Origin of the sequence: Streptomyces sp. NPDC088706, assembly GCF_044752765.1 — a bacterium.
GTDB lineage: Bacteria > Actinomycetota > Actinomycetes > Streptomycetales > Streptomycetaceae > Streptomyces.
This window is the reverse complement of sequence record NZ_JBIVLW010000023.1, coordinates 1-84,366: the sequence shown is the minus strand read 5'-3', so window position 1 is coordinate 84,366 and position 84,366 is coordinate 1. Positions and strand designations below refer to the sequence as shown.

Below are 84,366 nucleotides of genomic sequence, written 5' to 3'. Positions count from 1 at the left end.
CGATCGTGCTGGTGGAGGCGGCGGCGGCCGACACGGTGGCCGAGGCCGTCACCAAGGCGTTCGCCGGGGCGGGACACGCGGCACCGGGGATCTTCACCGCCGTCCCCTCGGCGGGAGCGCGCCGCCTGCACTGAAACCGCGGAGCGTGGCGGGGCGCCCTATGGCGACCATGGCGGCGTCGTCGTTCAGATGTCCGTCGACATGGTGCAGAAGGTCGCGCCGGAAGCGGCGGAGGAAGGCGTCGGGGTCGCTCTCGCGCCAGCCGGTGATGCGCTCGGCGAGCGGGTAGAAGGCACCGCTGGAGTCGCGGGCCTCGGTGACGCCGTCGGTGTACAGCAGCAGAAGGTCTCCCGGCTCGAACGGGAAGCTGTCGGCGGAGTGATCCGGAGGTGCGAGTTCGCCCAGGCCCAGCGGAGGCGCGGGATGGAGAGCGTCCATCGTCGTCGGTCGGCCCTGGCGCAGGACGACCGGCGGCGGATGCCCGCAGGAGACCATCTGGACCCGGCCGTGGTGATCGGGGATGTCCAGGATGGTGGCGGTGATGAACGTTTCTCCGACGTGGTCCGTCTCGCCCGGTTCCGTCAGGTCCCAGCACACGCTGCGTTCGAGGTAGGTCACCAGTTCGCTCAGGCTCGCCTGGCGATGGGCCGCGGTGCGGAACGCTCCGAGCAGCAGGGCCGCGTCATTGACCGCGGTCATTCCCTTGCCTCGCACGTCTCCGACGATCAGCCGGGTGCCGGACGTGGTGCGTGCCGCCGCGTAGAGATCACCGCCGATCTGCGCCTCGGCCTCGGCGGCGATGTAGAGAGAGGCGACATGCAGCGGTCCGAGCCGCCTGGGCAGCGGTGGCAGGACGACCCGCTGGGCGGCCTCGGACACGTACCGTACTTGCGTCAGCTCCTTCGCGCGCCGCTCCCGCAGCACACAGAAGATCACCAGGCTCGTTCCGACCAGTACCAGGGCGATGATCTGTGCCTCGTGATTGGCCGAGAGCAGGTCGGCAGGATCGCGCAGCACGCCGATGGTCGTCTGGGCGATCACAGCCAGTGCGGCGACCAGACCCACTGTCCGGGGCCCGCCGAACGACGGCGTGAGCGCCGGAGCCGCGACGAGCAGCGGACCCAGGTGGATGTCGGGCGGCGCGAGTACGTCGATCACGGTCACCGCGACCATCCACCCGATCGGGATGGCTGCCAACGCCCATCCCGCTCGCATCGGCCGACGAAGTCCTTCGAGACGCTGGACCATGATTCCTCTCTACACCGCCCTCGCCCGGCCCGCACCGGCTGGGACGGCCGCCGGGCGGTACGCCCACGGCTCCTCCTGGCACCCGCGTGACCAGGAACTCCTTGCCACGCGAACGTCGACGGTACGAACCAACTGTCCCGCCCGGTGTCCGGTGAGGAAGGCCTGTGCGAAGACCACGGAGAGGGGGAACTCGTCGAGCCGCACCGGCCGATGACCGCGCTGCTCCGCACGAGATCCGCCGGCGGCACTTCGCGATCTCCGGCCCACCGGCCCGTCAGTCCCGTACCGCCGGACGCCCTCGGGGGAGCAGGAACCAGGCGCAGACCAGCCCCGCGGCGAAGACGCCGGCCGCCACGGCGAATCCGAAGACCATGGCCCGCGCGGTGTCCTGGGCCCTCAGCTCCGGGCCCACCGCGTGCTCGTGGGCCAGAATGACCGCCCCGACCACCGCGAGTCCCAGCGTGCCGCCGAGTTGGCGGACGCTCTGCACGATGCCCGACGCCTGCGTGCGGTCAGCGGCCGGGACGCGGTTGAGCGCGTCCGTGTTGACCGGGGAGAAGATCAGGCCCAGGCCGAGCCCCACCAGCGCCATGCCCGGGACCTTGGAGAGGTAGGCGATGTCCGGCAGCCGGGCCGCCCAGATGATCGTGCCGAGGGTCGCGAGGGCGAGTCCGGTGAGCAGGGGCGGCCGCGAACCCGAGCGGTCGTACCAGCGGCCGGCGATCTGTGCCCCCGCCATCAGCGGCAGGATGAGCGCCAGGGACGCCAGTCCCGCGTGGACAGGGTTGTAGCGCAGGAGGTTCTGGGCGTAGAGCGAGGTGAACAGCACGATCGGCAGGAGTCCGAACTGGGTCGCCAGCAGCACCACGATGTTCCCGAGGAAGGCCCGGTGCCGCAGCAGCCTCACCTGCACCAGCGGGTCCCGCGCGCGGAGCTGACCGATGACGAAGACCGCGGTCAGCAGCAGACCCGCGGACAGGGGCAACAGCGTGTACGGGGAGGTCCACGTCCGCGCGGCGGACTGCTGGAGCGCGTAGACGGTCGTGGCGATTGAGCCGACGAGCAGCACCACGTGCCAGGGCCCTACGGTCAGGGAGGGCTGGGCCGGGTCGGCCGGGCGGGCGCGGCGCACCAGGTACAGCGCCACCACGCCCACGGGAACGTTGATCCAGAAGATCGCACGCCAGGTGACCCACTCCGTCAGCGTGCCGCCGAGCAGTGGCCCGAGGGCCAGGGACACCTGGCTGATGCCCACGTACGCACCCATGGCCCGGCCCCGTACGGCAGGGGGGAACGCGGCCATCACGATGGCGGCACCCACCGGCATCATCAGCGCGGCACCGGCCCCCTGGAGCGCCCGGGCCGCGATGAGCCAGCTCTCTCCGGGAGTCCCGGGGGGTGTGAAACCGCACAGGGCGGAGGCCGTGAGGAAGCTCAGTACGCCGATACGGAAGGTGGTGACCGGTCCGAACTTGGCGCCGAGCCGGCCGCCGAGCGCGACGGCGGCGGCCATCGCCAGGACGTAGGCGTTGACGACCCACTGCTGGCCACCGGACGAGAGCGGGAGATCCCGGGCCATGGTGGGCAGCGCCACCGTGACGATCGTCTGGTCGAGCATGATCATCGACAGTCCGGCGGTCATCGCGATCAGCGTCGTCCGACCGGCACGTGAGGAGCGCGCCGCAGAGGGCGCCGCCGCGGCGAGGATGTTCAAGACGCGGTCCCGATGTGCCGGGAACCGCCGGTGACGCGGTCGGTGTACTTGAGGCCGCAGACGACGAGCAGGACGGGGACGGCCCAGTTGAGGAGGATGTTGCCCCAGAACCCACTGCCCGACGCCTGTAGCGCACCCGCGATCAGGTGGCAGAGGGCCATCACGGAGATGATTCCGGCCCACAGCAGCGAGAGCCGTCGGTTCACACCGCGGAAGACGGGGCTTTCCCAGTACCCGCGGTCGATTCCGGCACGGGCGTACTGCTCGGTGAACGGCACGGTGAACGCGGAGACCAGCATGACCGCGGCGAGGACGAGCGCCGCGCCGCCCCGCGCGTAGTCGACCAGCAGCTCGCGCACGGGGAGGCTCGCGGCGAAACCGGTCACTGCCAGAACGCCGAACGTCATGACCCCCGCGGCGTCGATGACCTTCAACCCGTCCGCCAGAAGACCGCGCACGGCGAGGAGCAGTGAACCGGCGCAGGCGGCCAGCGCCGCGTACCCCACGGCATTCGGCCCCAGATGCTCGGCGATCGCCGAGAACAGAACCCACGGCACCAGGCCGAGCAGCAGATGGGTGGCTTTCATCGAGGTCTCCGGCGTTGTCGTCCTGAGGAACACCATCAGCATGCGAATCCCCGTGCGCGCACACATCCGTCGCATGACGGAGGGTTTCGTGACAGTGCTCCCGCCGGGCACCGCCGGCCCGGACGCGGACCCGCTCCTTCGCGGCCGTGCCGCGCCAGGAAGGTGGAGCGGCGCTGTCAGCCCGTCCTCAGGAACCGCCGGAATCCTGGGCCCGGCGGGCGGTGACGACCGCGGCGAGCTCGATGCGACTGCTCAGCGCGAGCTTCGCCAGCGTGTGGGAGACGTGGGTCTGCACCGTGCGGGGAGAGACATGAAGCGCGCGAGCGATACCGGGCCCGGAGAGGCCGGAAGCGATCAGTTCGGCGATCCGCGCCTCCGTAGGCGTCAGGGCGGCCCAGCCGCCGGCCGGCCGGCGTCGCGCGGAAGCTCCGCCCAGCCGTACGCCCACCGCGCGCAGCCTCCCCTTCACGCGGCCGGCCACACCCGAGGCACCGGTCTCCTCCGCACGCTGGAGCGCCTGCCGCCCGCAGCGCCGCGCACGGTCCTTGTCGCCGAGGGTCGCGGCGGCCACCGCGGCCTCCTCCCACGCCGCCATCTCCGTCAGGGTCTCGCCTGCCCGGTGAGCCGCCTCGGCGGCTTCCAGGGCCCGTTCCACGATCTGATCGTCCGTGCCGGTGAGGGCCTCGGCCAGCCGCACCGCCGGGGCGAGCGCCGGACTGAGCGGGCGCGGCAGCCGTACGAGGTCCCGGGCGATCACGGCCCGCAGCTCGTCGTCGGCGGCGCGTATCGCCACTCTGCTCCACTCCGGCGCCACGGTGGCCAGCCACAGGAAGCAGTGCCGCTCGGCCGCGTCCGCCCACAAGCGGCGGGCCAGCCGCGCCGCTTGTGCGTACTTCCGGCGTGCCTCCAGCAGCGCTACCCACGCACGGGCCGGCTGCGGGATGCCGAACTGCAGCGGGGCGGACCCGGATTCCCAGGCGCTGAGCCGTACGTCGGCGGCGTCCAGGTCGCCCCGCAGGACGTCGATCAGTGCGCGCGCGCCCACGGACAACGACGTCCAGGCGAGCTCTCCGGTCTCCGCCAGTTCGAGGCCGGTGTCGAAGGAGAGGGCCGCGTCGTCCAACCGTCCCGCGCTCATGTCGATGGACGCGCTCAGGAGCTGGTGGGGCGCGGCCTGCCAGTGGGCCGCCCGGTTCTCGCGCAGCCGCCGGACATCGAGCAGCGCTTCCCGCGCCGCCCGGGGACCGCCGAGGAAAAGCTCGACGAAAGGCGGCCAGATGTCGCTCGACACCCCTTCGTACGGGTCCACGCCGGTCGACATGTGGCGGCGCGAGGCCTCCCATGCGAGTTCGGCGCTCTCGTGCGGTGAGCCGGTGAGGCACAGCCGGACCGCCTCGGTGACCAGCCCCGTCAGCGTCAGCTCCAGCGGATCGGGAACGGGCGGTCGCAGGGTCAGGGGTTCCAGACCGCCGAGCTGGACGAGCTGCCGACGGTGCTCGACGAGGATGTCCCGTACACGCGGCGGCAGGAGTCCGCGCAGTGCCTCGTCCACCAGGGCCAGTGCCGCTGCGACCTCGCCCCGGACAGTGAGTGCGAAGATCAGCACGCGGCGCAGTTCGACGGTCCGCGCCGGGTCGGCGGTCATGTCCAGGGCGGTTCGCGCCGCAGCTTCGGCCCGGCGCATCTGCCCGGACCGGGCGAGGGCCCGCGATCTCCTGATCGCCAGCTCGAGGGCGGCCGCCGAGGCCCCGGACTCCACGGCAGACCCGGCAAGGAGGTCCGCTTCGACGGCGGGCGCGTGGGCCAGGTCGTCAGCGGCGTCCTGGACGGCGCTCAGGACCGCCTCCGGCGGCGCGCCCGAGGCGATCACGTGGTGGACGCGCTCCGCCGAGGGCCTCCCGCGGCGAGCGGCCGCGGCGTGCAGGACACGGCGCAGCGGCTCGGGCATGGCGCGGTCGACGGCGTCGCGGTAGCTGTCATGCGTGAAGGCGATCCGTCCGAAGGCGTCGAAGGCGACGACAGCGCGGTCGATGAGCCCCTGGACCGGTTCGACGACCGCGACGGCATCCCACCCCACGACCGCCGCGAGGTCCTCCGGTTCGACGGGCCGCCCGATGACCGCCAGCGCGCGGGCCACCTCACGGACGGGGCCCTCCCAGGTGCCGGGCGCGATCCCCACCGCGTGGTCCGGGCCGAGGAGTCCGGCCGGCCCGGCTTCACACCCGGGGAGCAGTTCGACCCGCTCGCCGCCGTCGAACGCCCCGAGGCGCGTCAGATCGTCGATCAAGGTGGTGACGTGCAGCGCGTTGTCCCGGTGCGTGAGCAGTGCCGAACGAAGGCGCGGGCCGGGCCGGCGGCCGGTGCGCTCGCGCACCAAGGCGTCGAGGTCGATCTCGTCCAACGGCGGCAGCACGAACTCGGCCACATCGGGACCGCGCAACAGGCGGGTCAGGTATTCGCGCTCAGGAGCCGGGCGTCGGGCGATCAGCAGGGCGAGCGGCAGGTCCCGGGCGGCCGACGCCATCATGTGCAGCACGGAGAGGGACGCCGCGTCGGCCTCATGGGCGTCGTCGACCGTGAGCAGGGTCGGCGACAGCGCGCACAACTCGTCGAGACGGGCCAGCAACCGGTCGTCCGCGTCGGCGGGGACCGGACGCCCGAGGTCGATGCCGAGCACCCGGCTCACCACGGAGTAAGGGCCACGATCGACGAGTTCACCGACGGCCGCGCGCCGGGTCACGACCCCGGGCCCCGCCGGAACATCGTGCAGGGTGCGGCTCTTCCCGGTGCCGACGCCGCCGGTCACGACCAGCACCGACGGTCCTGCGGTCCCGGCCGTGGCCAGGGCGCGGGCGGTGGCCTCGGTGAGGGCCGCGTCCAGCTCACGGCGGTTGCGCGGGGGTGAACCGTTCACCTGGACCACCCTAGGCGGTGCCCTGGGATCGATCGGGCAGGGTGGACCGTGGTCGGGCGACGCACCGCTGTGCGCTGTCGGACTCCGAGCGGGAGTCCGCCCGGTGCCGGTGGCCCGGGCCGGCGTGTTCGAGCGGATGCCCCGGGCCGCCCGGGCGGCGGCGGACGCCGCCGGGGGCACCGCCGGTCGGCGTCGTCACCGTCGCCGGGGATGAAAGGAGACGGCCCGCGGACGCCTACGGAGCACAGGCCCGACCGTCGACACGGACGTCGGACAGCCAGGAGCCGTGGCCGGGATCGCCTCGCAGGACGAGGCCGATCGTGAGGGGCACACCCGCGGCGGACGTGCGGTTGTAGTCCGCCGGGGTCACCGTGACCCGGTTTCCCTCCCTCGTGTGAACGCCGTTCCATGTGTAGATCGTTGCTTCGTCCGGCACACGGAACGTCACCGTCCAGTTCTGGAGGGCCCACCGAGGCGAGAGGGTCAGATTCGCCTCCACTCCCCCGTCCCAGGAGTTCGTCACGTCGAATGCCGCGGTGCAGACTCGCGGTGACGGCGGCGGTTCGTTCCGCACCTGGGAGTGGTCGGCCGCCGCGCCCGGTGTCCCGGAGCTCTCGGCGGCCGGCGACGCGGGCTGCGATGCCTTTCTTCCAGGCCTGACGTCGCCGGGGCCCTTGGAGCTGTCGGCTTCGGGCCGGCTCCGGTCGGAGGCCTGGGGGGATGGGCCGGTGTCGGACCCCGGCTTGTCCAGCAGGCGCGGCAGCGGTACGTATCGCGGGAAGGCGTTGTCCTTGACCAGGTCGAGCGAGCCCGCGACCAGCAGCATGCCGGCCACGGCACCCGCCGCCCACAGCAACGGAAGTCCCCGGTCGAAGAACGCTCCTGGCCGGTGCCGGAGCGACAGACGCGGCTCGCGCGGCTGCTTCGCGGAGTCGGCGGTGGTGTCCGCCAGTTCCCTGCGCCTCTCCGCCACGTAGGCGGGACCGTCCCAGTGGAGCACTGCCTGGGCGACCACTGTCGGCAGCAGGGTGCTGTCCGCACTCAGAAACTCGAAGTCCTCTGTGCAGTCAGGACACTGGTTCACATGTCTCTGGAGGTCCGCCGGCATGCCGGCCGGACGCTGCCGCACGGCCGCATCCAGAAGCCCGGCGTAGGAACGGCACGTGGAGTTCCGTGCCTGGTAGGAGTGTGCCAGCGAACCACGTTCACGGAACTCCGCTGTCACCCGGAGAACGTCCTGGGCGACCTGGGCACGGGAGCGTTCCAGTCGTCGAGCGACAACCGCGTCCGGCAGCCCCTCCACGCAACTCCACCAGAACAGTTCGCTGTCCGAGGCCGCGAGACCGCGCAGGCCGCTGACCGCCAGGGCTTCTTCGGTGGTCTGCCGGGCGGCGTGCTCGCGCCCGTCCTGCTCCAGCCACTCCAGCAGTCGACCGGACAGCCACGCGCGGTTCGCGGGCACGGCTGCCCATGCGACAGCCGTGTCGAGGACCGCGTTCAGTGCGACGGCGACCGTGGGAAGGCCGTCCGTCTCACATACGCCCTGCTGCGCGGTGACCCGGGAACGTTCTTCTGCCTGCCGCACAAGTCGCTCGGCCGCAGCACCGTCACGCGTGCACAACCGCGCATAGGTGAGCATGGGTCCGAACTCGCCGTCCCACAGGCCGCGGCCGATCTCCGGCAAGGGTGTCCCGCCGCCGGCGGCCCTCCGGTGGGTCTGTCGGCGCTGGGTAGCCAATTGCGACAAGATTCCTTCCCTGTGGGTCCGAGGGCACGGTGACCGCGTACCGCTCGGATGAGTGTCCGTCGAGCCAGAAACAGGTTCGCGCGCGTGTGGTGGGTGATTTCGAGCGTGGCACGCCACCACCACCTGTACAAGATCTGCTTCAAGGGCCGGTTTCCCGGCCGGGGACCGGTATGCGTCGTCCGCACGTTCCCGGCCCGTCCTCCACCGCGGGGCACCCGGGCCGGCGTCGGCGGAGTCGTTCAGGCGTAGCTGTCCACGGCTCGCCGGCGAAGCGCGGTCACCACCGGTATCGGGGCCGGCTCCCGCGGCGGCTGCGAGCCGCCGACGGCTTCCGGTGGCAGCCATCCCGCCTGGTGGGAGCAGTGGTCTGGGGCGACGGTCCCGTTCCCTCGGCGCGGCCGCCACGTACGGGACACCCTGAGCCGCTGGTCACGGCCGCTCCCTCCAGGTCCGTCCCGACGCGGACGAGGAGCGCCTGCGCCGCCGGGTCCGCGCACCCGCCGCTGTCCCGGTGGTGCGGAGGGAAGGCCGGCCGCCGCGGCCAAGTGCTCATCCGGGATGGGCGTTTGCCGCGGTTGCGGGCAGGCGTCGACCCGGGCTTCCCCATGGGGCGGCGGAAAGGGCGCGCCGGAACGGCGTTTCCGTCACACGTTCGGGCCGACCGGCGCCGATCGCTTCTGTTGGATGAGCGGTTGCGTACGAATCGCGTCTTCGCCGCCTGGCCCAGTTGTTCACTGCGTCGGGTAGACGCCGCGTTTGCCGATGACGAGGAGCAATCGCCATGAGCACGGACGACACGACCGCGTTCCTCCCGTGGATCCAGGGACCGTGGTGTGAGAGCCGGACCCGTGGATCTCTGCGCCTGGTCCCCTTCCCGCCCCGTCGGCGCGTCGTGCAGTGCCTCGCCGTGCTCGGCAGGGACGTTCCGCTGCAACGGCTCTGGTCGCTCGTCGAGCAGGACGAGGACCTGCTCGGCATCGTGGAGGCTTCCGTGGAGGCCGGATGGGTCACCTGGAGTCCCGGTGAGGGCCGGGTCGGGGTGGTCCGAGCCGTACGGGCCGACGTCATTGCGGCGATGACACCTTCCGAGGCGGAGATCGCCTACCGGTGGGCCGCCCGGTGGTCGCAGGGAGCCACCTCCTTGCTGCACCGGGCGGCGGCTGTCCGTGGAGCCGACGAGTACCTCGCCCGGCGGCTGGAGGCGGCGGCACACCGGTCGGGTGCCCAAGGACAGGTCGGAAAGGCGGCTGAACTGCTGAGCCGTGCGGCAGACATATCCGCCGACACCGCTCTGGCCGCCGGCCGTGAGACGGCGTCGACCGTGTTCGCCTTGCGAGCCCATGATCTGGCCCGGGTCCGCAGGTCGCTGTCGGTGATGCGGCAGGACGAGTACTCGACGTTTCGTCACGCGCTGGCGGGGCGCCTCGCCGTCCTGGAGAACAGGATCGAGGAGGGCGCGTCCCTGCTGGGAGAGGCATGCCGGGAACTGCGGCATGCCGGGGGGGCCGGCAGCCAGGATCTTCAGGCCGCCGTCGTGCAGTGGGCTGCCCATGCCCGGTGGCTGGCCGGCGACCCCGTGGAGAGGATCGGGCAGCAACTGAAGGAGCTGGATGCCCCTGCCCTCCGTGATCCCTACTGGGTGGGCGAACGGCAGCGGCTGGAAGCAGTCCTGACCTCGTCCGCCGAGGGACCCGCCAAGGGGCTGCGGGCGCTCGCCGCAGGCTCCGCGGTCGCGCTTTCCGCCTCGGCGGAGGTGCGCGGACGATCGGCTGTCACCGAGGCGTGGCTGCACCTGGAGACCGGTGATCTGGACCGGTGCGAGGCCGCGGCGTCCGGTGCGCTCATCGCGGTCTCCCTCGATGAGACCAGTCACGTCGCCGAGGCGGTCGCGACGATCCGCGGCCATGCACTCTGGCTGCGCGGGGCGTGGAAGCAGGCGGAGGTGTGCGGGCGCTCCGCCGCGCGTTCGTCGTCACCTCTCTGGCGGTCGCGAGGCCGGGCGCTGCTGGCACTGGTGGCGGCTTCCCGAGGAGTGGTGCAGCGGAACGCCGCCATCGGCGGGCAGGAGCCGGAGACCTCCGTCCTGGGCGCCGCGGCCCAGCTGTTCACGGCACTCGTGGCCGCCGAGGCGACCGAGGGCACCGATGGAGTCGGCCTCCTGGCCGCGGCGGAGTACCGGCTCGGCAGGGAGGTGCTGTCCGGTCCGCTGCTGCCGTGGCGGAAGGTGGAACTCGTCCGCGCGGCTACGACATCGGGGTACACCCGTCTCGCCGCCACCCTCATCACCTCGATGCGGGCCGATGCCCATGGCGCTCCGCCCTGGGTCCAGGGATGCCTGTCGTGGATGGAGGCGCTGTCCGCGGCACGCACCGGGTCCCGTGACTCGGCCGCCCGGCTCTATGCCCGAGTCGATGAGGTGGCTGCCGCGTTCGAGGCGACCGCCCCGTGGTACTACGCCCGGTACCAGGCGGATTACGCCGAGTTCCTCGCAGCCGTCGGCGACCGCCGCGCGGCGGTCGACAGGTTGCGGGCGGCACGGGCCGTCGCTGATCGGATCGGTGCGAAGACCCTGGTGAACCGGTGCGCGACAAGGCTGAGGACGCTCAGGGTGCCGATGAACGCCGACGTGTTCGGCCTGACGGCACGGGAGACCGAGGTGGCCGAGCTCGTCAGCACCGGTCTGACGAACGGGGAGGTCGCGGGGCGCCTGTTCGTCACGCCGGCAGCGGTCGCGTTCCATCTGGGCAACGTCTATCGCAAGCTGGGCGTCCGCTCGCGCTACGAGCTGCGCCGGTGGTGGAACGAACGGCACGCCGGTTGACGGCTCCGGCCCCGTGACGACGGTTGTCCGGTGCTCGGTGGCGGCGGGCGGTGGCTTGCCCTTCCGCCAGGACGCACGGTGGCCTCGGCCCTCATGGTGAGGACCGGGACCACCCCACGCGTTCGACTGTCTATTCGGTGGTGTAGGTGACGGGTGTGTAGAGGGCGGAGCAGGCCGAAGTGGTACAGCCTGGCGCCCGGAACGAGTACGCACGGCCCTGGTTGACCAGCTTGCCGTGCGCGTCGGTGATGCGCAGGCGGAAGTGGGTGCGTTCGGCGGACGTGGGCTGGATCTCGTAGCGCTGGCCGTTGTCGCCGGTCATCTTCGCCTTCTTCCAGGTTCCGTTCTCCTGGAACTCCACTCCCCTTATGCCGTCGGGCAAGTTCGTGATGATCACTGGGGTGTACCACTGGGAGGCGTTCTTCGCCAGGCCGATCTTGACGTCGCCCTGGTATCCGGGCGCTGGTATGAACCGCCAATTGATCTTCCGGTTGTTCCAGGCACCCTGAATTTCGAGGTCGCCCGTCGGCCGTCCGTCACGGGTGAAACGGGTGAGGCCGCCACGGGCGATGTCCAGGTGGTTACGGTCCGAGCGGCACCACTCGTTGGGATCACCGCAGCTGTCGGTCACCACGGCCTTCAACGTAGCGCCGTTGAACCGGTCCTGCTTCCACTGGCCGCCGCGGCAGATGCCTTGGCCCGCCGCACCGCCGTTGGCGACGGTGCAGAAGTCGCCGAGCGTGATCTCGACCCAGCGACCGCAGTTGAGACCGTTGTTCCAGACGCCGTTGATGCTGTCGGGGACGGGCACCCGCGGCAGGCTGGGGGCGAAGGCACCCGGGGTGTCGAACACGTTGAGGGCGACGAAGTTCTCGCTTTCGATCTGAGCCGGCGGCACACCGCAGCCGCCACCGTCGTCGCCGGTCTTGTCGAAGTGGGTGCCGACCCCCTGGAAGGCGTCATCCGTCGTTCCGGAGAGCGGCCGGCGGGTCTGCGGTGACGGGCTCGGCGTCGGACCGGAGGCGGGGGGTTTCCGGTGCTGCCGCGTCCTGCGCTTCCCGGGCTGCTCACCGGCGGCGGGGGTGGCGCCCGAGAGGGACGGTGTGCTGTCCGTGACGGCGCGCACGGCGGAGGAGGCGCCGGCTCTGCCCGCGTTCGCGTTGCCCGGCATCATGATGCCGGCGGCGACCGCCCCGGCGAGGACAACCACGGCGGCCGCTGTGAACGTGCGTCTGGGCAGTCTGTGGCGGCGGTTCGGCTGGTGCATGGTGATCGACCTCGATCGCTGAAGTACTTCGGGTGGCTCGTCGGTCGCGGAGGGAGAAGCGCCTTGAGGAGAGATGCCGTCCGCTACCGCAGCGTGTGTGCGCGGCTACTTCGACGAGGCGCAGGTCGCCCCGTTCAGAGTGAACTTCGGGACGGCGGCGTGCTCACCTTCGGCGACGAATCCCAGCGACAGCGTGCCACCGGGCTTCACTTCGCCGTTGTAGGGCGCGTTCGTTCCCCTGACGATGGCACCGTCCTGTTCGGTCACGACGTTCCAGGCGTTGACGAGCCGCTGACCGGGCGGCAGGGTCCATTCGACCTTCCACGAGTCCAGCGCCTTCGAGCCGTTCTTCAGCGTCACGTCCGCGCGGTAGCCGTGGTTCCAGGAGTTCGTCACCGAGAAGTCCGCGGTGCACGAGGCGGGCAGGCCTGTTCCGGGCTTCGGCGTAGGGCCGGGATCGGGCCGGTCCGGCTGCGGGGACGGGTCCTGCGAGGCCGGGGGAGAGGGCTTCTCGCTCGGAGGCACGCTCTCGACGGCTCCGTCGTCGGGGACGCTTCCCGTCCCGGCGGCCGTCGCCAGGTCGAAGGCCCGTTCGGGGACGAACTGTCCGGCGCCCGAGATGCAGCCGTCGGCCTCGCCGGGGAGCTTGACCCACAGGAAGGCATCGACGGCGGGGTCGCCGGTGGCCGTGGTGGGTGTGGCGCCGAGGGCACGCCCGGCGGGGTCGCACCATTGGGCGTCGGGTGCGGGACCGTTGCCGTTGCGGCTGGTGTCGACGACGAGGCCGAGGTGGGCCGGGCTGCCCAGGTCCCGGAGCAGACCCTTGCCGTACGTCACTTCTTCCTGGGTGCTGCGATAGTTCGAGACGTTGCTGACGAGGCCGTCCCCGTGGGTGAGGATTCCCGCGCCCTTGAGGTCGGCGGCCTTCACCGGCCAGCCGCTGTGGCCGGCGTCGTAGTAGACACGGGCCCGGGGGTTGGCCTCCTTGACCTTCGCTCCGGCGTCGGCCAGGGCCGCGAGGCGCTTGTCCTTGTCGGTGGAGTTGCAGCTGGCGGCCTGTGCGAGTGAGTCGGGCTCCATGAGCACGTAGACCTCGCGCTCCCCGAGACCGGCGGCGAAGGCGTCCATCCACGTGGCGTAGGCGGCGAAGTCCGGTGCGCCGCCGGCCGAGTGCGAACCGCAGTCGCGGTTGGGGATCATGTAGGGCACGAGCACCGCGGTCCGGTTCTTCTGGGCGGCACTGCTGGTGACCTTCTTGACGGCAGCGGTCACCGCGCTCGGATCGGCGTCGTAGACGGCGAACCAGACCGCTGCGGGTGTGTCGGCGATTTTCGCCTTGATGGTCGCGGCCTTCGGGTCGCCCGCGTTCCCCGCCACCCAGCGGGCGGCCTGGCTGTCGGGGGCGACGTAGAAGGCGGTGGCCGCCGTTGCCCGTTCTTCGGCGGCACCGGCGAACATCGTTGTGTGCACGATGAGTCCCAGTCCCCCCAACAGACCGGCCGCGCCCAATCCGACAACAGCCCGCTTCTTCATTCGACGATGGTGGGCACCCATGCCGTACTTCCTTCCTGGCTCCCGCCCTTGTCCCCACAGCCGGCGGCCCGTCGTGGTGTACGCGCGGGAACTTCCTCGGGTCAGGAGGGGCAAGGCGGACTGACGTGTGGTGGCGAATCGAAACGATAGTTCGAACGCGCCGGCCGGTCCCTGGAAGAAACAACTAGTTACCAGGCCTCGTGGCCGCGGGTGGTTCCGTGGCCGGGGCGCCTGCGGGCGCCCGCAGGAGCCGCCAACGGCTCTCCTGGCCGGCAGCGCCGGGCGCGGCGGCCACCGGCCGACGCGGCCCCCGAACATCCCGCACAGCGCCGCCTGGGTCGGCCGACGGTATTCCCTGCCGACCCATCGGAATGCCGATGCCGGGCATCGGCTTCTTCATTGGTAACCGTCCTGGGGCAGGTCTACGTTCGAGGACATCGCCGCACCGGCGATCCGCGTCTGAAGCGACAGCGTCGCAGGACGCCGGAGCGTGCGATTCCCGTCCCTGGGCCCGTGTGGGCCCACACCCTCGGAGTGACATAGCATGTCCGAGATTCTTTTTGTGATGTCCGGCGTCGACTTCTGGACGCTCGCCGACGGCACCAAGCACCCGACCGGCTTCTGGGCCGAGGAGACCGTCGCGCCGTACGAGGCGTTCAAGGCCGCCGGTCACGAGATCGTTGTCGCCGCCCCGGGTGGCGTCGTCCCCACGGTCGACAAGGCCAGCCTCGCCCCCGAGGCCAACGGCGGACAGGAGGGGGCGGACAGGATCGCCACCACCCTTGATTCCATCACCGAGCTCAAGAACCCCATCCGGCTCGAGGACGTCGACCTCGACGATTACGCGGCGGTCTTCTACCCTGGCGGACACGGCCCCATGGAGGACCGCGCCGTCGACGCCACCTCCGGCAAGCTGCTGATCGGCGCCCTCGACTCCGGCAAGCCCCTCGCGGTGATCTGCCACGCCTCGGCCGCGCTTCTCGCCGCCACGTACGCCGACGGCACCAACGCCTTCGCCGGCTACGAGGTGGCCGCTTTCACCAACGCCGAGGAGGCCCAGGCCGGCTTCGCCGACAAGGCGAAGTGGCACCTGGAGACCCGGCTGGTCGAGGCCGGCGTCGACGTCCGGGTCGGCGAGCCGTGGGCCGCGAACGTGGTCGTCGACCGCAACCTGGTCACCGGCCAGAACCCGTCCTCCTCCGCCCCGCTCGCGGTCGAGGTCCTCAAGAAGCTGGCCTGACCATGGGTACCGACCGGCTCGCACCGGCGGTACACCAGTTACGTCCGCGACGAGGACGCCCCCGTACGCCGAGCGGACGGGGGCGTCCTCGCCGCCGAGCTCGGCCTCCTCTCCCCGCATACACCCTCGTGCCGAACGGCCGGCCCACCGCGATCCGGTCCGGCCTCCTGGTGCCTCTGCGGGGCACTGCCTTCGAGCGGGGAAGCTCCACCGGGGTGGGACGGCGCCGCCGAGTCCTCGCGGCACGCGCTGCCTCCGCCACGACCTGATGACGGGACGTCCGGGCCGTGGAAGGGAAGTACGGTTTCTCGGTGATACCCAGAAATTCGGCGGCTGGGTTGCCGTCAGGTGCGACGCCGGTGACGGATCTGAATTTGCTGCGCACCTTCCTGGCGGTCTACCGTTCCGGCTCGTTCACCGCCGCCGCCGGGCTCCTGGGCCTCTCGCAGCCCACGGTGACCACCCAGATCCGTGCTCTGGAACGGCAGATGGGCCGCGAACTCTTCGAGCGTCTCCCGCGCGGAGCCGCCCCGACCGCCGGGGCCCACGACCTCGCCGCCCGTGTCGCCGTACCCCTCGACGTACTCACCGCCGCGACCAGGTCCGAGAACCGATCCGACCGCCAGGCCGCACCCGTCCATCTGGCCGGCCCGGCCGAACTTCTCTGCACCCGTGTCCTGCCGGCCCTCGCCCGGCTCGTCGTGGAAGGCCTGCAGCTGCGAGTCACCCCGGGCCTGACCGAACCGCTCCTCGACGAGCTGCGCGCCGGCCGCCACGACTTCGTCATCGCCACCTACCGGCCGCGCGGGCGTGCCCTGACTTCCGTACCCCTCCTCGACGAGGAGTCGTCCTGGTCGCCGCCCCCGCCTGGGCCGACCGCGTCACCGACCGGCTGGCCGTGGAGGGACCGGCGGCACTGCACGCCGTTCCCCTCGTCACCTACGCGGAGGACCTGCCCATCGTCCGCCGCTACTGGCGCCACGTTTTCGGCACCCGGCTCTCCCGCCCCGCCGCCGTCACCGTCCCCGACCTCCGCGGAGTCCTCGCCGCCGTCACCGCCGGAGCCGGCTTCACCGTCCTGCCGCGGTACCTCTGCCACGACGAGCTCGCCGACGGCACCCTCGTCCCCCTGCACGAGCCCGACGACCCACCCATCAACACCGGCTATCTCGTCCAACGTCCCGGTTGGCCGGGCAACCCCGACGTCGCCCGGGTCCGCGACCTGCTGATCGACACGGGACGGACCTGGTAACCCGGCGAGCACCTCTGCGCCGAGGCCGTCGACCGCTTGTCGCCGGCTCCGCCGTCGACGAGAGACCCCACCGCCGGACGATGTCACCGCGGCCGCGTCACCTTCTGGGCCGCTGCGAGTTCTTCGCGCGCCTGGTCGAGCCCGGGTGACGACTCGGCCGTGGCGCGGACGGGCGGACCGGCGGGTGGGGACAATTCCTTCACGACATGCAGACCGCGGCCATCGCCTGTCTGGGCGCGGCCTGCAGCGTTGCGTTCGTGACGAGAGGTTCCTGTCGCCACCAGGTCCGGGCGCTCGCGGCCCAGGCCCTGGGCGCCCACCAGGCACGTTCCGAACTCATGGCTCAAGCCCGGCAGAATCCACGCAGCATGGCGTGAGGAGGATGAGCCATCCGCAAAGGTGCTCGACGACGCCTGAATCCGGGTCAGGCGCTGCTCCGGTTCAGCCGCGCAGCCGCCCCGGCGTCGTGTCGAGTCGCCGGCGCAGGAGCGTGCTGAGCGTGGAGGGGTTCTCGTATCCGACGCGGCGGGCGATGGTTTCGGTGCTCAGGTCGGTGGTGCGCAGGAGGTGGCAGGCCTGTTCCAGTCGGAGGTTCTGAGCGAATCGCAGAGGCGATATGCCGAGCGCCGTGTGTATGGCTCGCTGGAGGGAACGTTCGCTCGTGCCGACCGCGCGAGCGGCGTCGGCGATGCTCAGCGGTCGGCTCATGTTCCGGCGCACCCAGCGTTCGAAGGCGCTGACGGTCGGATCGGTACGGGCCAGGTGGCTGGGGATGACGTAGCCGGCCTGGCTGGGCCGGTCGTCGACCACCATGTAGCGGGCTGTGAGATCGGCGAGAGCGGGGCTGGTCCGCCGGACCAGGTCGAGAGCGAGGTCGAGGTGGGCCATGGCCGCGCCGGCGGTTGTCACCCCGTCGGCATGGGCGAGCATATGGCTCTCCTCCAGCACCACACGGGGGTAGGCCTGACGGAACGCGGACGCCAGCCACCAACTGGTGGTGGCGGTGAGGTCGTCCAGGACCCCGGCTTCGGCCAGGAGGAACGTGCTGGTGCAGGCGGCGGCCAGCGGAATGGCCTCGGCCCGGGTGCGCCGCAGCGTCTCGCGCTCGGGCCGGAGGTCGGCGGAGGCGACCCACCGGAGCAGGGGTGCGGGCTTCTTGGGTCCCGCTCCGGGCATCACCAGCAGATCAGGGCGCGGGGCGTCGCCGGGCGGAACGGCATCGATGACGTGGCCGTTGGCACTGCCCACGGCACCCCGTGGGCTGACCAGTGTCATGTCCCAGCTCGGTGGGGGGTGTTGCAGTTCCCCTCGCAGTTCGTTGGCCATGTGCAGCACGTCCATGACGGCCGCCAGCCCGGAGTCGAATACCTGGTCGGTGACAAGGAGCGAGACCTTCATGTCGGGAACGGTAAAGCATCCGGCGGATCCGCCACTGCCGCGCGGTGCGCGTACGTCCGTACGGTCATCACATCGCACCAGCGACACCCCAGCACCATGACAGGAGCAACCACGGTGACCACCGCATCCGCATCCACTCCCGACAGCACGCGCGTCGGCCTGCTCGCCCGTATCGAAGCCCTTCCCCAGCACGTCGGCGACGTGGAGGAACTGCTCACCGGCGCTCTTCGGCTGGCTGTGGAGGAGACGGGCACCTCTGTCTGGTTCGCGCTGCGTCTGAGCCCCACCACCTTCGGGATCTTCGACGCGTTCGCCGACGACGAGGCCCGAACCGCTCACCTCCAGGGCAAGATCGCGGCAGCACTCATGGGGAAGGCTCCCGAGTGGCTGGCCGAGGCGCCGGAGATCCTGCCCGTCGACATCCTGGCCGCGAAACTCGCCTGAGGGTCCCTCCCCGGTGTCCACGGCACGGCGTGTCCCGGAATGCCGCCGACGAGGTGGGAGACGGGCCCCGTACCACGGCACCGGAACGCGAGAGCCCCCTTCCGGTGCCGTAGTACGGCACCGGAAGGGGGCACGCCGGGAATCAGCGGATCAGCGGGCGTCGATCAGGCTGTACGTCCGCCCGTCGGACAGACCGGTGACCTTGACGCTCGTGGCCGCGAGCGGTCGGTTCCACGGCCCGCGGACCGCACCGAACCCGGTCCACTGGCCGTTGGCCGCACGAAGCGTGTGCCAGGTGTTGCCGTCCAGGCCGACGGCGACGAGCTGGGCGGAGCCGTCGGGCAGAGCGGTCATCGAGAGCGCTGTGGCCTGCATCGCCTCACCCGGCTTCCACTCCGGCGTGTTCCAGCGGGAGTTGACGGCCTGCCTGTTCTGGGTCATGTGCCAGACTTTGCGGTCCTGGCCGATGGCAGCGATCTGGAGGGTGTAGTCCGGCGTCGCGGTGATGGAGAGGTCGCTTCCGGCGAAGGTCTGGGCGCCGCCGACTCCGGGAATGACCTGCCACCCACTCTGGTCCCAGATGCCGTTCATGTACCGCTCGGTCAGGCGCATGGCGCCGTCCCTGCCGTACACGAGCACCTTGACCGAGTTGTTCGCCAGCCCGGTGACGGCCACGTCCTTGGCCTTCATGACGGCCTTGCCGCCGTCCCAGACACCTGACCAGCCGGTCTCCTGCCAGGAGCCGTCCGGCCGGCGCAGGTTGTGCAGCAGGTTGCCGTCCCTGTCGACGGAGAACGCCTGGAGGGTGCCGTTGGGCGTGCTGGTCAGCGCGAGCGGACCGCCGTTGAGCTTGTCGTCCACCGCGTCGGTGTTGACCCGCCTCCAGCCCTGCCAGGAGCCGTTGGTGAAGCGGATGTTGTGGTAGAGGCGCTTGTCGTTGCCGTACGCCATGAACTGGAGGTCGCCGTTGGGCATGGCGGCCACCGCCCGCTCACCGCCCGCGAACTCCAGCGAGCCGTAGGCGCCGGGCAGGGCCTGGGCTCCGCTCCAGCTCCCGTCGGCCAGGCGCTCGGTGCCCACCAGCGTGCCGGGCGCCGTGGTCGGGGTGTTGTTGGCGATGATCGCCGCGCTCATGTCGCCCGAGCCGATGAGCGTGCCGTTGGCCCGGTATCCGCCCATGTTGATGAAGTCGAGCTGCACGATGTTCGTGTTGTGCGCGACGTCGGAATGGCGCCAGGGGCCTTCCAGCTTCTCGAGGAGCTTGATGTTGTGCTCGCGGGCCAGGTAGAGCATGTAGGCCAGGCCGCCGGGCTTGTAGTTCATGCCGTTGGTGACGACGTCGGCCGCCGCGTCGGGGATGGCGAGGGTGGAGTCGACGTTCCCCGAGAGCGTGAAGAACTTGCCCGGGTCGCCCGCGTTGGTGCGAAGGACGTCATCGTTCTTCTTGATCGCCGTGCGACTGATCAGGTCGATCGCGGGGTTCGAGGCGGAAGGGTTCTTGAGCGCCTCCTTCATGAGGCCGCCCCAGTCCTTGTTCTCGACGTAGCTGTCACGGCTGTCCGCCAGGCTGCCCGGCCAGGCCCACACGTTGTCCGTGATGTTTCTGCTGTCGAGCAGGACGACGTTGGCCCCGGCCGCCATGAACTGGTTGTACGTGGATGTCGGCGACAGCTCGTTCCTGTTCGCCATACGCGAGGTGCCGATGTTCGCGCCCAGCAGTTCCACGGCCTGGCGGTAGTCCTCGACAGCGGTGTCCCGGCCGTCGGAGGGATCCTGGTCCGCCGGGACCGAGGTGCGCAGGTCGATCGTGACGACCTCTTCCGGGTGGTCCCGGAGCCATTGGGCGATCTCGTTGATCTCGCCCTTACGGCCGGTGGCGGGATCGTCGAAGAACAGGCCACCCAGCGGACCGCCGTGGTAGGTGTACCACTTGCCGTTCTGCTTGCACAGGCGCAGATCGAGATAGCGCGAACCGACGTCGAGCTGCTGCTTGATGGAACCGAGCTGCGTGATCGAGATCGCGGCGGCGATCTGCGGGTGCTCCCTCGCCAGCTTGGCCTCGCTGGCGGTGTCGCAGACACCCGACTGGTCGGTGATGCTCCAGGAGCCCGCGTCGTGGCTGCCCGGCATCACGATCTTGTTGAGCGGCCGGTCACCGATGACGTCGCTGACCTGGCTCATCCAGCGGGGCAGAACAAGACTGTCCGGATTGATCGCGTCCGCGGAGGCGCCCGGTGCGGCAGCTGCCGGCGAGCCGGAGAGGCCGGTGACGGCCAGCCCGACGGTGAGCGTCGTCAGTGCCAGAGCCGCTGATGCCATGCGGCGGGATAAAACTTGACGGGTCATGTGTCTGCGCCGTTCTTTCTCAGGTCGAGTGATCTGGAGGGGGCACCAGGCCGCTGGTGATCGCGGCGGTACAGCCCCCGTCCGCGTTCCGGGCCAGGGGAAGGTGGCTCCCGGCTTCGAGAATGTACTCATCGGTAGGCCTCGATGACAGTCGTGACCGTTTCCGTTCGTTCCCGTGAAGGCGGTGTGCCGATCGGTGATTCCGAACGGCGACAGGGGGTTGAAAATCTTTTTCGCAGCTCAGCGGCATGGACACCCGGTCGGCGGCCCCGTCCTCGCCCGTCCACGTGAGCGTCTCCAAATGCGCGTCATACGTGAGCATTTGAGACGGCCGGGCTCCGCCTCCGCCACGACGCTGTCCGCTGCCCGGCCGCCCTGGCCCGTAGGCCGCGACGGACAGGGCGGGATTCCTGGCGCCGGGCCGCTCGGCCGGTGGACAGCGGGAACCCGGTTGATCCGGTGGCAAGCGGCGCACGAGGACCTGCGCCGGGTGGAGGGCGGCACCGGCCACCACCCGTGCCGCGGACGCCGGGTGGCAGGTCAGCAGCCTTGGCCGGCCGTCGGACCGACCTTGTTTCGGTCACGCGGTCGTGGCAGTGTCGGCTCTGAATACGACACGCCCAGTGCTCTGGCGAACCTCGGCGTGCAGTGACTTCCTCTGCCACCGCGTAGGTGGTCATTGCGCTCTCCCCACGGCCATGGAAGAGGACTCTTGTCGCAGTCGCTCGCTCCCGGTTCAGCGGCCCGCCGCTCCGTCATCGTCGCCTCACGTCCCATTCCGGACATCGGCCGCCGTCTGTGGGACGACGAACCCAGCCCCGTCGACACCTACGCGGGCCTGTGCACGTGCACACCCGATGCCGCGCGGGAACTCGCCTCGCAGGCGCAGGAGAGGCCGCCGGCCGCGCCGTGGGGAGAATCCTCCTGTGCTGATGAACTCCCCACGGTCCCCGCGGCGCTCAACGCGGTCCTGGGCACGGCCATGGAGCTGGCCTCCTTCCCCGACGGCGTCTCGCTGCTCTCCCCGGAGCTGCTGAACTGGGTGGAGGAGAGCGGTGGGCAACCCCTCCCGTGGCAGTCGCCCACGGAGTCCCTCGCTCTGCGCAGCCTGCGTGCGATGGACCCGCTCGACAGCGAACTGCTGTGGTGGAGCTGTGTCGAGGGGCTGTCGGACGCGGTCATCGCCGGGCGCCTGGGTGTGGCCCCGGCCGATGTGTCGAGCGACGTCGTGCGCGTGAGGGCCGACTTCCGGGAGCAGGGCTGGCTGCTGCACCACCTGCAGCTGGAGAGTCCCGTCTGCCTGTCGTACGCGGGCCTGCTGGATGCCACCGCGAGGCAGAGCGCCCAGGCCACTCCGTCGGACCTGCTGGATCACCTGGGAAGGTGTTCCGTCTGTGCCGGGGCCTTCGAATGCCTGAGCGTGGCCAACGCCCTCCTGCCCGACGTCATCGCCGATGCGGCTCTTCGGTGGAGCGGCTCCGCCTACGTGGCCCGCAGGCGGGGGCAGTTGTCGCGGCGTTCCGCGAGTGCGGCGCAGCGGCCCCCGGGCTCCCGCAGGCGCCCGACGCGGGGCTGCGGCATCCGGACCGGCAGGCACCCGGCGCTGAAGGCGGCCGCGGCCGGTGTCGGCATCGTACTGCTGGGAGGTGCGCTGAGCCTGCTGGGGAGTGGTACGGCACCGGAGGACGAGCGGCGTGACACTTCCACCGCTCAGCCCGAGAGCTGGGCCGGCATCACCAGCGGCGAGAGCGTGCCTGGTGGGCGGAGAGTGGTGGCCCAGCAGCCGGTGGAACCCGAGCGGTCCGCGCCCGCGTCGGCGGAGAAGGACTCGCCGCCCCCGTCCCCCGGCGGAGACCGCGAACCCTCCGGCCGGTCCGGTGCCGAACCGTCCGGCGATGCCTCGGCCGGCCCGTCTCCCGATGAGGAGAGCAGGAAGCAGGAGCCACCTCCGCCGCCCGCCTGCTCGGCCGCACTCGACGTGCGGAACCGATGGAACGAGGGCATCGAAGCGGACCTGGGCATCGTGCCGCGGACCTCCCTGGGCGCGGGCTGGAAGGTGACCTTCCGGGTGCCGGCCGGAGCGAGGATCGAGGTCTGGAACGGGGCCGTGACGAAGGAGGGCGGTCTCGTCACGGTGACCGCGGCGACCTACAACACCACCGTGCCGGAGAACGGCACTCTCACCATCGGGATGGTGGTGGCTTTCGACCACGACGACGCCTACATCCCCGACGCCTGGGTCTCCGATGTCAAGGTCAACGGCGGCTCCTGCTCGCTCTGAGCGCCTGGGGGGGGACCCCTACGGGTTCGGTCGGGCTGATCGGGCGGGTTGGGGCCCGGTCGCGTTTCGCGTTCTGCTGCGCCGCGATGCCCGTACGAGCCGGCGAACTCCGTCTTCTGCCGGGAGATGGTGGTCCGCTTCCGGCAGCGGGGGCGGCCCTGTGTGCCCATGAACACGTGCGCCACCTCCCGAGCGGAACAGGCGGGGCACGCGGTCACGTCACGGACGCGGTGGAAGACCTTGGCCCGGAACTCGTCGGCGCATACGACGCGGGCGCCACCGGCGCCCGCGGGCCCGCTGGTTACAGGCTCTCCTCAAGCAAGGCCGTGCTCATGGGCAAACACCACGATCTGCACTCGGTCGCGCAAGCCGAGTTTACGCAGGATGGATCCGACGTGAGTCTTGACCGTCGACTCTCCGGCGAAGACACTGCGCGCGATCTCAGCGTTGCTCAAGCCTTGGGCGACAGCGACGAAAACCTCCTTCTCCTTGTCCGTCAAGGTGGCGAAGGCGGTTGGCACCGGGGTCGTCGCGCGGACCTGGTGTTCCATGAGGGCGATGAGGTCGGCCGGGGCGAGAACCGCGTGCCCCGCGTGCACAGTTCGAATGGCATTGCACAACTGCAGCGGAGTGGCTTCCTTCAGGAGGAATCCGCTGGAGCCATGGCGGATGGCGGTCGCGGCCTGATCGTCGAGATTGAACGTGGTGAGCATGACGACTCTGACGGGGTGAGCGCGACTGATCATGCGGGAGGGTAGGAAGATCTGTCGTGTGGCTTCGACGCCGTCCATGCCCGGCATGCGAATGTCCATGAGGACCACGTCGGGTTGGTGCTCGTCGACCAGGCGGACCGCTTCGTGTCCGTCGGCGGCGGTGCCGACGACGCTCATGTCCGGCTGGGCCTGCACCATCACCTGCACTCCCTCGCGGAAGAGCCGCTGATCGTCGACGAGTAGGACCTCGATGTCGCGGGCCGGGCCGTCGAGCCGCCTCATCAAGGAGCCTTCCGTAGCGGAATCCACGCCATGAGTTGGAACTCCTCGCCCTCGCTGCCCGCTGCCCGCTGAATGTCCAGCCTTCCACCCACCGAACCGAGGCGTTGCCGCATGCCGAGCAGCCCCAGCCCCAGCCCGGGCCCCGGTCCGGAGGATGCGACGGACATCGGCTCGGTGGCGATCACGTTGCGTACCTGGACGCGCAATTCATGCTCCCCGAGTCTTTGCGGCCAGTGCTGGTCCAGACGGATCGGGGCGCTTCTGCGGCCATGTTTGACAGCGTTGGTCAACGATTCCTGCAGTACGCGCAACACCACGTTCCGCGTACCGGTTCCCATGGGACACTCTGTGCCGTGCTCGGTATGGATGACTTCCTGGCCTGCCGCGCGCACTGCGGTCAGAATGCCGTCCAGACGTTCCATCTGTCCGACGTCCGACGGGACACCGGTCAGCACGCGGCGCACATCCTGCAGCGATTGTCGGGCCGATGCCGCGATGTTTTCCATGATCCTGTTCATGTTCGCACGCGCGTTCCCGTCGTCGGGAAGGTACTGAGCCGACTCAGCCTGCGCAAGGATGACCGCCAGTGAATGACCGACCACGTCATGCACATCCCTGGCCAGACGCGCCTGCTCCTCCTGGAGTGCTGCGATCTCCAAGGCCTGGGTGCGCTCGACGTGCGCTCGTTCCGTGTCCGCCTCGGCGGATTCCTGCGAGCGCCGCGCGATGCGGGCTCGCTCCCCGAAGCGGACCGTGAGCCCGGCGAGCCAGGGCAGTCCCAGGAGCATCAAGGCGGTGACCACCAGGACGTACGCCCAGTTCTCCCCGGACGGGTTGAGCCAGGCGCTGAGCCCGTCGAGGGAGCCGACGAGCGGCAACGGGATACCAGCGGCAGTGTGCTGCAGAACCAGACCGGCGGCAAAGGGTACAGACAGGCCGCTCAGCCACACCGTCGCCCGTCCTCCCCACCGGGCACAGCTGAAGAGGACACTCACCTCAATGACTTGGATGAGCAGGAACGGGGCGGTAGCCAGAACCTGAGCCATGATCATCAGTACCGCCAGCGCGAGCGCCGCTCCGGGGGCACGTCGACCCCCGCCGACCACCGCCGCCGTCCCCACGACCAGCAGAAGCTGTCGGCTGTCGGCCGGGAACGGAGCCGACCAGGTCACCTCCAGCAGCCCCAGAAGAAGCACGCCCAGACCGAAGGCCACGTCCGGGGCACAGGTCCGCCGGAGCCAGGGGACACTCAAGCCAATTCTCCCTTCGTACCGGGGCTTTGAGGCGCCGGATCGGGTTCGGACAACTCAGAAAACGATCATCTCCATACCCTGAAAGACAACTGCGTAGGCGCACAACGCCAGTAGCACGGCTACCGAGAGCATCAACGCCCGCTCGCGATTGTCCCGCGTCATTCCCAGAGGCAGCCCCATCATGAGTACCGCACACACCCAGGCCTGCGGCATATATTGCAGCACGAAGGCGTAGTGGACGGCTTCCGCGCCGAATACACCAGCCAATGCGGCGCACCCCACGACACGGCGCTTGAGACTGCCGCGTCGCCACCATGACCCGGCGGCACCGAACAGCGGCCCGGCCACGAGCGCCATGGACAACCACAACAGGACGACTGGCAGATGGCCCATGCCACCACGACCGAATTCAGCGAACCCGTAGTAGCCGGCGACCAGCCCCACTTCCGAGGCCAGCCCTCCGGCCATCGCCACCCGCACGCGCCGGTCCGCCAGTACCACACCCGCAACGAAGGCGACCGCCGACCAGACTGCCCCCGAGTTGACGATATTGTTCCAAGCCCCTGGCAGCCAACCCTGTGCCAGGTTCGTCATAACACCCAACACGAGTCCGGCACCAAGACACCCGGCGATCCTTCGAAGCGTCAAACGGTCCAACGGCACGGGTACAAGTACGCGCCTCTCCATCGTGATCATGCAAGACTCATCTTTCTCCAGCGACCGGCAATGACGTCCCGGCACACATCGGATTTCCGTGCAATCGGGCATGCACTCACGGTCCCGATTCGTGGACTGCTCTGCCTCCACCTCAAGGACAGAGGATCGGCACCTGCGGTGGAGGGGACGGCAGATGATGGATCTTGCCGTTGTCCCGGATCCGGCCGGAGGACGCAACGGCGTCCGTGGAATGACGTGCGCCCAGGCCGGCAGCCGGCCCCGCAACAGCACCGTCGTCACACCCCAGCTCGGTGCCGGCTGCCCCGGGACGCATGAGAACTGGACATGACTGCTCACCGTGGCCGTTCATATCCACGCGATCACATCGCTCCCCACAGCGTGGAGCGGCGCTATGGGCTGGGGTCGGGCGCGCGACCCGACGGACCGTGCCCCACCCGGCTGTCCTTCGACGAGGACCCCGGTCACTCCTCGTCGACCATGCGGACGCCGTTCGCGGCGGGCAGGTGGGTGAACTCGCTGTCCCAGCGTTCCCCTATCTCCCGGAGCTGTTCCGGGCTCGGGGAGCCGCCGGTGGCAGCGTTCAGGTCGGCCATTTCCGCGAAGAAGCCGTCCATGGCCGGGGAGGCGATGAAGAAGAAGGTCACCGGCATGTCGCCGGTGTTGTACGGACGGTGAACCGCGCCGCGCGGCACCAGGGCGTAGTCTCCCGGGCCCAGGGACAGGGTGCTCCCATCGACATCGAGGGTGAGTTCACCGGCCGTGACATGGAATGCCTCTTCGTGCTCGTGGTGCACATGGGGCGGCGGACCGGGAGCGTGCGGGGCATGCGTGTACTCGATCAAGGAGTATGCGCCCTGGGTGTCGTCCGCTCCGAGCTTGACGGTCATCGGTCTGCCGGTAGGGCCGGGGAAAGCCCTGCCGGCGTCGGCCGGGACGACGACAGGATCGCCCACGGTGCGGTCGGCGAAGCCTGGGGGGAGGTCGGCGGGGGCGGCGGAGATGACGTCCTCGTCGTTCTCACCGACGCGCTCGATCAGGGTGATCCTCGCGAAGTACGGGAGGACCTCGATCGGATAGGTGGGGCCGTCGTCGCGCAGGGCGCGCATCTCCTCCAGGTGCTCGTTCTGGAAGACGGCGGTCCGGCCGGCGTCCAGCTGGATCCAGCGGGGGAAGAAGATGGTGCCGTGCACGACACGCCTGGCCGGCAGGAGGTTGACGACCACACAGGTGCCCGTCGGTTCGTTCCACGAGACCTTGTAGACGTCGTCGGCGAGGCGCACCAGGTCGACCGCCTGGTCCTTGACCCAGCGGCCGCCGACCATGCCGCTGTGGACGCGGTAGTCGATGGTGCGGGCGTTCTTGACGTACATCTCGTACCGCCACCCGCTGGTGTAGGTGTAGATCAGCCGGTGCCCCACGATGCCGGACAGATCCTGCGTCGGAAGGGGGTCTTCAGGGGTGTCCATGGAAGGCTCCTCGGTGCTGACGACGGGCATCGGCCCGGTCCCCCGACACTCTTATGGTGTGGTGGGGCCGCCCTGCACGCACGGCGGGGCCCTCCCCCGGCCCGCTACCCGGTGATCGGCGAACGCCCCTCGGCGTGTGTCCGTGCCGCCCGGCCCGGCGCGGCGGGGCGGCAGAAGCGGTGGTGGGCGAGAAGTACGGCGGCGGCGCAGGGTGCGGCGGCGCTCACGACCACCGGGTAGCCCGGGCCGGGCTGCGATTCCGACACCCACCACAGGGCGACGGCGGCCGCCGCGAGAACGCAGAGGGACATCATGGGCGGGTTCCATCGCACCGCGGCGATGTCCTTCTCGGCGGGTACGAGCAGCGCCGCGAGGAAGACCCAGAGAAGGGACAGGGTCGCGCCCATCAGGATGTCGGACGGGCGGTGCCAGCCCGCGGCCTGCACGGAGTACGCCGTCACGGCCGCCACCGCGACTCCTGCCGCAGCCGCGATGTACCGCAAGGCCGCCGGGCAGACGACCAGGGCGACGAGCGCCACGGAGGTGGCCATGGTGGCGTGTCCGCTGGGGGCGCTGTTCTCGGCCGACAGACCGACTCCGTACGAGTTGTCGAGGAGCGGGCGGGGCAGCAGCTCCTTCAGAACAAACGCCGTCGCGGCGGACCCGGTCAGTGTCACCAGGCCCCACAGGGCCAGACGCGGCTTCCTGCCCACCAGCGGGATCAGCAGCAGGACGCCTCCCCAGACCGCTGCTTGGCCGACCGGGAGAATCGCGGGGGCCGGGGAGACCGGGAGCACAGGAGCGGTGGGAACAGGCTCCACGCCGGCGGTGGCGGCGGGTACCCGGTCCCGCTGGAACAGCTCGTTCTCCATCTCCTGTCCGAACTGGGTCCAGATGGCGAGAGAGTAGACGACGGCGAGGAACAGGGCCGCGAGAGCCGCCGCGACGAGCTCTCTCCTGCTCTTCGCCCTGGCTGAACGGATACCGGTGAGCATCTGGTCCTTCCTTTCCGGGAGACGGGTTCGGTGCGCGGCTGCCGTTTCGGGAAGGTTCACGGGACCCGGGGGCCGTCGATGAACGTGCCCGCTTTGTCGTGGACCCACGGGTTGGCCACGCATCCCTTGAGGCCCTTGATCTGCTGCATCATCGCGGGCGCGGGTTTTCCGGGCCCAGGGCAGCCGCGGTGTCCGTAGCCCAGTACGTGGCCGGCCTCGTGGTTGATGATCAGCGCCCGGTAGTCGTGCGGGCGGCCTTTGTACTGGTCGCTGAGTTCGACCCAGCGGCGGACGTTGACGATGAGGTCCGGGGCGTTGGCGCAGTTGAGTTCGCCGCCGGTGTCCAGGCCCCAGGCGCCGCACAACGCATCGGCCGTCTTCGGGGAGGCGATCTGGACCACCATGTCGTAGGGGGGTTCGGCGACGTGCTGGAAGGATGCGACTGCCCGGCGGGTCCAGCCCCGGTCGTCGCGCAGGACCCGGTCGATCTCAGCGGCCACGGCCGCGGAGTCCAGGCCGGTGCCGTCCTCCAGTTTCACGCCGTAGCGGATGAGCTTTCCGCCCTGCCCGGCGCGACCGCTCGCCGGTGTGGCCCAGGTGAAGGTGCCCGGCCCCTTCTCCAGGTACGGGGTGCGGCCGGAGCCGCGGGCGGGGTTGTGGGACCTCGCGTCACCGTCACCCGCCTTGGGGCGGGGGCCGGGGCGGGGCGGGGCCGAGGCGACGGGCGAGGCCGTCGCCGGTTTCTTGGCCCGGGGGCCCGCGGTGTCGGCGGCCGGCGGGTCAGGCGTACGCAGGACGCCGGAGCCGTACACCGCGACCAGGCCGATGCCCAGGGTCACCGCGAGGTACAGAGCCGCGATCACGCGTCGGCGGCGGGGCCGGGCGTTCTCACGGTGCCGAGGGGCTCTGCGCGCCCGGTGCCCGTTCCGGGTTCGCCGTGCGTGGCGGGTCCTCCCCCGGGAGGGGGCCTGATGAGCGGACATACGTGGTCCTGACTGGTGCGGGGCTGCGAGAAACACGGTCAGTACACGCGGAAGGGTGTGAAGCCCCGGTGAGCCCGGGGACTCACGTTGCCTTAACACCCCCTCCGAATACTGGGGAGACCACAGCGGAAGGCGGAGTCATGAGAGTGCTGGTGGTGGAGGACGAGGAGATGCTCGCGGGGGCGATCGCCGAAGGGCTGCGCGACCAGGGCATGGCGGTCGACGTGGTCCACGACGGCGAGGCCGCGATGGACAGGCTCGGCGTCCACACCTACGACGTCGTCGTCCTCGACCGTGATCTACCCAGGCTCCACGGTGACGAGGTGTGCCGGCGCACGGCCGGCGCGGGCGGGGAGACGAGGATTTTGATGCTGACCGTCTCCACCACGGTCACCGAGCGGGTCGAGGGCCTGGGGCTCGGCGCCGACGACTACCTCGCCAAACCCTTCGCCTTCGCCGAGCTGGTCGCGCGGATCCACGCCCTCGGCCGCCGCTCGCGGCCGGCCGCGCCCCCGGTCCTGGAGCGGTCCGGCATCCGGCTCGATCCGCACCTGCGCCAGACCTTCCGCGACGACAAGTACATCCCACTCTCCCGTAAGGAGTTCGCCGTGCTGCAGGAGCTGCTGCGGGCCGAGGGCGCTCCCGTGTCCGCGGAGGACCTGCTGGAGCGTGCGTGGGACGAGCACGTCAACCCCTTCACCACGGTCGTCCGGGTCACCATGCGCTCCCTGCGCCTCAAGCTGGGCGCCCCGGTCATCGAGACCGTCACGGGCGTCGGGTACCGCATCCCGTGAACCGGACCGTGACCCGGGGCAGCCTCCGCTTCCGCCTCACGGCGGTGTTCGGCCTCATGTTCTTCCTCGCGGGCGCCGCGATCTTCACAGGGGCGCTCATCCTCGTGGGCAACAGCATGGAGTACACGCTGAGGCTGCCCTTTCCCGGCGTCCTCCAGCTCGATCCGGGTGCTGCGAGCCCCCGGGCACCGAAGGCGACCGGTGGACCCGCCCTACCGTCGGCCCTCCCGAGGATCGTCATCGACGCGGCGTCGCGGGAGACCGTCCTGGCTTCCATGCAGGCGAACCTGATGGTCAAGGGCGGGCTGACCGTGCTCGCCGTCGGCGTCGCGGCCACCACCATGGGCTGGCTGGCCACCGGCCGGCTGCTGCGTCCCCTGAACCGGATCACGTCGACCGCGGAACGCGTCGCCGGCCGTACGCTCCAGCAGCGCATCGACCTCGACGCGCCACCGGGCGAGGTGAAGCGGCTCGCCGACTCCTTCGACAGCATGCTGGACCGGCTGGACCAGGCGTTCGCGGGCCAGGACCGGTTCATCGCCAACGCCGCGCACGAGCTGAAGACACCGCTGGCGGTGGGGCGCACGCTGGTGGAGGTCGCCGTCGCCCGCCCCACGGCCTCCGCGGACGTCAAGCGGCTCGGCGAGAACCTGCTCGCCGTGAACGAACGCCACGAGCGGCTCATCGACGCGCTCCTCACCCTCGCCCGGGCGGAGAACGCCGCGACGGACCGTCTGCCCGTCGATCTGACGGAGGTGGCCGGCGCCGTGGTGCAGCACATGGACCAGGAGATCCGGCGCAAGAGCCTGCGCATCCGGCTGACACTGGAGTCGGCTCCGGTCACCGGCGATCCCCTGCTGCTGGAGCAGCTGATCCGCAACCTCCTCGACAACGCCGTCAAGTACAACCTCACCGGCGGAGAGCTCGACGTCCGCACCGGTACGACGGCGGCGGGCGCGTATCTGAGCGTCGGCAACGACGGCGTTCCCATCGCCGCGCACGAGATTCCCGTCCTGTTCGAACCGTTCCGGCGGCTGACCGACCGGGTCGGGTCCACCCGCGGCAGCGGCCTGGGCCTGTCGATCGTCCGGGCCGTCGCACACACCCACCAGGGGGACGCCGTGGCCATGCCGCGTGCGGACGGGGGACTGACCGTGACGGTGACCCTGCCCACCGCGCCCTAGGCAGCGTCCGGCGGATCATGTGACCTTCTGACCGGTCGCTCGTTGGTTCGGGCATGGGGCGGGGGGATCTGACAAACCGCGAGTGGTCGTTACTGGAGCCGCATCTGCCACCTCTGGGTGGCCGGGGCGGGCGGTGGAACGACCACCGCATCGTGGTCAACGGGATCCTGTTCCGGGTCCGGACCGGTGTCCCGTGGCGTGACCTGCCGGAACGTTACGGCTCGTGGAAGACCGTCTACGAACGGCATCGCCGCTGGTCGGCGGACGGCACCTGGGACCGGATCCGGCAAGCGGTCCAGGCCGACGCCGCCCTGGCAGGGAGGATCGACTGGTCGATGGTCGGTGTCGACTCGGCATCCTGCCGGGCCCATCAGCACGCGGCCGGCGCCCGCAAAGCCCGTCCGCGGATCCCGAAAAAGGGACGACGCCCCGGCACCACCGCCCCGACGAGGGACTCGGACGGTCCCGGGGCGGCCTGACCTGCAAGATCCACCTCGCCGGCGAAGGCGGCTGCCGCCCCATGGCCCTCCTGCTCACGCCGGGTCAGTGGGGCGACGCCCCGCAGATGGTCGACGTCCTGGACCGGATACGGGTTCCCCGGCCGTTGGGCGGACGGCCCCGCACCCGGCCGGACCACGTCAGCGGCGACAAGGCTTACAGCTCCCGCCGAAATCGCCGCTACCCGCGAAGCCGCCACATCCGGCACACGATCCCGGAACCGAAGGACCAGCGGGCCGACCGCCGCCGCAAAGGCAGAGAAGGCGGAAGACCAACCGGCTTCGAACACGACCACTACCGGCGCCGCAACGAGGCCGAGCGGACCATCAACCGGCTCAAGAACTCCCGCGCGGTCGCGACCCGTTACGACAAGCGGGCCTACGTCTTCCACGGCACCGTCACCGCCGCAGCGATCCGACTCCGGCTCCGCCAGTGATCCGCCGGACAGGACCTAGCGCGGGGCGGACGGTGAGCGCTCGCCGGACTGCGTACTCCTCCCGCGCGCGCCGCCGCGGAGCAGGCGCGCGCACAGGCGAATGTCCGTACGGGTCCGGTCATGGCAAGCACCGTAATGCTCAGGACCGGCGCGGCACCGCTGAGCGGAGAATTTCGTTCTGGAGCATGAACATCGGAGCCGTCGTCCATGGTCCTTCGCGGCGTGCGAAAGCGCCTGCCCGTTCTACTGCGGGACGCCGACGTAGCGGTATCCGTCGGTGCCGTTGGCGGCGAGTTCCCGCCAGACACCGTAGCCGTACAGCGCGGCTTCGAGTGCCTTGCCCGAGTCGTGCACCAGGATGCGATGGAATCCCTCTCCGTCCGGCTCCATCAGGAAGTGCCTGAGAGTGAAGCGGGAATCCGGCGGCATGGTGATCAGCGCATCTCCCTCGCCCTTGCCCCGGTCCAGCGGTGGCGCGCTGTCGGGGTCGGCCGGCCGGTGGCCGAGCGCGGCGATGGGGCCCTCCACGTCGGCCAGGGACCGCTCGGGGTCGAGGGACCGCACGATGCCCTCGGTCAGCGGCCTGAGGGCCAGGATCCTGCGGACCGCGTCAGCGGTGGCGAACGACGAACGCTCCACCCCCGAGCCGTCGTCGAACATGACCGTCGCCGGCGACGGCGCGATCAGGTCGGCCAGTACCGAGTCGGCGCAGTCGCCGCCCCACGGCCCGGCCGGGGAGGCCTGCCTCAGGGCTTCGGCCGTCCGCCACGCCGGGTCACCGGGAAGCCGCCACATCACCGCGGAGACGTACGGCAGGTCGTCGTCGTCCATCTCCGCCTTCCCGTTCCAGAGGCAGGAGCGCAAGGTGTCGGGGACCTCCGCGAGGACCGCCTTCCACAACGTGTTCGTCCTCTCCGCCCCCTCGTACGGCGGGAAGCCCGCGTCCGTGTCCCACAGGAAGATCACGGCACCGTCGTCCTCGTGGAGATGCACCTGCAACCAGCGCTCGGCCGTGTCGCTCGTGAGCATCGCGCCCTTCTTACCGGCACAGTCCGACGGCGCGAAACCCGGATCGATCCCGTTCTCGTCCATGGCCACCGTGGAACACCCCGACATTCGGCACCCGGCCCCGCCCGGCCGTCCTCGACGGTGACAGCGCGCAGTCCCGGCTATTGATGGGAGGTGTCGCCCCCCTTGAGGCGACACCGTGGCAGCAGATCACCGAGATAGTCCGAAATTATGAGCAATTCGTCGGACACCATGGACACGAGCCCAGCGATGCCGTTTACATACATCCCATCTCTGGACGAGGGATACACCCGCGTAACGGCTGCGAGATCTTCGCTCGTCCCCACCTGTCAGTGCGAGGTAACCCATGAGGCTCAGAACTGTCCTGTCAGCCGTCTCCGCTCTCTCCGCCATGGCGCTGCTCGGCGCCTGCGGCGGAGGTTCATCGGGCTCCTCGGCGGGCGGCGCCGCGCTGGTCGGTGTCGACTACCCCCGTTCCGACACCGATTTCTGGAACTCGTACATCAAGTACACGCCCGAGTACGCCAAGGAGCTCGGGCTGTCGCTCAAGACCACGAACTCGCAGAACGAGGTCGCCAAGCTCACCGCCAACGCGCAGACCTTCATCAGCCAGGGCGTCAAGGGGCTCGCGATGGCCCCCCAGGACACGGCCGCCATCGCGCCGACCCTGGCGCAGCTGGAGGCGAAGAAGATTCCGGTGGTCACGGTGGACACCCGCCCCGACAACGGCAAGGTCGCGATGGTGGTCCGCGCCGACAACCGCGCGTACGGCGAGAAGTCGTGCCAGTTCCTCGGCACCAAGCTCAAGGGCAAGGGCAAGGTGGTCATGCTGCAGGGCGGCCTCGACTCCATCAACGGCCGTGACCGCACCGAGGCGTTCAACGCCTGCATGAAGAAGAACTACCCCGGCATCACGGTGTTCGGCGAGGCGACCAACTGGGACGGCGCCGTCGCGGCGCAGAAGCTCCAGACCAGGCTGACCGCCCACCCGGACATCAAGGGCGTCTACATGCAGTCCAGCTTCGCGCTCTCCGGCACGCTCCAGGTCCTCAAGCAGAAGAACCTGCTGGTCCCGCCCACGGACAAGAAGCACGTGTTCGTCGTGTCCAACGACGGCATCCCCCAGGAGCTGAAGCACATAGCCGAGGGCAAGATCGACGCCACGGTCTCCCAGCCCGCCGACCTCTACGCCAAGTACGCCCTCCACTACCTGAAGGCGGCGATGGACGGGAAGACGTTCAAGCCCGGCAAGACCGATCACGGGAGCAACATCATCAAGGTCCGCGAGGGCCTGCTGGAGGACCAGCTCCCCGCTCCCCTCGTCACCGCCGACGGCGGCACCTACGGCGGCGTGCCCAGTCTCAAGAGCGGCGACACCTCTCTGTGGGGCAACAACCTCAAGTAAGGCGGGGCCGAACCCATGGCGATGACAAGGCGGTTGAGATGGACCACGGACAGCGAGAGCTGAGCCCCGAGTCCACGGCGGCGGACGGCGCGGGAGCCCTGGCGGACCCGCCCGCCGTCGAAGCGACGGGCATCATCAAACGATACGGGCCGACGGTGGCGCTCAACGGCGCCCGGATCACGGTCAGACGCGGCGAGACACATGCGCTCGTGGGGCGCAACGGAGCGGGGAAGTCGACCCTGGTGTCCGTACTGACCGGCCTGCAGGCGCCGGACGAGGGGACGGTCACCTTCGACGGACAGCCCGCCCCCCGGCTCACGGACCGCGACGCCTGGCGCCGGCGCGTCGCCTGCGTCTACCAGAAGTCCACCATCATTCCCACGCTGACGGTGGCGGAGAACCTCTTCCTGAACCGGCACGACCGCAACCGGGGCCGGCTGATCAGCTGGAACGGTGTGCGCCGTCGCGCACGGGATCTGGTGTCGTCGTGGTCGCTGGACGTCGACCCCCAGACCCCGGCGAGCGACCTCTCCGTCGAGCAGCGGCAGTTCGTCGAGATCGCGCGGGCGCTGTCCTTCGGGGCGCGCCTGATCATCCTCGACGAACCCACCGCGCAGCTCGACGCGGCGGCGATCAGCCGGCTCTTCGACAGAATCCGCGATCTGCAGGAGCAGGGCGTCACCTTCCTGTTCATCAGCCACCACCTCCAGGAGGTCTACGACATCTGCGACATGGTGACGGTGTTCCGGGACGCTCAGCACGTCATCAGTGGTCCGGTGGCCGAGCTGCCCCGAACCGAGCTGGTCGCCGCCATGACCGGTGAGGCCGCCGCAGGCAGCCGCGCCCGGCGGGCCGGCCGGGTCGACACATCCGTTCCGGCCGCGCTGACGGTGACGGGGCTCGACGACGGCCGTGCCTACCGGGACGTGACGTTCCAGGTGGGCGCCGGAGAGGTCGTCGGGCTGGCCGGGGCCACGGCCAGCGGACGGACCGAGGTGGCGGAGACCGTCGTCGGACTGCGTGCCGCCGGCTCGGGCGCGGTGGAGATCGCCGGCAACCGCCCTCGGCCCGGGAGCGTTCCCGCCGCCCTCGCCGCCGGCGCCGGATTCGTCCCGCAGGACCGGCATCACCAAGGTCTGGTGGCCGGCATGTCGATCGCGGACAACACCACCCTGTCCGTGCCGGCCAAGCTGGGGTCACGCGGATTCATCAGCCGCCGCCGGCGCGACCGGCTCGCCGGGGACATGATCCGCAACCTGGCGATCAAGACGCAGGACCCCGAACTGCCGGTCTCCGCGCTGTCCGGCGGCAACCAGCAGAAGGTCGTCCTGGCCCGCGCCCTGGCGGACGATCCGCGGCTGCTGGTCCTGATCAACCCCACGGCCGGAGTGGATGTGCGCTCCAAGGAGTTCCTCCTCGACAAGATCGAGGAGACGGCCGACGCGGGCGCGGGCGTGCTCATCGCCTCCGACGAACTCGACGACCTGCGGATGTGCGACCGGGTCCTGGTGATGTTCCAGGGCCGGGTGACCGCCGAAATCGCGTGTGGCTGGCACGACCACGACCTGGTGGCCGCCATGGAAGGAGTAGACCTCGATGCCTGAGATCCTCGTGAAGGCCCCCCCGGCGGAGACCGCCCCGACGGCCGCCAAGAAGCTCGTCCTGCTCGGTGGCCGGATACGGCTGGCCCGGTTGCGCGACCTGGCCCTGGTGCCGGCGATCATCGTGATCGCGATCGTCGGTCAGATCGTCACCCCGGTCTTCCTGCAGACGGACAACCTCCTCAACGTCCTGCAGACCATGTCCGAGATCGCGCTGCTGGTCCTCGCCCAGGCCATGGTCCTGATCGTCAAGAAGATGGACCTGTCGCTGGAGTCCACCATGGGCCTCGCGCCCGGGGTGGCGGCCTGGCTGGTGGTCCCGGTGGGGGCCGGCCACGGTCTCGGGCTGCTCCCCGGTGGCTGGGCGGTTCCGGTCACGCTGGCCGTCGGTGTCCTCATCGGTGTCATCAACGCCCTGCTGATCATCCGGTTCGGCCTGAACGGCTTCATCGTCACCCTCGGCATGCTGATCGTGCTGCGCGGCGTCCTCACGGGCATCTCCGGCGGCCAGACGTTCTTCCAGCTGCCGTCCTCCATGCTCTACCTGGGCACCGCCGTATGGGCCGGGGTGCCCGTCTCGGTCTGGCTCTGCCTGACCCTCTTCGCCATCGCCGTGGTCGTCCTGGGCTGGACCAGCTTCGGCCGCTCGCTGTACGCGATCGGCGGCAACGTCGACGCGGCGAAGGCGGCCGGTATCCGCACGGACCGGGTGCTGTGGACCGTCATCGTCGTCGGCAGTCTGCTCGCCGCCGTGGCCGGCCTGCTGCTGTCCGGCCGGCTTGCCTCGGTCGCCTCCGGCCAGGGTGACGGCTACATCTTCACCGTCTTCGCGGCGGCTGTCATCGGCGGCATCAGCCTCAACGGCGGCAAGGGGACCATGTTCGGTGCCTTCACCGGCATCCTGCTGCTCTTCATGATCCAGAACGTACTCACCCTGGCCGGGGTGCCCGCGCAGTGGATCGGCGCCCTCAACGGCCTGATCATCCTCGTCGCCCTGATGATCTCGCGTATCACCGGCGGGAAAGTCCAGGACTGATCCACCCCCCGCTCTCCCCGACAACGCCTCCGCGCCCGCCGGCAGGAGGGCCGCTTGCCACCTGCCCCTCTCCTGGAGTGACCACCATGCCCCCTGCCGTGCACACGTCCGCCCGCATCACCGGCCTCGACGTCCTCGACATCCGCTTCCCGACCTCCGAGCACCTGGACGGGTCGGACGCCATGAACCCCGAGCCCGACTACTCCGCCGCCTACGTCGTCCTGCGCACCGACGCGGGCGACGGGCTGGAGGGCCACGCGCTGGCCTTCACCACCGGGCGGGGCAACGACGTCCAGGCCGCTGCCATCGCCACGCTCGCCCCGCACGTGGTCGGCCTGTCCGTCGAGGACCTGTGCGCGGACCTGGGGGCGTTCGCCCGCTCCCTGACCCACGATCCCCAACTGCGGTGGCTGGGACCGGAGAAGGGTGCCATCCACATGGCGACCGGCGCCGTCGTCAACGCCGCCTGGGACCTCGCGGCCAAACGCGCCGGGAAACCCGTGTGGCGCTTTCTGTCCGACATGTCGCCCGAGGAGCTGGTCGCCCAGGTCGACTTCCGCTGGCTCAGCGACGCCCTGACCCCCGAGGAGGCCCTGACGATCCTGCGTCGCGCCGAACCAGGGCGCGAGGAGCGCATCGCACGCCTCCTGGAACGCGGGTACCCCGCCTACACCACCACCCCCGGCTGGCTCGGCTACTCCGACGAGAAGCTGGTCCGCCTGGCCCGTGAAGCCGTCGCCGAGGGTTTCACCCAGATCAAGCTGAAGGTGGGCGCGTCGCTGGAGGACGACGTACGGCGCCTGCGTACCGCCCGCGAGGCACTGGGGCCCGGCATCCGCATCGCCGTGGACGCCAACCAGAGGTGGGACGTCCAGCCCGCGATCGAGTGGATGCGCGCACTGGCCGCCTACGATCCGTACTGGATCGAGGAGCCCACCTCACCCGACGACATCCTCGGACACACCACCGTCCGCAAGGCACTGCACCCCATCAAGGTGGCCACCGGCGAGCACATCGCCAACCGGGTCGTCTTCAAGCAGCTCCTCCAGGCCGGCGCGGTGGACATCGTGCAGATCGACGCGGCCCGGGTCGGCGGGATCAACGAGAACATCGCGATCCTGCTGCTCGCCGCCCAGTTCGACATACCCGTCTGCCCCCATGCGGGCGGTGTCGGTCTGTGCGAGATGGTCCAGCACCTGTCGATGTTCGACTACGCCGCCGTGTCCGGCAGCGTCGAGGACCGTGTCATCGAGTACGTCGACCACCTGCACGAACACTTCGTCGACCCGGTGCGGGTCGCGCACGGTCACTACCTCGCGCCCGCGCTTCCCGGCCTCGGCGCCCAGATGCACCCCGAGTCGCTGAAGGAGTACGTCTACCCGGACGGCCCGGTGTGGAGCAGCCGTGGCTGACACCGCACCGCCCCTGCTGGTCGACGCCCACCACCACGTGTGGGACCTCGCCCGCCGCCCCCAGCCCTGGCTGGACCAATCCGCGCACGAACCGATCCGCCGCTCCTTCGGCACCGGCGAACTGCGCACCGCCGCGACCAGGGCGATCACCGGCCGGTATCTGGAGACCACGGTGGCCGTCCAGTGCCTGGCCTCGCTGCCCGAGACACGGGAGTTGCTCGCCCTGGCCCCCGATGCCCCCCTGATCGGCGCGGTCGTCGGCTGGGTGGACCTGTCCTCCCCCGCCGTCGGCGACACCCTCGACGAGCTGAGAGCCTCGCCCGGAGGCGGCTATCTGCGAGCCGTGCGCCACCTGGTACAGGACGAACCGGACCCCGGGTGGCTGCAACGCCTCGCGGTGGAAAGGGGATTGCGTGCGGTACGCGACCGCGGACTCGGTTACGACGTCCTGGTCCGCAGCCACCAGCTCGCTCAGGCCGTCCGCCTGGCGGAACGGATACCCGGCCTGCCGCTGGTCCTGGACCACGCGGGCAAGCCGCCCCTCACCGACGGGTCCCTGGCCGACTGGGAGAGGCGCATACGACAGCTGGCGGCCCACCCTCAGGTGCGGTGCAAGGTGTCCGGCCTGGTCACCGAGGCCGATCACGCGCGGTGGACCACCGCCGGCCTGCGGCCGGTGTGGGACGTCCTGCTCAGCGCGTTCGGGCCGGGGCGGCTGATGTTCGGCTCCGACTGGCCCGTCTGCGTCCTGGCGGGCGGCTGGAACCGCTGGGCGGCCGCCGTCGAGGAACTCCTGGCCGACTGCTCCCCGAGCGAGAGCGAAGCGGTTCTCACCCTGACCGCCACCGATTTCTACCGGCTCCCGCTCTCACCGGTCCCCACACCGAAAGGACCTGACGGACCATGACTCTCGCCGTCCGCTACACCGGCGCCCGAACTCTGGACACCGCCTCCCTCACGAGCCCGCCCCCCGGGCCCGGCGAGGTGGAACTCGCCCCCGCCTACGTCGGCGTCTGCGGCACCGATCTGCACATCTTCCACGGCGACATGGACGCCCGGGTCCACCCGCCCGCCGTCCTCGGACATGAGATGTCCGGTCGCGTCGTACGCGTCGGCCCGGACGTGGCGGGCTGGCGCCCCGGAGACGCGGTGACCGTGATGCCCCTGCGCTGGGACGCGACCTGCCCCGCCTGTCTCGACGGCCACCAGCACCTCTGCCACCGGCTCGACTTCATCGGCATCGACTCCCCCGGTGCCATGCGGCAACGCTGGATCGTGGACGCGTCGGTCCTCGTACGCCTCCCCGACTCCCTCCCCCTCGACCGGGCCGCGCTCGTGGAACCGACGGCGGTGGCCGTGCACGACGTCGGCCGGGCCGCCGTCCGGGAGGGCGAGCGGGTGACCGTGGTGGGAGGCGGCCCGGTCGGCATACTGATCGCGCTCGTCGCGCGGGACGCGGGCGCCGACGTCCGTGTCGTGGAGCCGAGCGTCCACCGGCGCCTGCTCATCGAGGAGCTGGGGTTCATCGCCTGGGACCCCGGGGCCGACGACGTACCCGGGCTGGTACGCCGGTGGACCGGCGGTGCCGGCGCGGACGTCGCCTTCGAGGTGTCCGGCGCGGCGGCGGGCGTGAGCACCGCCGTCGACGTCCTGGCCGTGCGCGGGCGCCTGTGTCTGGTGGCCATCCACGCCCGTGACCGCGAGGTCGATCTGCACCGCTTCTTCTGGCGCGAGCTCACCCTGGTCGGGGCCCGGCTGTACGACCGGTCCGACTTCGAGCGGGCGGTGCGCCTGGTGGCCCAGGGCGTCGTCCCGGCGGAGCGGCTGATCACCCGGGTGGTGCCGCTCGCCGAGGCGCCGGCCGCGTTCGAGGCGCTGGAGGCGGGCGGCGACGTGAAGGTCCTGCTGGACTGCACCGGCGGGACCGAGGGGGCCCTCGCATGAGCGCCTTCGACCTCACGGGCCGGCTCGCCGTCGTCACCGGCGCCCGGCGCGGTATCGGGCGGGCCATGGCCCGCGCGCTGGCCGGGGCCGGCGCGGACGTCATCGGCGTCAGCGCGAGCCTGGAGGACTCCGGCAGCGACGTGGAGGGGGACGTCGTCGCCGCCGGACGCTCCTTCGAGGCGATCCGCGCCGACTTCGCGGACCCGGAGGCCGTACGGGCGCTGGGCGCGGATCTCGCGGGGCGTGCGCGACCGGTGGACATCCTGGTCAACAACGCGGGCACCATCCGCCGCGCGCCGGCCGTCGAGCACGGCGACGCGGACTGGGATCTGGTCCTCCAGGTCAACCTCACCGCGCAGTTCGCCCTGACCCGGGCCGTCGGTGCGGCGATGGTGGCCCGGGGACAGGGGAAGATCATCTTCACGGCGTCGCTGCTCAGCTTCCAGGGCGGTATCACCGTGCCCGGCTACACCGCCGCCAAGCACGGTGTCACCGGTCTGACCAAGGCGCTGGCCAACGAGTGGGCTCCCCGCGGCGTCAACGTCAACGCCATCGCCCCGGGCTACATCGCCACCGACAACACCCGGGCCCTGCGGGAGGACCCGGTACGCACCCGCGCGATCCTGGACCGGATTCCGGCCGCGCGGTGGGGCGAGGCCGACGACCTGGCGGGCGCCACCGTGTTCCTGGCCTCGGACGCGGCCGCCTATGTGCACGGCGCGGTCCTTCCCGTCGACGGCGGATGGCTCGGCCGATGAGCACCGACGCGGCCGGCGTCCTGTCCCTCACCCGCATCCTGCCGGTGCTGACCGTGCCTTCCACCGGCATGGCGCTGCCGCTCGCCGAGGCGCTGGCCGCCGGCGGTGCGCGGTGCGCGGAGGTGACCTTCCGTACCCGGGCCGCCGAGGACGTGGTGAAGGCGATGGCCCGGCACGGCGGGATCGTCGTCGGCGCCGGCACGGTGGTCACCGCCGAGCAGGCGGAGCGAGCGGTGGCGGCCGGGGCGCGCTTCGTCGTCTCTCCCGGTTTCGACGCCGATGTCGTCGCGGTGTGCCGGCGCCTGGGCGTTCCCGTGGTGCCGGGCATCGCCACCGCGACGGAGCTGATGCGGGCGCTGCGGGCCGGTGCGCACACGGTCAAGCTGTTCCCCGCCGAACCGCTCGGCGGAGTACGGATGATCCGGGCGCTGGCGGCGCCGTTCCCGCAGGCCCGGTTCGTGCCCACCGGCTCCATCGGGCCGGTGCAGATGCCCGCCTACCTCGCTCATCCGGCGGTCGTCGCCGTCGGCGGCAGCTGGATGGCGACACCCGGTCACATGGAGCGCGGTGACTGGGCGGAGATCAGGCGGCTGACCGCCGAGGCCGTGCAGAGGAGCGCGGAGTGATCGCACAGGGAGCCGAGGTGGTGGCGCTGGGCGAGGTGATGCTGCGCTTCGACCCGGGCGAGGGCCGCATCCGCACCGCCCGTACGTTCCAGGTGTGGGAGGGCGGTGGCGAGTACAACGTGGTACGGGGGCTGCGCCGTTGCTTCGGTCTGCGCACCGGTGTGGTGACCGCCCTGGTGGACAACGCGGTGGGCCGGCTCGCGGAGGACCTCATCCTGCAGGGCGGTGTCGACACCTCGCTGATCCGCTGGGTGCCCGACGACGGGATCGGCCGCACCGCCCGCAACGGGCTCAACTTCGTCGAGCGCGGCTTCGGCGTCCGGGGAGCGCTGGGGGTGAGCGACCGTGCCAACACCGCGGTCTCGCGGCTGCGGCCGGGTGAGGTCGACTGGGACAGCGTCTTCTCGCCGGGTGTGCGCTGGTTCCACACCGGTGGCATCTTCGCCGGTCTGTCGGAGACGACGGCCGAGGTCGCCCAGGAGGCGATGACCGCCGCGCGGCGCCACGGCGTGAGGGTCTCCTACGATCCCAACTACCGTGCCAGCCTGTGGGCGGGCCGCGGGGGCCCGGGGCGGGCGCGTGAGCTCGATCTGCGGCTCGCTCCGCAGGCCGATGTGGTCGTGGGCGCCCTCGGTCTGGCGGGGAAGTACCCGGGCGCGGCGGCCGTCGGCGCGGACGGGGTGGCGGACGCGCTCCTGAAGGTGGCGGAGCGGGTGCCCGGCGTGGGGGTGCTGGCGACGACCCTCCGGGACGTGCCCTCGGCCGGCGTCAACGACTGGTCTTCGGCGGCGTGGTCGCCGCGGACGGGCTGCGTCGTCGGACCGGTGATGGACGGCGTGCACGTCCTCGACCGCATCGGCTCCGGCGACGGTTTCGCCGCCGGGTTCGTCTACGGCCTGCTGACCGGCGCCCCCCTGGAGCGCGCCCTGGCGTACGGCACGGCGCACGGCGCACTCACGATGACGACTCCCGGGGACGGGTCCATGGCCTCTCTCGCCGAAGTCGAACAGCTCATGTCCCGAGCCTCCGCCGATGTCAGACGCTGACCGGCGTACGGCCCACCCACACACCGAGGAACGGCCCATGCGACATCACAGGATCACGAACACCTCCGTCGAACTCACCGAGCTCGGCTTCGGAGCGTCCGCCCTCGGCAACCTCTACCGGCTCACCCCTGCCGATGAGGCGGCCGGAGCGGTCGATGCCGCCTGGGAGGCCGGAGTGCGGTACTTCGACACCGCGCCCCACTACGGCCTCGGTCTGTCCGAGCGCCGTCTGGGTGCCGCCCTGCGGTCCCGACCGCGGCAGGAGTACGTGGTCTCCTCGAAGGTCGGCCGTCTGCTGGTCCCCAACGAACGGCCGCGGGGGGTCGACAGCGAGGGCTTCGTCGTACGGGACGATCTGCGCCGGGAGTGGGACTTCAGCCGTGACGGCGTCCTGCGCTCCATCGAGGCCACCTTGGAGCGCACGGGATGGGACCGGCTGGACATCGTGTACCTGCACGACCCCGACGACCACTGGCGGCAGGCCGCCGAGGAGGCGATGCCCGCTCTGGCGGACCTGCGCGACCAGGGGGTGGTGGGAGCCATCGGCGCGGGGATGAACCAGTCGGCGATGCCGGCCCGGTTCCTGCGGGAGACAGCCGCCGATGTGGTCATGCTGGCCGGGCGTTACACCCTGCTGGACCAGTCGGCGCTGGACGACACCCTGCCCGCGGCCCTGGAGCACGACAAGAGCGTGGTGGCGGTCGGGGTGTTCAACTCGGGTCTGCTCTCCCGCGAGCGGCCCTCGCCCGGCATGAAGTACGACTACGAGAACGCCTCGGCCGGCCTCGTCGCCCGGGCCCGGGCGATCGCCGAGGTCTGCGAGCGGCACGGCACCACGCTGCCCGCGGCCGCCGTGGCGTTTCCCTTCACCCACCCTCGTATCATCAACGTCACGCTCGGCATGCGGAATCGGGACCAGGTCACGCGAAACGCGGGACTCCTCCGGCGGCAGGTGCCCGAAGCCCTCTGGGACGACCTGCGTGTGCAAGGGCTGATCAGGGCCGACGTGCCCACGACCTGGAGGGAGGGGTTCGCGTGTCCCTGACGGACAAGGCCATAACCCAGATCCGTGAGCTGATCCGGTCCGGCGCCCTGCCGCCGGGTTCCAAACTGCCTCCCGAGCAGAAGCTGGCGGCTCAGCTGGGGCTGTCCCGCAATCTGGCCCGGGAGGCCGTCAAGGCGCTGGCCACGGCCCGGGTGCTGGAGATCCGGCGGGGCGACGGCACGTATGTCACGAGCCTGCAGCCGAGCCTGCTGCTGGAGGGTCTCGGCGGTGCGGTGGAACTCCTGCAGGGCGACTCGGGGGCGCTCCAGGATCTGATGGAGGTACGGCGGTTGCTGGAACCGGCCGCCACCGCGGTGGCGGCGACCCGGATCACCGACGAGGAACTGACGGAGGTGAAGCGGCACCTCGATGCCATGCTGGCGGCCCGTGACGACATCGAGCAGCTCAACATCCACGACGCGGCGTTCCACCGTGCCATCGTGGCGGCCACCGGCAACGAGTCCCTGTTGAGTCTTCTGGAAGGCGTTTCGGGGCGCACGCTGCGCGCGCGCATCTGGCGGGGCCTGGTCGACACCCGGGCCGCCGACCGGACGGTCGCGGAACACGAGGCGATCTTCGACGCTCTGGTCCGCCGGGACGTTGCCCTCAGCGAGGCGGCCGCTCTGCTGCACGTCAGCAACACCGAACAGTGGCTGCGGGAGCACCTGCGGTCCGTCCAGGTCCTCCCGTGACGAGCTCAGCGTCCCTCGGTGAGCAGGGCCAGGCAGGCCGTGAGGGTTACCGAGCGAAGGTGTTTCGCCACAGCGGCGAGGTCCATGCTCCGGGCCCGGCCGGACACCGACAGGGCCATGACGGGCCGGCGGGACTCGTCCAGTACGGGCAGCGCCAGGCACACGACGCCCGGGATCAGTTCACCGAAGCTGGTGGACACGCCCTGCCTGCGGACCTCGGCCAGCAGGATGTCGATGTGGTCGCCGCGCGAGCCGGCTCCGGGCGAGGTGGCGGCGACCGGGTGGGCGGCGTCGAGCAGCGCGCGGCCCAGCGCTGTGCTGCGCGCCGGTACGCGCTCGGGCAGGTGCAGGTGAGCCCGCCGGCTGCCGCGTATCCGCTCGATCGGAATCACGTCCGGCCCTTGGAGCACCGCCAGGCTGACCGTCTGACGGGTGAGTTCGTACAGGTCGACCATGTACGGCAGGAGGGTCGCGCGTAATCGGTCCACGGGCAGCCCGAGAGATGCCCCGGCGAGATCGGACAGCGCGGCGCCCGGCCGGTAGGCGCCGTCCACGTAGTCGATCATCCGGCGCCTGACGAGCAGCGCCAGCAGCCGGTGCGTGGTGGTCCTGGCCAGACCGCTGGCGGTGACGAGATCGGTGAAGGTGGGCGGCGTTCCGGCGGCGGTCAGCCGGGCGAAGCTGTCCAGGAGGAGCAGTACCTTCTCCGCGGCTCCGGGGGCCCGCCCCTGCGCGGTTGCCGGACCCGCGTCGAAGGTGTGCGTCACGTGAGGGTGCTCCTGTCGGGCCGGATGGGGCAAACCAGCGATTTTACGGCTGTGCGGCCGGGCGGCGGTCCCACCACTAGGCCCACCGGACCTGCTCCTGGTGGCTGTGGTAGCGGTCGGTGATCCCGTACCAGTCGAAGTGCGCCACGATCCATGACTCCAGGCCGGCGACGTACCGGTCGAGGAGCGGATCCGCGGCGCGGCGCACCCCGGCGGCGAGTGCCATGAAGACGCGGACCGCCTCGTCGTGTATGTCGGCCGACCTCAGCAGCGCTTCCGCGTGGTCGTAGCCGTACTGCCGGCTCAGCACGTGCGGCAGGCTGCCCGCCAGATCGTCGTCGTGCGTCCGCTCCTTGCGGGAACCGAGCACGTCATTGGCGTAGTCGATGACGTCGGCCGCGGCTGTGTTGAGCGCGCGGACGGCCGGGTCCGCCCACACCTGCCCCGGCAGTTCGAACCCGCGGGCCACGTCCACGAAGGTGAAGACGACGTGGCAGATCCCGGTGTAGCGCCGCAGCTCCACGTACTCCTCGAACGTGGGCGTGTAACCGCCGAGGCCGTAGGTCAGCTGGCACAGCGCGGACATGAAGTACTCGGTCATACTGCTGCGCACCCGCGTCAGCTGTTCGGGACCGGCGTGCGCGGCGAGCCGGACGAAGAGGTCCCGCAGACTCGCACCGTACGGATCCGTCGAGACGGGAGCGGCGCCGGGGTCCTCCATCACGGCCCGCAGCCGCAGCACGAGACGGGCGGTGGGCACTCCCTGTTCAGCGGGGCTCGGACAGTCGGCGTACCGGTCGTCGAAGGCTGTCAGCCACGCGGTCAACTGCGCAGCGATGATGCTCGGTTCGAGCAGGCCGTCGGCGTGCGCGGCACCTGTCAGCCAGCCGATCCTGATACCGGAAAGCCGCTCCTTCTCCGCCGGCGTCCGGATCAGTCCGAAGCGCTCCATCCACGCCACGACCTCCTGCTCGACCCTGTCCGCGAGGGGGCGGGCCGGCCGGGGGAACGGGCAGTACAGGTCGGGTACGAGCAGGGGCTCGGGCATGGTGTGCGCTCCGGGACGTGACGGTGTCGGGCGGCCGAGTCTGCGGAGTTGATCCGACGGCGGGAAGCGGCTGTTCCACCGGGTGGAACGCTCCCTTGTCCCGCACTCCGTCCGTCCCCACACTGCTTGTTCCGCAGGAGCAACGGGCCCTCTGCGATGTGACCCCGAAGAGGCCTGCGCCATGTCCCTCAACGACGGATGCCCCGTCTTCCCCTCCCCCCAGGACCCCTCCCTCGACCACGACATCAGCGGATGTGTGCGGCTGGCCGCGGGTCCGGTGGCCACGGCGGTCATGGCCGACGGCACCCCGGTCCGGCTCGCGCTCAGCCATGAGGCCGTCCGGCAGGTACTGATCGATCCGCGGTTCAGCCGGGCGGAGGCGTCCCGCCCGGGAGCACCGTCCGTGGTCCCCTTCCACGGGCAGAGCGGTCTGCTGCACGCCATGGACCCGCCGGAGCACACCGCTCTGCGGGCGCACATCGGCCGGGCCTTCACCTCGCGGACCGTCGAGCGGCTGCGACCGGAGATCGAGGGACTCGTGGCGGAGCTGCTCGACGCGATGGAGGCCGCCGGGCCACCCGCCGATGTGGTCGCCCATCTGACGGCGCCGCTCCCGGTCAAGGTGCTGTGCCGGCTGCTCGGCGTCCCCTACGAGGACCACGAGGCCTTCCGCGGGTGGATCGAGACGATCCTGCCCGCCTCCGCGTCTGCCGCCGGGCAGGCGGCCGCGGCCGCCGAGCAGCTCACCACGTACCTCGAAGGCCTGATCGAGGCCAAGCGGCGCACCCCCGGCGACGACCTGATCAGCACTCTGCTGGCCCCGGGGCCCGACGGCCCGCCGCTGGACGACGCCACGGTGCTGGCGAATCTGACGCCCGTGCTGGTGGCCGGACACGACACCACCCACAACCAGCTCTCCAACTCGCTCGTCGCGCTGTTCACCCACCGCGAGCAGTGGGACCTTCTGGTGCGGCGCCCGGAGCTGGTACCCCGGGCCGTCGACGAACTCCTCCGCCACCAGCTCCTCAGCCGCGTCGGCATGCTGATGCGCGTCACCACGGCGCGGGTGGACCTGGCCGGGGTCACCTTGCCGCCGGGAACGGCGGTGAACGCCCTCAACTACGTCGCCAACCGCGACCCGGCCGTCTTTCCCGACCCCGACCGCCTCGACGTGCGGCGCCGGGGCACCGCGAAGCACCTGGCGTTCGGCGCCGGGCCGCACTACTGCCCCGGCGGGCAGCTCGCCCGGCTGGAACTCTCCGTCGCCCTGCAGGCACTGGTCCGGCGCTTCCCCGGCCTGCGCCCGGCCGTACCGGTGGCGGAACTGCCCTGGAAGGACGGCATCATGCGCGGCCCGTGGCACCTGCCGGTCTCCTGGTGAGGCGCGCAGGCGCAGGACGCACGAGCGGGAGGACCCGCGGCGGCCGGGCGGAGCGGGCGCGCGAGGGAGGACGTCCGCCGGGAGCCTCGCCCGGACCGTGGGGCCACGCCGTGGTGATCGGCGCCGGCTTCACCGGACTGCTCGCCGCCCGCGTGCTCGCCGGACGTTTCGACCGGGTGACCGTGCTGGAGCGGGACGAACTCCCCTCCGGCGCCGCACACCGCAGCGGTCTGCCCCAGGCGCGGCACCCGCACGGGATGCTGGCGCGCGGCGCCGAGATCGTGGAAGCCCTCTTCCCCGGGGTCCGCGCGGAGCTCGCCGCCCAGGGCGCCCCGGTGTTCGACTTCGGGGCCGGTTTCGCGACCCGCCTGCCCCACGGCTGGGCTCCCCGGTGCCCGGTCGGCATCGAGGTGCAGTCATTCGGCCTGGTCCACCTGGAGGCGGTGCTGCGGGTCCGGGTCCGGGCGCTGCCGGGGGTAGGGCTGCGGGACGGATTCGTCGTGGACGGGCTGCACCTGAGCGCCGACCGGCGCCGGGCGGTCGGCGTCACGGGCCATCGCCGGGCGGACCTGGGCCACACGCCGGTGAGGATCGCGGCGGATCTGGTCGTCGACGCGTCCGGCCGCAGGTCACGGCTGCCCGGCTGGCTCACCGCGGCCGGTCTGCCCTCGCCCCGGCGTTCGGAGGTGCCCTCCCCGCTGGTCTACAGCTCACGCCTGTACGAGGTGACAGGTGATCAGGTTCCCGACTGGTCGGTGTCCTTCGAGATGACCCTGCCGCCCTCGGTGCGCCGCGGGGGAGCCGCGGTCACGGTGGACGGCACGCACCGGCTGGTCAGCCTCGTCGCTCCGGGACACGAGCTTCCGCCACCGCGCGACGACGAGGCGCTGCGGCGGTTCGCCGCGAGCCTGCGCAGCCCGCACTTCGCCGAGGTGATGGAGCGGGGCCGACCGGTGTCGCCGGTCCACCGCTGCGTGGTGGGCGGCAATCGCTGGCTCCGCTACGACCGCCTCCGGCCGCGCCCGGGCCGGCTGCTGGTGCTGGGCGACGCGTTCTGCGCGTTCAACCCGGTGTACGGGCAGGGACTCACCGTGGCGGCACTGCAGGCCCGCCTCCTGGCCCGCCTGCTCACGACCGCTCACGGCCCGGGCCCGCTCGCACACCGCTTCCAGCGCCGTGCCGCCCGGATCGTGCTCGTGCCCTGGCTGACGGCCACGGCCGCCGACGCCGGCTGGTCGGCCGAGCCCGCGGGCCGCCCGGCGCGGATGGCGCGGGCCGTCCTCGACGTGGTCCTGCGGCGCCTGCCGGACGAGCCCGGGTTGTACGCCCGCTTCGCGCGGGTGCAGAACATGGTCGCCTCTCCCGGTGTCCTGCTGCGTCCGCTCCTGGTCCGTCCGGGTCGCCGGAGCGGACGCGCCTTCCGCGCCGGACCCGTCGGCCCTCCTCGGGAAGGGTGATCCCGCATCCGGGCGACGGCTCGCTTCAGCTCGCTGACGGCTCCGCCGTCGCCCGGGTGCGGGGGCGCGTCACACGACGACGCCCTCGATCTCCACCGTCTGCAGGCACTTCGCGTTGACGGGGATGGTCACCGATTTGCCGTTCAGGGTCGTGGACCGCTGGGTGTAGGCGTCGCCGGCTCCCGTGTTCCACCGCAACACCACCCCGTCCGGGCGCCCGGCCACCGCCGAGAAGCGGGAGAGGTCGAAAGTGACGTTCTTGAGCGTGCTGCCGTTGTTGGCGGCCACGATGACCAGCTTGTGGTTCGTCTCGTCCAGGGCCGCCACGGTCAGCGGGTCATCGGTCTTGATGATCTTCATGCCGGGTCGGATGTGCCGGCTGAACTGAGCCATCAGGTAGTACTTGTTCCGGACGGAACCGGCCACTGCCGGAGTGTCCGGAGTGACGCCGTAGCCTGTCCCCGGCGTGTAGTCGATCATCCCCCAGCTGGGGTTGTTGTCCATGACCTGCCAGTACACCCAGGCGGTCTGATGGAGTTCCTGGAAGTCGGCCAGGATGGTGAGGGCCAGCGACAGGCCGCCTCCGTCCCCGTTGCCCGTCTCCGAGTTCCACAGGCCCTTGCCGGACTCGGTGACGGCCTTGGTGTACAACTGCGCCCGGGGGGCCTGGCCGCCCTCGTAGCCGTGGACGTTCACCCGGTCCACCAGGCTGCGGGTGAGGGCGTCGTACGCGTTCCACGTGGCGACGGCGGCCGTCATGCTGGTCTCGTCCGCTGCCGCGATCTTGGTCGCGGTAAGGCCCCGCTTGTCCAGTTCGCCGCGCAGATAGGGCAGGATCTGCTTCTGCACGCCGTGGCTCATGAAGCAGCCCTCTTGCTTGTTCTGCGCGTACCAGTACTCGGCGGAGGGCTCGTTGAAGGGCTCCACGGACACGAAGTCCACGCCCCAGTTCTCCTTGGCGCGCAGCGCGACAGCGGCCAGATAGGAGGCGTAGGGGCGGTAGTTCCAGGACTGGATGTTGTCCTGGTGGACGCCGGCGGCTCCCGAGGGGTTGTGGTTCTTGCACATCCACCACATGGGGGACTTCGCGAACAGCTCACTGATCGCGCCTCGTTGCGTCGCCTTGAGCAGCATGGCCCGCTGGTTGGCGTCGGCGTTCCAGTTCCAGGCCGAGGACGTGGGGTCCTCGCTCGTCCAGTCCTGCCAGAAGCCTTCGATCCGCTTCCACGGCTGGATGGAGCCGGAGACGACCATCCTGTCGCCGCTCGCCGTCTGGTTCCAGCTGCTCGCACCCGCGTTGTAGCGGGCGATGTTGAGGCCCAGGCCGGGGAGCGACTTGCCGTCATACGTCACCCACTTCGTGGTGAAGAAGATGTCGGCGAGGTCGTCACGGTCACCGAGGGCCCGGGCCCACCAGGACAGCGAGGTGCCCCAGCCCTCCCAGATACCCCAGTTCACCGAGGGGTCCACGGCGACCGTCGAGGCCGCACGTGCCGTACCGGTGGCGAAGGTGCTGGCAAGGACACCTGCTCCAGCTCCTGCCAACAGTGTTCTTCGTCGGATCATCCCGCTACTCCGCTCACTTCATCGCCCGTCCCGTCCGGGCTGGTGAGAAGCTTCTGCCGCGGTTTCCGCGTTGTCCACACTCTGTTGCGAAGCGGTGCGCGAGACCGGCGCATCGCTCACTCGCGGCGAGCGGTGCCCCGGGAGCGGCGCCACCGGCGTCCCGGGGGACCGGTGGGCCTTAACGACCGGTCAGCCCCTCCTCAAGAGGGCCTTAAGGATCACGCGGAACCCTGCCACCCGGTGTGAAAGGCCTGCCGCGGCATCTAGTTTGTGGAACGTGACGATCGATGGCCCCCCTGTCGGCAGCAGCCGGCACTCCCGGGGCAGACGGAGACGACGCTCCGTCCCGGACGGTCCGCCCATTGCCCCTCCTCGCCGGCCCGCGGCGAACCACGACGCGGCGCGCCCTCCCGCTCCGGGCGCCCCGTGGGGAACGCCGCAGCGTCCGGGCCCGCCGGCGCAGCCTGCCGGGGCCGCCTCCGTGCGCCCGCTCCCCCAAGTGCCTCCGGCCGGGCCGGTGCGGCTCACAGCCGGCGTGCTGCGAGCCGCTCTCCTCACCGGAGCGGCACTCGTGACGTTGATGTGGGGAGTTCAGGTGAGGCCCTCCGCCCGGCTCGACGCGCTGTTCGCGACCGGTGCGCACCTCACCGGGCTCCTCGCCGGGTACGGCGTCCTCGTCATGCTGCTGCTGATGGCCCGGGTGCCCGCCGTCGAACACGGTGTCGGAGCCGACCGGATCGCCCGCTGGCACGCGCTGGGCGGGCGCTACCTGCTCTCCCTGTGCCTGGGCCACTGTGTCCTCGCCCTGTGCGGATACGCCGCCCACTCCGGCACCGATCTGCTCTCCGCCGCCCGGGGCCTGCTCGGCCACCCGGCGATCGCCGCGGCCGCCGTCGGCACCGGGCTGCTCATCACGGTGGGCGTGGCCTCGGCCCGTGCGGTACGCCGTCGGGTGCGGCACGAGACATGGCGCGCCGTCCACCTGCTCGCCTACCTCGGTGCCGCCCTGGGCTTCGTCCATCAGATGGCCGGCCCGGACGTGGCGGAGAGCATGATCACCCGGTGGCTGTGGGCCATGCTGCACGCGACGGTCGCCGTGCTGCTGCTGTGGTACCGGGGCGTCGTGCCCGTACGCCAGATGCTGCGCCACAGTCTGCGCGTCCTCGAAGTGCGGCCCGAGGGGCCCGGGGTGGTGTCCGTGGTGATGCAGGGCATCGGCCTGGACCGGCTGCACGCCGAACCGGGCCAGTTCCTCCGCTGGCGGTTCCTGCAACGCAGGCTGTGGCGCACCGCCCTGCCGTTCTCGCTGTCCGCCCCCGTGCGGGACGACATCCTACGGATCACGGTCAAAGCGGCCGGTGACCACACCCGCCGCATCCGCCGGCTCAGGGCCGGCACCCGCGTTCTGGCCACCGGCCCCTTCGGCGCCCTGACCGCGCACAGGCGCACCCGCCGCAAGGTACTGCTGCTCGCCGGCGGCGTCGGGATCACGCCGATGCGGGCCCTGTTCGAGACCCTGCCCGGCGGGGCCGGTGACATCACACTCCTCTACCGGGCCAACAACGCCGCCCAGTTGCTCTTCCGGGGCGAACTGGAGGCCATAGCCGCCGCCCGGCAGGCAGGGCTGCACTATCTGCTGGGTCCCTCCGGGGCCGCCTACGATCCGCTCTCCCCGCAGGCGTTGCGCGCCCTGCTGCCCGACCTGGCCGAACACGACGTCTTCCTGTGCGGACCCCCGGGTATGGCGGACACGGCGACGGCCGCCCTGATCAGGGCGGGTGTCCCGCCCGAGCACATCCACGACGAGTACTTCACCTTCTGACTCCCCCGCCGCCCGGCCCCCGACCGGAGGACCAGCCATGGCTCGACACCGCCGACCGACCCCACCCACCACCGCGCCCACCGCCCGCGCCCGGGGACAGCTCGCCGCGTGCCTGCTCGGGGTGAGCGCGCTCGCCGCGACATGGCTGGCCGTGGCCGTCGAACCGGACGCCCCACCCGCCCCCGACCGCGTGCCGTACATCGGAACCGCGGATGCCGCCCAGCGGCCGGCAAAGTGAGAACGGCCGCCGACGGCGCCTCCGTCAGCCCCTTCTCGTTTCGAGGTACCGCTCGTAGAACTTCCCGTCGCCACCGAGCACTTCGGGGCTGCCGTCCTGCCTGCAGCCGATGTCGATCCGGCCCTCCCAGGCATGACCGTGACCGAAGAAGTTCTCCTCGGTCCATCGGAAATGTACGGACACGTAGGTCCGCCCCGCCGCCTGCTCGGCGTTGAGGAACACATTCCCCGCCCCCTTGAGGCCGGTCGAGGCGCGTGCCTTGGCACCGTGCGCCTGCTCGACGGGATCGATCTTGAAGTCCTTCATGTGGACGTCGTTACCCATCGCGCGCACGGCCTCGGCCCGACGGGCTCGTCTTTCGATGCTGTCCTGATAGGCGCGGTAGGCCTCGATCTGCTGCTCATGCTCCTGAATCTCGTTCTGCAAGGACTCAAGGACGTCCGCCCGGGCCCCCTCTTCCAGCATTCTGCGGAAGTTCAGCTGCTTGTTCTCAAGACGGAGCTTCTCCGCCGGCAGGTCGATCTTCCGCATCTCGGCAGCGTTCTTCCTGTCCTCCTTGTTGAGGGCGACCAGCTCGGCGGAGGGGTCGAGCAGCACGGCGCGGTACGACACCCGCCACGGCAGCACCATGAAGATGCTGTGGGACTTGTTGACGTCCACGACGTCGCCTGGGTGACGGTGGTGGAACCGGCGCACGATCGGCTGGAAGCGGCTGTGGGTGTAGAACACTCCGTCGAGGTGCTGAGGACCGAGGTTCTGGAGCACCTTCGCCGCTCCGAGCTCCTCGGGGACGGCGCTGATGGTGGGGTGCGTCTCGCTGGTCAGCTGAACCTTGGTGTTGAAGTCCTTGACGATCGAGTAGGCGGTGCTGGCAACCGAACTGGCCACAACGCCGAGCGGCCCCGTGGCGCTGACCACGCTGGGAATTGACATCTGTCTCCTTGGGTTCTTGGGGTGGCGTCGTGTCAGTCGTCTTCGGGCGGCATGCCGAGGTCCGCCTCGACGTGGACCCCATGGGTCGCGAGGAGCTCGAGGTGGCCGTCCGTGAGGTCGCCGGGCGCTTCGGTGTCGCTCGCATAGATCTCCAGAGCCGCGACCAGGGACCGCAGCGTTTCGGGATCGGTCGGCGGTTCCTGCGGGGCGGTGCCCTCTTCCGGCTGCCCGGCATACTCGTTCGCGTACGGGGCGTCCTGGGCGGGCCACTCCTGCGCGGGCCATTCCTGGGCGGTCCCGTAGTCCTGGGCGGTCCCGTAGTCCTGGGCGGTCCCGTAGTCCTGCGCGGGCCATTCCTGGGCGGTCCCGTAGTCCTGCGCGGACCACTCCTGGGCGGGCTGGGCCGCGTACGTCGCGTCGGCTCCGTATGCCTGGTCCGCGCCGTACGCCTGGGCGCCGGCGATCTGGTAGGCGTACCACTCGACGAACTGCTGGACCACGAGCTGCTGGTAGTCCGTACGTGACACGCCTTCGGGCAGTTGGTGCAGGTCGGCGCGTTCGTAGGTGAACTGAGCGAAGTACTCGGCGAAGTGGCCGAGTTCCGAGAAGGGGAGGACCTCGCTGAAGTCCACCCAGTGCGCCCTCTCCTCCGATTGGTTCTCCCACTGTTCCAGGAGGGCGGCGTAGAGCAGTTCCAGGTCGGTCACGGTCGACTCCTCGGAAGGTGGCGGGCGCGGGAGCGAGAACGGTTTCAGCACCGTCCTGGTCATCGGAGCAGCCGGCCGGACATGGGGCGACGGCTCCGTCCGTTTCCGTCACTCTGCTGGAGCCATGGGTGGGTCGCCAGGGTCGCCGGGCACCCTGACGGGCCGTTGCGAGTGCCTGTACGGGCCGCCATCAGGCCCTCCGTGCCGTATCCGTCCGTGGGAAGCCTCCTCTCAGCCATCCCAGCGCGACCGGGCGGAGAAGCCCGTCCGGACGCCGTAGGCCAGCAGCGCGGCGGCAACGGCGTCGTGTTCCTCCTGCGGCAATCCGAAGACGTGGGCGGTGGCCGTCCGTCGCAGAACGCCTTTCGTCGGCCCGCGCTGGAGTGAGGCGGTGCGGACACCCGCTTCCGCAGTGCCCGCCAGGCCGGAGATCGCCCCGAAGCCGGAGTTTCCCTGGCCGAGGACGAGGAGCTCGTGACCCCTCAGCCACAGCAGGGCGATCCGCTGGCCGGTCCGCAGGGAGGCGAGCAGGATCTGGTTCTGTTCGTCGACCAGTTCCCAGTCGACCGCCTCGATCGTCCGTTCCGCCTGCTGGAGCGCGCGCTCGGCGCGCCGCTCGCGACGTCGGGCCGCGGCTCCGGGCGACCGGTCACGGACGTCGGCCCCCCCGCGCGGCGCGGCTACGGCCGGGGGGCTCCGCCGCTCGACCACGTGGGGGACGTGGTGGACGGCCCGGTGGAGCGTCGGGGACTCGTAGGAATCCGGCGGTATCGCGTCCTCCTCGGGGGTGAAGGGCACGGCGCCCACCGCTCTCAGCTCCCCGACCAGGGAGGCGATCATCTCGTGCAGTGCCGCGGCCGCCGCTTCGCGGTCGGCCGGATCCGGCGCGTGGTGCGGGGCAGGCCCGACGTAACGCAGGACGAGGCCGGCCAAGGGCGGCCCGTACCGCTGGAAGACGCCCCTGGCCGCCTCCGAGGGCACCGCCCCGGTCTCCTCCGCGAGAGCTGCTCGCAGGCCTCCCTCCAGGGTGAACCGGTCTTTCTCCACCGCCAGTTCGATCGTGTGGTTGAGGGCACGGAGAGCCCCCGCGTGCGCGGGGTCGGGTGCGGTCGGCACGATCCGGCCACCTCCTCGTCGATACGGCGGAACCTTTCCGGCGCGGTTCACATCTTCCGGCCCGTTCCCGCCGCCGGGGGACATGACCGAGCGGGTCTACCCGCTGGGGAGGACGACACCGTCCTCGCGGCTGCCCTTTCGTGCCCGCCGAGGAGCGGGCCGGGGGCCCGTACCGGTCTGCCGGGGCGGGCGTCCACGCGGGAACACGCGGGAGCGGCGGCGCGCGGTGACGCCGGGGCGACCACCGCTTCGGAACATGCCCACCGCTGCGTTCCCCGCCCGACCGCGGCGGCCGTCGCGTACGTTCCGTCAGGGCCCGGACCGGACGCGACCGCGGGCAGTGAGCCGGTGTCACCTGCACACCGAGCAGACCTCAGCAGGTCAGACGCGCCCATGTGAAACGATCACCCGTGATGAGCACTTGGACGGGGCGCCCGGGGTTCTCCCCGCGGCCGTTCCGCCCTGCGGCGAGCACCAGCGGCGCGGCTACTCTCCGGCATCCTTAAGCCCACCTCAAGCACCGATGTTTACACCCTTAAGAACACCGGTTCGGTCCAGGAAGTAGCCGACCGCGTCCATGGTTTCGATGTGGTCCGGGAAGGAGGCTGTTCGGGCAAAGCCGTTCACGGCCTTCGGTTCCGTGCCCGGTTCCGTCGGACGGACCGGACCCATGTGTATGAGGGGCAGCCCATGTCAGGCGATCGCATATTCGTCCACGTCAAGACGTCCGATCCCATCTCGGAAGCGGGCATCGTGGCGGCGTTGAAGACCCGGGCGGAGATCTGGATCGCCGACGGCGGCCAGACGACTCCGGAGACGGTGGCGCTGATCGTCGCCGACGAGGTGAACGAGGAAGCCCTTCAACTGCTCCGGGCGGTCCGGAGCAGGAGCATGCAGCAGGCCGTCGTCGTGGTCTCCGAACTGGACGACGCCGGACTGATGCTGGCCGTCGAAGCCGGCGTCGCCGGGCTGGTACGGCGCCGTGAGGCCACGGCGGACCGTCTGGTCCAGGTGATCTCCTCGGTGCACCGCGGCGCCGGCGTCGTGCCCCCGGACCTGCTCGGCCGGCTGCTCAGGCAGGTGTCGCAGGTGCAGCAGCAGGTTCTGACGCCCCGCGGGCTGAGATTCAACGGCCTGACCGACCGGGAGGGCGAAGTCCTCAGGCTCGTCGCCGACGGACTCGACACCCGGGAGATCGCTTCACAGTTGTCGTACTCGGAGCGGACCGTGAAGAACGTCCTGCACGACGTGACGCACCGGTTCCACCTGCGCAACCGGTCGCACGCGGTGGCCTACGCCCTCCGCGAGGGTTTCATCTGATGAGTGAGCACGGTGCGGCTGCCACCGTGTCCGGTGCCTTCGACGGCCTCACTCCTCGACGCGGCGGCGCGGCCGGGGCACGGAAGGGCGTCGGGAAGCGGGCCCCGACGCGCCGTCGGTCCTGCCCGCCCGCAGCTCCACCTGGTCCGGGGCGGGTGGCAGGGCCGAGTCGGCGGGTGGCCGGAGCGGGGCCATCACCACAAGGTTGAGCACCGGTGAGGACGGCGGCGCGACTGCTGCCCACGGGCAGGGCTCCGGCGCCGCGGGAGCGACGGCCAGGGACAGCGCGCCGGAGCCGAAGGGGGCGAAGGACGGGTGCACGACGTCGTCCGGGAAACAGGGTGTGGCCGCGCCGGCCAGCATGACCTCGCCGAGGAGGCCCTGGCCCTCCAGCCAGCCCGCGGTGTGCGCGGTGAGCCGGTAGGAGTACTGGAGGATGCGCAGGGGTTGCAGCCGCGCGCTGACGGCCGAGCCGGCCGCCTCGCGCACGTACATCTGGCCGCTGCGGCTGCGCTCCTCCTCCCGGATGTCGTACAGGAAGGCGTGGAGCAGGCTGTTCCCATCGGCGGGGGCAAGGTCCGGGCAGAAGGCGTCGAAGGCGAGCTCGGCGGTGGGAACGCAGCGGCGCAGCCAGGTTTCGAGCGAGAGGGTCACCGCATCCATCATCACTCCATCGTGGCGGCGGGCGCCGTGCCGGGCCACGGCCGGACGGATTCCCTTTGGGGCACATGGAGATGTCCGAGTGAGTGTCTGATCGCTCCCCCGGCCGTGTCCGGCGGATGAAACCGTGAGACAACGCACAGGAAAGAGGGACGTGTGCCGAACTATCTGACCCCAGGTGTCTTCGTGGAGGAGACGTCCTCGGGCATCAAACCCATCCAAGGCGTCGGAACCGCCACGGCCGCATTCATCGGCTTCACCGCGAGGGGTCCTCTCGACGAAGCCGTGCTGGTGACCAGTTGGACCCAGTACACGAATGTGTTCGGTGAGTTCGCGGCCGACGCGTATCTTCCCCAGGCCGTCTACGGCTACTTCCTCAACGGTGGCGGCAACGCGTACATCGTGAGCCTGGGTCCGGGCACGGACACCGGCTCGGGTACAGGTGCCGACACCGGGCGGGCGCCGACGGCCGAGCTCGCGGACACGGTGCGCGGGGAGCTGGCCGGGCCGGGTGGCGGACGTCCGGCACTGGCCGTGGCCCTGACGCCGGCGGCGGCCGCGGACGCCGCCGGGCAGATCACGGTGGAGGTCGACGACGCGTCGGACGGCGGGGACGAGGAGTCCTTCAAGCTGGTCGTGCGACGCGACGGCAAGGTCGTCGAGGAGCATGACAACGTGTCCGCCAAGCGCGGGGCGGCCTTCGTCGGCACCGCGCTCAAGAAGTCCGCCGTCATCACGCTCGAAGAGGTCAAGGGCGTGGCTCCGGTCCGTCCCGTCAAGGGGGCCAAGGTCGCGCTCGCCCCGGCCCGGCCGAGCGGGGTCCCGGCCGTCGTGCGCGAGAGCCCTACCGAGCTGGGCGCCGATGTCTACATCGGGGACACGGCTGCCCGCACGGGTCTGTCCGGGCTGGAGGCGCTCGAGGACATCACCATGGTCGCGGTGCCCGACCTGATGTCGGCGTACCAGCGGGGTGCCATCGACGCGGAGGGCGTCAAGGCCGTACAGCTGGCGCTCATCGCCCACTGCGAGGCGATGGGGGACCGGGTCGCCATCCTGGACCCGCTGCCGGGCCTCAACGCGCAGCAGATGCGCGACTGGCGCCAGGACCACTCCGGCTTCGACTCCAAGTACGCGAGCCTCTACTGGCCGTGGGTGAAGGTCATGAACCCGCTGGAGAAGCGGGCCGAGTTCATTCCCCCGAGCGGTCATGTCGCGGGCGTCTGGGCGCGCAGCGACGACGAGCGCGGGGTGCACAAGGCGCCGGCCAACGAGGTGATGCGCGGCGTCCTCTCCCCGGCTCTGGCCGTGACCAAGGGCGAGCAGAGCATCCTCAACCCGATCGGTGTCAACTGTCTGCGCAACTTCCCCGGCCAGGGGGTGCGCATCTGGGGGGCGCGGACGCTCTCCAGTGACCCGGAGTGGCGCTACCTCAATGTGCGGCGGTTGTTCAACTACGTCGAGAAGTCCATCCTGGAGGGAACGAACTGGGTCGTCTTCGAACCCAACGACCGTTATCTCTGGGAGGGCGTCAGCCGCACCGTGACCGCGTTCCTGACGCGTGTCTGGCGCAGCGGAGCCCTGTTCGGCCGGAGCCCCGCGGAGGCATTCTTCGTCCGTTGCGACGAGGAGAACAACCCGCCGGAGAACCGAGACGCCGGCATCCTCACCATCGACATCGGCATCGCGCCGGTCAAGCCCGCCGAATTCGTAGTGTTCCGGCTCTCGCAGTACGCGCCCGGAACTGAGACCGCCGAGTAAGGAGACCAACCGAGATGAACAATCAGCAGGGCGACCCCCAGGCCATTTCCGCCGCGCGCTTCGTGGTGAGCTTCGACGGGGCGGCGCCGACGTACTTCTCCGAACTGAGCGGCATCACCAGCGAGGTGGAGGCGACGGAGTACATCGCCGCCAACGCGCGGACCGGCGCCATCGTCCACACCAAGCAGTTCGGCAAGACCAAGCCGCCCACGGTCACCCTCAAGCGCGGTGTCGACGGAACGGGCTTCCTCATGGCCTGGCACGCGGCGGTCCGCGAGGGCAAGCCCGGCGCCCGGATGACCGGAACGCTGGAGCTCCAGAACGCGGCCGGCCTGCCGCAGACCAGGTACCGGCTGCTCGGCGCCTGGCCGAGCAAGGTGGAGGTCGGCAATCTCAAGGCGGGCGCCTCCGAGATCGTCATGGAGAACGTGACGTTCACCTGCGAAGAGATCCTTCCGATATGAGCCGGGCCGAGGAGGTGACCGGGCAGACCATGCGGACGGAGTACCCCTTCGTCCTGCCGCGTGGCTACGTCGACACGCAGGGGCGGGTGCACCGCGAGGGACTCATGCGGCTGGCGACCGCCCGGGACGAGATCACCCCCCAGGCCGACCCCAAGGTGCAGCAGAATCCGGCCTATCTGACGGTGCTGCTGCTGAGCCGGACCGTCACCCGGCTCGGCGGTGTGACGGACGTGAGCACCGACACCGTCGAGAACCTCTTCGCCTCCGACCTCGCCTTCCTCCAGGACCTCTACCGGAGGATCAATCAGGAGGGGCGCACCGAGGCCGAGGTCAGCTGCCCCTCCTGCGAGCACCCCTTCCTCGTCGATGTGGCGGGTGAGGCGGCGGGGGAATCCTGACGTATGCGGCCGACCGACTCTGGGAGGAGGTCGTCTACGTCGCCTACTACCTCCACTGGTCCGCCGACTCGGTCCTCGACCTGGAGCACCCGGCCCGCGGGCGGGTGATCGAGGAGATCGGTCGGATCAACAAGCGCCTGTCCGCATCCGAAGACGGCTCGGACGCCTGAGAGGCGTGCTGAAACCGTTCCCACCCGAAAGGAGGCGGCCCGTGCAGTGGCCGTGGAATTCCGCACGTGTCCGGTTCCGCCGGCGTACGGCCGGTGCGGCTGTGTCCGCACCCGTTCCGCCATCCGCGGACGGTGCGCAGTGGCAGCGGCTGCCCGTGCTGCGCCTCACGGTCCGGGCCACGCCCTGGACCGTGGCCGCGCTGGGGCGGGCCTCCGTCGCCAGGGCGGGCACACGATCGCTGGTCCACCGGTCGCGGGCGGCCACGTGGCGGCCGGGCCGGACCGCGTCGTCCGGGCCGGGCGGTTTCGGCCCGGAGGCCTCAACGCTGCCCCTTGCTCCGGTGGGTCGCGCCGATGACCTGGTGGTCCCCGCGCCCGGCCGTCCTACGGCCGGGCCCGTCGCGCCGTTGCCGCCGGCCCGGCGGGCCGCCGTGAGGCGGACAGCCAACACGTCTGCGTCTGCGTCTGCGTCTGCGTCTGCGTCTGCGTCTGCGTCTGCGTCTGCGTCCCGGAACGCCGGGACGGGGTCGGCCGTTTCGGACCGGGTCCCGGCAACGGGCCGGGGCCCGAGAGGAGACGCGGTGGGGCACCGGTCCGGAACGGCACGTGCGGAGAACGGCACGGCTCTGCCGGTCGTGGCTGCCCGCCGGATTCCGGCGGTCCCGGCCGTGGACACCCCGGCCGCCGAACCCCCGGTGCTCACCCGGGCGACGGACGAGCACGTCGGAGAGCCCCGGCCGGCGACGGCGCCCCCCGTGGTGACCCGCTCGGCCTTCGATGTCAGCCTGGACGCCTTCCGGCCGGCCTGGCTCCTCGAGAGAATGGCCACGGCCGACGACGACCTGCCGTCCTTCGTGCAGGCCCGCAGGGCAGGGGCCACTCCGCCGCCGGCCGTGGCGAGGACCGTCGAGGCGGACGCCCCGGGCGGGCCGCTGCCCGGCCCGTCCGTTGCCGCACCCGGCCCGCTGCCGCACTCCCCATGGGGGCCGACGGCCGCTGTTGGCGGCGTGGCCGCTCCCGCGACCGCTCTGCCCGGCCGACGGCGCAGGCACCCCGACGGCTACCGGCGTACGGCGGCGGCCGCTCCCGCCGAACCAGCGGCGCCCGCGAGCTTCGACCCCGCAGTGCCCGCGAGCCCCGCCGTCCCCTCCGGCTCCGGCCTCCCCGCCGTCCCCTCGCCGTACGCCCTCGCCACCACGCCCGGCGCCGCCGCCTCCACTCCCCTGCCCGACGAGTCGGCGCCGGACCACGCGGTGGCGGTCGCACCCGGCACGGCCCCGCACCCCGCCCCACCTGGCACACCCCCTCTCACGCCCCTCGCCGCAAGGCGGCGGCCCGCCGTCAGCGAGGGCCCCGCACCCCGGGCGGGTGCCCCGGCCCCCCGGGAGGCGGACCCCGCGCCCCGCACCGGCGACGAACCCCGCGTCACCGTGGACGGCATCCCGCCCACGACTCCTGCCCCCGACGCGGCGCCGGGTTGGGAAGCGGCCTGGAGCCTGCGGCACGCACGGGACCGTCAGCGCGCCCCCGGCACCCGTACCGGCCACCGTCCGGCCGCGCCCGACGCCGTACCGCCTTCAACGGGCCGTCAGCCGCGGGAGATCCCGTCGGTTCCCGGTGCGGCGGGAGAGGAGGCCACCACCTCTGCGGAGGAGGACCCAGCAGCCGGTGACCCGGCACCGGGCGAGGCGGTCCGGGGCCAGGCGGTCCCGGACGGCGGACGCCTGGAGAAGACGGATGACGACGGCGCGGTCACCGGCGCGCACCGGCCCGCCGGTCCGGCTGTGCCGACTGTTCCGGCCACCCCCAGCGCTTCGGCCACCCCCACCGCTTCGGCCGTCTCCCCCGCTCCCCCCGTCCCCACAACTCCGGCCACCCCTGCTGTTCCGGCCGTTGCCCCCGCTCCGGTCGTCCCCCTCGCCTCGACCGGCGTCGCCCTCCTCCCCGCCGGTCCGGCCGCTCCCGCCGGTCCCCCTGTTCCGGCCGCTCCCACGGGTGGGACTCTTCCGGTCGTTCCGGTCGTTCGGGCTGCTCAGGCCTCGCGGAGCGACGGCGGAGCACCGTACGGGCCGCATGGCCCCGTGTCACCGTCGCCGTCCGCTCCGGCCGTGAGCGGGACGGCGGCCGAAGCAGTGACCGCTCCCCCGCGAGGGCGTGGCCATGTCACGGTCGGCGGGAGCGCGGCGGTGACGGCGCCCGACGGTGCCCGGGAGCACGGCACGGCCGCACGCCGTGCCGCGCCGCCCGCCATGGTCCACCGGACACCCCGTTCCGGAGGCGGTGTGCTGATGCCCCGGACGCCTCCGGCGGCGTCGGCAGAAGCCATCGGTCAGGACGGTCCGGGCGGCTTCACCGACGCGGTCTCCGCCCGCCCGGAGACGGGCGACGGACGGCAGACGCGCGCCGCACACACCTTCGTGCCGCCGTCCGGGCCCTCCACCGCCACGGTGCCCACGAGTCCGGGCGGGCGCGAGCCGTCGCCACGGAGAGCCCTGTATGTGGTTCCGCAGTACGTGGCGTCGCCGAAGGCGGAAGGCGGGGAGCCCGGCTCCGAAGGCCGTGCGGACCGTCTCCGCGGCGGTGCGGCGCAGGAGGCGAACCGGCCGGTGGGGGAACCCCTCGTCCCAGCGGCCTCCTGGAAGGCACTGGCGCCGGCCATGGCGGTCGGCAGCGAACTGACGGCACAGGACCTGTCGTCGGGCGGGTCGGAGACCGCCCGGACGCGGGCGGCGGACCGTTGGTTCGGCGCACCGCCGCCCGCTCTGGTGCACGCACAGCGCACCGGCGCGGACGGCCACGGGAAGGACACCGCCTCGCGGTCCGCACCGCGGATGTCCTGGAGCGGCGAGCCGGGGACCGGGACCGTGACGGCGCCCGGGAGCCCGCCTGACGTCGGCTCCGACAGCACCGGCTGGAACCCGGCCGCGTCCTGGACCGATGCCGCGCCACCCCTGCCCGGTGCCCGCCACGGCGGCTCCGGCGGCGGGCCGGGTTCCGGCTCCGGTCCCTACGATGACGTCCCGGTCCCGCTCGACCGGACGCAGGAGTGGGCGGATCTGCTCGCCATGCTGGCGGACCACCGCCGGCAGAACCCGCTCAACCATCTGGACGACCCGAAGCTCCTCGACGCGCTGGCCGCCCGGCTCCAGGAACGTGTCCTGGCGCACATCCGTCGGGCGCTCGTCGTGGACCGCGAACGCGGCGGTCTGCTGGCACCCCGCTCGTAACAGGACCCCGGCCACCTCGCCCCCGGCTCCCAGGAAGGAATGACGGCATGCCCACAGGCCAGACCGTGAACACACCCCGCGGCGACGCGTTCTTCGGCTCGGTCAGCATGGCCCACCACTTCTCCGTGGCCATCGACAGCACCAGCTACCAACTGGGCGACTGGGCGAGCGTCTCCGGTCTCAACGTCTCCTGGCAGATCGCCCAGTACCGTGCCGGCGACAGCTGGAACCACCCGCTGATCTTCCCCGGCGTCCCGCAGTACCAGCGGATCAAGCTCAGCCGAGCGGCCTGCGGGGACTCGCAGGTCGTGCAGGAGTGGCTGACCGAGACGGCCATGCGGAACGAGCCGCTGACCGGAGCCATCTCCCTGGTGAACTGGGAGGGCGCCGCCACCGTCACCTGGAAGCTCAGGGAGTTCTTCCCGACGGCCTGGGGGATCAACGATTTCAGCGCGTCGCAGGGAAACGTGGCCATGGAAACCCTGGAGCTCGTGCACACCGGGTTCCTGGACGACGACTTCGCGCCGGGGAACCCCGGACCGCAGCTTCCCCACATGTACTGACCCCCCCGCCCGCCCCGTCCCCGTACACGAATCCGATCTTTCGTCCCCGCGCTGAGGATGCGATATGACAGCAGCACTTCCGAGCCTGGAGTCCGGTCACCCCGGACAGGCTGCGGGACAGGCCCCCGGTCCGGCCGCCACACCGGGCGCGGCCTTCGGCACATCCCAGCCCCGGTCCCCGGGCGAGTACCCGCGCGCGGGCATGGCGATGCGGTTCCACGTCGCCCTGGACGAGTGGGAGACGGATCTCGGCATGTGGTCCGGCTGCCGCGGGCTCCAGGTGCAGTTCGCCTCCAAGGAGATCGTCGAGGGCGGTCAGTACTACGACCACGTCCTGCTGCCCGACCGGGTGAAGTTCAGCACCGTCACCCTCGAACGGATGATGACGCAGGCCGACTCTCCCCGCCTCCAGGTCTGGCTGGCGCGCGTCGCGTCGCACTGGACCGGGCACGAGTACGAGGCCGGGCCGGACAGCGCCTACCAGGGCCAGGACGTGACCATCCGGCTCTTCGACCACCAGGGCAGGGTCGTCAGCCGCTGGGTGCTGTCGCACGCCGTCCCCAAGGAGTGGGTAGGACCCGACCTCGACGCGAACAGCACCTCCGTGGCGGTCGAGAAGATCACCTTCGAGCACCGGGGGTTCCTCCACGAGACCGGTACGGCGGGGGTGGCACCATGACCCTGCCGGTCTCCGGTTCCCTCCAGCGCAACGTCACCAAGGCGCTGCTGCGCAGCGAGGAACAACCCGACAAGATCTTCACGTTCGAGTACAACCCCACCGAGATCAGCCTCTCCCACAACGCGGAGGGCCTCTCCGACCCCATGGGCGGGGAGAAGACGGGGAACACCCAGTTCATCGTGTCGTCCATCACGACGCGAGGATCGACGCGGCTCATCATGTCGCCTCTCACCTTCACCGGTGATCGCATCCAGGACATCGCCATGCTGCTGGACTGGGTGACCGAACACACCCAGAAGCGGGCGGACGGCACCGTGGAGATGGGCAAGCGTGAACGCCTCCGTTTCCAGTGGGGTTCCAAGGGCATCGGGTTCGACTACCAGGTCGAGCTGATGCGCTTCGACTGCACCTACACGCGGTTCGCGCGCAACGGCCGTCCCATCCGGGCGGAGATCCGCAATCTCACGCTGCACGTGCTGGATCACACCGACGGCCCGACGCACCTCGGCGGGACGTCACCGGCCCTGACCGCCACCGCCCCGGCCGCCGGCGTGCCCGCGGGTCTGCCGGCCGGCACCGGGCCGGACCGGAACGCGGACGGCATCCGGGTCCTGCTGAAGAACGGAGGGGGCCGGTGAGCACGATGGCCGCTCCCCCGGCACCCCGGGCGTCGATCCGCGTGGGCGTGACGACAGCGGACCCGCTGCCCGACGACCTCCAGCACCGGGTGCTGCGCGCCCTGGTGGACAGCCGGCGCAACGCCCCCACCATGATCGAGGTCTCTTTCCGCGACGACGAGGCCGACGTCCTCGAACGAGCCGGTATCACCTTCGGGAGCCGGATCGAGGTCTGGAGCCAGGCGTCCGGCACGGCCGAGCCGGCGTTGGTCGGCGCGGGCGATGTCACCGCCATCGAGGGCGACTACGCGGATCTCTCGGTCGTCACGGTGGTCCGCGCCTACGACGCGACCCACCGGCTCCAGCGCGGTTCGCGCGTGCGGACGTTCGTGAACATGACGGACTCCGACATCGCCCTCCGCATCGCGCGGGAGGCCGGGTTGCCCCTGGACCGGAAGCGGGACAGGATCGAGAAGACCCGCACGTCCCACGCCCACCTGGGGCAGATGAACCAGACCGACTGGGAGTTCCTCAGCTGGCGCTGCCGGGAGACGGGGTTCGAGTTCGGGGTCGGGGCGGACGGCTTCTTCCACTTCCGGTCGGCCGCCGGTACGCAGGGACCGCCCCTGCCCCTGCAACTCCAGCACAACCTGCGCACGTTCCGGCCCCGGGTGACGGCGGCCGCGCTGACCCCCGAGGTGGAGATGCGGGTGTGGGACCCGTTGGAGGCCCGGGTGGTCTCCACCCAGGCGCGGACCGCCACGAGCACAGTCGATCTGCCCGGGGCCGGGGCCGACTCCGTCCTGCGGGCCGTACGCGGGAAGACGCCCCGGCAGCCCGCGCCGGCGTCCACCGACCCGTCGCTGGGGCCCCCGCCGAGCACGGACGGGCGGGTGGTGACGGACACCGCCCCGGCCACGGGCGCGGCCATCGGCGCGGCGTCACGCGAGGCGCTCCAGGGCCCGGCCGGGCGTCTGGCGGGCAGCCTCGCCGAGGCGCAGGGCCTCGCGTGGGGTGATCCGCGGCTCCAGGCGGGCACGGCGGTACGGGTCACCGGCCCGCCGGCCCCGTTCGCCGGCACGTGGGCGGTCAACGCCGCCCAGCACGTCTTCGACCTGTCCGAGGGCGGGTACCGGACCCACCTGCAGCTCGGAAACCCGGAGGACCGCACCTTCCTGGGCCTGGCCGCCGGTCCGGCCGCCGCGCACACCGCGCCGAAGGTCCAGGGCATGGTCTGCGGCGTGGTGACGGACGTCAACGACCCGGTCCGCAAAGGCCGGGTGAAGGTCGTCCTCCCCTGGCTCGCGCCCGACCACGAGACGGACTGGGCGCCCGTCGTCCAGGCGGCCGGCGGGCGGCGCGGCGGGGCCATGCTGCTCCCGGAGATCGGCGACCAGGTCCTGCTGGGTTTCGAACTCGGCGACCCGCGACGGCCGTACGTCGTCGGCGGGGTGCTGAGCAACGCCAGCGCGTACGAGCCGGGCGGACCGGCGGTGGAGGCGGTCGGCCACGCGGCCGACGTGGTACGCCGGGGCATCGTCTCGCCGTCGGGCACCATGCTCGCCTTCCACGACAAGATGCCGTCCGAGCCGGGCCGGCCGCCGACCGTGTCGTCCGTCGTGCTGGGGACCGGGGACGGCGGTCTCGGGCTGGCCGTCGACCAGGTCGCGGGCACGGTGACGCTCACCTCCCGTCCGCGGTCCGCCAAGGGCCAGGTCCACATCGTCTGCGGTGACGGCGGCACGGTCGCCGTCACCGCCGGCGCCGGCGGCCACGTCAGCATCGACGGCGGCTCCACCCTGAGCATGCGCGCGCAGAAATCCATCAGCATCGAGAGCACCGGCACCGTCGCCATCAAGGGCTCGAAGATCGAACTCAACTGAGCCAAGGAGAACGGCTGCCGTGGAGAAAGACCACATCGGAACGGGCTGGGCCTTCCCACTGGGCGCGGGGGGCACCGGCGGCATACGGACGGTCGGCGGGCGCGCGCTGCTGGAGCAGTCCATGAAACTCATCCTGACGACCTACCCGGGTGAGCGCCCCGTGCTGCCCGGCTTCGGCTCCCGGCTGCGCGACTACGTGTTCGCCGGTACCGACCCGGACACCCTCGACCGGCTGGGCCGCGAAGTGTCCTCCTCGCTCGCCGCCTGTGAACCCCGCGTCACCGTCCAGGCCGTGCGGGCCGAACCCGACCCGCTCAATCCGACCCTGGTGAACATCATGATCACGTACCGGCCCAAGGGGAGCAACGACCCCCGGAACATGGTCTTCCCCTTCTACTCGCTGCCGGACGACGACGCCCCGGACGCCGTCCAGGACGCGGGAGCGGAGTAGATCATGCTGCCCACCCCCGACCTCGACGACCGGCGTTTCCAGGACCTCATGGACGAGGCCCGCCGGCTGATCGCCCGCCGCTGCCCCGAGTGGACCGACCACAACCCCTCCGACCCCGGCAGCACCCTCGTCGAGGCGTTCGCCATGATGGCGGACCAGATGATCCACCGGATCAACCAGGTCCCCGACCGGCTGTACGTGAAGTTCCTCGACCTGATCGGGCTGCGGATGCTGCCGCCCGCCGCGGCCCGCACCCCGGTGACCTTCTGGTCGACGGCACCGGTCACGGAAGCGCCGTTCGTCATCCGTGGCGGCACCCGTGTCGCCACGCTGCGCACCGAGACCGAGGAGGCCGTCAGTTTCTGCACCGACGGCGATGTGACCCTGGTGCCAGGCCCGCTCGCGCATGTGGTGACGCAGAACCACGGCGACGACCGGCCGCAGGACCGCGAGTTCGGCAGCCACGGCATGCGGGCCCCGTTCCCGGCCTTCGGGTCCGTACCGCGGGCCGGGGACGCGGTGCTGCTCGGCCTGGAGCGAGCCGTGCCGGGCTGCGCCGTACGGATCGAGTTCAACGGCCGCATCGACGGCGTCGGCGTGGATCCGCAGGCCCCTCCGCTGGTGTGGGAGGCGTGGGACGGTTCCGTCTGGACCACGTGCGAGGTGTCGACCGACGAGACGGGCGGGCTCAACCGGTCCGGGAACATCGTGGTGCACGTACCCGGCGCGCACGACACCGCCGTCCTCGGCGGCCGGACGGCGGCCTGGCTGCGGGCCCGCGTCACCGAGCCGGAGGACGGCCTGCCGGGCTACACCTCCAGCCCCGTCGTACACGGTCTGAGCACCGTGACCGTCGGAGCGACGGTCACGGCCACCCACGTGGAGGTCGTGGACAGGGAGTACCTGGACGACGCGGAGGGCGTTCCGGGGCAGCGTTTCACCGTTCCACGCGGGCCCGTCCTGGCACCGTACGGCGACCCGTACGTGGAGGTCGCCCCGCGCGGCGACGAACCGGTGTGGGAGGTCTGGTCCCGGGTCGACGACTTCGCCGACAGCGGGCCCGAGGACCGGCACTTCGTCCTGGACGCGGTGGCGTGCGAGGTGCAGTTCGGTCCCGCTGTGCGGGAACCGGACGGCAGTCTGCGGCAGTACGGGGCAGTGCTTCCGGACGGCGCCACGGTCCGGCTGCGCGGCTTCGCCGTCGGCGGCGGGCAGCGGGGCAACGTGCCGGCCGGCGCGGTGCGCTCGCTGCTGTCCTCGCTGCCGTTCGTCGCCGGAGTCGAGAACCGTGCGCCGGCACGCGGCGGGGCCGACGGGGAGACACTGGCGCAGGCCGTGGCGCGCGGTCCCCTGATGCTGCGCAGCATCAACCGGGCGGTGACGGCGGAGGACTTCGAGTCCCTGGCCCGCCAGGCGGCACCGGAGCTGGCCCGGGTGCGCTGCACGCCCGACGACCGGCCCGGCGGCGTCAGGCTGCTGGTCGTGCCGGCCGCGCCGCCCGGCGAACGGGTCCGGCTGGAGCACCTGGTGCCCGTGCAGAAGACCCTCGACACGGTGGCCGCCCGGCTGGAGGAGGTACGCCTGGTGGGCACGAGCGTCGTCATCGAGCCGCCGCTGTACCGCGGCGTGACCGTGGTCTCCCGGATCACCGCCCACCACCGGGCGACCGGCGACCGGGTGCGCAAGGACGCCGAGGAGGCGCTGTACCGGTTCCTCGACCCGCTGCCGGGCGGCGGGCCGCAGGGCGGCGGGTGGCCGTTCGGCCGGCCGGTGCAGGTGGGCGAGATCTTCGCGCTCCTCCAGCGGGTGCCGGGGGTCGATCTCGTCGACGACGTACGGCTGTTCGCGGCCAACCCGGTGACCGGCGAGCGGGGGCAGGAAGCCCGGCGCATCGATCTGCCGGTGAACGGCCTGGTCGTCTCCTACGACCACCACATACGGGTGGAGGAACGCGGATGAGAGCCGCTGTCGACGGGCTGGGCAGCCCGTACTCGCTGGCCGACCTGCTGCCCGCGATCTATCAGGAGGACCCGTTCACCGTACGGCTCTCCGCGGGCTGGGACGAGGTGATCGCTCCGCTCATCAGCACGCTCGACTGCCTGTCCGCCTATCTGGACCCGCAGCTCACCCCGGAGGACTTCCTCGGGTGGCTGGCTGACCGACTGGGCACACAGCTCGACGAGAAGTGGCCGCTGGAGCGGAAGCGGGCCGTCACCGCGCACGCGCTCACCGGGCACCGCGTCCGGGGCACGGTCGCCGGTACGTGCGAGCGGATCGCCCTGGCGACGGGCGGCGAGGTCGAGCTGTTCGACTCCGGCGGGGTGGTCACCTCCCGCACGCCCGGCGCCGTGTTCCCGGCCGACCGGCCGTCAGCCGTGCTGGTACGGGTGACGGTCGACGACGACCGGAACGCCGCCCCCGTCGACCTGGAGGCGCTGGTGCAGGAGTGCATACCGGTGCACGTGCCGTACAGCACGGAGGTGATACACCGATGATCATCTGCCGCCGCTGCGGCGGACGCAACCGCGACTCCGACGACTTCTGCGGTTCGTGCGGCGCCTTCCTGGAGTGGTCGGGCGAGCGGGCCGTGCCGGAGATCTCCGAGGAGGTCAGGCAGGAGGCCGAGGACACCGCGGCCGCACCGCGCGTGCCGCTGCTGAAGCGGTTGGCACGGCTGGCCAACCCGGGGGTCACGGGGACGCCGGAGGCGATGCCGACCGGGCCGGGCATGATGTTCCGCCCGGGTATGGGCGGACCACCCCCCGGCCTGGGCGGACCACCCCGCCCACCGGGCCTGGGCGGACCACCCCGCCCACCGGGCCTGGGCGGACCACCTCCCGGCCTGGGCGGACCACCTCCCGGCCTGGGCGGACCACCCCGCCCACCGGGTCTGGGCGGACCACCTCCCGGCCTGGGCGGACCACCGCGCCCCCCGGGCCTGGGCGGACCACCTCCCGGCCTGGGTGGACCATCCCGCCCGCCGGGTCTGGGCGGACCACCGCGCCCGCCGGGCCCGGGCGGACCACCACGCCCACCAGGTCCAGGTGGGCCACCCCCCGGCCTGGGCGGACCACCGCGCCCCCCGGGCCCAGGTGGGCCACCTCCCGGACCGGGCGGACCTCCACGCCCACCGGGCTCGGGCGGACCACCTCCCGGCCTGGGCGGACCACCACGCCCCCCGGGCCCAGGTGGGCCACCTCCCGGACCGGGCGGACCACCCCGCCCCCCCGGCCTGGGCGGACCACCTCCCGGACCGGGCGGACCGCCGCGTCCATCGGTGAGCGGCGGGGCGGCCGAGGCGCCGCGGCCAGGTGGGCCCCCAGCACTCCAGGGGCCGGGCACGCCGCCGCGCCCGGCCGGTCCGGGCATGCCGCCGGCGCCGCGCGGCGCCGGGGCGGCCGCACCGTCACGTCCCCCGGGTGCGCCGCCGCCCGGCACGGGAGCCCCCGTCCGTCCGCCGGGCGGTGGCGCACCGCTGCCGAGGCCGCTCTCCGGAGCGGCGGGGGGGAACCCCCAGGCCGCACCGCCGACGCCGCTCACCGGGGCCGGAGGAACGACCCGGGGGCCGCGTGGCGGCGAGAGGGACGGCGAAGCCCGACCGGAACCCCCGGCCTCCCCCACGCCCCGGTCACCGCTGGCCCACCCCCGCCACGAGGACACCCTGCCCCTGCCGACGGTGAGCGAGGAGGCCGCCCGTGCCCGGGACGCCGCCCTCATCGCACCGCTGCCCTCCACCGAGCCGGTGGAGGACGAGGGCGGGGACGGGGAACCGGACGCCGTGCTGCCGCAGGCCCCGCAGGCCCGGCCCGGCCGGCGGGAGCGCCGTACCGCCCGGAACAACGTCATCCGGCCCGGCGACCTGATCTGCGGTTCCTGCGGACAGGGCAACGCGCCCACCCGCAAGTTCTGCGCGCGGTGCGGCTTCGAGCTGCGCGAGGCACAGGTCGCACGGACACCGTGGTGGCGCAGGCTGCTGCGCCGACGGCAGGGGCCCCGCGTCGTGGAGTTGGGCACCGGAAGCGGCCAGCAGGACGAGTCGGTGCCCGCCCCCGAAGGACGGCTCGCCGCCTTCTGGAGCCGGGTGAAGGTCGTGCTGGGCATCGTCTTCTGCCTGTCGGCCATGCTCTACGCCTCCTACGCCCCGTTCAGGAACGTGGTCAACACCCGGGTGACAGAGGTACGGAAGACCGCCGCCGACTTCATCGCGTCCTACTACTCGCCGGTGCGGCCCGCCAAAGTCGCTGGCCCCTCCGCCAAGGGCCGCGGGGCCGAGCACCTGATCGACCTGAACATCGCGTCCTACTGGTCGGTCCCCTACACGAAGCCGATCGCGGGGGAGAGGCAAAAGGCCGTGCTGGTCGTCGAGTTCGACCGTCTCGTCAAGCTCGACCAGCTGATCGTCACGGCGGGGGCGGGCGACGCGTTCACCCAGCACGGCCGGCCGCGCCAGATGGTGCTGACGTTCACCAACGGGAAAGAGATGAGGATGGATCTCCAGGATTCGGCGAAGCAACAGAAGTTCACGCTCGAGCACGGGCTGGCGACCAGGACGGTGAAGATCGATTTCACCGATGTGTACCCCTCGGACAAGGGGAAGGACGTGGCGGTCGCCGAGCTGGAGTTCTTCTCCCTGCTGTCATGAACCCGGCGCCCGCCCGCACCGCGCGGTGCCGGAGCCGCACGATCGGGCAGCCGTCCAGGCTCCTCCTTGCCGTACGGCAGGGTGCCCCGTCTCCGCTGTACACCCCGTCGGGCGGTGGCATGGTGGGGGCGGCGCGCGGCGGGACCACCGGGGCACCGCGCCCGAACCCGCGCCCCGAACATCGCCGCACCACGTACAGTCACCGCCCGACGGAGGTTTTGATGGACACACCGGTGGCTTGGGAGCTCGTCGCGAAGCCCTGGAGTGAGGAACTGCCCGAAGCAGCCGATTTCGGAGAGTACTGGCGGCAGTTCCGGCTCAGCCGGGGCTATTCCCTGGACTCGTCGCCCGATCCGCTCATGGACGGCTTCCTGGACTGCCTGTCCTGGTACTTCGGGGAGTGCGTCTACTTCAGCGGGACGCTCAACAAGCCCAGCGGCACGGACACCGAGGCGTACCGGTCGTCGGTGAAACAGCTTTTCCACGAGTGGTACCCGATGTTCTGCGAGGATTACGCCCGTGCCATCGGCAGGGCCGACGAAGAACGCACGGCCCGGTGGGCGAGAGGTCCGGCCGGGACAGCCTGAGCGGTTCCTCATCCTGGCTCCGCGAGGAGTGAACCCGCATTCCGGAGGGAGAGGATGCTGAAACTCGGAGCGCGGCGGAACAGCCCCGCCGAGACGCTGGACGAACGGGCCGTGGACGGCTGGCTGGGCAGGATCGGGACGGAGCAGGTGCTCGTCCGTGTGCCGGAACTGTCCGGCTTCCACACGCTGGAGAGCGGCGGGTGGAAGCTGGAGCGTCCTCACGGAATGCCCCACCACCTCGTGCACTTCGTCGTCAGCGGCGGGTGCACGGTGACCGCCGGATCGGACAGCTGGCGCCTCACGGCCGGAAGCCTGGTGTGGGTCCGTCCCCGTACCCCGATCGCCCTGCGCGCCGACGCCCATCAGCAGACCGCGGTCCACCGTCTCCTTCTCTCCGGCGACCCGGCGGCCGACGCGTGTCTGGGCCCGGCCATGTGCGTGGAGGGGGCGTGGGACCTGCGGAGCACGTTCGAGCTGCTGGCGGAGGAGGCGCAGTCCACGCTCCCCTACGGCGAGGAGCGTGTTCGCGGACTTCTGCTCGTGCTGTTCACCTCGCTGCTGCGGCGGGCCGGTCCGAGGCCGAGCGCCGGACTGCTCAGTCCGTCCGCGCGGTACGCGCTGGAGGAGTACGTGGACAGGAACATCACCGAGCGGCCCCATGCCTCCGATCTCGCCCGGGTCGCCGGACTCTCACCGGACTACTTCACCCGGGTGTTCCGCAGGACGTTCGGCATGCCGCCGCGGGAATGGGTTGTCCGGCGGCGCATCCAGCGGGCCGCGGTCCTCCTCGACCAGGGGGACAACAAGTCGGTCGCGCAGGTGGCCACGGCACTGGGGTACGCCGACTCGTTCCTGTTCAGCAGGCAGTTCAAAGCCGTCATGGGGCTCCCGCCGCAGTCCTACCGGTCCCGCTGACCGCGCTGCCGGGGCGCCGTGCCCGCCCCGGCAGCGCGGTCAGCCGATGAACACGTTGGACCCGGCCACCACCGCCCCCGTGTGCTGGGCGGCGGGGTCGTTGCAGGTCGTGGCGGTGTCCCCGGAGCGGGCCGCCGGTCTGCCTCCGATGAACACCGACGTGCTGCCCCGGGAGACCGTGCCCTTGTTGTCGGGCGGCCTCTTGAACACTCCGGTGGGCGGAACGTGCGGCGGGGTGTTGAACGCGACGCTCCCCCGGGTCGCGGCCGGTCTGCCGCCGATGAGGACGGTCCGGCAGCAGCCGTCCGCGATCGTGCCCGTGAAAGGCAGCGGCACGGGGGTCTCCACCGGGCCTCCGGGCGAGGGCACCAGCACGATGTGGATGTCCGTCGCGACGACCCGGTCGCCCTGAGCCGCAGCGGGTGGTCCTGGCATGGTTCGTACTCCGTTCGTCGGGGACCGGCGTCCGCCGGCCGGTGGTGCCCTCGTCACTCTCCGGCCGGCACGAGCCGGCCGGAGAAATAGGCGCCGGGTGTGCACACCGCCGCGTCGCCGGCGGTGATGCTCTGGCCGCCCGGCACATCGCAGCGGACTGCGAGGACGACGTCCTCACCCGGGCCGAACCGCATGGGCTCGCCGTAGCGGGTTTCGTAGTCGCGGAAGGTTTCGAGGGCCAACTGGCGCAGGATCTCGTCCCCCCGCTGGATCTGCACGACGCCGGTGTCCCCCGCCACGTTCTCGAAGATCACGTCGCTGATGAGGAGGGCCGAGCCGTCGGGAACGGTGTAGCGGGCCTTGGTGTCGAACTCCGCCGAGGCCGCGACCTCCGCCTGGATGCGGCGGTCGAAGGCACGGCCGCCGTCGTCCTGGGCGCTCCCCTTGCCGCTTCCCTGGCCGTCCGGCCGGCCGGAGTCCTGACCGGCCGGTGCCCCGTCCTCGTTCTGCGACCCTCCGGTGTCCTTCTCCCCCCTCGTACCGTCCGTCCCGGCACTCGGTCCGGTCTCCCCGTCCGCGGGCGGTGGGGGAAGCGGGAGGCCCTCCGGCGCCCCGCCCCTCCCCGCGACCGCGCCCGCCCCAGGAGTGGCTCCCGCACCCGGGGGGCCGGAGCTCTGCTGCCCGCCGGGGATCTGGGCCGGCGGCGCCCCCTTCGACGCGTCGGACTCCGCACTGGGCTTGAGGACGAAGAACCACAGGGCGAGCAGGGCCAGGACAGCGGCGGTGACCGCCATCGCGAACTTCACCGTGCCGTCCGGGATGACGGCCGCCTGGACCACGGCACCGTCGGCCGTGTGCTCCTCGTCGCCGTCCTCCCCCTGGTGCACGGCCAGGACCTGGAAGGGCAACGTCACATCGGGGCCGCGCCATTGCCGGGCCGTGGGCCGGACCTTGACCGGAGCGACGGCCCCCTTGCCGCGGGCGACCTCGATCTCTTTGTACGGGAAGGTGAAGCGGAGCCTGGCGTCGGCGTCGCTCGCGTAGAGCTGGGCTCTGAGCGGCGCGTTGCCCCGGTTGTCGACGACCGCGTGGAAGCGCGCACCGAACCGGGTCCGCCTGGTCGTGGGAACGAGTTTGACGCCGAAATCGGTGAATGCCCCGACGGTGACCGTGGCCTCCTCCACGGCGGAGCCCTCAAGGTCCTCGTGCGACATCACCCGCAGGGCGAAGGGCACCTCGCCGGCGGGAATCTCCGCGGAACGCGGCGGGGTGAAGATCAGCTCGGCACCGGCGGAATGGTCGGGAAAGACGTTCATCTGGGCCGGTTCGACCCGGATCCAGTCCTTGGCGTCGCCGACGATGTCCAGCTCGAAGCGGTCGACGACCGAACCGGAGTTGCAGATCTGGACGGGACGTCTGGTCTCCTCACCCGGCTTGGCGGGGGTGTCGTCCTCCAGCAGCAATACGATGGCTCCCACCCGGCAAGGATGGCCCTGGGCGCCGGGGTGTCGCAGCGGCCCCGGGGCGGCGATCCGGCCCCTCAGGTCTGCGCGAAAAGGCCGCGCGCGTGGTCCGTACGGGCCGCCGGGCATCTCCGGGCCGGACGGCGGCGTTCCTTCCGCCCGGCCCGGAGACAGGTGACCGCGCTCGTCACCGCGAGGGCGGCGCGACCAGGAATCCGGTGTACGCGAGCAGTTCGCCCCGCTCGTTGGAGACGGTGACCGAGCCGGGGCCCGTACGCTCCTGGCGCCCCACCGGTATGTACACCGTGAGCGTTCCCTCCGGAGTGACGACTGCCTGCTGGACCGGTCCGGCGGTCCCCCAGGTGAGGGTCGCCCGGTCACCGGGGGTGAACCCGCTGCCCTGGACGCGCAGCACCTGGCCGGGGCGTGCCACGCCGGGCGAGACTCCCAGGACGGCTGTGCCGGGCTCCGTCGGCGGCGGCCCGTCGGACCGGCCCGGGGCGGGACCCCCGTCCGTTGTGCCCGCACTGTCGCCACCGCTGTCGTCCTCACCGGTGTCACCGGACCGGGCGGGCTCCTTCTCCACCACCGCGACCAGGTCGAGGCCGGCGGTCAAGGCGGTGGCGCCGAGCGCTGTGCGGCCCTTGACGTCGAGCGTGCCCGCGTACCGTCCCGGGACGCGGGGCACGAAGGAGACGACGGCGGTACAGACCTCGCCGGCGGGGATCGTCCGACCGGCACAGCTGCCCCGGTGGACGAAGGGCGCGGCCGAGGTGACGCTGTCCACGGTGACCGGCCCGGGACCGGTGTTGGCGATCCTCAGCGGCATGGCCGTCCCGGTCGTGGACGTCCCGGCGAACGTGCCGAAGTCGAGTGCCGCCGGTTCGACGGCGAGCCGTCCGGCGACCGCGTGCGCGTACACGTCGGGCTGCTCGTCGGTGTCGTCGCCCGCCAGGGGCTCGGCGGTGGTGAAGGCCGCCACCCCGCCGCCGGCGTCGAACGCGGCGGCGGACCGATCGGCGTCCTTCGCCTCTCCCAGACCGGCCAGCCGGACGACGCTGTCCTGGGAGGCGACCGCCCGCACGTACAGCTGGAGGCCGGAGGGGGGCGTGTCGCCTTCCAGGTTGGTCGCGGTGGAGGCGAAACCCACGACGCGGCCGTCCGGCGAGAGCGCGGGGCGGGTGCTGTCCGCGTTGCCGGGCGCGCCCGAGGAGTTGGTGGACACGGTGCGGGTGCCCTCGCCCCGCTCGTCGGTGACGAGGACCTGGGCGGCTTCGCCGGGTACCGGCGGATCGGGGCGGCGGACGAAGGCGACCGTCCGGCCGTCGGAGGACACCGCGGCGGAATCGGCCGTGGTGCCGGCGGCGGCCGGGCCGGACACGGTCCTGCTGCCGAGGTGGCGGCCCTCGTCCGTGAAGCGCGCCGCCACCACGGCGCCGGCGCGCGGCGCGGACGGGTCGAGGCCGTACGCCGTGAAGGCGACGGTCCGTCCGTCGCCCGAGAGGGCGGGCCCGGTGCCGTCGACGGTGCGGGGCGAGGACGCGTCATCGCCCGTCACGACGCTGACCAGGGATGCGGGCCCGGGGACGAAACCGGCCCCCGCCTTCACGTCCCTGCGCATCTCGACGACCTGGCGGACGGCGCGGACGGTGAGGGAGAAGCCGTCGCCGGACGCCTCGGCCCCGGTCGCCGGGGTGAGGACGACACGGGCGGCGTACGTACGCAGGGCCGCCGCCGGATCGTCCGGCATGTGCCCGTCCGGTCCGGCGCCGGGGTCGAGGAGGAAGTACAGGGTGCCGGCGTCGGAGCCGTCCAGCACACTGCCGGCGCCCAGGGGCGCCGGGTTGGCGGCGCCGGCCTCGCGGGCCCGTTCGCGCAGCTTCGCGTCCGGCTCCACCAGGCGGACGGCGGCGCAGTCCTGGGTGCCGTAGGAGATCCGCCCGGTGAGGCCGCGGGCGGAGACCATGACGAGGAGGGGGCGGCCGGGCACCACCGGCCCCGCGTCGAGGAGCTGTCCCGATGCCGGGCTGGAGCGCAACTCGCCCCGGCGCAGCGGCAGATCCGCCAGGTGTTCGGCCTTCGGGGCGGCCGGGCAGTCGGGCGCGGGCGCTTCCCCCGCACAGCGGACCAGAAGTCCGACGCTCGATCGGCCGGCCGGGGTGGGCCCCCGGGTGTCGAGGCGGTTCCAGATCACGGACCCGTCGGCGCAGCGCGCGGGATCGAAGGTGACGGTGGTCCGGCAGGCTCCCGAGGCGTCGCACTTCTTCGCACCGGCCCGGAAGGCCCCGGACTTCCGCTGCTGGAGCCGGGGTTCGCCGGTGAGGTCGCCGTCCCTACCGCCGGAGGCGGCGGACCTGGTGCCCACGGTGACGGTGACGGGCTCGTCGTCCGGGCCGAAGCCGCCCTCGCGGCCGGCGAGGGCGTTGACGTCGACGAGGTCCCCGGCGACGGCAACCGGTTCACCGGCACCGGCGGCGGCGGTCAGGACGAGGGCGGGAGAGACGGGGGACAGCACACTCGGGTACACCACGCTGGTTCCGTCGTGGGAGAGGCGGGGCCCGCAGTCCCGCTCGCACAGCTCGGGGAACGACGCGGGGACCGGTCCGGGGGCCTCGGCGAGATCGGTGGCCAGGACGTTGCCAGGCCGGTCGAGCCCGCCCTTCCCCGAGACACCGCGGTCGACGACGACCGTACCGGCCGCGCTCCCGGCGGCACCGCCCTTGGGGGCCGGTGTTCCGCCGCGGTGATAAGTGACGACCCGTCCGTCGGCGGATATCCGGGGTTCGCTCGCGTCGGACCTGGGATCGCTGAGGAGCGTCACCGCCCCCGTGGTCCGGTCCCGGCTGTAGACCCGCCACCGGTCACCACCCGAACGCGGGTGCAGCGGTGTCGCCGCGGCCAGGTCGGCACGGCTCTGGAAGACGAGATGGCGGCCGTCGGCCGAGATCTGCGGGGCCTTGCCGCCGGCCGCTTCGCCCTGTCCCTCACCGGTCGACATCAACTCGGTGCCGGTGGCGGGACGGGGTTCGTCCTCGGACGAGCGCAGCAACGTCACACCTGCCGCGTAGCCGGACACGGCCGTGACCAGGGCAGTTACCAGGATCATGAGCCGCATGCCGCGGCGATCGCGCTTCCTCCCGTGTTTCATGACGGGATCGAACCACGCCGCCGGTGTCCGGCGGCCCGCCTCCCGGGAGCCCGTTGGGGACGACTCCCTGCCCGTTGGGGCCGGCAGGAAGGCGCCTCCGGGCCGGTGGGAGCGACCCGGGCCCCCACCCCGCCCCTGCCACGGACCCGCTGCGGGGACGGCCGGGTGCCGATCGGGCACCGGTCCGTGCCCGCGCGCACTCCCCGGCGGCCCCGGACAGTCCGGCCCCCGACCGGCAGCATGGTCCGACCGGGGGCGGCCGGGCGCGGGTCCGCGGCGGGCGTGAGCCGGGGAGCCGGCGCGGATCGCGCCGCCGGGGAATCCAGGGGGAGCGAAGCGATGGCGGCAGCACTTCAGCGCGCCACTCAGGGCTTCATGGTCGTGGCGGTCGCCGCCACGGTGGTGACGGTGGGCGCGAGCGTGTACGAGGCCGAGCAGCCGAACCCGCCCGCGCCGCAGATCGCCACCGAGCAGACGCAGGCCGTGTCCCGGCCGTTCGGGGCGCCGTCCGGCCCGCCGCCGGGATCGCTGCCTCCGGCGGACGTGGCCCGCACCGACCTGCACACCGGCGTGAGCCTGCCGACGACGGTCTTCCAGGCGTACCGGAACGCGCAGACGCGGCTGGGACGGGCCCTGCCCGGGTGCCGACTGAGCTGGCCGGTCCTGGCGGCGATCGGGCAGGTGGAATCCGCTCAGGCCGGGGGCGGAGCGCTCACCGCTGACGGCACGACCGTGAACCCCATCATCGGACCCGCACTGAACGGCAAGGGGTTCGCGCCGATCCGGGACACCGACCAGGGGCGGCTCGACGGAGACACCCGGTGGGACAGGGCGGTGGGGCCGATGCAGTTCATCCCCACCACCTGGGCGGCGTGGGGCACCGACGGGAACGACGACGGGAAGGCCGGCCCGCACAACATGTACGACGCGGCACTGACGGCCGGCCGCTACCTCTGCGCGGGCGGTCGGGACCTGTCCGACCCGGACACGCTGCGGAAGGCGATCCTCAGCTACAACCGGTCGGGGACCTACGCCGACACGGTCCTCGGCTGGATCGCCCGGTTCTCGGGAAAGCCGGTGCCCGACCTCGCCCCTGGCCCGACACCGGCGCCGGCGCCGTCGCCGTCGCCGTCCTCATCGGCGTCCGCGTCACCCGGCCCCTCGCGCAGGGCGTCGCCACCCGCGTCGCACAGCCCGTCACCGGATCCCCCGGCGGGGGACCGGTCGCCTTCCGGACCGCCGTCGCCGCAGGGCTCCCGGTCGCCGGGCCCTTCGGCGTCACCCCCGCCGGGCGAGCCGCCGCGGAACTGGTGAACCGCTCGCCCGCACTGCGCGTTCGCAGCTCGTCCCCCGGACGCCGGCACCCCCGTGGCGGTCCAGGCCCCCGGACGTCGCCGGACGCCCGCGCATCCGCGCGGCCCTGGCGGGTTCCCGGCCGCCGCGTGCCATCCCTCACACCCGGCCCGGGGCATCGAACCGGGTCCAACACCTGTCCTGCTGTGTGAAGTTCGCGCGCGCGACGCCGCACGTGCGGGGGCACGACCGAAGGAGCAACCGCTTCATGACCGCAGCCACGCGCGCTTTCCGGCGATGGGGTGCCGCCGTCACCCCTCCTGCGCGGAGGATCGACTATCCCAGGCACGGCCGGCGGGGGGTGCGCCGCTGGATTCCTTCCTGGCGGCTGGTGCTCGGTACCGCTCTGACCGGCGTGGGCGCCCTGCTGGGGCTGTTCGCCCTCGTCTACGCCCAGGTCGACATCCCGAGCGAGAACGCGCAGGCGCGGCAGGAGTCCAACGTCTACTACTGGGCCGACGGCAGCCACATGGTGAGCGTCGGAGCGGTCAACCGGCGCAACGTGCCCCTCTCCGAGGTGCCCGCCCCGGTCCGTGACGCCGCCATCGCCGCGGAGAACGCCGGCTTCTACAGCGACTCGGGCGTCTCGTTCGGCGGCCTCGGCCGGGCGGTGTCCAACATGGCACGCGGCCGGGAGACCCAGGGCGGTTCCACGATCACCCAGCAGTACGTGAAGAACACCTACCTGTCGCAGGAACAGACGCTGTCCCGCAAGGTGAAGGAGTTCTGCCTCGCGCTGAAGCTCGACAACCGCACGTCCAAGGACGAGATACTCCAGGGCTACCTCAACACCAGTTGGTTCGGGCGCGGGGCGTACGGCATCCAGGCCGCCTCCAACGCGTACTACGGCATGGACGTCGACGAACTCGACCCCAGCCAGGGCGCTTTCCTCGCGGCGCTGCTGAAGGGCGGCAACGCCTACGACCCCGTCCTCAGCCCCGCCAACAGGCGCCGCGCGGTGGAGCGCTGGTCCTGGATCCTGGACCGTCAGGTGGAGCTGGGCATGATGGACGCGGCAAAGCGCGCCCGGTACACGAGGTTCCCGCAGCCGCTCGCCCGGTCCCTGTCCACGGCCCTGAGCGGTCAGACGGGCTACCTCGTGGATCTCGCCGAGCGGTACGTCAAGAAGCGGACCGGCCTCACCGACGCCGAGCTCGACCGGGGCGGCTACCAGATCCACACCACGTTCGAGAAGGACGCGGTGGGCAAGTTGGAGCGGTCCGTCAGGGACGTCCTGCGCCGCGGCCTGAATCCCGAGGGCCGCAAGGAGGACCGCCACGCCCAGGTGGGCGCCGCCTCCGTGCGCCCCGTAGACGGCGCCGTCGTCGCCGTCTACGGCGGCCCCGACGCGACCGAGCACTTCACCAACAACGCCGACACCTCGGGCGTCCCGGCCGGTTCGGTCTTCAAACCGTTCGTGCTGGCGGCCGCGCTGCAGCACGGTGTGCGCCGGGAGGACGGCTCCGCGCTGTCCGTCTCCGCCGAGAGCTTCTACGACGAGTCCGGCGAACTCACCGGCAGCGCCCCGGCCCTCGACGGCCCGGGCTTCCCCCCGCCCCCAGCGCCGTACGGACACGTCCCGACCACCCTGCGCATGGCGGCGGTCCTCTCCTCCAACGCCATCTTCCGGCGCCTGGGGGACGACGTCGGGCTGAGGCGTGTGGAGGACATGGCGGTCGGTGCCGGGATGCTGAGGAGCAGCATGGCACGGCGTGACGAGGAGTTCCCGCTCGGAACGTCGTCCCCGAGCGCCATCCGGGTCGCGACGTCGTACGCCACCTTCGCGAACGGCGGGATCAAGAACGAGCCGTACTCGGTCACCCGGGTGATCCGGGACGGCACACCACTCGCAGGACTCGAACGACCGAGGGGCACCCGGGCGATGGACGAGGCCGTCGCCCGGGGCGTGACATCGGTGTTCCAGGGGGCGGGGGTGCTCGGGCCGGGGACGGCGAAGGGTACGGCGGCACCGGCCCCGGTCCGGCCGGCGGCCGGCATGGGCGTTTCGACCAACCAGAACGAGACGCAGCGGGCCGCGTGGTTCGCCGGCCACTCGGGCGAGCTGGCGACGGCGGTGACCCTGTTCCGCTCCGAACCCGGAAAGCCGCTGCTGTCACTGGCCGGCGTGGGCAGGGAGGAGTCGACCCGGGGAAGCCTCTACACCACCCGTATCTGGTCCGCCTACATGCGAGCCGTATCGGCCGGGAGCTCCGCGGGAACGCCGTGAGGGTGGGGGCCCCCTACGACGGGCGTGGGCGGTGGGTGTCGATCAGGCGGTCCATCAGGGCGTCGAGCCGCTCGTGGACGACGCGCCGGGAGGGGTCCTCGTCGTGCCAGGCGACGATCTCCCGCGCGCCCCGCGCGAAGGGTATGGACGCGGTGAACTCCGGCACCACCCGGCGGACCTTGCTGTTGTCGAACACCATCGCATGCGCCTTGTCCCCGAGGAACTCCTCACCCCACTGCGGCTCGTACGCGGCGATCGCGTCGGAGGGGACGTGGACCAGGCGCGGTTCCACACCGGCGGCCTCGGCGACCGTGCGGTAGATCCCGTCCCAGCTCAGCACCTCGTCCCCGGTGAGGTGGAAGGTCTCACCGAGGGCCTCGGGATGGGCGAGCAGCCCGGTGAAGCCGAGCGCGAAGTCCGTGTGGTGGGTGAGCGTCCACAACGACGTCCCGTCCCCGTGGACCATCACCTCCTTCCCCTGCCGCATGCGCTCCAGCACCGTGTAGCCCCCGCTGATGGGAAAGGGGAAGGCGGTGCGGTCGTAGGTGTGCGAGGGGCGTACGACGGTGACGGGGACGCGCTCCTCGTGGTGGGCCGCGGCGAGCAGTTCCTCACAGGCGATCTTGTCCCGGGCGTAGGCGGAGTACGGATTCTCCAGCGGCACGGATTCCACGAGGGGCCGGCCCGTCAGCGGCTTGCGGTAGGCGGAGGCCGAACTGATGAAGACGTACTGACCCGTCCGCCCGGCGAACAGGTCGACGTTCCGGGCGACCTGGCCGGGCGTGAAGCCCAGGAAGTCGACGACCACGTCGAACTCCTGGCCCTTCAGCGCGGCCCGCACCCCGTCGGTGTCACGGACGTCCGCCGTGATGACGGTGGCGCCTTCCGGAGCCGGCCTGACCGAGGAAAGGTTCCGGTTCAGCAGATGGAGGTCGGCGCCGAGTTCCACGGCCCGCCGCGAGCAGGCGGAGCTGATGCGTCCGGTGCCACCGATGAAGAGGACCTTGCGGCCCCGAAGACGACTGGAGGTCATGAGAGGTTCGTGCTCCTCGGAAGGTCTGGCGGATGAGGTTCTCCCCCGGGCACCGTGCGGTGCCCGGGGACGGGTCACTCCCCGGGGAAGGCGACGCCCAGGTCTGCGCGGATGCCGTCCAGGACACGCATGATGCTCAATGTCTCCTCCAGCGGCATCAGGTCGGACTCCAGGCGCCCGGCGGCGATGCACCGGGCCGCCTCGGCCGCCTCGTAGCAGAGCCCGCCGTCGAGCTGCGGGGGGACGAAGGTGTCGATCAGCTCGTGGTCCCGGCCGATGAGACGGACGGCGGCGGGTCCGTAGAAATGACCGTCGATCTCCAGGCGGGCACGGGTTCCCGAGATCGACGCCGTGGTGGGGGTACGGCCGAAGAGCGTGGTGTTCAGCACGCCGTGGGCCCCGGACCCGTCGGTGACGACGATCGACGCCTGGCCGTCGACGCCGGTGAAGGCCTTCGTACCCACAGCCGTGACGGAGGCGAACGGCCCCAGCACCATGGAGGCGAAGGAGACCGGGTAGATGCCGAGGTCCAGGAGTGCTCCGCCCGCCAGCTCGGGAGCGAAGAGGCGGTGCGCCGGGTCGGGTTTCGCCGGCAGGCCGTGGTCGGCGATGACGGTGTGCACCTCGCCGAGCAGCCCCGCCTCCAGCACCTGACGGACCACGTCGATAT

68 protein-coding genes and 4 pseudogenes are annotated in these 84,366 nt (G+C 71.6%); 43 read left to right on the top strand and 29 right to left on the bottom strand.

The genetic code is table 11. From position 1 onward, the window contains the following. Window positions 1–134: pseudogene (locus tag ACIQAK_RS31095) on the top strand (galactokinase); the annotation flags it as partial. Here ACIQAK_RS31095 and ACIQAK_RS31090 read toward each other — a convergent pair. The 5 genes from ACIQAK_RS31090 to ACIQAK_RS31070 all read right to left on the bottom strand — a co-directional run bounded on the left by ACIQAK_RS31090 (window position 94) and on the right by ACIQAK_RS31070 (window position 8,201). Then, entirely contained in the window at window positions 94–1,248 is a 1,155-nt protein-coding gene (locus ACIQAK_RS31090) for a PP2C family protein-serine/threonine phosphatase (RefSeq protein WP_366392328.1), read from the bottom strand. The pseudogene ACIQAK_RS31095 and the gene ACIQAK_RS31090 overlap by 41 nt on opposite strands. 274 nt (window positions 1,249–1,522) lie before the next feature. Further along, complete coding sequence (locus ACIQAK_RS31085) at window positions 1,523–2,890, bottom strand: MFS transporter (protein WP_366392327.1); 1,368 nt, start codon at window positions 2,888–2,890, stop codon at window positions 1,523–1,525. Between the two features lie 68 nt (window positions 2,891–2,958). Beyond that, window positions 2,959–3,549, bottom strand: coding sequence for a hypothetical protein (locus tag ACIQAK_RS31080; protein ID WP_366392326.1), 591 nt, complete (start codon window positions 3,547–3,549; stop codon window positions 2,959–2,961). A 187-nt stretch (window positions 3,550–3,736) separates the two neighbouring features. Beyond that, complete coding sequence (locus ACIQAK_RS31075; RefSeq protein WP_366392325.1) at window positions 3,737–6,463, bottom strand: LuxR C-terminal-related transcriptional regulator; 2,727 nt, start codon at window positions 6,461–6,463, stop codon at window positions 3,737–3,739. 235 nt (window positions 6,464–6,698) lie between these two features. Then, window positions 6,699–8,201 carry a cellulose binding domain-containing protein gene (locus ACIQAK_RS31070; RefSeq protein ID WP_366392324.1) on the bottom strand — a complete coding sequence of 501 codons (1,503 nt, stop codon included), beginning with the start codon at window positions 8,199–8,201 and terminating at the stop codon, window positions 6,699–6,701. 790 nt (window positions 8,202–8,991) lie between these two features. On the opposite strand from ACIQAK_RS31070, the gene ACIQAK_RS31065 reads away from it, so the two are divergent. Further along, window positions 8,992–11,031 carry a helix-turn-helix transcriptional regulator gene (locus tag ACIQAK_RS31065; protein ID WP_366392323.1) on the top strand — a complete coding sequence of 680 codons (2,040 nt, stop codon included), beginning with the start codon at window positions 8,992–8,994 and terminating at the stop codon, window positions 11,029–11,031. A gap of 130 nt (window positions 11,032–11,161) precedes the next feature. On the opposite strand, the gene ACIQAK_RS31060 is transcribed toward ACIQAK_RS31065, so the two are convergent. After that, window positions 11,162–12,298, bottom strand: a complete 1,137-nt coding sequence (locus tag ACIQAK_RS31060) for a cellulose-binding protein (RefSeq protein ID WP_366392322.1) — start codon at window positions 12,296–12,298, stop codon at window positions 11,162–11,164. Between the two features lie 105 nt (window positions 12,299–12,403). Then, window positions 12,404–13,831 carry a glycoside hydrolase family 6 protein gene (locus tag ACIQAK_RS31055; protein WP_366392321.1) on the bottom strand — a complete coding sequence of 476 codons (1,428 nt, stop codon included), beginning with the start codon at window positions 13,829–13,831 and terminating at the stop codon, window positions 12,404–12,406. Between the two features lie 544 nt (window positions 13,832–14,375). Between ACIQAK_RS31055 and ACIQAK_RS31050 the strand changes: the two genes are divergently transcribed. Both ACIQAK_RS31050 and ACIQAK_RS31045 read left to right on the top strand, forming a co-directional pair. Next, window positions 14,376–15,071, top strand: a complete 696-nt coding sequence (locus ACIQAK_RS31050) for a type 1 glutamine amidotransferase domain-containing protein (protein WP_366392320.1) — start codon at window positions 14,376–14,378, stop codon at window positions 15,069–15,071. 311 nt (window positions 15,072–15,382) lie between these two features. Continuing rightward, window positions 15,383–16,323 (top strand): annotated as a pseudogene (locus ACIQAK_RS31045) (LysR family transcriptional regulator). Between the two features lie 441 nt (window positions 16,324–16,764). Here ACIQAK_RS31045 and ACIQAK_RS31040 read toward each other — a convergent pair. Beyond that, the gene (locus tag ACIQAK_RS31040; protein ID WP_366392319.1) at window positions 16,765–17,721 is read right to left on the bottom strand and encodes a helix-turn-helix domain-containing protein; all 957 of its coding nucleotides are present in this window, start codon (window positions 17,719–17,721) and stop codon (window positions 16,765–16,767) included. A gap of 114 nt (window positions 17,722–17,835) precedes the next feature. Between ACIQAK_RS31040 and ACIQAK_RS31035 the strand changes: the two genes are divergently transcribed. Then, window positions 17,836–18,165: an antibiotic biosynthesis monooxygenase gene (locus ACIQAK_RS31035; protein ID WP_366392318.1), complete on the top strand. Its 330-nt coding sequence runs from the start codon at window positions 17,836–17,838 to the stop codon at window positions 18,163–18,165. A gap of 150 nt (window positions 18,166–18,315) precedes the next feature. On the opposite strand, the gene ACIQAK_RS31030 is transcribed toward ACIQAK_RS31035, so the two are convergent. Beyond that, a complete protein-coding gene (locus ACIQAK_RS31030; RefSeq protein WP_366392317.1) occupies window positions 18,316–20,484 on the bottom strand; it encodes a hypothetical protein in 2,169 nt (722 codons plus the stop codon). Between the two features lie 739 nt (window positions 20,485–21,223). Between ACIQAK_RS31030 and ACIQAK_RS31025 the strand changes: the two genes are divergently transcribed. Further along, window positions 21,224–22,792 carry a cellulose binding domain-containing protein gene (locus ACIQAK_RS31025; protein ID WP_366392316.1) on the top strand — a complete coding sequence of 523 codons (1,569 nt, stop codon included), beginning with the start codon at window positions 21,224–21,226 and terminating at the stop codon, window positions 22,790–22,792. 314 nt (window positions 22,793–23,106) lie between these two features. On the opposite strand, the gene ACIQAK_RS31020 is transcribed toward ACIQAK_RS31025, so the two are convergent. The 7 genes and pseudogenes from ACIQAK_RS31020 to ACIQAK_RS30990 all read right to left on the bottom strand — a co-directional run bounded on the left by ACIQAK_RS31020 (window position 23,107) and on the right by ACIQAK_RS30990 (window position 29,042). Beyond that, entirely contained in the window at window positions 23,107–23,787 is a 681-nt protein-coding gene (locus ACIQAK_RS31020; RefSeq protein ID WP_366392315.1) for a response regulator transcription factor, read from the bottom strand. Continuing rightward, window positions 23,787–25,001 carry a histidine kinase gene (locus tag ACIQAK_RS31015; RefSeq protein WP_366392314.1) on the bottom strand — a complete coding sequence of 405 codons (1,215 nt, stop codon included), beginning with the start codon at window positions 24,999–25,001 and terminating at the stop codon, window positions 23,787–23,789. Before ACIQAK_RS31015 ends, ACIQAK_RS31020 begins: the two co-directional genes overlap by 1 nt. A gap of 93 nt (window positions 25,002–25,094) precedes the next feature. Further along, window positions 25,095–25,727, bottom strand: a complete 633-nt coding sequence (locus ACIQAK_RS31010) for a DUF6518 family protein (RefSeq protein WP_366392333.1) — start codon at window positions 25,725–25,727, stop codon at window positions 25,095–25,097. A gap of 452 nt (window positions 25,728–26,179) precedes the next feature. Then, entirely contained in the window at window positions 26,180–26,605 is a 426-nt protein-coding gene (locus tag ACIQAK_RS31005; RefSeq protein ID WP_366392332.1) for a cupin domain-containing protein, read from the bottom strand. Between the two features lie 66 nt (window positions 26,606–26,671). After that, a pseudogene (locus ACIQAK_RS31000) lies at window positions 26,672–27,184 on the bottom strand (phenolic acid decarboxylase); the annotation flags it as partial. Window positions 27,185–27,288: 104 nt separating this feature from the next. Beyond that, on the bottom strand, window positions 27,289–28,179 hold the full coding sequence (locus tag ACIQAK_RS30995; RefSeq protein ID WP_366392313.1) for a phosphatase PAP2 family protein: 891 nt from the start codon (window positions 28,177–28,179) through the stop codon (window positions 27,289–27,291). 56 nt (window positions 28,180–28,235) lie between these two features. Continuing rightward, window positions 28,236–29,042, bottom strand: coding sequence for a DUF3152 domain-containing protein (locus ACIQAK_RS30990; RefSeq protein ID WP_366392312.1), 807 nt, complete (start codon window positions 29,040–29,042; stop codon window positions 28,236–28,238). Window positions 29,043–29,302: 260 nt separating this feature from the next. Between ACIQAK_RS30990 and ACIQAK_RS30985 the strand changes: the two genes are divergently transcribed. The 3 genes from ACIQAK_RS30985 to ACIQAK_RS30975 all read left to right on the top strand — a co-directional run bounded on the left by ACIQAK_RS30985 (window position 29,303) and on the right by ACIQAK_RS30975 (window position 32,074). After that, the gene (locus ACIQAK_RS30985; protein WP_366392311.1) at window positions 29,303–29,956 is read left to right on the top strand and encodes a response regulator transcription factor; all 654 of its coding nucleotides are present in this window, start codon (window positions 29,303–29,305) and stop codon (window positions 29,954–29,956) included. After that, on the top strand, window positions 29,953–31,140 hold the full coding sequence (locus ACIQAK_RS30980) for an ATP-binding protein (protein WP_366392310.1): 1,188 nt from the start codon (window positions 29,953–29,955) through the stop codon (window positions 31,138–31,140). The genes ACIQAK_RS30985 and ACIQAK_RS30980 overlap by 4 nt, the downstream gene beginning before the upstream one ends. Before the next feature lie 53 nt (window positions 31,141–31,193). Next, window positions 31,194–32,074 (top strand): IS5 family transposase gene (locus tag ACIQAK_RS30975; RefSeq protein ID WP_366392309.1). Its coding sequence is split into 2 segments (ribosomal slippage): window positions 31,194–31,560 and window positions 31,560–32,074, totalling 882 coding nucleotides; the frame shifts between segments, so codons are not numbered across the junction. Window positions 32,075–32,317: 243 nt separating this feature from the next. On the opposite strand, the gene ACIQAK_RS30970 is transcribed toward ACIQAK_RS30975, so the two are convergent. Beyond that, window positions 32,318–33,103 (bottom strand): hypothetical protein, encoded by a 786-nt coding sequence (locus ACIQAK_RS30970; RefSeq protein WP_366392308.1) that lies wholly within the window; start codon window positions 33,101–33,103, stop codon window positions 32,318–32,320. 346 nt (window positions 33,104–33,449) lie between these two features. On the opposite strand from ACIQAK_RS30970, the gene ACIQAK_RS30965 reads away from it, so the two are divergent. From ACIQAK_RS30965 to ACIQAK_RS30915, 11 genes are all read left to right on the top strand, one after another. Beyond that, on the top strand, window positions 33,450–34,508 hold the full coding sequence (locus ACIQAK_RS30965; protein WP_366392307.1) for a sugar ABC transporter substrate-binding protein: 1,059 nt from the start codon (window positions 33,450–33,452) through the stop codon (window positions 34,506–34,508). Between the two features lie 38 nt (window positions 34,509–34,546). Then, window positions 34,547–36,112 (top strand): sugar ABC transporter ATP-binding protein, encoded by a 1,566-nt coding sequence (locus tag ACIQAK_RS30960; protein WP_366392306.1) that lies wholly within the window; start codon window positions 34,547–34,549, stop codon window positions 36,110–36,112. Next, a complete protein-coding gene (locus ACIQAK_RS30955; RefSeq protein WP_366392305.1) occupies window positions 36,105–37,145 on the top strand; it encodes an ABC transporter permease in 1,041 nt (346 codons plus the stop codon). The genes ACIQAK_RS30960 and ACIQAK_RS30955 overlap by 8 nt, the downstream gene beginning before the upstream one ends. A gap of 86 nt (window positions 37,146–37,231) precedes the next feature. Continuing rightward, complete coding sequence (locus ACIQAK_RS30950) at window positions 37,232–38,557, top strand: L-fuconate dehydratase (protein WP_366392304.1); 1,326 nt, start codon at window positions 37,232–37,234, stop codon at window positions 38,555–38,557. Further along, window positions 38,550–39,464: an amidohydrolase family protein gene (locus tag ACIQAK_RS30945; RefSeq protein WP_366392303.1), complete on the top strand. Its 915-nt coding sequence runs from the start codon at window positions 38,550–38,552 to the stop codon at window positions 39,462–39,464. Before ACIQAK_RS30950 ends, ACIQAK_RS30945 begins: the two co-directional genes overlap by 8 nt. Continuing rightward, entirely contained in the window at window positions 39,461–40,501 is a 1,041-nt protein-coding gene (locus ACIQAK_RS30940; protein ID WP_366392302.1) for an alcohol dehydrogenase catalytic domain-containing protein, read from the top strand. Before ACIQAK_RS30945 ends, ACIQAK_RS30940 begins: the two co-directional genes overlap by 4 nt. After that, window positions 40,498–41,259 carry an SDR family oxidoreductase gene (locus ACIQAK_RS30935; RefSeq protein WP_366392301.1) on the top strand — a complete coding sequence of 254 codons (762 nt, stop codon included), beginning with the start codon at window positions 40,498–40,500 and terminating at the stop codon, window positions 41,257–41,259. The genes ACIQAK_RS30940 and ACIQAK_RS30935 overlap by 4 nt, the downstream gene beginning before the upstream one ends. Then, window positions 41,256–41,885 (top strand): bifunctional 4-hydroxy-2-oxoglutarate aldolase/2-dehydro-3-deoxy-phosphogluconate aldolase, encoded by a 630-nt coding sequence (locus ACIQAK_RS30930; RefSeq protein ID WP_366392300.1) that lies wholly within the window; start codon window positions 41,256–41,258, stop codon window positions 41,883–41,885. The genes ACIQAK_RS30935 and ACIQAK_RS30930 overlap by 4 nt, the downstream gene beginning before the upstream one ends. Continuing rightward, window positions 41,885–42,931 (top strand): sugar kinase, encoded by a 1,047-nt coding sequence (locus ACIQAK_RS30925; protein WP_401849509.1) that lies wholly within the window; start codon window positions 41,885–41,887, stop codon window positions 42,929–42,931. Before ACIQAK_RS30930 ends, ACIQAK_RS30925 begins: the two co-directional genes overlap by 1 nt. Window positions 42,932–42,968: 37 nt before the next feature. After that, window positions 42,969–43,976 carry an aldo/keto reductase gene (locus ACIQAK_RS30920; protein ID WP_366392298.1) on the top strand — a complete coding sequence of 336 codons (1,008 nt, stop codon included), beginning with the start codon at window positions 42,969–42,971 and terminating at the stop codon, window positions 43,974–43,976. Further along, window positions 43,967–44,668, top strand: a complete 702-nt coding sequence (locus ACIQAK_RS30915; protein ID WP_366392297.1) for a FadR/GntR family transcriptional regulator — start codon at window positions 43,967–43,969, stop codon at window positions 44,666–44,668. Before ACIQAK_RS30920 ends, ACIQAK_RS30915 begins: the two co-directional genes overlap by 10 nt. A 5-nt stretch (window positions 44,669–44,673) precedes the next feature. Here ACIQAK_RS30915 and ACIQAK_RS30910 read toward each other — a convergent pair whose 3' ends face one another. Together ACIQAK_RS30910 and ACIQAK_RS30905 are read right to left on the bottom strand one after the other, a co-directional pair. Next, window positions 44,674–45,435: an IclR family transcriptional regulator C-terminal domain-containing protein gene (locus tag ACIQAK_RS30910; RefSeq protein WP_366392296.1), complete on the bottom strand. Its 762-nt coding sequence runs from the start codon at window positions 45,433–45,435 to the stop codon at window positions 44,674–44,676. 76 nt (window positions 45,436–45,511) lie between these two features. Continuing rightward, entirely contained in the window at window positions 45,512–46,483 is a 972-nt protein-coding gene (locus ACIQAK_RS30905) for a hypothetical protein (protein ID WP_366392295.1), read from the bottom strand. Window positions 46,484–46,664: 181 nt separating this feature from the next. On the opposite strand from ACIQAK_RS30905, the gene ACIQAK_RS30900 reads away from it, so the two are divergent. Together ACIQAK_RS30900 and ACIQAK_RS30895 are read left to right on the top strand one after the other, a co-directional pair. Then, window positions 46,665–47,864, top strand: coding sequence for a cytochrome P450 (locus tag ACIQAK_RS30900; protein ID WP_366392294.1), 1,200 nt, complete (start codon window positions 46,665–46,667; stop codon window positions 47,862–47,864). 110 nt (window positions 47,865–47,974) lie between these two features. Next, a complete protein-coding gene (locus ACIQAK_RS30895) occupies window positions 47,975–49,321 on the top strand; it encodes an FAD-dependent oxidoreductase (protein ID WP_366392293.1) in 1,347 nt (448 codons plus the stop codon). 69 nt (window positions 49,322–49,390) lie between these two features. Here ACIQAK_RS30895 and ACIQAK_RS30890 read toward each other — a convergent pair whose 3' ends face one another. After that, window positions 49,391–50,887, bottom strand: a complete 1,497-nt coding sequence (locus ACIQAK_RS30890) for a glycoside hydrolase (protein WP_366392292.1) — start codon at window positions 50,885–50,887, stop codon at window positions 49,391–49,393. Window positions 50,888–51,482: 595 nt separating this feature from the next. Between ACIQAK_RS30890 and ACIQAK_RS30885 the strand changes: the two genes are divergently transcribed. Continuing rightward, complete coding sequence (locus ACIQAK_RS30885; protein ID WP_366392291.1) at window positions 51,483–52,709, top strand: ferredoxin reductase family protein; 1,227 nt, start codon at window positions 51,483–51,485, stop codon at window positions 52,707–52,709. 37 nt (window positions 52,710–52,746) lie between these two features. Beyond that, window positions 52,747–52,947, top strand: a complete 201-nt coding sequence (locus ACIQAK_RS30880; protein WP_366392290.1) for a hypothetical protein — start codon at window positions 52,747–52,749, stop codon at window positions 52,945–52,947. Between the two features lie 24 nt (window positions 52,948–52,971). Here the strand turns inward: ACIQAK_RS30880 and ACIQAK_RS30875 are convergent, their stop codons facing one another. The 3 genes from ACIQAK_RS30875 to ACIQAK_RS30865 form a co-directional block, all read right to left on the bottom strand. Beyond that, window positions 52,972–53,880 carry a hypothetical protein gene (locus ACIQAK_RS30875; RefSeq protein ID WP_366392289.1) on the bottom strand — a complete coding sequence of 303 codons (909 nt, stop codon included), beginning with the start codon at window positions 53,878–53,880 and terminating at the stop codon, window positions 52,972–52,974. Window positions 53,881–53,912: 32 nt separating this feature from the next. Next, entirely contained in the window at window positions 53,913–54,587 is a 675-nt protein-coding gene (locus ACIQAK_RS30870; protein ID WP_366392288.1) for a hypothetical protein, read from the bottom strand. A gap of 231 nt (window positions 54,588–54,818) precedes the next feature. Further along, complete coding sequence (locus ACIQAK_RS30865) at window positions 54,819–55,703, bottom strand: hypothetical protein (protein ID WP_366392287.1); 885 nt, start codon at window positions 55,701–55,703, stop codon at window positions 54,819–54,821. Between the two features lie 690 nt (window positions 55,704–56,393). Between ACIQAK_RS30865 and ACIQAK_RS30860 the strand changes: the two genes are divergently transcribed. After that, window positions 56,394–57,023, top strand: coding sequence for a response regulator transcription factor (locus ACIQAK_RS30860; protein ID WP_366392286.1), 630 nt, complete (start codon window positions 56,394–56,396; stop codon window positions 57,021–57,023). Between the two features lie 48 nt (window positions 57,024–57,071). Here the strand turns inward: ACIQAK_RS30860 and ACIQAK_RS30855 are convergent, their stop codons facing one another. Then, window positions 57,072–57,689 (bottom strand): Pvc16 family protein, encoded by a 618-nt coding sequence (locus ACIQAK_RS30855; protein WP_366392285.1) that lies wholly within the window; start codon window positions 57,687–57,689, stop codon window positions 57,072–57,074. 150 nt (window positions 57,690–57,839) lie between these two features. On the opposite strand from ACIQAK_RS30855, the gene ACIQAK_RS30850 reads away from it, so the two are divergent. From ACIQAK_RS30850 to ACIQAK_RS30775, 16 genes are all read left to right on the top strand, one after another. Beyond that, on the top strand, window positions 57,840–59,441 hold the full coding sequence (locus tag ACIQAK_RS30850; RefSeq protein ID WP_366392284.1) for a phage tail sheath subtilisin-like domain-containing protein: 1,602 nt from the start codon (window positions 57,840–57,842) through the stop codon (window positions 59,439–59,441). A 14-nt stretch (window positions 59,442–59,455) separates the two neighbouring features. Beyond that, window positions 59,456–59,905, top strand: a complete 450-nt coding sequence (locus tag ACIQAK_RS30845) for a phage tail protein (RefSeq protein WP_366392283.1) — start codon at window positions 59,456–59,458, stop codon at window positions 59,903–59,905. Beyond that, window positions 59,902–60,303, top strand: a complete 402-nt coding sequence (locus ACIQAK_RS30840; protein WP_366392282.1) for a hypothetical protein — start codon at window positions 59,902–59,904, stop codon at window positions 60,301–60,303. The genes ACIQAK_RS30845 and ACIQAK_RS30840 overlap by 4 nt, the downstream gene beginning before the upstream one ends. Continuing rightward, window positions 60,297–60,473 carry a DUF6760 family protein gene (locus tag ACIQAK_RS30835; RefSeq protein WP_401371606.1) on the top strand — a complete coding sequence of 59 codons (177 nt, stop codon included), beginning with the start codon at window positions 60,297–60,299 and terminating at the stop codon, window positions 60,471–60,473. Before ACIQAK_RS30840 ends, ACIQAK_RS30835 begins: the two co-directional genes overlap by 7 nt. A 581-nt stretch (window positions 60,474–61,054) precedes the next feature. Next, complete coding sequence (locus tag ACIQAK_RS30830) at window positions 61,055–63,700, top strand: hypothetical protein (RefSeq protein ID WP_366392281.1); 2,646 nt, start codon at window positions 61,055–61,057, stop codon at window positions 63,698–63,700. A 47-nt stretch (window positions 63,701–63,747) separates the two neighbouring features. Further along, window positions 63,748–64,263: a phage tail protein gene (locus ACIQAK_RS30825; RefSeq protein ID WP_366392280.1), complete on the top strand. Its 516-nt coding sequence runs from the start codon at window positions 63,748–63,750 to the stop codon at window positions 64,261–64,263. A 64-nt stretch (window positions 64,264–64,327) separates the two neighbouring features. Continuing rightward, window positions 64,328–64,942: a phage tail protein gene (locus ACIQAK_RS30820; protein ID WP_366392279.1), complete on the top strand. Its 615-nt coding sequence runs from the start codon at window positions 64,328–64,330 to the stop codon at window positions 64,940–64,942. Further along, the gene (locus ACIQAK_RS30815; protein WP_366392278.1) at window positions 64,939–65,580 is read left to right on the top strand and encodes a hypothetical protein; all 642 of its coding nucleotides are present in this window, start codon (window positions 64,939–64,941) and stop codon (window positions 65,578–65,580) included. Before ACIQAK_RS30820 ends, ACIQAK_RS30815 begins: the two co-directional genes overlap by 4 nt. 5 nt (window positions 65,581–65,585) lie before the next feature. Then, window positions 65,586–67,442 carry a VgrG-related protein gene (locus ACIQAK_RS30810; protein ID WP_366392330.1) on the top strand — a complete coding sequence of 619 codons (1,857 nt, stop codon included), beginning with the start codon at window positions 65,586–65,588 and terminating at the stop codon, window positions 67,440–67,442. A gap of 19 nt (window positions 67,443–67,461) precedes the next feature. Then, window positions 67,462–67,893 carry a GPW/gp25 family protein gene (locus ACIQAK_RS30805; RefSeq protein ID WP_366392277.1) on the top strand — a complete coding sequence of 144 codons (432 nt, stop codon included), beginning with the start codon at window positions 67,462–67,464 and terminating at the stop codon, window positions 67,891–67,893. A gap of 3 nt (window positions 67,894–67,896) precedes the next feature. Continuing rightward, window positions 67,897–69,852, top strand: a complete 1,956-nt coding sequence (locus tag ACIQAK_RS30800; protein WP_401371551.1) for a putative baseplate assembly protein — start codon at window positions 67,897–67,899, stop codon at window positions 69,850–69,852. Further along, window positions 69,849–70,388 carry a phage tail protein gene (locus ACIQAK_RS30795; RefSeq protein WP_366392276.1) on the top strand — a complete coding sequence of 180 codons (540 nt, stop codon included), beginning with the start codon at window positions 69,849–69,851 and terminating at the stop codon, window positions 70,386–70,388. Before ACIQAK_RS30800 ends, ACIQAK_RS30795 begins: the two co-directional genes overlap by 4 nt. A gap of 468 nt (window positions 70,389–70,856) precedes the next feature. Further along, entirely contained in the window at window positions 70,857–71,174 is a 318-nt protein-coding gene (locus ACIQAK_RS30790; protein WP_366392275.1) for a hypothetical protein, read from the top strand. Window positions 71,175–71,569: 395 nt separating this feature from the next. After that, complete coding sequence (locus ACIQAK_RS30785; protein ID WP_366392274.1) at window positions 71,570–72,535, top strand: NADase-type glycan-binding domain-containing protein; 966 nt, start codon at window positions 71,570–71,572, stop codon at window positions 72,533–72,535. Window positions 72,536–72,756: 221 nt separating this feature from the next. Beyond that, entirely contained in the window at window positions 72,757–73,122 is a 366-nt protein-coding gene (locus ACIQAK_RS30780; protein WP_366392273.1) for a hypothetical protein, read from the top strand. A 54-nt stretch (window positions 73,123–73,176) separates the two neighbouring features. Continuing rightward, window positions 73,177–74,037 carry an AraC family transcriptional regulator gene (locus ACIQAK_RS30775; RefSeq protein WP_366392272.1) on the top strand — a complete coding sequence of 287 codons (861 nt, stop codon included), beginning with the start codon at window positions 73,177–73,179 and terminating at the stop codon, window positions 74,035–74,037. 39 nt (window positions 74,038–74,076) lie between these two features. Here ACIQAK_RS30775 and ACIQAK_RS30770 read toward each other — a convergent pair whose 3' ends face one another. From ACIQAK_RS30770 to ACIQAK_RS30760, 3 genes are all read right to left on the bottom strand, one after another. Next, window positions 74,077–74,472, bottom strand: a complete 396-nt coding sequence (locus ACIQAK_RS30770; RefSeq protein WP_366392271.1) for a PAAR domain-containing protein — start codon at window positions 74,470–74,472, stop codon at window positions 74,077–74,079. A 53-nt stretch (window positions 74,473–74,525) separates the two neighbouring features. Continuing rightward, window positions 74,526–75,950, bottom strand: a complete 1,425-nt coding sequence (locus ACIQAK_RS30765) for a hypothetical protein (protein WP_366392270.1) — start codon at window positions 75,948–75,950, stop codon at window positions 74,526–74,528. Between the two features lie 172 nt (window positions 75,951–76,122). Beyond that, window positions 76,123–79,041 carry a hypothetical protein gene (locus ACIQAK_RS30760; RefSeq protein WP_366392269.1) on the bottom strand — a complete coding sequence of 973 codons (2,919 nt, stop codon included), beginning with the start codon at window positions 79,039–79,041 and terminating at the stop codon, window positions 76,123–76,125. Between the two features lie 381 nt (window positions 79,042–79,422). Between ACIQAK_RS30760 and ACIQAK_RS30755 the strand changes: the two genes are divergently transcribed. Then, the gene (locus ACIQAK_RS30755; protein WP_366392268.1) at window positions 79,423–80,397 is read left to right on the top strand and encodes a hypothetical protein; all 975 of its coding nucleotides are present in this window, start codon (window positions 79,423–79,425) and stop codon (window positions 80,395–80,397) included. Between the two features lie 247 nt (window positions 80,398–80,644). Beyond that, the gene (locus ACIQAK_RS30750; RefSeq protein WP_366392267.1) at window positions 80,645–82,663 is read left to right on the top strand and encodes a transglycosylase domain-containing protein; all 2,019 of its coding nucleotides are present in this window, start codon (window positions 80,645–80,647) and stop codon (window positions 82,661–82,663) included. 13 nt (window positions 82,664–82,676) lie between these two features. Here ACIQAK_RS30750 and ACIQAK_RS30745 read toward each other — a convergent pair whose 3' ends face one another. Next, a complete protein-coding gene (locus ACIQAK_RS30745) occupies window positions 82,677–83,696 on the bottom strand; it encodes an NAD-dependent epimerase/dehydratase family protein (protein ID WP_366392266.1) in 1,020 nt (339 codons plus the stop codon). A 74-nt stretch (window positions 83,697–83,770) separates the two neighbouring features. Next, window positions 83,771–84,366, bottom strand: a pseudogene (locus tag ACIQAK_RS30740) (gfo/Idh/MocA family oxidoreductase); the annotation flags it as partial.

Coding starts and splice junctions, on each gene's coding strand:
- ACIQAK_RS31040 (WP_366392319.1), bottom strand. CDS start 17,721: ATGAAGGTCTCGCTCCTTGTCACCGACCAGGTATTCGACTCCGGGCTG.
- ACIQAK_RS31085 (WP_366392327.1), bottom strand. CDS start 2,890: ATGACCGCCGGACTGTCGATGATCATGCTCGACCAGACGATCGTCACG.
- ACIQAK_RS30890 (WP_366392292.1), bottom strand. CDS start 50,887: ATGATCCGACGAAGAACACTGTTGGCAGGAGCTGGAGCAGGTGTCCTT.
- ACIQAK_RS30800 (WP_401371551.1), top strand. CDS start 67,897: ATGCTGCCCACCCCCGACCTCGACGACCGGCGTTTCCAGGACCTCATG.
- ACIQAK_RS31050 (WP_366392320.1), top strand. CDS start 14,376: ATGTCCGAGATTCTTTTTGTGATGTCCGGCGTCGACTTCTGGACGCTC.
- ACIQAK_RS30935 (WP_366392301.1), top strand. CDS start 40,498: ATGAGCGCCTTCGACCTCACGGGCCGGCTCGCCGTCGTCACCGGCGCC.
- ACIQAK_RS30960 (WP_366392306.1), top strand. CDS start 34,547: ATGGACCACGGACAGCGAGAGCTGAGCCCCGAGTCCACGGCGGCGGAC.
- ACIQAK_RS30815 (WP_366392278.1), top strand. CDS start 64,939: ATGACCCTGCCGGTCTCCGGTTCCCTCCAGCGCAACGTCACCAAGGCG.
- ACIQAK_RS30780 (WP_366392273.1), top strand. CDS start 72,757: ATGGACACACCGGTGGCTTGGGAGCTCGTCGCGAAGCCCTGGAGTGAG.
- ACIQAK_RS30920 (WP_366392298.1), top strand. CDS start 42,969: ATGCGACATCACAGGATCACGAACACCTCCGTCGAACTCACCGAGCTC.
- ACIQAK_RS30845 (WP_366392283.1), top strand. CDS start 59,456: ATGAACAATCAGCAGGGCGACCCCCAGGCCATTTCCGCCGCGCGCTTC.
- ACIQAK_RS30750 (WP_366392267.1), top strand. CDS start 80,645: ATGACCGCAGCCACGCGCGCTTTCCGGCGATGGGGTGCCGCCGTCACC.
- ACIQAK_RS30770 (WP_366392271.1), bottom strand. CDS start 74,472: ATGCCAGGACCACCCGCTGCGGCTCAGGGCGACCGGGTCGTCGCGACG.
- ACIQAK_RS31060 (WP_366392322.1), bottom strand. CDS start 12,298: ATGCACCAGCCGAACCGCCGCCACAGACTGCCCAGACGCACGTTCACA.
- ACIQAK_RS30840 (WP_366392282.1), top strand. CDS start 59,902: ATGAGCCGGGCCGAGGAGGTGACCGGGCAGACCATGCGGACGGAGTAC.
- ACIQAK_RS30985 (WP_366392311.1), top strand. CDS start 29,303: ATGAGAGTGCTGGTGGTGGAGGACGAGGAGATGCTCGCGGGGGCGATC.
- ACIQAK_RS30820 (WP_366392279.1), top strand. CDS start 64,328: ATGACAGCAGCACTTCCGAGCCTGGAGTCCGGTCACCCCGGACAGGCT.
- ACIQAK_RS30955 (WP_366392305.1), top strand. CDS start 36,105: ATGCCTGAGATCCTCGTGAAGGCCCCCCCGGCGGAGACCGCCCCGACG.
- ACIQAK_RS30970 (WP_366392308.1), bottom strand. CDS start 33,103: ATGCTCACGAGCGACACGGCCGAGCGCTGGTTGCAGGTGCATCTCCAC.
- ACIQAK_RS30755 (WP_366392268.1), top strand. CDS start 79,423: ATGGCGGCAGCACTTCAGCGCGCCACTCAGGGCTTCATGGTCGTGGCG.
- ACIQAK_RS30760 (WP_366392269.1), bottom strand. CDS start 79,041: ATGATCCTGGTAACTGCCCTGGTCACGGCCGTGTCCGGCTACGCGGCA.
- ACIQAK_RS31020 (WP_366392315.1), bottom strand. CDS start 23,787: ATGAGGCGGCTCGACGGCCCGGCCCGCGACATCGAGGTCCTACTCGTC.
- ACIQAK_RS30900 (WP_366392294.1), top strand. CDS start 46,665: ATGTCCCTCAACGACGGATGCCCCGTCTTCCCCTCCCCCCAGGACCCC.
- ACIQAK_RS30825 (WP_366392280.1), top strand. CDS start 63,748: ATGCCCACAGGCCAGACCGTGAACACACCCCGCGGCGACGCGTTCTTC.
- ACIQAK_RS31005 (WP_366392332.1), bottom strand. CDS start 26,605: ATGACCGTCAAGCTCGGAGCGGACGACACCCAGGGCGCATACTCCTTG.
- ACIQAK_RS30905 (WP_366392295.1), bottom strand. CDS start 46,483: ATGCCCGAGCCCCTGCTCGTACCCGACCTGTACTGCCCGTTCCCCCGG.
- ACIQAK_RS30795 (WP_366392276.1), top strand. CDS start 69,849: ATGAGAGCCGCTGTCGACGGGCTGGGCAGCCCGTACTCGCTGGCCGAC.
- ACIQAK_RS30860 (WP_366392286.1), top strand. CDS start 56,394: ATGTCAGGCGATCGCATATTCGTCCACGTCAAGACGTCCGATCCCATC.
- ACIQAK_RS30995 (WP_366392313.1), bottom strand. CDS start 28,179: ATGCTCACCGGTATCCGTTCAGCCAGGGCGAAGAGCAGGAGAGAGCTC.
- ACIQAK_RS30950 (WP_366392304.1), top strand. CDS start 37,232: ATGCCCCCTGCCGTGCACACGTCCGCCCGCATCACCGGCCTCGACGTC.
- ACIQAK_RS31030 (WP_366392317.1), bottom strand. CDS start 20,484: ATGGCATCAGCGGCTCTGGCACTGACGACGCTCACCGTCGGGCTGGCC.
- ACIQAK_RS31090 (WP_366392328.1), bottom strand. CDS start 1,248: ATGGTCCAGCGTCTCGAAGGACTTCGTCGGCCGATGCGAGCGGGATGG.
- ACIQAK_RS30965 (WP_366392307.1), top strand. CDS start 33,450: ATGAGGCTCAGAACTGTCCTGTCAGCCGTCTCCGCTCTCTCCGCCATG.
- ACIQAK_RS31010 (WP_366392333.1), bottom strand. CDS start 25,727: ATGGAGAGGCGCGTACTTGTACCCGTGCCGTTGGACCGTTTGACGCTT.
- ACIQAK_RS30930 (WP_366392300.1), top strand. CDS start 41,256: ATGAGCACCGACGCGGCCGGCGTCCTGTCCCTCACCCGCATCCTGCCG.
- ACIQAK_RS30855 (WP_366392285.1), bottom strand. CDS start 57,689: ATGATGGATGCGGTGACCCTCTCGCTCGAAACCTGGCTGCGCCGCTGC.
- ACIQAK_RS30875 (WP_366392289.1), bottom strand. CDS start 53,880: ATGTCAATTCCCAGCGTGGTCAGCGCCACGGGGCCGCTCGGCGTTGTG.
- ACIQAK_RS30880 (WP_366392290.1), top strand. CDS start 52,747: ATGGCTCGACACCGCCGACCGACCCCACCCACCACCGCGCCCACCGCC.
- ACIQAK_RS30745 (WP_366392266.1), bottom strand. CDS start 83,696: ATGACCTCCAGTCGTCTTCGGGGCCGCAAGGTCCTCTTCATCGGTGGC.
- ACIQAK_RS30775 (WP_366392272.1), top strand. CDS start 73,177: ATGCTGAAACTCGGAGCGCGGCGGAACAGCCCCGCCGAGACGCTGGAC.
- ACIQAK_RS30940 (WP_366392302.1), top strand. CDS start 39,461: ATGACTCTCGCCGTCCGCTACACCGGCGCCCGAACTCTGGACACCGCC.
- ACIQAK_RS31065 (WP_366392323.1), top strand. CDS start 8,992: ATGAGCACGGACGACACGACCGCGTTCCTCCCGTGGATCCAGGGACCG.
- ACIQAK_RS30810 (WP_366392330.1), top strand. CDS start 65,586: ATGGCCGCTCCCCCGGCACCCCGGGCGTCGATCCGCGTGGGCGTGACG.
- ACIQAK_RS31055 (WP_366392321.1), bottom strand. CDS start 13,831: ATGAAGAAGCGGGCTGTTGTCGGATTGGGCGCGGCCGGTCTGTTGGGG.
- ACIQAK_RS31080 (WP_366392326.1), bottom strand. CDS start 3,549: ATGAAAGCCACCCATCTGCTGCTCGGCCTGGTGCCGTGGGTTCTGTTC.